Below are 113,591 nucleotides of genomic sequence, written 5' to 3' on the forward strand. Positions count from 1 at the left end.
GGATCGGCGTCGAGACGGTGCCTTCCGGATTTCCGCGCACCGAGTAGGCGGACGCGATGGTGTGGTCGCGGGCGTTCTGGTTGTAGTCCACGAAGAGTTTCTTCGGGTCGCGGTCCTTGCGCCACCATGTCGTCGTCACGTCATCCGGTGCGCGGCGCTCGACTTCCCGCGCGAACGCCAGGGCAGCACGCCGTACGTCGGAGAATCCGTACGACGGCTCGACCCGGACGTAGATGTGGATCCCGGAACCGCCGGACGTCTTCGGATACCCGACAGCGCCGAGTTCTTCCAGGACCTCGTGGGCGACGTGGGCGACCCGGCGTACCCGATCGAACGGGCAGTCCGGCATCGGGTCGAGGTCGATCCGCCATTCGTCCGGCTTCTCGGTGTCGGCGCGGCGGGAGTTCCACGGGTGGAACTCGACCGTCGACATCTGCACCGCCCACGCGACGTGGGCGATCTCGGTGACGCACAGCTCGTCGGCGGTCCGGTTGTAGCGCGGGAACTTCACCCGCACGGTCTCCATCCACGGTGGCGCCCCATGCGGCAGCCGCTTCTGGTGCACCTTCTCGCCCGCGACCCCCTCCGGGAACCGATGCATCATGCACGGTCGCTCCCGCAACGCGTTGACGATTCCATCTCCGACGGACAGGTAGTACTTGACCAAGTCCAGCTTGGTCTCCCCGCGCGCAGGAAAGTACACCCGATCCGGATTCGAGATCCGGACCGTCCGCTCGCCCACCTCCAGCTCGATCGCCGGAGACTTCGCCTTCCCCTTGGACTCGGCCATGTCGTTCAACCTAACCGCCGCGGGGGACAAACCGCACTAAGCCAGGCGGGTGAGCCAGCCTCGCGGGTCGGGAGTGCGGCCGTATTGGAGGTCCAGCAGGGCACTGCGGATGGATCGGGTGACGGGGCCGACGCCGTGGTCGACGGAGTGGTCGCCGATGGTGAGGTCGCCGTCAGGCCAGGCGACGCGGCCGATCGGGGTGATGACCGCGGCCGTCCCGGACGCGAACACCTCGGTGATCTCGCCGCTGCGGACGCCGTCCTTCCACTCGTCCGCCGAGATCCGCCGCTCCTCGACGGTGTGTCCGAGGTCCTTCGCGAGGTCGACGACCGAGGCTCGGGTGACGCCCTCGAGGATCGAGCCGGACAACTCAGGCGTCGCGATGCGGCCATCGGCGTACACGAAGAACATGTTCATGCTGCCGATCTCCTCGAGCCACTTGTGCTCGACCGCGTCGACAAAGGCGACCTGCTCGCACCCGTTGGCGACAGCCTCGGCCAGACCGGCGAGGCTGGCCGCGTAGTTCCCGCCGCACTTGGCAGCACCCGTCCCACCTGGTGTCGCGCGGATAGTTGAGGTCGTCAGCCAGATCGACACCGGCTTGGGCCCGGTGTCGAAGTACGGCCCCGCAGGAGACGCGATGACGCCGAACAGAACCTCGCGAGCCGGCCGCACGCTCAGTGCGGCCTCGGTTGCGATCATGTACGGACGCAAGTACAGACTGGTCTCGCCGTGCTCGGCCGACGGCACCCATGGCTCGTCCACTGTCACCAACGCACGCAAGGCCGCGACAAACGCGTCCTCCGGCACATGCGGCAGCGCAAGTCGCTCAGCACTCGCCGTGAACCGGGCGGCATTGCGATCAGGCCGAAACGCCCAGACAGACCCGTCCGCGTGCCGAAACGCCTTGAGGCCTTCGAAGATCTCCTGCGAGTAGTGCAGTACGGCGGCTGCCGGACTCACCCTGATCGGTGCGTACGCCGTGACCCTCGCGTCATGCCATCCACGGTCAGCCGCCCAGTCGGCCACCACCATGTGGTCCGTGAACGACTGCCCGAACGAGGGCTTGGCCAGCACCTCCGCCCGCGCCTCCGCAGTGGCCGGATCACTCCGCAACTCGACCGCGAAGTCCCACGCGTCTGTCACCGTCGTTTCAGCTGTCACTCTGCGCACGCTACCCCCGCCCCCAGCCGGACCACGACCCACTGCCCACACTCCGACCCTCCGCGTACACCTTGCGCTCCAACAGCACCTCCAGATCCCGCACGGCGGCCAGCCCGGGCGCTCGCTCCCGAGCAGCGGCCACGACTCGTCTGGCGTCGTCGTACAAGTAGTAGGTGTGCCACTCGTCCGGCAGCTCGACCAGCACCCGCAGAGCGAGCGCAACACCTGCCGCGACCTCTCCGTCAACGGCCAGACACTCCGCCAGCCACAACTCCAGCCCGGCGCGCTCACCGAGTCGATCGGCCGGACACAACTCCAGTGCGCGGGCCAGCAGCACACAACCGGCGGCGGCGTACCCCAGGCTCGCGCACACGCGCCCCTCAGCGCCGTGCACCTCGTACGCCGTCCAGTCGCCGAGCGGCCCGTCCGTGGTGCTTGCCGAGGGCAACTCGTCCGCGACCCCGATCAGCTCCTGCAGCGCCCGATGCCCCTCGTCCTGCCGACCCAGCTCCGCCAGGACCCACGCTCGGGCGGCGTGAGCCCTTACCACGCAGCCTCGCGCCGGTCTCGCGAGCGCCAGTGCTTCCTCGGCCGTCGCCAGTAGCTGCAGCAACGGTCGCCGCTCGGCCAGTCCGCTCATAGCTTCGCGAGCACGCACCGAACTCCGCACCGACGCGTCGTCCGAGCTGTCTGCGGCAGTCCGAGCCACCTGCCACCAGCGCCTGGCCGCACGCAGCTCCCCGAAGCCGGTCAACGTCATTGCCGTCAGCACGCTCAGCTCCGCTGCCTGGACAGCCGAGTCGGCCGACTCCCTCGCCTGCACAACCTGGAGATATGTCATCAGGTCGGGCAGCAAGCGAGCAGGTGGAACAGTCCGGAAGTCTCCGAGGTCAGCAGTCGCGTCGGTGCAGCCGTAGGCGGTGATAAGGCCGTGCCAAGCCGCCTCCAGCGCATCGGCCGGCTGCAACGCTTCGGGGGTGGAACGGCCCGACTGTGCCTGCTTCTGCTCGAAAGTGGTGGTCAGCTCGTCCCCGGTGCCGAGCTCGCGGTCGCAGAGGCGGGCCAGGCCGGCAGAGCCCGGGCGCTGGCCTCGCTCCACCTGCGACAGGTAGCTGTGGTCGTAGCCGACTCGCGTTGCCAGTTGCCGCAGGCTGAGGCCAACTGCCTGCCTGCTGTGCCTCAACTGCGCGCCGAACGCTGACTCAGCCACAGGATCACCCCCGTTTGCGCTTCGAACTCACGTGGTCCGTGCAGAGGACAGTACAAGCCCTCGCCGACAAACTGCCCCAGAACCCTTGGAGGCAAGGGCATGTGGTCTGTGGGCTGTTCTCACAGCCCACAGACCACACCTGTTGTGCGCAGCGCGTGCTGGGCGATTCTGCAGAGGTGAACACGATGCAGCGACAGGCTCGCCTCTTCCGGTTGGTACGCCACACCGCCGTCTCCGGCGTGCGCGGCACAGGCACCCTGGCCGAAGGCGTGGAGTGGTCCGACGGGACAGTCGCGGTGCGCTGGCGTGGTCCTGCGCCGAGCACGTCGACCTGGGACGGCGGGGTCGAGTCTCTGCTGGCTGTGCACGGCACCGGTGGCCGCACCCAGATCCACTGGCTCCCCGGTGCGCCCACCACCGTGAGCAGGACGGTCACGAAGCCACCAGTGCAACCGGCCGGCACAGTGGCCGCCGTGTGGCTACCGGCACCGGGCGCGGACGGACTGTGCTCCCGCTGCGGTCAGCTGTGGCCGTGCCTCAGCTGCGGCCCGTAGCCGGCGCCCCGGTCCGGAGCCGGTACGCGCGGTCCGGAGCTGGTGCCGTTGGCCGGAGTGGGGTGCCGTTGTCCGGAGCGGTTGAGACAGCGCGGTCAGCGCTAGCTGATCCGGTTTAGTGTGAGGGGGTTTTGGTCGGACGCGGGAGGTGGTGTCGGTGGCGGACGGTGCGGTTGTGGATCCGCTGGACGAGTTGGATGCGCAGTTGGCGCGGCTGCGCAATGTGGCCGACGAGCTGCGCGGTGCCCGTGGCCGGCCGGTGCTCGAAGGCAACCAGGTCGAGCTGATCGAGGACGGGCCGACCCTGCTGCGGGCGTACGAAGAGCTGCAGTTGGGGTCGACGCGCGAGGTCCGCGTGCTGGATCGGCCGCCGTACGTGACGCCGCCGTCGACGCAGCAGAAGCTGGAGTTGGATCGGCTCGCCGACGGGATCGAGTATCGGGCGATCTACGGGACCGAGGTGTTCGAGTCCGAGGACATCATGGGCGTCCTGCCGGAGCTGCAGGCGGCGGGAGAGGTCGGCCGGGTGCTGGCGCAGGTGCCGATGAAGATGGCGGTGGGGGATGACGACACCGCGTTGATCGGGCTGACGAAGCGGGCGCCGGCCGAGTCCAACCTGCTGATCAGATCGTCGGGATTGCTGGACGGGCTGATCGCGACCTTCGAGATGTTGTGGGCGCTGGCGATCCCGATGCCGGCGCTGCTGGCGAACGGCGAAGTGCCCGCGCTGCGGTCACCTGATCGCGACATCTTGTTGCTGCTGGCCGGTGGGGCGACCGACGACATGATCAGCCGACGCCTCAGGATCAGCCCGCGGACGACCCAGCGCCGGGTCCGCGCGCTGATGGAGTCGCTCGGCGCTCAGACCCGGTTCCAGGCGGGCGTGCAAGCTGCCCGCCGCCGCTGGATCTGACGGTGGTGTGACGGGTATCACTCCGGTGATCTGGATTGCATCGAGCAACTCAGGCGTTCTGGGTTTCATCGCGCAACTCAGCGGACTCCCCGGAAGGAACCCATGACCACCTTCGAACTGCCCGCCACGACCATCGCGCAGCCACGTCGCACCTTGAGCCGTCGGGCCAGTTTCTGGACTGCCGCCGCGGTCGCGGGCATCAGCCTGTGGACCAGCGCGGCCCCGACGACGGCGTACCCGCTCTACGCGTCGACCTGGCACCTCACTCCGACCGCGACCACCGCGATCTTCGCCGTCTACCCGGTCGTGCTGGTCGTCTTCCTGCTGCTTTTCGGCCAGCTGTCCGACTACATCGGCCGCCGCGCCACGATGCTGTACGGCGTCGGCGCCCTGTTCGCCGGCGTCCTGCTCTTCGCCATCGCGCCGTCGGTCGGTTGGGTCTACGCCGGGCGCGCGTTGATGGGAGCGGGCGTCGGCCTCGCGCTGACTCCCGCGACGGCCGCGGTGGTCGAGTTCAGTGCGCTCGGCAAGGCAGCGCGTGCCTCGTCCATCACGACCGCCTCGACCGCGGCCGGTCTCTCGCTGGCGACGATCGTCGGCGGCGGGCTGATCGAGTACGCACCGGCGCCGCTGCACCTGGACTTCTGGGTGCTGCTCGCCGTGATCGCCGTCGTCTTCGGCTTCGTCTGGCGGATGCCCCGGCACACCAAGGACGAGAGCCAGGGCCAGTGGCGGCCGCGCCCGATCACCGTGGCCAAGGGCATCCGCGTGGTGTACGTCGCGTCCGCCGTCGCAGTGACCGCGGCGTATGCGTTCGGCTCGGTCTTCCTCGCCCTCGGCGCACAGGTCGCCCGCCAGCTGATCGGGACCGAGAACATCTTCGTCATCGGCCTGATCCTCGCGATCATGTCGGCCACGATCGGCATCACCGCGATCGTCGGCCGCCGGTTCCCGGCCGGACGGCTGGTAGCGGTCGGCGCGGTCGCCACGCTGGTCGATCTCGCGCTGCTCGAGGCCTCGGCCACCGCGCACTCGCTGCCGCTGTTCATGATCACCACCGTGCTGGGCGGCATCAGCTACGGTCTGCTCTTCTCCGGCGGCCTGGGCCTGATCACCACGCACGCGCCGGCTCATCACCGCGGTGGCACCGTCGCGGCCGTGTACCTCGTGGCCTATGTCCTGCAGGGAGCGATCGCGCTGACGCTCGGCCTGGTCGCGACCGCATCCGGCCTCGGGACCGCGTTGCTGCTGGGCGTGATCGTGATCGGTAGCCTGGCGGTGCTCGTGATCGCGGCCGCGGGAGCCCTGGCGGCGAGCGGGGGCAGAGAGTTGGTGGAGGAGGCGCGATGACTACACGTACGGCGACCAGGCCGAACTGCTCGATCGCCCGCACGCTCGACCTCGTGGGCGACCGCTGGACCTTCCTGATCCTGCGCGAGGCCCACCTCGGGACCACCCGGTTCGCCGACTTGCGTGACTACCTCCACATCGCGCCGAACATCCTGACGAACCGGTTGGCCGCGATGGTCGACGCCGGTCTGCTGGAGAAGCGCGAGTACCAGGAGGAAGGCGAGCGGACGCGATTCTCGTACCATCTGACGCCGGCCGGTGTGGACCTGAAGCTCGTGCTGGCCGCCCTGCAGCAGTGGGGCGACGTGCACGCACCGCGTGCGGACGGACCGACCGTGGTCCGGCGGGACATCCGGTCCAAGGAGTTGGTCGACGTCGGTTTCGTCGGCAAGGACGGTCACGCCGTCCCCGACGAGGACGTGCTGTTCGAACCCGTCGCGGGTGGTCCGGCCGACCGCAGTGCCTGGCGCTGACAAGACAAAACGCCGGACCCATCGGGTCCGGCGTTTGTCTGTTGCACTGCTAGTTGATCGTCACCACCGTCCCGGCCCGGTTCGGGAACTCGACGAAGCCGGTCGAGCGCTGGTCAGTCGGCAGACCTGACCAGGAGGCGCTGACCTGGAAGGGCTTGAACGCAGCCGGTGCGACCGGTGGGCTGACCTGCAGAGCACGACCCGAGGACGACGTCACCACGTTGGTCTGCATCGTGTACTGCGTGGTGTCTGCGCCTGGCGGGTTGGTCAGGGTGATCGCGAGGACTCCCCACACACCCGGAGCCGGTGCCGCGATGGTTGCCGACGCCTGGTTGGAACCGTCGCCCACGAAGGACAGCAGTTGCGTCTGACCGTTGACGACCTTGTAGAGCACCAGCCAGATACTGCCCGCCGGGTCCACGGTCTTGATGTTCCACTGCACGGCCTTGGTCTGTGCGGTCACGGTCACCGGGTAGTTCGGCAGATCGGCGTCCGCAGCCCCGGCCGGTACGGCGCCCGCCACCAGGGGAGCCGAGACGACGCCGTAGGACCGGATCGGGATGCCCGCCTTGCCCGCGGTGGCCTCGAACGACGCAGTGCCGGACGCGCCTGAGCCCGAGACCTCGGTGGGTGCGAGGACAGAGGTCGGTACGACGGCAATCGGACTGCGGACCATCTTGCCGGCGCCCTGCCAGGTCAGCCACCCGCTGGTCGTCTCAGCCGACGGAGCGGTGTCCTGGGTGAGCGTCACCTTGAACGTCTTCGTCTGACCCGCTGCGGTGAAGTTGAGGATCGACGGCGTCACCACGGCCTTCATGCCCGGTACGGACACCGTCGCCCGGTACAGGCCCGGTGTCACCGCGGTCACCCGCCGAGTGATCGTCTGCGTCCCCAGCAGCTGCCCCACCGCGATCGAAGGAGCGTTGTAGTCACTCGGGTCGATCGCCGGAACCCCCGTGCCAGTGTCGACGCCGCTGCCTTCCAGATAGCCCAACCAGTCCGCGTCACCGGAGTCGTAGACCAGACCTGGGTCCAGCATCTTCGACGGCTGCACCTCGCCGGCACCCCGGTCGAACGGGTTGTTGTCGGCAGCGCCGGTAGAAGTCAGTACGTCGCCGGCCGTCGTCATCAGGGCCGACTTGACCGCCATCGGCGACCAGTCCGGGTGCTTCGCGAGGTAGAGCGCCGCCAGACCGGCCACATGCGGCGCGGCCATCGACGTACCAGAGTAGAACGCGTAGCTCTGGCCGGCGTTGGTCGGCGGTGCGACCGCGGCCAGCACGTTGACACCCGGTGCGGCCAGATCGGGCTTCAACAGATCGCCATGACTCGACGTAGACGGCCCACGCGACGAGAAGTCGGCCATCTGCGGGTAGGGCTCACTGAGTCCGCTCGTGTTGCCTGGTACGAGCTCAGCCGTCCCACCGCCCGCAGCCGCATAACCCTTCACCGTCAGAGCGGCCGGCACATTGAGGTGCACAGTCGGTACGACGTGCGAGTCGCCGAGCGCGTCCTGGTCGAACAGATTGATCAGCACCAGGCCAACACCGCCGGCCCGCTTCACCTCGGCCGACTTGTCGACCCGAGCACCCACACCGCGCTCACAGACGACGATCTTGCCCGCAGTCTTGGCCGGGTCGAGCGTTCCCGGCAGACACCCAAGCGCATCGGCGTCACTGGCACCGGACACCTTCACTGCCGGTCCATTGACGAGCGGGTGGCTGCCGGTCGGGACACCGATGCTCGTGCTGATCCCGGCGTACTTCTGTCCGTTGCCCAGCACAACAGTCCCGGCGTACGGCGCAACCGTGCTTGCGCCGACCGTGGTCACCCAGGGGGAGGTGTTGTCGAGCGTCGCGGCATCCGGTCCGGAGTTGCCGCCGGCCGCGGACACGAAGATGCCCGCCGATGCCGCGGACAGGAAGGCAAGCTGGACCGGGTCGGTGTGCGCGGACTCGAAGATCGAGCCGACCGAGTAGTTGATGACGTCGACGCCGTCCGCGACGGCCTGGTCGATCGCGGCCAGGATGTCCGACGTGAAGCCGCCGGAGTTCTGGCCGTCCTTGCCCTCCCAGAGTGCCTTGTAGACGGCGATCTTGGCCGCCGGTGCGACGCCGGAGACCGTGCCGAAGTTGACGCCGCCCACTGTGACATCGACGCTGGGGTTGCCGGCCGCAGTCGACGCGGTGTGGCTGCCATGGCCTTCGCCGTCGCGCGGGGAGACGTAGTCCGCCCGCGCCTCCGGTGGGACGAAGCTGAGCCAGCCGTCACCGAAGTACTTGGCGCTGATCAGCTTGCTGTTGCAGAGGTCCGCGGTGAACTGTTCGCCGGCCTCACAGCTGCCGGTGAACGTGTCGCCGTCCGCCTTCTGCATCACCGTCTCCGAGCCGGAGCGGTACGGCCGGTAGGGGTCCGCTGCGGTCGGGGGCTTCGTACCGAGCGCGGATCCGGCGAAGGACGCGCTCTCCGGCCAGATGCCGGTGTCGACGACGCCGACCACGACACCCTTGCCGGCTGACGCCGTACCGCCGAGGGCGTTCCAGACTCCGGTCTTGCCGGACAGCTTGAGGAAGTCGGTGGACTTGCGATCGTCCAGTGCGACCCGCAACTGGTCGGGGACGACGGACACCACGCCTGCGGTCTTGCTGAGCTCATTGACCTGCTTGGAGGTCAGCGAGGCGGTAAAGGCGTTCAGTGCGGTCGAGTAGTCGTGGCTGACGGTCGCCCCGACCTTAGCCGCGACCTGTGCGTGCTTGCCCGACAGGAAAGTGCGGTAGCGCTTGGCGTCGGTGCTGTTGACCTCGACCTTGCGACCAGCCGTGGGCTTGGTCGCCTTGAGACCGGTCACGCCACCCTGGTACGTCGCCACCGGCTTGTCGGCCAGTGTGACGACGTACCGGCCCGGTGCGAACGTCGGCAGCCCCATCGAGCCGGCCGTCGGCCCAATGGGTGGTTGTGCGGAGCCTGGTGGAGCCACCAAGGCGGTGGTGATCAGCACGGCACCGGCGAGCAGGGCGGCCCGCCGGCGCAGGTTGGGATGGTTCACGTGATGCCTCCACGGGGGACGCTGCGTCCCAGTAGTCCTGACCGTGGGCTGTAGCCCCGGCCGCCCGCCCCGAGCCCGGACGCCGAAGAGCCTGCCAATCCACCGCGCCGGCTACACCGCTTTGGCTTCAACTAGCCGCTGGCGAAAACCTGCCACTCAGCGCGCGGCGGTCACCAGCAGGTACTGCGCGGGGAGGCTGACCTCCCCGGCCGGGGTGGTCCAGTCCGTGGCGATGACCTTGAGCATGCGGGTACGGACCTCAGCCAGGCGTCCAGCCTTCTCGAGCAGTGGGAACGTGGCGACGCCCAGCGGGTGGTCCGCGATGCGGGTCTCCCAGTAGTCCTCCGGCGAAGCCGCGGTGACGGCGAGGTCCTTGGCGGTGGTCGAGACCTCGAAGCCGTACGCACCGAACAGCTCCGACAGAACCTTGGAGTCGTGCCAGTCGATCTGGCCGTCCGTGGCCTCGCTGCCGCCGGTGACTTCGCGGACCGCCGTGGCCACGATGCCGACGAGCTGGTCCATCACGCCTGGGAGCCAGCTGGTCAGGAGGATGCGGCCGGCCGGCTTCGCCACCCGGGCGAGCTCGGCGATCGCGGCGTGCGGATCGGGCGCGAAGATGACGGCGAAGTTGGACAGGATCACGTCGGCCGAGCCGTCGGCGAGCGGGATCGCCGCAGCGGTGCCGTCGACCACGGTCAGGTCGCGCGCGCCGGCTGCTTCCTGGATCACCTCGCGCAAGCGGGTGGCCGGCTCAACCGCGGTCACGCGAGCGCCGAGGCCGGCGGCGACCAGGGCGACGTTGCCGGTCCCGGCGCCGACGTCGACCACGTGCTCGCCAGGCTGGATCCGCGCCGCCGCGACCAGCTCCCGGGCCGCCGGCAGCAGGTCCGCGGCGGTCGACTCGTACGTGCCAGCACCCCAGTCGATCTGAGACATGCCGCTCACCCTAGGCGGCGACGGGTTCCGGACACCGTCGGGTTTCCGACGGGCCGAACACATTGACCCCGCAGTTATGGAGCGTCTCTACTAAATGGACCGCCCGAGGAGGTTCCATGCGTGCACGATGGCTTGCTGTTGTGGTCGGGGTTCTGCTGGCCGGCATCACGGTGCCCGCGCAGGCCGCGAACATCCTGACCAATCCCGGCTTCGAGACCGGCTCACTGAGCGGCTGGACCTGCTCCGGTGGCTCTGTCGTCACCACTCCGGTCCGCACCGGTGGCTATGCGCTGAACGGAGCCGTGACGAGCTCCGACTTCGCACAATGCAGTCAGACGGTCGCTGTGCAGCCGAGTACGTCGTACACCTTGTCGGCCTGGGTGCGTGGCTCCTACGTCTACCTGGGTGTCACCGGCGGCTCGTCGACCTGGACGCCGTCAGCTGCCGACTTCACCCAACTGAGTGTGTCCTTTACTACTGGCGCGAGTCAGACGTCAGCGCAGATCTATGTGCATGGCTGGTACGGCCAACCGGCGTACCAGGCCGATGACGTCAGCCTTGACGGCCCCGGCGGCACTCCGGGTGCTCCCAGCGTTCCTGGTACGCCGACAGTCACCAGTACGACGAACTCCGCCATCTCGTTGGGTTGGGCGGCCTCGACGGGCACCGTCACGGGCTATCGCGTGTACGAGGGTGCGAGCGTCGTACAGACCGTGAGTGGTACGACGGCGACGGTCAGCGGACTCGCTGCGTGTAGCAGTCACACCTACTCGGTCGCGGCGTACAACGCCGCCGGGGAGTCCGCCAAGTCGGCAGCCACGTCCGGTACGACGGGAGGCTGCACCAGCACGGGATTGCCGAAGCATGCGCTGATCGGCTACCTGCATGCGAGCTTCGCGAACGGATCCGGGTACGTGCGGATGGCCGACGTACCGGCGGAGTGGAACATCATCAACCTGTCCTTCGGGGAGCCGACGTCCGTGACCTCCGGCGACATCCGGTTCAACCGGTGCTCCGTCTCGGAGTGCCCGAACGTGGAGAGCGACGCGGACTTCGTCGCGGCGATCCGGGCCAAGCAGGCGGCCGGGAAGAAGGTGCTGATCTCGATCGGCGGTGCGAACGGCCAGGTGCAGCTCACCACAACGGCAGCCCGGGACGCGTTCGTCAGTTCGGTCAGCGCGATCATCGACCGGTACGGACTGGACGGGCTGGACATCGACTTCGAGGGACACTCGCTGTACCTGAACGCCGGTGACACCGACTTCCGCAATCCGACCACACCGGTCATCGTGAACCTGATCTCGGCGCTGAAGACGCTCAAGGCGAAGTACGGCGCGAAGTTCGTGCTGACGATGGCGCCGGAGACGTTCTTCGTGCAGGTCGGCTACCAGTTCTACGGCGGCGCGGGTGGTGGCGACAACCGGACCGGGTCGTACCTGCCGGTGATCCATGCGCTCCGCGACTCACTGACCGTGCTGCACGTGCAGGACTACAACTCGGGTCCGGTGATGGGCCTGGACAACCAGTACCACACCATGGGCGGCGCGGACTTCCACATCGCGATGACCGACATGGTCAAGGCCGGATTCCCGGTGGCGAACACCGGTCAGACGTTCCCCGGTCTGCGGGAGGACCAGATCGGGTTCGGGCTGCCGGCGGCGGTCAGCGCAGGGAACGGCTACACCGCCCCGGCAGCCGTTCACCAAGCGCTCGACTGCCTGGTGAAGGGCCAGAACTGCGATGGCTACAGCCTTCGTGGTGGTGCTTCGCCGGCGTTCCGCGGGCTGATGACCTGGTCGATCAACTGGGACCGCTACTACAACTGGGAGTTCCAGAACAGCCACGCGCCGTACCTCGCGGCACTGCCCTGAGGGCGGCGATCGGCGGGCGCCACAGAGCCCGCCGATCGGCCCGGTCCGCGCCCAGCCCCCGCGGACCGGGCCCAAGCCTGTGGATTACCGATCCGGTTTGTAGCTTTTCGCTGGTATGAAAGAGGCATGACAGCGTCAACGACCCGCCCGGTGATCCTCACCGTGGACGACGACCCCGGTGTTTCCCGGTCGATCGCCCGTGACCTCCGCCGCCGGTACGCCGAGGAGAACCGCATCGTCCGGGCCGAGAGCCCGGGCCAGGCGCTGGACGCCCTCAAGGAGCTCAAGCTCCGGGGTGAGCCGGTGGCCCTGCTGCTGGCCGACTATCGGATGCCCCAGATGTCCGGCATCGAGTTCCTCGAGGCCGCCATGGATCTGTTCCCGCTCGCCCGCCGCGTGCTGCTGACGGCGTACGCCGACACCGACGCGGCGATCCAGGCCATCAACGTGGTCGACCTCGACCACTACCTGCTGAAGCCGTGGAACCCGCCGGAGGAGAAGCTCTACCCGGTGGTCGACGCGATGCTCGACCTGTGGAAGGCGACCCCGGAGCCGTCCACCGACGAGACCCGGGTGATCGGTCACCGCTGGTCGGCGCCGTCGTTCGCGGCCCGCGACTTCCTCGCCCGCAACGCGGTCCCGTACCGCTGGCTCGGCGTCGACGACGAGGAGAGCAAGCGGCTGCTCGACGCGGCTGGGATCGATGGCGCCACCCTGCCGGTCGTGATCACTCCCGACGGCACGGTCATGGTCGCGCCGTCCGAGGCCGAGCTGGCCGACAAGGTCGGGTTGTCGACCTCGCCGGCGAAGGACTTCTACGACCTGGTCGTGGTCGGCGGTGGTCCGGCCGGGCTCGGCGCTGCTGTGTACGGCGCCAGCGAGGGACTGCGGACCGTCTTGGTCGAGCAGTTGGCGACTGGCGGACAGGCCGGTCAGTCCAGCCGGATCGAGAACTACTTGGGCTTCCCGGACGGCGTGTCCGGTGCCCAGCTGACCGATCGGGCCCGGCGGCAGGCGGTCCGGTTCGGGGCCGAGTTGCTGACCGCTCGGCAGGTGGTCGGGCTGGAGACCCTCGGCAACGCCCGGCGGCTGATGTTCTCGGACGGCAGCGAGATCTCGTCGCACTCGGTGATCCTGGCGACCGGGGTGTCCTACCGGACCCTCGAGGCGCCGGGCGTCGACGACCTGTGCGGCCGCGGGATCTACTACGGCTCGGCGACGACCGAGGGTCCGGCGTGCGCCGGTCAAGAGGTTTACATCATCGGCGGCGCGAACTCGGCCGGCCAGGCCGCGGTGTATTTCTCGAAACACGCCAAACGCGTGCATATGCTGGTGAGAGGACCATCGCTCACGGCGACGATGTCGTCGTACCTGATCGACCAGATCGACGACATCGACAACATCGAGGTGCACACCTGCACGCAGGTCGTTTCCTGTAAGGGCTCGGAGCACCTCGAGGTGTTGACCCTGCTGAACAGCCAGACCGGCGAGAGCCGCGAAGTGAGCACGGAGTGGATGTTCGTGTTCATCGGCGCGGCGCCCCGGACGGACTGGCTGCCGGGAGACCTGCTGCGCGACGAGCGCGGCTTCGTGCTCACCGGTCCGGACCTGCACGGCAAACCGCCGGGCTGGATCCTGGAGCGGGAGCCGTACCACCTGGAGACGAGCATGCCGGGCGTGTTCGCCGCCGGCGACGTACGAGCCGAGTCGGTGAAGCGGGTCGCCTCCGCGGTCGGCGACGGAGCGATGGCCGTAACACTGGTGCACCGATACCTGGAGATGCTCTGATGAGTGACCACACCGAAGTGCGGCGGCTGAGCCCGGACGAGTTGCGCACGCTGTTCCTCTTCGAGAGCCTGACCGACGAGCAGCTGCAATGGCTGTCCGAGACCGGGTACGTCGAGTCCGCGCACGACGGGATCGTGTTCAACGAGGGGGACGAGGCGACCTGCTGCTACGTCCTGCTGTCCGGTGAGATCCGGCTCTGCAAGCTGTCCCACGGTGAACTGGTCGAGATCAACCGGACCGGCCAGCGCGGGGTGTACGCCGGTGCCTTCAACGCCTTCTTCGGCGCCGACGACCACAAGTCCTACACGGCGACGATGCTGGTGACGCAACCGTCGGAGTTCTTCGTCATCGGTGCCAATGAGATGGCGACGATGATGAACACCTGGTTCCCGATGGCGGTGCACCTGATCGAGGGCTTCGTGATGGGCATGCGCCGGACCAACGAGACGCTGGGCGAGCGGGAGCGGTTGCTTGCCCTCGGCTCCTTGTCCGCGGGCCTGACCCATGAGCTGAACAACCCCGCCGCGGCAGCGGTCCGGGCTGCGGCGACGCTGCGGCAGCGCGTCTCCGGTATGCGGTCGAAGCTGGCGATGCTGGCCGACGGCACCCTGGACGCGACCAAGCTGCACCAGATCGTCGCGCTGCAGGACGATGCCGTCGAGCGGCTGGAGAAGACCAAGGACAAGGACATCCCGCCGATGGAGCTGTCCGACGCCGAGGACTCGTTGACCGACTGGCTGGACGACCACGACGTGCAGGCCAGCTGGGACGTCGCGCCGGTGCTCGCCGCCGCCGGTCTGGATGTGCCGTGGATGGAGAACGTGCTGACCGCGGTCGGGCCGAAGTACCTCGAAGGCGCGGTCCGCTGGTTGATGTACACGGTCGACACCGAGTCGCTGATGAACGAGATCGACGACTCCGTCACCCGGATCTCGACCCTCGTCGGCGCCGCGAAGCAGTACTCCCAGATCGACAGAGCGCCGTACCAGATCGTCGATCTGCGCGAGCTGCTGAAGTCCACACTGGTGATGATGTCCGGCAAGTTGCAGGGCTTCGACGTGGTGAAGGACTTCGATCCCGAGCTACCGCCGATCCCGGCGTACGCCGCCGAGCTCAACCAGGTGTGGACGAACATCATCGACAACGCCGTCAGCGCGATGGGCGGATCCGGCACGCTGACCATCCGCACCAAGAAGGACGGCGCGTACGCGATCGTCGAGATCGGTGACACCGGGCCCGGCATCCCGCCGGAGATCCGGCGCCGCATCTTCGAGCCGTTCTTCACCACCAAGCCTATCGGCGAAGGCACCGGTCTCGGCCTCGACATCTCCTGGCGCATCGTGGTCAAGAAGCACCACGGCGACCTTCGCGTCGAGTCCGAGCCCGGCAACACCCGCTTCAAGATCGTGCTGCCGTTGGACCCCGAGAAGGAACTGGAGTCCGACCCGGCGCTGCTGTCCTGAGTCACGTGAGCGGTGGTTGCCCGGGTGCTGAGGACGATCACGGCGAGCCCGTCAGGCGAAGAAGATCTGTGCGATGCCTGAGAGCAGGTTCAGCGCGATCATGCCGAGCGCGATCGCCGCGCCGGCGACGGCCGGCGCATGGCCGCGGTGATTGCCCCGCCGCATCGCCTGACGCCCGTAGCGGACCGCGAGAATCCCCGGCACCGAGAAGACGATCAGTGCCGGACCGGCCGCTGCGGCCGCGATCCAGACCGGAACGATCAGCTCGCTGGAGTAGCCGTACCAGGACAGCAACGCCTGACCGACCACGAACGCGACCACGAAGCTGAGCGGATAGAACGCCAACGACAGCCACGCGCACACGACAGACCCGTCGGTCTTCTTCCCCACCTGCGATTTCGGTGCTCGCACCGTGAACCGTCCGGACATCGCACACCCCCACCCTCAGCGTGCGCCCTACTAGGCGTCGCCGACGAGTGCCAATCGGCCCTCTGGCCCAGGGCGTTGGGCCTGTCAGCTCCTGGTTGTTCGAAGCATCCACGTGGTGATGATGGTGAGGGCTTCGGGGCCGACGTGCTGCGCGGTTACGTAGTCGGCGGGCGTGGAGGGCCCGGTGCCCGGGAAGAACAGGTGGTTGTCGGCTTCGAGGACTCTGATGGCTGCGTCGGGAAGGCCGTCCCGCCAGGCGGGTAGATCGTCGGCGACAGTGACCTGGTAGTCGCGGCCGCCCTGGAGGATGAGGATCGGTACGTCGACCTTCGCCGCGATGGCGACGGGGTCGTAGTCGCGGAGCTCGAGCCAGAACGAGGCCGGCATGCCGAAGGGAAGGTCCGTCGACGGTGTGTTGGGTGAGAGATCGGGGCCGTCCACCACCGCGGCCTGGCGCTTGAACTGCTCGACAACCTCAACCGGAACTGCTTCCGGGCTGGTCGTCGCGAGGTAGCTCATCACGCGTACGGCGGCGTGCTGCATGGGCTGGGTGTCCCCGGCCATGATGATCAGCCCTGCGACCGACGGCTCCTCGGCCGCGATCTTCGGCGCGACCTTGCCGCCCATGCTGTGACCGATCAGAAACACGTGATGGATGTACTCGCGCAGTTCGTGGACGGCGGCGATCGCATGCGGCACGTAGTCCGCCGTCATCTTGAAGCCGGGCTCGGTCATCAGCGCGGGCCGGGCAAAGCTGACCTTGTCGAACCGCAGGACGGTGACACCCGAGCTCGCCAGCCCCCACGCCAGATCCTTGAGCGGCTTGTTGGGGCCGCTGGTCTCGTCGCGGTCGAAGGGACCGCCGCCACTCAGCAGCACGACGCCGATTCCGTTGGGACGTTCGGGGAGCGTGACTGTCCCCGGCACCGCACGCCCGCCGGCATTCAACACTGTCTCTTGCTCGGTGAAGCGGGTGGGGTCGGCGTACGGCGGGTGGGTCCACTCGGTCATCGACATACCTTTCTCATGATTTGAGAAAGGTAGCATGACGTGAGATTGTTGCGCCATGGGTCCGTTGGAGCTGCTCGGGCATCCGGTCCGGCTGCGTGTCGTGCATGCGCTGCGGGGTGGGCGGGAGCTGACGACGCGCGAGCTCGGTGAGCGGTTCGCCGATGTCTCGAAGGCGACGTTGTACCGGCACGTCGAGCTCTTGGCCGATGGCGGGATCCTCGAGGTCGCGGAGGAGCGGCGGGTGCGCGGTGCGGTTGAGCGGCGCTTCCGGCTGCGGCAGGGGCGGGCCTCGATCAGTGCTGAGCAGTTGGAGCAGTTGACGGTTGACGATCATCGGCGGGGGTTCGCTGCCGCGATGGCTGCGCTGGTGGCCGAGTTCAACGCGTATCTCGATGACGAAGATGCCGATCCGCTCGCGGATCTCGTCGGCTATCGGCAGCACGGGGTCTGGCTGAGTCGCGACGAGTTGCTCCAGCTGATCGAGGGGATGCGTACGGCGATCCTGCCGGTGCTGGCCAACGAGGCGACGCCCGACCGGAAGCGGTATCTGCTCAGTCCGATCCTGTTCCCGGTCGAAGATCCAGAGGACAGCTGAGCTGTCACATCTCCTGGCCCGGCGACGTCAATTCGACGTACCCACGAAGGACAAGGAGAAGCTGATGCAGTCGACCGTTGCGGTTGTGCGGGTTCACACGTACGTCGTGGAGCCCAAGAATCTGGCCGAGTTCCTCACCCGCCGAACTGCCGTGATCGACCTGATCCGCGCGGCTCACCCGGGCCTCGTCGCCACCCGGCTCATCCGGCTCGAGGACGGCAGCTATACCGATCTGTGGTCCTGGGAGTCGATGCCGGCGATGGCCGCGGCGTTCCCGCTGGCTCAGAGCCCCGAGGCAGCCGCGGCCTGGTCGCTCACGTCGAACTCCTCAGCCAGCACCGGCGAGCTCATTACCGACCACTGACACCGGCGCCGGGGTCACGCGATTGGCTGGGTGGCTTCCAGGTCGGCTATGGCGGCGCGGGTTGCGGTGGTGAAGGTCCAGAAGAGGCGGCGGGTGGTGTTCTTGCGGTCTTCGCGGGTGTTGATGCGGAACATCGCGCGACGCAACGGGTTGGTGAGTTCGAGTTGGGCGCCGGCTGCGAGCAGGGTGCGGTTGGCGATGTTGGTGGGTTCGTCGCCGTTGAGGTCGCGGATCGCGGCCGCGTCGATCGCGTAGATATCCGCCGCGGTCAGCCTGGTGAGCAGGTGGGCCTTGAAGGTGGGGTTGCGGCCGCCGACGAGGACGGCTCGGGTGTCGTCGGGTAGTCCGGCGTCAGACGTCGTACAGCCGTGGAGGCCGACCGCGTTGAGTGACCCGGCGGCCAGGGCGCGGGCGACGTGGTCGTCGCAGCCGGTCGAGGTGACGTGGAGTTCGGCGTTGCCGGAGGCGCGCAGGCCCTCGAACATCCAGTAGTCGTGGAGCGGGCCGTCCGCCGGGGTCGGGGTGAGGTCGGCAGGGTGGTAGCCCGCGATCGCCAGGCAGAGTTCCGACGTACCGGATTCGATGCCGCCACCGTGGGGCGCCAGGATCACCGTGCGCTGGACGCCGACCCGCCCGGCGAGGTCGTCGTCGAACCACTCATGTCGCCGGAACCGCCGCGAGTAGTCGACCCCTTCGGTCAGCTCGGGGTCGACGTACAGCTCGGTGTTGGATGCGAAGCTCGGCACGCTCATCTCCCTCCGATCCACCCACTCTGATCCCAGCGACGCGGATGGGGTAGGCCTGGGGCGTTTCGGCGTACCTAAGGACAGGAGGTAGTGCGGATCCGGGCGAAGTGCCGACCCGCTTCACGCTCAGCCGGCGCTCTACGTAGACGACTACGTCCTGTTCCCAGGTACGGCGGTCAGCGGAGGGCGGTGCCGTGGGTGTGGGAGAGGAGGTGGAGGTCGTCGCGCGTGGGGAGGGATTCCCAGTCGCCGAAGGCGGTGACGCAGAAGGCGCCGGAGGTGGTGGCGCGGTCCAGGCGGGCTTCGGGGGAGAGGTTGTCGAGGCTCGCGGACAGGTAGCCGGACACGAAGGCGTCGCCGGCGCCGATGCTGTCGACGACGGTGACGGGGAGGGCGGGGCGGTGGATGGTGCCGTCGGACGAGTGGGCCCAGGCGCCCTTGCCGCCGGCGGTGACGATGACGTGGTCGACGGTGGTGTGGGCCAGGAGGTCGGCGACCGCGTCAGGGGCGTCGGTGAGGAGGTCGAGTTCGTCGTCGGAGGCGAAGACGGTGTGCGCGTATGGGAGGAGTTCGCGGATCGCGGTCGCTGCGTCGGAGCGGGACCAGAGGCGGGCGCGGTAGTTGACGTCGAGGGAGACCTGGACGCCTGCGACCGAAGCTGTGCGTACGGCGGCCAGCGTGGCGGCGCGCGTGGTGTCGGAGAGGGCGGGGGTGATGCCGGTGACGTGGAGCAGGCGGGGTTGGGTTGCGTCGATCGCGGCGATGGACTCGTCGGGGGTGAGTGTCGAGCCGGCCGAACCTCGGCGGTGGTAGCTGACGCGGGTGATGTCGTGCGACGGCTGGTCGAAGGCGATGAACCCGGTGAACGAGTCGTCGGAGAACCGCAGGTAGCTCGTGTCGACCCCCTCGGCACGCAGGGTCCGCTGGATCAGGTGACCGGGCTCATCGTTGCCTACAGCACCTACCCACGTGGCCTGATGCCCGAGCCGCGACAGCCCGATCGCCACGTTGGTCTCCGAGCCGGCGATCGACAGGTGAGCGTCCCCGCCGAGCCGCATCGGGCGCGCGGTCCGCACAGAAACCATCGTCTCGCCGAGCGTGAGGAGATCGGTCATCTCAGAACTCCGTGGTGACGAGGCGGCCTGCCGGCCGCCGAGATACAGGTGGGTGGAGCAGTGGGCGGTGGGTGGTGCGGGAAGTGCGTGGTGCTGGTCCGGGTGGTGCGGGCGGTGCGTGCTGGCGGTGCGGGTGGTGGGCGGTGCGGGTGGTGCGGGGTGCGGGTGGTCGGTGCGTGCTGGCGGTGCGGGGTGGGGGTTGTGGGGAACGAGGGTGGTGGGTGGTGAGTGCGGGGTGGGGGCTGTTGGTGGGTTAGAGGCCGAGGGTGGTGCGGAAGGTGGCGGCGCGGGTGGTCAGTTCGGAGAGTGATCCGCCGGTGCCGGCGTCGCCGAGGAGGGGTGAGCCTACGCCGACGGCCAGCGCTCCGGCAGCCATGTACTCAGGGGCACTTGCGGCGTCGACTCCGCCGACCGCGATGAGCGGCGCGTCGGGGAGGGGAGCGCGAAGCTCGCGGAAGTAGCCGGGGCCGTAGACCTTGGCGGGGAAGATCTTCACCGCTGTGGCGCCCAGGTCTAGGGCGGCGACGACCTCGGTGGGGGTGAGGGCGCCGCAGAGGAGGGGCAGGCCGAGTTCGACGCTGCGGTGCGCGCCGCGAGTGATGGCGGGGGTGACGACGAAGCCGGCGCGGGCTGCCGCGACGTCGTCGGCCTGCGCGGCGGTGATGACGGTGCCGGCGCCGATCAGGATGCTCGGGTCGTATTCGGCGCGCGCCTTGGCGATCGCATCCACCGCACCGGGCGTGGTCAGCGAGATTTCAAGCGCGGTGATCCCGGCGTCGATGAGGGTGCGGACACACGCCAGCGCGGTGTCGGGTCCGTCGGCGCGGATGATGGCGAGCATCTTGCGGTCGCGCAGTTCGGCAAGCAGATCCATGGCTCCAACCTATTTGATCGACACTGGCCTGGCGGACACGGTCAACCGCCAAGCCAGCTCACCGCTCGCGGGCACCACCGCGGCGTCCTCCGGTCCCGCGGCAGCCAGGTCGAACGCGCGCCCCAGCATCGGCTCCACCCCGAGACTCCGGTACGGCGTCTCGGCCGGGAAGCCGGCCTGGTTGCGCCACAACGCGGTCGACACTGGTTGCCCGGGGCAACTCAAGGTCAGCGTGAGCTCGGCACCGCGGTCGCGGACGGAGACTGACGGGCAGTCGACCAGAACGGCGCCGACGGCGGTCCCGTCGGACGGGCCGTAGACGGTCAGGTCAAGCGGTGTCGGCCACTCGGCCGTGACCCAAGGAGCCTGGTCGGGCCAAGCGGGCAAGAGCAGTGCAGCCTCGGGGTAGAGGCGGCACTCGGTCCCGGCGGGTGCTGTGATGACGGCGCCGGCAGCGCAGTCCAGCAATGCATGAGCGGCCCAGATGAAGCGATAGCCCGGCGGTGCCTGCAGGCTGTAGTCGGCGGTGACGGTGTCAGGGCCGGAGGTGAATGCCCGCGTCAAGATGGCGTCGCCATAGGTGACCGTGCCTTGCCAGGGCTGGTTCCACAGGCCGCCGTGGTCGGGGGTGCCGCGAACAGTCGGGAAGCATTCGTCGAGACCGCCGGCGTCGACGAAGGTGGCGAGACCGGCGCGAGGGCCGGAGAGCAGACCCGGACCGGACCAGAGCCATTCACGGCCGGCCAGGTGCAGTGACGTCCAGCGGCCGCCGTCGGTCGGGTCGATCGCCACCTGTCGGCCGGCGGCGGCTTGTTCGGTCACCATTCGGCGAAGGAGCCGTCTTCGTGGGTCCAGACCGGGTTGCGCCAGGCGTGCCCGGTTCTGTCGGCAGCGCGGACCGCCGTCTCGTCGATGGAGATTCCCAAGCCGGGCAAGGGATTCCACTCGGCGTGGCCGTTGACCCAGGTGAAGGGCGTCGGGTCGACCAGGTAGGACGTCAGGTCGCTCGACTCGTTGTAGTGGATGCCGCGGCTCTGTTCCTGGATCAGGAAGTTCGGCGTCGCGAACGACACCTGCAGGCTCGCGGCAAGCGAGACCGGCCCGAGCGGACAGTGCGGCGCCAGCATCGCGCCATGAGTGTCCGCCAGCACCGCGATCCGCCGGAGCTCGGAGATCCCGCCGGCATGGGACACATCGGGCTGGACGACCGCGACACCAGCGTTCAGCGGCGCGACGAACTCCGCGCGATGGTAGAGCCGCTCGCCCAGCGCGACCGGGACCGTCGACGTGCTGACGACCTCGGCCAGGTGGGTCATGTGCTCCGGCAGCACCGGCTCCTCGACGAAGAACGGCTGCAGGTCCTCGACGGCGTGCAGGATCCGGCGCGCGCCGGCGACGCCGACGCGGCCGTGCAGGTCGATCGCCACGTCGCGATGGTCGCCGATGGCCTCCCGGGCAGCCGCCAGCCGAGTCACGATGTCGTTGATCTCGGCAACGGATGGCGACGGCTGGATCCGGCCGCTGCCGTTCATCTTCACCGCGGTCATCCCGGCGGCGACCTGTTCGGCGACCGCGTCACCGATGGCGGCCGGCTCGTCGCCGCCGACCCACGCGTACACCCGGACCCGATCGCGCACCCGTCCACCGAGCAGTGCCGCGACGGGAGCGCCGTACACCTTGCCGGCGATGTCCCACAGCGCGTGGTCGAGTCCGGCGACCGCGCTGCTCAGCACGGGGCCGCCGCGGTAGAAGCCGCCCTTGGTCAGCGTCTGCCAGTGCCGCTCGATCTGCAGCGGGTCCTGGCCGATCAGGTACTCCGACAACGTGTCGATCGCGGTCCGGACGACCTCGGCCCGTCCCTCCACCACGGGTTCGCCCCAGCCGACGACGCCGTCACTCGTCTCGACGCGGCAGAACAGCCAGCGTGGCGGGACCAGGAATGTCTCGATCCGCTCGATCTTCACCGGCGCCGCCGTCCACGCGAGGACCCGCGAACCTCGGTGAGGTCCTCGGCCGCCTTCGCCAGCAGCTTCCGCATCGCTTCCTCGGCGGCGACCGGGTCGTGCGCCCGGATGGCGTCCAGCACGCGCCGGTGACTCGGCACCGGGTCGTCGGACGGCTTCACCTTGTGCACCAGGCGGTCCCGATCGGCCAGGCCGGTCTCCATGATCACTTCCATCTTGGTCAGTAGCTCGTTCCCCGTTGCCGCCAGCAATGCCCGGTGGAAGGCAAGGTCCGCGGCGACGGCGGCACGGTCGTCCGTGGCCGACTCCATCGACGCCATCGCGATGTCCAACGCCTCCAGATGCGACTCCTCGGCCCGCAGCGCGGCCAGCCGGGCCGCGGCCGGTTCGACGATCCCACGCACCTCGTGCAGTTCCTCGAGCAGTTCCGGGCGTACGTCGTCGTCGAAGTGCCAGCGGATCATGTCCGCGTCCAGCAGGTTCCAGTCCGAGCGCGGCCGGACGAACGTGCCGCGCTTCTGCCGCGCGTCGACGAGCCCCTTCGCGGTCAGTACCTTCAACGCCTCCCGGACCGCGGTCAGGCTGACGCCGAGGTCGGCCTGCAGATCGGGCACGTTGATGGTCGCGCCCTCCGGGATCTGCCCGGACAGGATGCGCTGCGCCATCACCTCGACGATCTGCCCGTGCAGTCCCCGCGTGCCGCGTTGGATCCCCGTCACACCGTTCTCCCTCATGCCGAGTCCTTCGCCGCGGACCATCCGCCGTCGACCACCAGGCTGGCCGCCGTCACGTACGACGCTTCCGCCGACAGCAGGAACGCCACCGCCTGAGCCACCTCGTCCGGCTGCCCGAGCCGCCCGATCGCCGTCGCCCGTGCACTCTGCTCCCGGCCCTCGGCGTCGACCCGATCCCACATCGCGGTCTCGATCGGACCCGGAAGCACGGTGTTCACCCGGATCGAGCCGCCGTACTCGACGGCCAGTTGGCGGCCGAGGGCGACCAGAGCGCCTTTGGTCGCCGCGTACGCCGGATGTCCGGGCAGACCGGCGAGCGCGTGCACCGACGACATCAGTACGACGGACCCCGCGCCGGCCGCCAGGTCGTCGTACAAGGCCTGGAACCCGAGGAACGCGGCGGTCAGGTTGACGTCGAGCTGCCGTTGCCAGGACTGATGCGGCAGCTCGTGGGCCGGCTTCACGTCGGCGAAGCCCGCGTTGCTGACGAGTCCGTCGATCGGGCCGAGCTCGTCGCGACCGCGTGATCGCACCTCTGCCCAGGTGTCCGGCGCCGACACATCACCCAGCACGACGATCGCCCGGCCCGGCACCTCCTTGCACGGCTGGACGTCGACCTGCACCACGGACGCGCCCTCGGCGAGACAGCGCTCTACACAGGCCGCGCCGATTCCCGACGCCGCCCCGGTCACCACGATCACCCGCCCACCCAGCCGCACCCGAGCCTCCTCCACAGCCACTCCCACCCAAGCACGCAGGGCGGCGCATTCCAACGATGAACGAGGCACCAGTTGACCGTGCGGCCGCTGTCTCGTCAAGCGATTTGTCGTAATTTACGAATTAATATTGACACCTGCGATCGTCCGCCGCAAGATCGTCGGCAACACACCACTCACTCGACTGGCACGCTGGTCGAGCAGATGTCAGGAGTTTGGGCATGACGGGTCTGGCAGCAGATCGGCGGACTTTCCTCAAGGGACTCGGACTGCTCGGGGCAGCGGCCCTGGTGCCGGGGTGCGCTACCTCGACGAAGAGTCCGGGCAGTGGCAGCGCGGCGACCGGTGAGCTCTCGCTGCAGTCGAACCTCTCCAGCGAGCAGGCCAAGGCCGCGATGGAGAAGCTCGTTGCCGCATACAACAAAACCGGCGGTTCCCAGGTCAAGCTGAACACGGTCGCGTCGGAGATCTTCCGAACTCAGCTGCCGACGTACCTGACCTCGGCCAACCCGCCGGACGTCTACACCTGGTACGCCGGCTCGGTCGCGGACTCGTACGCGAAGAAGGACCTGCTGCTCGACGTCTCGAGCGTGTGGGACAGCATGGGCAACTACCCGAAGTCGATGCAGACGCTGTCCACCAGCAGCGCCGGCCAGAAGATCTTCGTGCCGACCAGCTACTACTGGTGGGGCATGTTCTACCGGAAGTCGAACTTCGCCAAGTGGGGCGTGACGCCGCCGAAGACCTGGGCCGAGTTCCTCCAGGTCTGCAAGACGATCCAGGGCAAGGGCATCCCGCCGATCGGCATCGGTCTCGGCGACACCCCGTGGGTCGCGTCCGCGTGGTTCGACTACCTGAACATCCGGATCAACGGCGCGCCGTTCCACCGGCAACTGCTGGCCGGCGAGGGCGACTTCACCGACCCGAAGGTCAAGGCGGTCTTCACCAAGTGGCGCGAGGCGCTGCCGTACTTCGACCCGAAGGGTAAGTCGTTCCCGTTCCAGGAGGCGACGTCGGCGCTGTTGGCCGGCAAGACCGGGATGTTCCTGATCGGCACGTTCTTTGCCGACTCGGCGCCGAAGGACGCGCTGGACGACATCGACTTCTTCCAGTTCCCGATCATCGATCCCGCCGTACCGGTGGCCGAGGAGGCGCCGACGGACGGGTACTTCGCGTCGAAGAAGGCGAAGGACCCGGACGGCGTGAAGAAGTTCATGGCCTGGCTGGCGACGCCGGAGGCGCAGGAGATCTACGTGCAGAGCTCTTCTGGTACGGCGATTCCGGCGAACCCCGACGGGAAGTCGGCCGACACCCCGCTGGTGAACAAGGGCAAGGCGATGATCGAGAGCGCGGCGGAGCTGACCCAGTTCTTCAACCGCGACTCCAGCGACGCCCTGCAGCCGACCGCCGACGCCGCCCTGACCAAGTTCCTCGACAAGCCGGATCAGATCGACCAGATCCTGAAGGACTGGCAAGCAGCGGCCCAGAAGGTCTTCAAAGCGTGACATCCACAGTGACAGAGACGGCTCCCGACCGGTCCAGGCAACGGACCGGCGGGAGTGCGTCCCGCCGTACCAAGCGATCCGGACCACGGCGTCTGTCGCCGTTGATCCTGGCGTTCGTGCTGGTGCCGTTCGTCATCGAAGCGATCTGGGTGTTCTGGCCGGCGTTGCAGGGGTTCTGGTTGTCGTTGACGAGCTGGGACGGGTTGTCGGCGCCCCGGTTCGTTGGATTCGGCAACTTTGGTGACATGGTGTCGGATCCGATCTTCCGGACCGCATTGAAGAACACGGCGATCTGGCTGGTGCTCTTCGGTGGGTTGAGTGTGATCGGCGGCTTCGGGATGGCGCTGCTGTTACAGCGGGAGCGCCGCGGCGTCGGCATCTACCGGGCCGCGCTGTTCACCCCAGTCGTGTTCTCGCTGGTCGTCACCGCGCTGATCTGGCGGGTGTTCTACCAGCCGGACGGCCTGGTCGACACCGTGCTGCGGACCGTTGGCCTGGGCAACTTCATCCGGCCGTGGCTCGCCGATCCCGACACTGCGTTGTACGCCGTGATCGTGCCGGCGCTGTGGCGTCAGATCGGGTACGTGATGGTGCTGTACCTGGCCGGACTGAAGGCAGTCGACCCCGCGTTGTACGAGGCCGCGAAGGTGGACGGCGCGTCGGCGTGGCAGCGAACGAGGTTCGTCACGATCCCACAGCTCAAGGGCGTGAACTCCGTTGTGCTATCGGTGATCGTGATCGACTCCCTGCGCTCCTTCGACATCGTCTGGTCGATGACGAGGGGCGGTCCGTATCACTCGTCCGAGCTGCTGAGCACCTACATGTACTCGACCGCGTTCCAATCCACCCAGCTGGGCTACGCGTCCGCGCTGGCCGTGGTGATCTTCGTACTCGCACTGGCCGTGATCCTCGGCTACCTGATCCGCGCCTTCCGGGAGGAGACATGAACCGCCTGCGGACGTCGGGCTACCACGTCGCGATGGGGCTCGTCTCGTTCCTGTGGATCGCGCCGATCCTCTGGGTGATCGTGATCTCGTTCCGCAGCTTCGACGATGTCGCGGCGAACGGGCTGGGATCGCTCCCGCATTCGTTCACGTTCTCGACGTACAAGTCGGCGTGGGAGGACGCGGACGAGTTCCGGGCCCTGATCAACAGTCTGCTGGTGACGATTCCGGCGGTGATCCTCAGTCTGGGGCTGGCGTCGATCGCGGCGTACGGACTGGCGCGCTACAGCATCCCGTTCCGGCGGACGATCCTGTTGCTGATGTTGATGGGGAACCTGCTGCCGCCGCAGATCCTGCTGATCCCGATCTCGCGGTTCGTGGAGTTGATCGGGTACTACGACACGCTGATCGCGCTGATCGCCGTACATGTCGGGTTCGGGCTCGGGTTCTACACCTTCGTGCTGCACGGGTTCATGCGGGACCTGCCGCGGGAGATCCAGGAGGCGGCGACGATCGACGGGGCCGGACCGGGGAAGATCTACGCGAGCGTGATCCTCCCGCTGACCCGGCCCGCTCTCGCTGCCCTCGGCGCTTTGTCCTTCACGTGGATCTTCAACGATCTGCTGTGGTCGATCACGGTGATCCGCTCCGGCGAGAAGATGCCTGTCACGCCGGCGTTGCTCGGCCTCCAAGGCCTGTTCGTCTCGTCCTGGAACGTGATCGCCGCCGGCACCGTCATCGCGGCCGTCCCCACGGTCGCCGTCTTCCTCCGCTTCCAGAAACACTTCGTCGGCGGGCTGGCGATCGGGGCGGTCAAGTGAAGACCTGGGCGTTGCGCGGTGACACCACGTCGTACGTCGTCGGCGTCCCGGATCACGGCCAGTGGGCCCAGTTGGTTGCCTGGGGCCCCCACGCGGTAGCCGAAGGCCCGTCGGTAGTAGCCCCGGTCGGCACCGAGCACTTCCTGCCACGGGCCGACGTGGAGCCGCTGGAGTACGCCGTCCGCGGCGTTCGCTACGCAGCTCCCGTCGACCTGGTGGTCAGCGGCCCTGACGGCTCCGACGAGTTCCGCCCGCAGTTCGCCGGTGCCCGTGAAAGGGACGACGAGCTGCAACTGGAGTTCGTGGATGTGATCCGGCTCGTGCTGCATTACCGGATGGCCGGTGATGTGGTGGAGCGGTGGGTCGCCGTGCACAACGACGGGACCGACCAGCTCACGCTGCATCGGCATGACTCCGCCGGCTTCGTGGTGCCGACCGGGACGACGGTGAAGTACCTGTGGGGTGAATGGAACAGCGAGTTCCAGCAAGCCGAGGTGACCCTGGAGCGCGGACGATTCACGATCGGGAGTGCGCAGGGGATCACCGGGCACTCGTACTCACCGTTCCTCGCGGTCGACGGCCCGACGGCGTACGGAGTACAACTGGCGTGGTCCGGGTCATGGGAGATGAGCGCGGACGTGGACACGACCGGGCTGCTGCGGATCCAGGCTGGTCGGGTTTCGTCGAGTGTGGGGATCAGGCTGGCGCCTGGCGAGACCTGGGTGTCGCCGAAGGCGGTGGGCGCGTGTAGCGCGGAGGGGACCGATGGGCTCGCGCGCGTTTTCCACGACTACGAGCGGTCGCTGTCGCGGGGGCTCACGCCGAAGGTGCTCTACAACTCGTGGTTCGCGACCGAGTTCGACATCCGCGCCGAACATCAGCTCGAGCTGGCGCGGCGTGCCGCGAGCATCGGGGTCGAGACGTTCGTGGTGGACGACGGGTGGTTCGTCGGGCGATCGGATGACACCGGCGGGCTCGGGGACTGGGACGTCGACCCGGCCAAGTTCCCGGATGGGCTGGACACCTTCATCGGGCAACTGAAGGAGATCGGGCTCGACTTCGGGTTGTGGGTGGAGCCGGAGTCGGTGAGTCCGACGTCCGAGCTGGCCGCGAAGCACCCTGAATGGATCTTGCGCACTCCCGGCCGCGATCCCGTCCTCATCCGCAACCAGCTCCTCCTCGATCTCAGCCGTGACGACGTCGCCGACTTCATCTGGACCACGCTCGACCGGCTGCTGTCGTCGTACCGGATCTCGTACCTGAAGTGGGACGCCAACCGGCCGCGGCTCGACGCCGGCGACCAGCGGCGTGATCTCGACGGACGCGTCGTCGCGAACCTGTACGCGATCCTCGACCGGCTCCGGGCCGAGCATCCGGACGTGTACGTCGAGGGCTGCGCCGGCGGCGGCGCCCGCGTCGACCTCGGGATGGCCGCCCGGGTCGATACGCTCTGGCCGAGCGACAACACGGCCCCGCTGGATCGGCTCAGGATCCAGCAGGGGTTCCGGACCGGTTTCGCGCCCCATCTGATGAGTTCGTGGGTGACCGATGCCGTCGGCACCCATGACGGCCGCGAACGGTCCCTCGACTTCCGCTTCCACGTCGCGATGGCCGGCGTACTCGGCATCGGCGCCGACCTGTCGCGCTGGAGCGACGAGCAGCTCGCGACCGCCGCGCGGCACATCGAGCAGTACCAGGGCATCCGCGATCTGGTTGCCGATAGCAAGGTCTACGGACTGTCGGCCGGCGTCCAGTACGTCGGTACGACGCGATCCGTGGTGTTCCTGTGGGAGACGGGTGACGGCAACGTGCGCGGGACGTTGCCGACCAGGCCGCAACGCGTGCCGCTCGTCCAGCTCGATCCCGCGAAGAACTACCGGGTGGGGGACGAGGTCCACCCGGGCAGCTATCTGCTGCAGGTCGGCGTCCGCTGGGACGGCTCGACCGACTCGAACTGCCTGGTCGTCGAAGCACTCGACTGACCGCTCCGCTCAACGGCAGCAAAGGACAACAGATGAAGCGACTACTCGGCGGGGTGATCGCGGCGGTCCTGGTGACCGCTTCGCTCGCGACCGCCACCACCTCAGCCACGGCAGCCCCTGCCGCGACGCCCGTGCTCAGCCCGACGCCGTACATGGGCTGGAACACGTACTACGGTCTCGGCGGCGACTTCACCGGGGACACGATCAAGTCGGTCGCCGACTCGCTGGTGAGTCGCGGACTGGCGAAGGCCGGCTACGACATCGTCTGGCTGGACGGCGGCTGGCAGGCCGACCAGTCGCGCAGCGACGCCGGCGACCTGCAGCCCAACCCGGCCAAGTTCCCGGACGGGCTCAAGCCGGTCGTGGACTACATCCACAGCAAGGGTCTGAAGGCCGGCATCTACACCGACGCCGGTCCGTACATCCCGGGCAGGTGCGGTCTGGGCAGCGGCGGCTACTACCAGCGCGACGCCGACCAGTTCGCCGCGTGGGGCTTCGACGCGGTCAAGGTCGACTATCTGTGCGGTATCGCGGCCAACCTGGACCCGAAGACCGTGTTCACCGAGTTCGCGCACGCACTCCGCAACAACGCGAGCCACCGGCCGATGATCTTCAACCTGTGCAACCCGGTCACCTCGCCCGACTGGGGCAACTACCCGGAGTCGCAGCAGTCGATCAACTCCTGGACCTACGCGCCGGACATCGCGCAGTCGTGGCGGACCTACACCGACGTCGGCTTCCAGGGCGACATCAAGTTCAAGGACGTACTGCGGAACTACGACGCGAACGCGCGGCACCCCGAGGTGGTCAAGCCGGGTGCGTTCAGCGACCCGGACTACCTGGCGCCCGAGCTCGGGATGACCGACGAGGAGTTTCGCACCCAGTTCACGCTGTGGGCCGTCGCGGCGGCACCGCTCGTGGTCGGCAGCGACATCCGCAAGCTCAGTGCGACGACGATCGGCATGCTGACCGATCCCGACGTACTCGCGATCAACCAGGACCGGGCCGCGGTTCAGGCTGTCCGGGTCGGTGCCGCGGGGACGACGGAGACCTGGGTGAAGCGGCTCGCCGACGGCAGCCGTGCCGTCGTGCTGCTGAACCGTGGCGACAGCGCGAAGACGCTCACCACGACCGCGGCCGCGGTCGGTCTGAGCGGACCACGGTTCACTCTGAAGAACGCGTGGACCGACAAGGTGACCGAGAGCGCCGGCGTGATCAGCGCGGCGGTCCCAGCGCACGGTACGGCGCTCTTCCGGGTGCAGCCCGCGCGTGGTGTGCCGGGGATCCCGCACGTCACCGCCGGGATTCCGCAGGTGACGAAGGTCGGAACCGACGCTCAGCCTGACGGCGTCGCGCCGGTCGTCGCCGGTGGCGACGAGCTGACCGTTCAGGTTGCCGTCCGCAACGACGGACTGCTGCCGGTGCTCCAGCCGGCCGTGACGCTTGCCGGTGGCATCGGGTGGACTGTCAAGCCGTTGTCCAAGGCCCCGGATCTTCTGGCCGGTGGCAAGCAGGCGACCTTCGGGTTCACCGTGACGCTCCCGGCCGGGGCCCCGCCCGGATCCGCGAGCCTCACCGCGTCGACGTCGTACCAGGCGATCGGGTACGGCGTGCAGCGGCAGACGACCGTGTCACCGGTCGTGGTCGCCCCCGCGCCGCCGGCCGGGACCGTCCCGCTCTCGCATCACGAGTGGATCAGCGCGACCAGCGGCTGGATGTCTCCGACCGTGGACGAGAGCGTCGGCGGCGGCAACCCGATCAAGCTCGTCGGGCAGACGTACCCGACCGGCATTGGCGTCGCGTCGCCGTCGCTCATCCGCTACTACCTCGGGAAGTCGTGCTCGCGGCTGACCGGGACCGTCGGGATCGACGATGTGGTGAGCAACGTCGGGCCGGAAGGCGGGACCTCGACGTTCCAGGTCGTCGGTGACGGCAAGGTGCTGTACGACAGCGGTGTCGTCGACCGGTTCACTCCGAAGCAGGTCGATGTGGATCTGACCGGCGTACGCGTCCTCGACCTCGTCGTCGGTGACGCCGGCGACGGCGGCTACAACGACCGTGCGGACTGGGCAGCCCCGACTGCCACCTGCTGAGTGCTGAGGAGGGGCAGGCCGGCGAGCGGTCTGCCCCTCATCAGTGTTAGGTCCAGTCGATCTCGACCGACTTGAACCAGGTCCATTCGCGGTTGCGCCAGGTGGGGGACTGGTGGGACAGGCGGGTGGCGTAATCCGGCCAGTCGGTGGGGTTTGCGGACCAGGCCTTCTCGGCGGCACCGGGGAGGCGGGGGAGCAGCATGAACTCCAGGTCTTCTTGGCTGGTGATGGTTTCGCACCAGATGGCGGCTTCTACGCCGGCGATCTGGGTGTCGGAAGTGACTTCCGGGGTGACCTCGAGCGGGTCCCAGTCGATGCCGCCGCGGATCGACACCGGCCTGTAGAAGGGGAGACCGACGCGCTGTCGCAGCTCTTCCTGGGCGGGATCGGAGGACGGCTCCGCGTGCGGGCAGTCGAAGTAGAGGCGACTCGTGGGCGACATGATCAGGCGGGATCCGTGGGCGATCGCCCGCGGCACATCCTGCGCAGCTTTCTTCATGTGCTCGACCAGCACCGGCAACAGGTCCGCCGGCACCATCGAGCTGGCGTCACCGTCGAGCGACTCGAGCTGGCGCGGCTCCAGCCAGTACTGCACGACCTCGTCGGAGCTGATGGCAGCGCGGGCGATCTCCTGCCACCCCACCACCCGCTTCCCGCGCTCGCGAACGAGCGCGGCGGCCCGCTCCACGAACGCCGCGTGCGCCTCGTCCGGCATCCCCCACGCCTCGTCCCCACCGATGTGCACATACGCGCTCTGCGGGAACTGCGGGATGACCGCATCCAGCACATCCTCGACGAACGCCCAGATCTCCGGCCGCTCCGGTTCGAAGGTATTGAGCGGGATGCTGGTTCCATCGCCGAGATCGACCGACCGGAGCTCGGCCGGCGCCAGCTCGGGGTACGCGCTGAACACCGCGGTCGTGTGCCCGGGCATATCGATCTCCGGGACCACCGTCACGAACCGCTCGGCGGCGTACGCAACCAGCTCCGCCAGCTCGTCCCGCGTGTAGTAGCCGCCCGCCCGGTCGCCGACCGCGCCCTTCGCACCGACCTCGGTCAGCATCGGTCGCGACGGCACCTCGACCCGCCACCCCTGGTCGTCGGTGAGGTGAAGGTGCAGCACGTTGAGCTTGTACAGCGAGAGCATGTCGATGACCCGGCGAACCTCGTCGGGTGCGTGGAACGTGCGTACGACGTCCAGCGACAACCCGCGCCACGCAAACCGGGGGCCGTCGATGATGCGGGTGGCCGGCAGAACCGCCGTACCGTCCTGTGCGTACGCAGCGATGAGCTGCCGGAGCGTGGTCAGCCCGCGATGCACGCCCTCCGCCGTGGCACCCCAGACGCGTACGCCGTCGCCGGCGACCTCGAGCCCGTAGCGTTCGTCGGCGTTCTCGTTGCCGTCGGCCCGCAGACCAGCGACGGGCGCGACCTCCTCGAGGCCGGCCGTGTCGATCATGACTGTGATACCGGACTTGCCGGCCAGCGTGAGTCCGGCGTCGGCCCGGACGTCGTCGACGAAGCGTGCGGCCACCTCGATGAGCTCGGCCGACTCCGCGACGACGGCGACATCGTCGCGGACGACGAAGGTCCCGTCCGGAGTGGTTTCGGTCGCGGGTGCAGGGATTACGGGAAGGGTCATGAGGAGAGTTTGCGGCAGCGGAGCGCATCGGGGTACCGCCCGGCGGATTCTTTCTGACTTTGCCGACGCGCCGTTTGATAGTGACATCTCGCTCAGTGTCGGGCACTCTCATCCTGTTGAGAACTGCTTGTTTGGACAGCTGAGGAGACAATTGTGCGCAAAGTACGCCGCCCCCGCGCCCTCGCCGCCGGTCTCGCGGCCCTACTGACAGCCACCCTGGCCCCAGCGGCCGGCCTGGCCCCCGCGGTCGCCCAGGCCGCCGACCCGTCGCAGCCGGACAGTGCGGCCGCAACCACCTCGGTGCCGGTGCAGCTCGTGTCGATCACCGACTTCCACGGATACCTGCGGCCGCCGTCGCCGGCCGACGGCGGGACCATCGCCGGGCCCGACGGAACCACGCAGGTCGTCGGCGGAGCGGCGTACCTGGCGACCCATCTGAAGGACATCCGGGCCGGTCACCAGAACTCGATCTTCTTCGCGGACGGGGACAACTTCTCCGGCTGGCCGTTCGAGGTCGACGCGCACGCGGACGAGCCGACGATCGAGGTGCTGAACGCGCTCGGGGTCGAGTTCTCCAGCGTCGGCAACCACGAGCTGGACGTGTCGAAGAGCTTCCTGGTCGACCACATGACCAAGGGCAGGTGCTTCGGCACGGTCGGCGTGGACAGCTGCTTCACCGACTCGACCGGCCGCCGGTTCCACGGGGCGGACTTCGAGTTCCAGTCGGCCAACATCGTCGACGCCACGGGCCGCACGATCGTCGCGCCGTACACGATCCGCTGGGTCCGCGATCACGGTCGCGCGTACCCGATCGGCTTCATCGGGATGACTGTCCCGGACACGCCGGTCGGCTCCACGTCGTACCAGCCGGACCTGAAGGCGCTCGACCCGGTCGAGTCGGCGAACCGCGCCGCCGCCGAGCTGACCAAGCGGGGCGTGAAGGCGATCGTGCTGAACATGCACGACGGTGGCACCGACGCGTCGGCGACGTACGACAACTGCATCAACCCGAGTGGTCCCGCGATCGACCTGGCCCGCAAGGTGACGCCGCAGATCGACGCGATCGTCACCGGGCACTGGCACGCCGCGTTCAACTGCAGCATCCCGGACCCGGACGGCAACCCGCGCCCGGTGGTCGAGGCCGCCAACCACGGCCGGCTGATCAACGAGATCAACCTGCAGCTCGACGGCCGGACCGGTGAGGTACTGCGCGACCGGACCACGTCGACCAACCACGCCGTCACCCGCGACGTCACGCCGGACCCGAAGATCCAGCAGATCGTCGACTACTGGGCGGCTGCCGGCGACCGCAAGTACGCCGAGCCGGTCGCGACGATCACCGGTGATTTCACCCGGACCGCCAATGCGGTTGGTGAAAGCACGCTGGCCGACCTGGCCGCCGACGTACACCTGTGGACCGCCCGGCAGAACGGGCCTGCGGACCTCGGCCTGATCGCGGCCAAGCCCGCCGCCGGATCCACGGCACTGCGCGGCGACCTTCTGGTTGCCAACAGCAACAAGCCGGGCGACGCCGACGGACGCGTCATGCTCGGCGAGTCGTGGGACGCGTACGGCTACGGCAACCCGGTGCTGACCGTGAGCCTTACCGGCGCCCAATTGGACGCCGTTCTCGAGCAGCAGTGGCAGACGCAGACGAACGGAACGGTGAAGTTCGCACCCCTCGCCTTGTCCGGCAATGTCACCTACGCCCTCGATGCGAGCCGCCCGGTCGGCGACCGCATCGATCCCGCCGACGTGAAGATCGAAGGCACCGCACTCGACCCGGCCAAGATCTACCGCGTCGCCGCCCTCGCCTACACAGTGATCGGCGCCGACGGCTACTCGGCCTTCAAGGCCTACACCGACCCGGTCCGCAACACCACCGACCATGAGACGTTCGCGGCGTACCTGAAGGCCCACAAGACCGTGACGCCGGCACCGCTCGACCGGGTGACGCAGAAGGGCTGACCCGTCATAGTCGATGTGTGGTGCTCGCGTTCGGCGGCGATCTGGAGTTCGACCCGGCCCTGTTCGAGGTGCGGCGGGGTGGTGTTCGGGTGCCGTTGGAGCCCCAGGCGTTCGATGTGCTGGCCTATCTCGTCTCGCACCGTGATCGGGTGGTTCCCAAAGAGGAACTGATGGACGGGGTCTGGGGCGGCCGTTTCGTCAGCGAGACGGCCGTCACCAGCCGGATCAAGCAGGTCCGGCGGGCGCTCGGCGACGATGGCCACAGTCAGCGGATGATCCGGACCCAGCACGGCCGGGGCTACCGGTTCGTCGCGCCGGTCGAGGCGCGGGCGGTGCCCCGGGCCACCGAGCCGATCCGCTACACCGTCAGCGACGGGCTCCACATCGCCTACCAGGTGACCGGTGGCGGTCCGCTCGACATCGTTTTGATTTCGGGGTTCGTGTCCCACCTCGAGCTGGACTGGGGCGACCCGCGCCACGCGCACTTCCTGCATCGGCTGGGGTCGTTCGGCCGGTTGATCCGGTTCGACAAGCGCGGCACCGGGATGTCGGACCGGCCCTCCGGCCTGCCGGATGTCGAGACGCGGATGCACGACGTCCTGTCCGTGATGGATGCCGTCGGCTCTCAGCGGGCAGTGCTCGTCGGCTACTCCGAGGGTGGGCCGATGGCGATCCTGTGCGCCGCGGCCCACCCCGAACGCGTCGCCGGGCTGGTGCTGTACGGGACGTACGCCAAGCGAGTCCGGTCGGAGGACTATCCCTGTGCGCGGAGGCAGGAAGATTGGGCCGCCTACACCGAGGAGCTCGTCACCCACTGGGACTGGGAGGCGGACATGCGGATGCGCTGCCCGTCCGCGGACGAGGCGATGCAGCGCTGGTGGGGCCAGCGCATGCGGGCCTCGGCGACGCCGTCGACGATACGGGCGCTGCTGGACATGAACGCACTCGCGGACGTCCGGGACGCGCTGCCCGCTGTCCGGGTCCCGACCCTGGTCTTCCACCGGCTCGGGGACGCGCTCGTCGATCCCGACGGCGCTCGGTACCTCGCCGAGCGGATTCCCGGCGCCCGGCTGGAGTTCATCGAGGGCCAGGACCATTTCGTCGCCGGCGATCCCGATCAGCTCCTCGACGTGATCGAGCCGTTCCTGCGCGACCTGCCCGAACCCGAACCTCGCCCGTCGGCCCTCGCCGCGGTGGCTGCACCGGCCGGGCCAGGAGCCGACGAGGTCGCGGACGACCTGGTGGCGGCGGGCGGTCGCCGGTGCTCGGGCCCGGATGACCGGATCGTGGTGCTGTTCGACGGTCCGGCGACAGCGGTGCGGGCCGGACTCGCCCGGCCACACGGAACGGCCAGGCTCGGTGTGGCCATCGCGGAGGTGCCGCGAGACGAGACCGAGCTCGACGCGTACGGCGTACTGACCGCGATCGCACTCGCCGACCGGGCGGCGCCCGGAGCGTTGTGGCTGACGTCGGCGGTGCGCGACCTGCTCGCCGGCTCCGGTGTCGTGACCGAGTACGCCGGCGAGCACGTGATCGGTGGCGTCGATCCGCAGGCAGTGTTCCAGGCGCTGTGATCAGGCGGTCGCGACGTCGATCGACACCGGCACGCCGTGCGTGATCACGTCGTACACGGCCGAGCGGTTCATGGACTGCTCGACCAGGGCCTTCAGCTTCTCCGCCTCGGCATCGCCCTTGACGTGGAAGACGACCCGGATCGCTTCGTACCCGTTGCGGACATCCGGGTCGAGGCCGAGGATGCCGAGCAGGTTGATGTCGCCCTCGACCGTGGACGTGACCTCCTCGAGGTCGATCCCCCGGGCGGCGGCGATGTTCGCGAGACCACTGGTGAGGCAGGCGGCCAGTGCGTGCAGCAGGTGCTCGGCCGGTGTCGGGCCGTTGTCATTTCCGACGAGCACCGGCGGGTGGTCGGCGTCGAAGGTGAAGTCCGCCGGACGCGTGTTCTCCTGGCCCGCGCCGTAGAACGCGTTGATCGTGCCGCGGTTGTGCGTGCCGCTGATCCACCGGTTGGTGGCGCGGAACTGGAACCGGGCGATCTCGGGCTGGGCCCTGACGGCGTCGATGGTGGCGAACAGAGTCTCGGTGTCCACACCGTTGCGAGGTTGAGCTGTCGTGGTGTCGGTCATGGTCCTGTTCCTTTCACTGGGTGTTCAGGCGGCCAGGCGAGCCGTGGGGCCGGGAAATCCGGCGAGCTGCTCGGCCTCGCGCTCAAGTGCGTCGCTCAGCTGGAGCTGAAGTTCGACGAAGCGCGCCGGTGGTGGAAAGGCGGTCAGCGCACGAGTCAGGTCGAAGACCTCACGCGCCATCGCGTCCCGGCTTTCCTGGTACGACGTCATCGCGGCCTGCTCGCCGGCCGGGTCCCGGAGGCTCCGGTCGATCGCGGTGGCCAGCAGTTCCGCGTCCCGGAACGCGTCGGTGATGCCGTGACCGGTGATCGGGTCCCGGTGGTATCCGGCGTCGCCGACGAGCGCCCATCCCGGGCCATGCGCCTGGCGACGGTAGTTCGGCAGATTCGCCGTGCCGCGCAGCCGGGCGGTGATGCGGCCGGCGCGTACTCGACGGCCGAGGTCGGGTACCAGCAGTTCCAGCTGTTCGACGAAGGCGGCGGTACGCCCGGTGCCCGCGGTCCGGATCGGTTCCAGCAGCGGTGTCGGGCGGATCAGCCACACACACGCTTCGCCGTCGTTGGTCGGGAAGACACCGGCGAACGCATCCGGTGCGATGTGGAACTCATAGGTGTCCGGGCGGAGACCGATCACGTACGTGTAGAAGACCGCACACGGTGACGTGAACCGCTCGACTATTTCGGCACCGAGGTAACCGGCCATGCGTGACCCGCGGCCGTCCGCGCCGACGACCATCCGGGCAGGCAGTTCAACGTGGTCGCCCGTCGCAGTACGGCCCGCGATTCCGCTGACCCTTCCGTTGTCCGACCGCAGCACCCCGGTCGCGGTCACACCTGTCCGTAGCCGGGCGCCCGCTTCCTGCGCCGCGTCGGCGAGCAGGCCGTCGAGCACCCGGCGTCGTGGCGCGACCAGCAGGTCCACGCCGGCGCGCTGCTTGATCCGCCGTACCTTCGGCTCGCCCTCGATGTCGAACAGAACCTGCGTGATCGCCGGCGCGCCGCTGTCCAGGACGCGATCGAGCAGACCCCAGCGGGACAGTTGGACGACGCCGCCACGGATGAGTCCGTGCGTCGACAGCGTGTCGCTCGGCAGTCGCGTCTTGTCGACCATGAGGACGTCGTGGCCCATCCCCGCCAGCAACCTCGCGGTCGCCGCCCCGGCACACCGTGCCCCGACCACCACGACGTCGTACATCTCGCCCCCATCTCAGTTCCGATGGGACGACTCTGCCGCCGCTCTGCCGTCGGAAGCTTGGAGACCAGGTGGAGGATCCGATCACCACGAATCCTCCACATTCGGTTCGGCTAGCTGTTGTGCTGTCCGCTCCGGTACTGGTCGGCGAGGTTCTTGAGGTAGGCGGCGCTGGCCTTCGGGGTTCGGGTTTGGGTGTCGTAGTCGATGCGGACGATGCCGAAGCGTTTGACGTAGCCGTAGGCCCATTCGAAGTTGTCCATCAGGGACCAGGCCAGGTAGCCGCGGATGTCGGCGCCCTGGCGGATGGCTTCGGCCACGGCGGCGAGGTGGGAGGCGAAGTAGGCGGTGCGGCCGGTGTCGTCGACGAAACCGGTGGCGTCGGGCACGTCCTCGAAGGCGGAGCCGTTCTCGGTGATGACCATCGGGAGGCCCGGGTAGTCGCGGGCGATGCCGACGAGGAGGTCGGTGAAGCCTTCTGGGACGATCTCCCAGTCCATCGCCGTGCGGGGCTTGTCCAACGGGACCGTGCGGCTGATCGGCAGCCCGTCTGCGTCCACCGTGCTGCCGTCCTCGGCGTAGCCGGTGAACTTCTGGCTGAAGTAGTAGTTCACCCCGAGTACGTCGATCGGCGCCGAGATGATGTCCAGATCGCCGTCGAGAACCGGGAGTTCGACACCTTCGCGGGCCAGGTCGGCGACCACATCGGCGGGGTAGCGGCCGAAGACGAGCGGGTCGAGGTAGATCCGCCGTCCCAACCCGTCCGCACGTCGCGCCGCCTCGACATCCGGCTCAGCATCCGAAGCCGGGTACGCCGTCGCCACGTTCAGCGTGATCCCGATGTCGAGCTTCCGCGGCGACGCCTCCCGCATCCGCTCAGTCGCCAACCCGTGACCGAGCAGCAGGTGATGAACGGCTGCCAGGGCCGCCGGGTACTCGCGCCGCCCGGGCGCATGAGCGCCGTACGCGTAGCCGAGCATCGCCGAGCACCACGGCTCGTTCAGTGTGGTCCAGGTGTCGACCCGATCCTTCAGCGCGTCGAACACCATCATCGAGTAGTCCGCGAACCGGTACGCCGTGTCGCGCACCGGCCAGCCGCCTGCGTCCTCGAGCTCCTGCGGCAGATCCCAGTGGTACAGCGTCACCCACGGATCGATGCCCTGGGCAAGCAGCTCGTCGACGAGCCGGTCGTAGAACGCGATCCCGGCCGGGTTCACCGGACCCCGGCCGCGCGGCTGCACCCGCGGCCACGCCACCGAGAACCGGTAGGTGTCGAACCCGAGGTCCTTGATCAGGGCAACATCGGCGGGCATCCGGTGGTAGTGGTCGCACGCGACATCCCCGGTGTCGCCGTTGTCGATCGCGCCCGGCACCCGGCAGTAGGTGTCCCAGATCGACGGCGTCCGGCCGTCGGCGTCGATGGCGCCCTCGATCTGGTACGCCGACGTCGCGACACCCCACCGGAATCCGGCCGGCAGCCCCGCAACGAGATTGGCGTCCTCCGAAACAGACATAGTACTCATTGTCACCCTTCAGAGAGATAGGCCGGAACCCGGCCGGGCAGCCAGCAGGCGACAGACCGGCTGGGATCGTTGCGCGCCGACGGGATCCCCAGCAGCGGGATCTCCACCGAGCAACGGTCGAACGCATGCGGGCAGCGTGGGTGGAACGAACATCCGGACGGCATCCCGCGCAGGTCGGGTGGCGAACCAGGGATCCCGGCCAGCTCCTTGCGGGCACCGCGCAGGGCCGGGAAGGACTTGAGCAGCCCCTCGCTGTAAGGATGCAACGAGTCCTTGTACAGGTCCGCCGACCGCGCCTCCTCGACGATCCGGCCGCCGTACATGATCGCGATCCGGTCGGAGAACTCGACCAGCAGCGAGAGGTCGTGCGTGATGAACAGGACCGAGAACCCGAGCCGCTCGCGCAGCTCGACCAGCTGGGCCAGGATCTGCCGCTGCATGACCACGTCGAGCGCGGTGGTCGGCTCGTCCATGATGACGATCTGCGGTTCCAGGACGAGCGCCATGCCGATCATCACGCGCTGCCGCATGCCGCCGGACAGCTGATGTGGGTACGCGTCCATCCGGTCGGCGGAGATGCCGACGAGCTTGAGCATCTCCTTGGCCCGCGCGACCCGTCCCTGCGGACTCAACTGCGGCTCGTGCGCCCTGATCACGTCGAGCATCTGGGTCGACACCTTGTGCACCGGGTTCAGCGAGTTCATCGCGCCCTGGAACACGATCGACGTCTCGGCCCAGCGAAACTTCCGCAACTCCGGGTCCGTCAGCGCCATCACGTCGTACGCGTCGCCGCTCGGCGGGTGGTAGATCACCGAGCCTCCGCTGATCACGCCAGGTGGTGGCAGCAGTCGCGTCACGCCGTACGCCAGCGTCGACTTGCCGCTGCCGCTCTCGCCGGCCAGCCCGAGCACCTCGCCGCGATGCAGCGTCAGCGTGACGTCGCGGACCGCCTGCACGGCCTGATCGCCGAGGCCGTAGTCGACGTGGAAGTTCCTGATCTCCAGCACTGGCCTGGTCATGGGGCCTCCCGGCCTGGACTGAGGAGCGTAGGGAGCGTAGCGACTGAAGTGACGAGGGAAGGCCGGGAGTTCAAGCCCCATGACCCGCCGTGCCGGAGGCGCGGCAATGACACAGTCATGCCGCGTCCTCCTTCCGGCGTACGACGGGAGTCGCAGGCGCATCCTTGGACGACAGGACCGGGGTGAACCCGACCCGCATCCGGACCGAGTGACCGTCCGTGGTCTTCACCCGGGTGTGACCGCTGCTGCGCAACCGCGGGCTGACGAACTCGTCGATCCCGAAGTTGATCAGCGACAGCGCCGTACCGAGGATCGCGATCGCGAGACCGGCCGGGACGAACCACCACCAGGCACCCTGAGCCAGGGCCTGCTGGCTTTGCGCCCAGAACAGGATCGTTCCCCAGTTCCATTCGGAGATCGTCGAGATGCCGATGAAGGCCAGCGTGATCTCGGACATCACCGCGAAGATGACCGTGCCGACGAAGCCGGAGGCGATGATCGCGGTCAGGTTCGGCATGATCTCGGCGGTGATGATCCGCCAGGTGCTCTCACCGGTCGCGCGCGCGGCCTCGACGTAGTCGCGCCGTCGCAGCGACAGCGTCTGCGCCCGCAGCACGCGCGCGCCCCAGGCCCACGAGGTGAAACCGATGACCAGGGCAACCATGAGATCGCCGGCCGAAGGGATGGTCGAGGCGACGATGATGATCAGCGGCAACGCCGGGATGACCAGGAAGACGTTCGACAACGCCGACAGGCTCTCGTCCGCGGCGCCGCCGAGGAAGCCCGCGCTGACACCGATCAGGATCGACAACGCGGTCGCGACGATGCCGGCCAGCAGGCCCACGAACATGACGCCGCGGGTGCCGACCAGGACCTGGCTGAAGATGTCCTGCCCGAGGTGCGTCGTCCCGAACCAGTGCTTGCCGGACGGCGGCTGGATCAGGTCGCTGCTGCGGGCGGACGGGTCGTACGGCGCGATCCACGGGCCGATGATCGCGATCAGGCAGAAGAACGCGAGCACGATCAGGCCGGTGGCGGCCTTGGGGTTGGCGACGAAACGCAACCGGCGACGCTTCGCCGGTGCGGCGGCGACCTCGGGACCTCCCGGCGTGACGGCGGTGATGGTGGTGGCTGGCGCTGACACGGTGATCAGCCCTCCTTCCGGGTGCGCGGGTCGAGCAGCAGGTACGCGATGTCGGCCATCAGGTTGGCGACGAGCACGGACAGCGTGATCACCAGGAACACGCCCTGCATCAGCGGGTAGTCCTTCGCGCCGACGGCCTGGAACAGGTTGTAGCCGATGCCCGGGTAGGAGAAGACGATCTCCACCAGCAGCGTGCCGCCGACGATGAAGCCGAGCGACAGCGCGAAGCCGGAGACGCTCGGCAGCAGCGCGTTCCGGGCGGCGTAGCCGACCATCACCCGGCGCTCGGGCAGACCCTTGGCATGGGCAACGGTGATGTAGTCCTCGGATGCGACGGTCACCAGCATGTTCCGCATGCTGAGGATCCAGCCGCTGACCGACGAGATCAGGATCGTAACGGCCGGGAGCAGGCTGTGCTGGATCGCGCTGCCGATGAACTGGCTGTCCCAGGCCGGCACCAGGCCGGGCTCGTACCCGCCCGACGACGGGAAGAAGCTGCCGGGACCGGCCAGCAGCGTGATCGCCAGCAGGCCCAGCCAGAAGTACGGGATCGACGACAGGAAGGTTGTCGCGGGCAACAGCCCGTCCAGCCAGGAGCCGCGGCGCCAACCCGCCAGGACCCCGAGCGACGTACCGATCATGAAGCTGGCGAACGTCGTGATGCCGACCAGTGCGATCGTCCACGGCAGGCTCTGCCGAAGGATCTCCGAGACCGGGGTGGGGAAGAAGGTGAACGACAACCCGAGGTCGCCGTGGAGCACCTGGCCCCAGTAGTCGACGTACTGGCTCCAGAGCGAGGCGTTCTTGTCCAGGCCGAACAGCACGTACAGCGAGTTGATCGCCTCGGTGCTCATCTGGCCCTGGAACTTGTTGATCAACGAGGTGACCGGGTCGCCCGGGATCAGCCGCGGGATGAAGAAGTTGATGGTGAGCGCGGCCCACGCGGTGAAGAGGTAGAAGGCGATCCGTTGCAGGAGGAACCTCACTTCGCCGCCCCTTCCTCGTAGAGCCAGCACGCGGCCCAGTGACCCGGATTGGTCGGCAGGTCGAACTGCGGCGGGAGCTCGGTCGAGCACTTCGGCATCGCGTGCACGCAGCGCGGGTGGAAGCGGCAACCGGACGGCGGCGAGATCAGGCTCGGCGGCTCACCGCTGCCCTGGTCCTCCGGTGCGCGCAGATCTCCGACCCGGTCCAGACGATCGGGGTCCGGGGCGCTCTCGATCAGCAGGCGGGTGTACGGATGCGCCGGGTTCTGGGTCACGGTCTCCGAGTCGCCGCCCTCGACCAGCCGGCCGGCGTACATCACCAGCGTCTCGTCGGCGAAGTAGCGGGCCGACGCGATGTCGTGGGTGATGTAGAGGATGGCCAGGTTGAGCCGTTCCTTGAGGTCACGCAGCAGGTTCAGTACGCCGAGCCGGATCGACACGTCGAGCATCGAGACCGGCTCGTCCGCGAGCAGCGCCTCCGGGTCGGCGCCGAGGGCACGGGCGATCGAGACGCGCTGACGCTGTCCGCCGGACAGTTCGTGCGGGAACTTGTCGAGGTAGCGCTCCGGCGGGGTGAGCTGCACCTGGACCAGCAGGTCGCGCAGGTTCTCCTCGAGATCACCTGCCCGGCCGTGGATCTTCAGCGACCGGGTCAGGTGGTACCGCACGGTGTGCGTCGGGTTCAGCGAGGCGAACGGGTCCTGGAAGATCATCTGCACCCGGCGGCAGTACGCGCGGAACCTGCGGCCGCCGCGGACCGTGACGGACTCGCCGTGCAACCGGATGTCACCGGACGTCCGCCCGTACAACTGGGCCATCAGCCGGGCGACGGTCGACTTGCCCGAGCCGGACTCGCCGACCAGTGCGGTCACGCGGCCCCGGCGCAGGGTGAGCTTGATGTCGTCCACCGCGTGGACGGCCTTGCGATCGCGGCTGAGCAGGTCGCGGACTCCCCGCCGGACCGGGAAATGCTTGGTGAGGCCGTCGGCCTCGAGGACCACCTCGGTGTCGGTCACCGTCATGGATTCGGGTCTCCTGTCGTGGCACCGCGGCGCCGGGAGCGTGAACTCCCGGCGCCGCGGTCCGGCCTCACTGGCTGCCGGCGGGCTTCAGGTTCAGGACGATCTGCAGCGCGTTCTGCTGGGTCGGCTGGGCCGGCCCGTACTGGTTCTGCTCGTCCGGCCAGCCGACCCAGTTCTTGGTGCTGTAGAGGCCGCCGACGTTGGACGCCGAGGTGGGGATCATCGGCATCTGCTCGACCATGATCTTCTGCAGCGTGTTCAGCGCCGTGCTCCGGGTCGCGTCGTCGGCGGCGTTGGCGTACTCGTCCAGCGCCTTGGTCGCCTCCGGGCTGTTGAACCGGCCGTAGTTGCCGCTCACGCCGCCCTTGCCGACCGGCTTCAGGATCTTGCCGTCCATGATGTTCTGGTAGATGTCGAACGGCGTCGCGCCGCCGTTGGTCCAGTGCATCGCCGCGTCGAAGTTGCCCTCGTCGATGTTCTTGAACCACGCGTCCTGGTTGGCCTTGTCGACGGTGGCCTTGATCCCGATCGTGGACAGGTTGTCCTTGATGATCTCCAGGTCGGTGATGTAGTCGGACCAGCCGGCCGGGTCGGTCAGCGTGATCGTCACCGGCTTGCCGGTCGGGTCCTTCAGCACGTTGCCCTCGAGCTTGAAGCCGGCGTCGGTCAGGTCCTTCTTCGCGCTGTCGACGTCGACCGAGTGCGTCTTGTCCTTGTAGTCCGGCGCGATGAACGACTCACCGGCCGGGGTCGGGATGCCCGTGACGGACTCGACCTTCGGGTAGAAGTAGCCGGCCTCGCCCTGCTGGAAGATGTCGTCGCGGTTGATCACCTTGTCCATCGCCCGCCGCAGCGCCGGGTTGTCGAAGGGCTTGCGGGTGGTGTTGATCCACAGACCGTGGATGCCGAGGTTCGCCGGGAACCAGAGCTTGTGGTTCTTCGGGTCCTTGTCCTGGTAGACGGCCTTCACGTTCGGGACGAAGACGAAGCTCCACTCCGAAGCGCCGTTGGCCAGCGCGGTGGTCTGCGCGTTGTTGTCGTTGTACGACGTGTACCGCAGCTCCTTCACCTTCGGCAGGTCCTGCCAGTACGAGTCCCGGAGCGTCAGCGTGGTGGTCTGCGGGGTGAACGACTTCACCGTGTACGGACCGGTGCCGATCGGGTTCTTCAGCGTGTCCTGGGTCGGGTCCTTCAGGGTCGACCACTGGTGCTTCGGGACCACGAACACGGTCAGGATCTTGTTCTGGTTGGTGAACTGGGACCGGGTGAAGGTCAGGTCGACCTTGTTGCCGGACGCGGTGATGGTGCCGTACGGGATCGCGTCCTGGTTCAGGCCCTCGTGGTCCTTGCGGAGCTGGAACGAGTAGGCGACGTCGTCGGCCGTCATCGGCTGGCCGTCGGACCACTTCACCCCGTCGCGGATCGTGAACGACAGCTTGGTGAAGTTCGCGTCCCACTTCCACTCGGTGGCCAGCCACGGCTTGCCCGGCTCGGTCGGCTTGATGCCGTTGATCATCACCAGCGGCTCGAAGATCATCCAGCGGTAGCCCAGCGAGGCGCCCGAGGAGGAGCCCAGGAACGGGTTGTGGTTCTCGGTCTGCGGGCCGTTCGGCATGCCGACGTTCAGCACGGTGGCCGCGCTGCTCGACGTGTTGGCGGCATTGTTCCCGTCCCCGTTACTGCAGGCAGCCAGTGCGGCTGCCGCGAGCAAGCCCGTGAGGGCCAGCGCGACAGTACGTCGTGCTCGCATCGGTTCCTCCTGTGTATCTGTTGGCGGATGCTCACGCCTGAGCCGCGTGAGCAGGTGCATCGTGGCGTGAGAACGCTCTCATGGGAAGAGCGGACGCCTTAACGGATCGATCTCGAAGGGTTCTCGCCGGCGGCGGGACAGGGGCAGCTGCCCCGCCGCCGGAGCCTTCAGTGGGACCGGGATTTCGGGGCGGGTCTGGTCCTCGGAATGGCTTTCGGGGCGGTTGAGCTGCGGACGATCAGCGTCGTCGGCAGCACTTGGGGTTCGGCCGGCAGCGGCGTTCCGCCGAAGTAGCCCATCAGCATCCGGGCCGCGGCCTGACCCATCTGGCGCATCGGCTGATGCACCGTGGTCAGGGGCGGCTCGGTGTGTTCGGCGTACGGAATGTCGTCGAAGCCGACCACCGACACGTCGTTCGGCACGTTCCGCCCGGTCTCCCGGACGGCCTGGATGGCGCCGCCGGCCGACAGATCGTTGTGGGCGAAGATCGCGTCGAACTCGAGCCGCTGGTCGAGTGCGTACTGGACGCCGCGGCGTCCGCTCGCATGGGTGAAATCGCCTTCGAACACGAGTCTCGGGTCGAGCTCGAAGCCGGCCTCGGCGTAGGTGTCGCGGAAGCCGTCCAGGCGTTCGTGGGTGCAGCCGAACCGTTCGACGCCGGTGATCACCAGTGGCCGGCGGCGGCCGAGTTCGAGCAGGTGCCGGGCGGCGCACTCGCCCCCGGCCCGGTTGGTGGTGGCGACGGACGGGAACTGTGGGCGCCGGGCCCGGTCGTCGATCAGGACGACCGGAAGGCCGCGCGCGTGGAGTTGCTCGATGTAGGTGAGCGTGCCTTCCGGCTCGATCACCAGCAGGCCGTCGAACGACTGGGCCGAGACCTGCGAGGCGAACTGGTGCATCGACTCCTCACCCCGGTTGAAGGTGAACAGCAGCAGTCCGTAGCCCTCGCTCTCGACCACGTCGACGGCGCCCTGCAGCACCTCGCCCATCCAGGGCCAGGTGAGCGACGGGACCAGCATGCCGACGATCCGGGTCCGGCCGCGGGCCAGGCCGACCGCACGGGCGCTCGGTACGTAGCCGAGCTCGTCGATCACCTGACGGACCCGCTCGGCGGTGCGCAGGTCGAGCTCACCCTTGCCGTTGAGCACGCGCGACACGGTCGTCTTGCTGACACCGGCACGCGCCGCGACATCGGCGATGGTGATCGACACTGCACTGCTCCCCTCGGGCGGGTGAGGGTTCCGGTTGGGGCCGGAACCGGTTTCGGAAGCGGTTCCGTAGAGTGAAGCCGAGTGAGCAAGGCGTCGTCAATCACGGGGTGGTAACGAATCGCGGCTTAATTCATGATCTGGACGAAGGTGCCCCTTCCGGCCTGTCGGTACGACGTGATGAACTCTGGGCGAGCGGCCTGCCGGGGGCCGGACAGGCAGGGGCAGAGGGCATGGACGTTCGGCGGACCACTGTGCGCGACATGCGGCGGTCCAACCGGTCCGTGATCCTCACCGGCATCTACCGCGACGGTCCGCTCAGTCGCCAGGAGCTGAGTGTCCGGACGTCGCTGAGCGCCGCGAGCGTCAGCAACCTGGTCGGCGAACTGATCGCCGAAGGCGTGGTCGAGGAGGCCGGCTCGGTCGAGTCCGAGGGTGGCCGGCCGCGCGTCCTGCTGCGGGTGTCACCGACGTTCCGGTACGTCGTCGGCGCCGAGGTCGGCGAGACCCGGGTGCGGGTCGAACTGTTCGACCTGGCGATGACCGTGCTCGCCACCTGGGATCACCCGATCAACGAGCCGCAGCCCGCGGTGGTCGTGCGGCACGTGCTGGCCGGCCTGGCCACGGTGATCGCGTCGGCCGGCATTCGGCCGGAGTCGGTTCTCGGTCTCGGCGTGGCGGTGGCCGGCATCGTCGAAGGGGATGCCGTCGTACATGCCCAGACGCTCGGCTGGGACGCCGTACCGATCGGGAAGATGCTTGCCGAGGGCACCGATATCCCGATCCAGGTGGACAACGGTGCGAACACCCTCGGCCAGGCGGAGATGTGGTACGGCGCCGGCCGCGGCTCCACCGACGCAGTGGTCGCCCTGGTCGGATCCGGCGTCGGTGCGGCCCTGGTCACCGACGGCTCGAGCTACCGCGGGACCCGCAGCAGCGCAGGCGAGTGGGGCCACATGACGATCGCGTACGGCGGCCGTGAGTGCCGATGCGGCGCGGTCGGCTGCCTGGAGGCGTACGTCGGCGCGGAAAGCGTGCTGGATCGCTATCACCAAGCCGGCGGATCTGAGGTGTCCGCTGACGAGGAGACGGCGTTCGTGGAGTTACTCGATGCCGCGAGCAACTCGGAGCCCGCGGCAACGGTCGTGACGGACACGATCGGCTATCTCGCCGCCGGGTTCGCCAATCTGGTCAACCTGGTCAACCCCGAGCGCATCGTGCTCGGCGGCTGGGCCGGACTGCTGCTGGGCGAGCGGTATCTGCCGCAGTTGCGCGAGGAGGTCGGCAAGCACGCCCTGCGGCAGCCGTATCAGCAGGTCACGATCGTGCTGTGTGAACTGGGCCGCGACGCCGTAGCTCTCGGCGCCGCGACCCTCCCAGTGTTCCGGTTACTGCGCGATGGAGGCGTAGTGCCCCCGCGGGCTTAGACGGTCCACTTCTGGTTGGCGGCGCCGGTGCAGGTCCAGGTCTGGACCGGAGTCGCGTTGGCGGAGTTGTTGCCGGTGACATCGAGGCACTTGTTGGCCTGTGGGTTCACCAGGTCATGGCCGGCCGAGTAGGTCCATTGCTGTGCGCCGGTCCCGTTGCAGGTCCAGAGCTGGACTTTCGCGCCGTCGGCAAGGGATCCTGCGTTCACGTCGAGACACTTGCCCAGGGCACGGATCGTGCCGTCGCCGGGGCGGGTCCACTGCTGGGCGCCGGTGCCGTTGCAGTCGTAGAGCTGGACCGGCGTACCGTCCGCGGAGTTGGCGGCGGCGACGTCCAGGCACTTGCCGGCCAGGCCGGTGATCTGCGTTCCGCCGGAGCTGCTGCCGAGGCTGGAGACGCGGACGTAGTCGACCGTCATCGTCTGCGGCATCACCGTCGAGCCGTCGGGGTAGCCCGGCCAGTAGCCGCCGACCGCGACGTTCATGATCAGGAAGAATGGGTGGTCGTAGACCCACCGGTTGCCGTTCAGGTCGGCCGGCGTACGGCGCTGGTACTGGACGCCGTCGACGAACCAGGTGATCGCGTTCGGCTCCCAGTCGACCCGGTACGTGTGGAACCCATTGCGGAACGGCTGTCCGTCCGGAGAGTTGTACGCCGCGCCGATGCCGCCGGCGCCGGAGTAGCCGGGACCGTGGATCGTGCCGTGCACGGTGTTCGGCTCGCGGCCGATGTTCTCCATGATGTCGATCTCGCCGTCGTTCGGCCAGTTGCCGCCACCAAGCATCCAGAACGCGGGCCAAACCCCTTGCGTACCGGGGATCTTGATCCGGGCCTCGAATCGGCCGTAGGTCTGGGTGAACGTCTGCGCGGTGAGCAACCGGGCCGAGGTGTACTGGCAGGGGCCGTAGTGGCACTGGAAGCCACCGTTCTCCTGGCGGGCGGTGATCACCAGGTTGCCTTGGCCGTCGAGCGCGGAGTTGCGGGTGCTGTTGGTGTAGTACTCGCGCTCGTCGTTGCCCCAGCCGGAGCCGCCGATGTCGTACCGCCACTTGGCGGGATCGGGGGCCTGGCCGGCCGGGCCGTCGAAGGTGTCCTCCCAGATTGTCGCCGTCGCCGCGGCGGGTGCCTGCTGACGGGCTTGAGCGGGGGCTTGGAGGACGGTGGTGCCGACGAGTGCGGCACCGATCGCGACGAGCGCCGCGACACGGGAACGCTTCATGGATGCCTCACTTCTCACGGGGGCGTCGGGAGACAGGGCTCGGCCGCAGCTTGCTGTGAGAACGCTTTCACGTCAAGGTCGTGACTAAATAAAAGACCTGAAAAAAGTGCGGGCACGCCGTTGACAGGGCTGTGCACGGATGGTTACCTCGTGCTGACCACCTGTTGCGGCGCGGGCAGACGCCGACAACCCCTGTGATGTCCCAGAACCCTTTAGTACAAGGGAGAACCGCCCCATGCCCGCGAAACGCTTCCTGCCGGTTGCGGTCGCCGCCTTGTGCGTGGCCGCCGCCGGACTCGGTTTCGGCACCGCCCTATCCGCCCAGGCCGCCGGTGAGCAGGTCAACATCTGGCTGACCACCACGAACGACTCGGCCGGCCAGAACGTCACCCGTGGCCTGCAGCAGCAGACGCCGGTCAACTTCGGCCCGGCCGGCGGCTCGGCCAACCAGACGATCACGGTCAACGAGAACACGACGTACCAGTCCTTCGAGGGCGGCGGCGCGTCGTTCGCCGACAGTTCCGCCTGGCTGCTGAACAGCAGCAACACGATCTCCGCGGCCACCCGCGACCAGGTGATGAAGGACCTGTTCGACCCGGTCAACGGGATCGGCCTGGCCTTCATCCGCAACCCGATGGGCGCCTCCGACCTGGCCCGGTTCAACTACTCCTTCGACGACACCTGCTGCGACCTGAACGACTTCAGCATCTCCCACGACCTCGCCGACGTGGTTCCGCTGACCAAGCAGGCGCGGCAGCTCAACCCGGCGGTCAAGGTGATGGGCTCGCCGTGGAGCGCGCCGGCCTGGATGAAGGACAACAACGACTTCGTCCACCGCGGCTGGCTGAAGGCCGAGTACTACCCGATGTACGCGCAGTACTTCGTGAAGTACATCCAGCAGAACGAGGCCCAGGGCAACCACATCGACTACGTCTCGGTGCAGAACGAGCCGACCTGTTGCGGCACTGACAGCACCGGCTACGCGTCGATGAACTGGAACGGCTCCGGGCTGCTGGAGTTCACCAAGAACAACCTGATGCCCGCGCTGCACGCTGCCGGGCTGAGCACCAAGGTGCTGATCCTCGACTACAACTGGGGCAACTACAACGACCTCGGTTCGGTCCCGCTCGCCGACGCCGCGCTGCGCAACGACCCGAACTTCGGCGGCATCGCCTGGCACGGGTACGGCGGCGACGTGAACCTGCAGACCCAGATCCACAACCAGTACCCGAACGTGAACGCGTACATGACCGAGCACTCGGGCGGCACGTGGATCCCGAACCAGCAGGTCGAGGACATGAACAACCTGATCGACTACACCCGCAACTGGGACAAGTCGTGGGTGAAGTGGGGCATCGCCCTGGACGAGAACCACCTGCCGTACGTCGGTGCCGGCTGCAACGTCTGCACCGGACTGGTCACCGTGCACCGCAACGACGGCCAGCGTGGTCAGGTCACCAAGACGGTCGAGTACTACACGATGGGCCACCTGACCAAGTTCGTGAAGCCGGGTGCGCTGCGGATCGACTCGACCGCGAACGCCTCGGTGAAGAACGTGGCCTGGAAGAACCCGGACGGCTCGAAGGCGCTGATCGCGTTCAACACCACCGGCAGCTCGCAGTCGGTGCGGGTGAACTGGGGTTCGCAGTCCTTCGTCTACACGCTACCGACCAAGACGTCCGCGACCTTCACCTGGTCCGGCACGCAGGGCGGCGGCGGTGGTGGCGGCTCCCAGATCACCGGCCTGGCCGGCAAGTGCATCGATGTCGCCGGAGCCAACAGCGCCGACGGGACCGGGGTGCAGCTCTACGACTGCAACGGTACGGCGGCGCAGCAGTGGACCCGGCCGGGTGACGGCACGATCCGTGCCCTCGGCAAGTGTCTCGACGTGAACGCCGGATCGGTCGCCGACGGTGCTCGCGTGCAGCTGTACTCGTGCAACGGCAGTGCGGCGCAACAGTGGACTTATACGAGTGGGAGAGATCTGGTGAATCCGCAGGCGAACAAGTGTCTTGATGTCACCGGCAACAACTCCGCGAACGCGACCCCGTTGCAGCTCTGGACCTGCACGGGCGCCGCGAACCAGAAGTGGACCGTCTGATGCGCCGGGTGGCGGCGGTCGCCGCGGCTCTGGTGCTCGGTGCGGGACTGCTCATGACGGCTGCACCCGCGGAGGCGGCGACCGGGACGATCACGGGGTTGGCCGGGAAGTGCGCCGACGTTGCCGCGGCCAACAGTGCCGACGGGACCGCCGTACAGCTGTATGACTGCAATGGAACGGGAGCGCAGAACTGGACGCGCAGCTCGAATGGCACGCTGACGGCGCTGGGCAAGTGCCTCGATGTCAGCGCCGGCTCGGTGGCGAACGGTGCTCGCATCCAGTTGTGGACCTGCAACGGCAGCGCCGCGCAGCAGTGGACCTACACGGCCGGCCGGGATCTGGTGAACCCACAGGCGAACAAGTGTCTCGATGTCACCGGCAACAACTCCGCGAACGGTACGCCGTTGCAGCTGTGGACCTGCGCTGGTACGGCGAACCAGAAGTGGAACGTCCCGGCGGCCGATGACGGACCGCCGCCGACCGGTGGCGCGCCGATGGCGGCAGCGCCGTACCTGTACCAGGGCTGGGGCAGCCCGCCCAACCCGGCGACTGTGATGAACGCGACCGGCGTGAAGTGGTTCACGATGGCGTTCATCCTGTCCAACGGCTACTGCAACCCGATGTGGGACGGCGGCCGGCCGCTCACGGGTGGAGCCGATCAGCAAGCGCTGAACACGATCCGCGCCAATGGTGGAGACGCCGTGGTGTCGATCGGCGGCTGGTCCGGTAACAAGCTCGGTCAGAGCTGCAACAGTGCGAGTGAGCTGGCCGGCGCATACCAGAAGGTGATCAACGCGCTGTCGCTGAAGGCGATCGACATCGACATCGAGGACCAGGAGTTCGCTCAGGCGGCCGTGCGGCAGAAGGTGATCGACGCGCTGAAGATCATCGAGCAGAACAACCCCGGGATCGTCACCTACCTGACCTTCGGTACCACGACCTCCGGGCCGGACGGGAACGGCCAGGACCTGATCCAGCGCGGCGCGGCCTCCGGGCTGAACCTCGACGGCTGGGTGATCATGCCGTTCGACTTCGGCGGCGGCTCGACCAACATGGGCACGCTGACCCGGCAGGCGGCCGACGGGCTGAAGAACCAGGTCAAGGCGGCGTACGGGCTGAGCGACGACGCGGCGTACCGGAAGATCGGCATCTCGTCGATGAACGGGATCACCGATGTGGCCGGCGAGCGGGTCAACCTGTCCGACTTCGAGTCGATGCTGTCGTACGCGTCCGAGCACCACCTGGCGCGCTTCACGTTCTGGTCGGTCAACCGTGACCGCCCGTGCACCGGCGGCCCGGCGGACTCCTGCGGTGGCGTCTCCCAGCAGCCCTGGGACTACACCAAGATCATCGGCCGCTACCGCGGCTAAGCCCGATCGGCCGCCACCGCGGCCGAGCCCATCGGCCGCGACGCGCCGAGCCAGCTGAGCCGCTGACGCCGGCGGGGGCCAGGTGAGCCGCTGGCGCGGCGGAGCCAGGTGGGCCGCTGACGCGGCTGAGCCGCGGAGGGGTGGGCAGGTTCCGGCCTGCTCACCTCTCCTCTTCTCCTCCTGCCGCGACGCGAAGCGTCGCGGCAGGAGTTCTGTTTGACCCTCCGGTTACCGGAGGGTGGAAGCTTGTCGCATGACGGCAACGGTGACAGTCGGCGAGTTCTCCCGTCTCACGCATCTGAGCGTGAAGACGTTGCACCACTACCACGAGATCGGGCTGCTCGCGCCCGCATCCGTCGACCCGTCGTCCGGCTACCGCCGCTACGGCACCACTCAGGTGGAGACCGCGCTGCTGATCCGACGGCTCCGCGAACTGCGGATGCCGTTGCCCGAGGTCCGGGACCTGGTCGAGTCGACCGACGGTGTCAAGCGTGAGGAGACACTGCGGACGCATCTCGAGCGGATGGAGAAGGAGCTCGCCCACACCCGCGAGGTCGTCACATCCCTCCGTGAACTGCTGACGCCGGGGCAGCCCGTGCTGGATGTCGAATACCGGTTCATTCCGCCGTTCCGGGCGTACGGCGTCCAGGGCCGAGTGGACCGCGACGACATCGGCCCGTGGTGCGAATACGCCTTCGGCAAGCTCGACGCGGTCGCCGGTGACATCAAGGCCCGGGCGGGAGCGACGTACAGCGACGAGTTCTTCACCGAGGAGGCCGGTCAGGTCGTCGCGTTCCTGCCGGTCGCGCCGGACCAGGCGCCGGCCGACGGGGTCGAGCTCGTCGACCTGCCCGGTGGGTTCTTCGCGATCGCCGTCCACAGCGGGCCACTGACCGACTTCGACCGCAGCTACGGCGCGCTCGGCTCGCACGTCGCCGAGCATTGCGAGGTCGCGCCGGGCCCGATCCGCGAGCTGTACGTCGTCGGGCCGGGGGACGACCCCGATCCCACTACCTATCGAACCGAGATCTGCTGGCCGATCCAGCGGATCCCCGCACTGAAAGGCTGATCCATGTCCATCACCCTCGAGAACGTCGTCTTCGACTGCGCCGACGCGGGCGCCCTCGCGACCTTCTGGGCCGACGTGCTCGCCACCAAGGTCGATGCCGATAGCAACCAGTTCTTCGCCACCGTGAACAGGTCCGCCGACGGGCCGACGCTGATGTTCGTCCAGGTCCCCGAGCCGCGGACCGGCAAGAACCGCCTGCATGTGGACCTCGCCAGCGCCGACTGGTCGGCCGAACTCGACCGCCTGATCGGCCTCGGTGCCAAGCGCCTCGACGAACACGACGAGTACGGCACCCACTGGATCACCCTCGCCGACCCCGAAGGCAACGTCTTCGACCTGGCCGAGATCCGCTGACGACGTCCCCAGAATGGTCAGGGCCTGTCGTCGTGCCCGGCTCGCCGGCGAACTCCGTCTGGTGGGTCAGCCCAGGAGATGGCGGGTTGACCAAGCGGAACCCGGTGGGCCAACCCGCACGTCGGTGGGCTGACCTATCAGAGCGCTCCGGGTCGGACACCAGCGCCCGCGATCAGGACCCGCTGCAGCCGCGACCTGTGCGACATCGAGTTCACCTCGAGCGCGGGTCCGGCCTGGGGGCGGTTGATGGACCCAGGCGGCGTGCTGTCACGCCGACGTTCTTGGTACGGCACGCGAGATGTGTCTTGCGCCGGTGCGGCGGCCGGAGGAGGGTGGGCATAGACCGGCGGCGCCGGCGGGGTGCTGCCCTGAAGGTAAGGGGGTGGGTCGTGTACGCGCGTTCCACCACGATCCACGCCGCACCGGGATCGCTCGACGCCGGCATCGCGCAGGTGCGCGACGAGGTGATGCCCATGCTGCTGGAACTGGACGGCTGTATCGGCGTGTCGATGATGGCCGACCGGGAGTCGGGCCGGTGCATCACCACCAGCGCCTGGCGGTCGGCGGACGCGATGCGGGCCACCGACGAACAGCTCCGGCCGGTCCGGGACCGGCTCGCGGCGACGATCGGTGGCAGTCCGCACGTGCAGGAGTGGGAGATCGCCGTATTGCACCGCGATCACCGCTCGGCGGCCGGCGCCTGTGTCCGGGCGACCTGGGTGACCGTTGACCTCGCGAACCTCGAGCGGGCGATCGACGTCTACAAGCTGGCGTCGCTGCCGCGTCTCGAGGATCTGGCCGGCTTCTGCAGCGCGAGTCTGCTGGTCGACCGCAGCACCGGCCGGGGGGTGTCGTCGGTGACGTACGACAGCCAGGAGGCGATGGACGCGAACCGGGAGGCGGCCGCGTCGATGCGGTCGGCGACCACGAAGGACGCCGGGTCCCAGGTGCTCGACGTCGGCGAGTTCGAGCTGGTCCTCGCGCACCTCCGCGTTCCCGAGCGCACCTGATCGCGCCCACCCCGACCAGACGGCCCGGACCCAACTCCGGGCCGTTGCTCAGCCCCCGCACGCCCAGCCCCCGGGTTGCTGAGTCGCCGTCGCTCAACCACCGCCCGCTCAGCTCGCGGTTGTTGAGTTGCCGTTGCTCGGCCGCCGCTTGCTCAGCTCGCGGTTGTTGAGTTGCCGTCGCTCAGTCGGCGCTCGCTCAGCCCCCCGGTTGCTGAGTTGCCGTTGCTCCGTCCCGCTTACTCAGCCCCGCCTACTCAGTCCCCCGGTTGCTCAGTCCCCGCCTACTCAGCCCCGCTTACTCAGTCCCCGGTTGCTCAGTCCCCGCCTACTCAGTCCCCAGTTGCTCCGTCCCGCTTACTCAGTGCCCGGCTGCTCAGTCACCGGTTGCTCGGTCCGGGTTGTTGTTGCTCAGTCCATTGTGTCGAGGTGGGCTTCCAAGGCGTTCAGGCGGTTGTGCCAGAGGTCTCGGTAGGGCTCGAGCCAGGCGTCGATCTCGGCGAGCGGCGCCGGGCGGAGGCGGTACCAGCGGCGCTGGGCGTCGCGGCGGACCTCGACCAGGCCGGCGTCGCGGAGCACCTTGAGGTGCTTCGACACCGCGGGCTGACTCAGCTGGAGCTCGTCTACTAGTTCGCCGACCGGCCGCTCACCTGCGCGCAGCAGGTCCAGGATGTCCCGCCGCCGCCCCTCCGCCAGCACCTCGAACGCACTTTCCATATCAGGAATATACGCCGCCCGGCCCGTCCGCGACGGCTCAGACAGCGTGGCCGAACGTAGCCGTGAAGGCGTCACGGAAGAGGTCGGGGAGGCTGGTCTCGCCGTCCTCGGAGGCCCAGCGGAGCAAGGCGATGTGGGCGACGCCGAGGCAGGCGCTGGCGGCGGCGCGGGCCTGGAACTCCAGCGCCGCGTCGGTGGAGCCGGCGCGAATCGCGGTCACGAAGGCCTCCTGCAGCCGGTACTGGCTGTCGAGGTGGCGGGCTTGGAGGGCCGGTGTCGAGATCATCAGCCGCAGCCGGGTGAGCAGGAAGTCCCGGTCGTGGGCGATCGCCAGATCGAACGTCGCCAGCATCGTGCGCGCGATCCGGTCCGCCAGTGATCCGGTCGCGGGGAGTTCGGTGATCGTCGCCGCGGCCACCTGATCGAAGTCGTCGTACAGAACGAGGTCTTCCTTGGTGGGGAAGTTCCGGTACACGGTCATCGCGGCGACGCCGGCCGCGGCCGCCACCTCGTTGACCGTGGTGGCGTCGTACCCCTGCTCGGCGAACAGCCGGATCGCCTGCCGCTGGATCCGTTGCTTCGTCTCCGCGCGCTGGCGCTGCCTCAGGCTCACGTGGTAGATACTAACATCATGAGAGTATCTAACATGAACGACAAGGTTGCTTTGGTGACGGGCGCCTCGCGCGGGATCGGGCGGGCGATCGCGGAGCGGCTGGCCGCGGACGGGGTCGAGGTCGCGGTGCACTACAACAGCGACAAGGCCGGAGCCGACGAGACGCTCGAACGCATGGGCGGGCGTGGCTTCCTGATCGGCGCTGAGCTCGGAGTCCCGGGTGACGTGGATGATCTGGCCGGGCAGTTGTCGGAAGGACTGGCCGGTCGGCCGCTGGACATTCTGGTCAACAACGCCGCGGCGGCTCCGGCCGGCCCGATCGAGACCGACACCGTGGCGGCGTTCGATCGGCTGTTCGCGGTCAATGTGCGAGCGCCGTACTTCTTGATCCAGCGGTTGGTGCCGATGATGCGCGACGGTGGCCGGATCATCTCGCTCTCGTCGGCCGCGACCCGTTTCGCGAACCCGACCCAGACCTCGTTCGCGATGACCAAGGCCGCGCTGGAGACGATGAGCCTGACGCTCGCCCAGGAGTTGGGTCCGCGGAACATCACCGTCAACGCGGTCTCTCCGGGTGCGACCCGGACCGAGGCGAACGGCGCGTTCTTCGAGACGACAGGGCTGGCCGACTTCGTCACTCACCACACCGCGCTGGGCCGGCTCGGTCGTGGCGAGGACGTGGCCGACATCGTCGCCTTCCTCGCCTCGGAGGACGCGCGCTGGATCACCGGCCAGGTCGTGGACGCCACCGGCGGCCTGTTCCTCGGACCCCGGATCGCCTGAGCACGTGGGGTTTTCCCCCGGTCGGTACGGTGGATGGCCCGACCCGGAGACGGTGGTTGGCCTCAGTGTGCGGGTGGTGTGCGCGGGCCTAGCGTCGTCGCCATGTTCACGACGAATCAGGTGATGATGACCGCGCTGCAGGCGACACAGGAGCCGACCGGAGGAGTGGCCGGCTGGGCCATCGACCTGATGGAGCGGTTGGGGGCGCCGGGTGCCGGGCTCGCGGTCGCGCTGGAGAATCTGTTCCCGCCACTGCCCAGCGAGGTCATCCTGCCGCTGGCCGGGTTCGCGGCCAGTCGTGGTGATCTCGGACTGGTCAGCGCGATCGTCTTCACCACGCTCGGGTCGATCGTCGGCGCACTCGCCTTGTACGGCGTGGGCGCGGGGCTGGGCCGGGATCGCTCCAGGGCGATCGCCGGGAAGCTGCCGTTGGTGAAGGTGCGGGACATCGACAAGGCGGAGGACTGGTTCGACCGGCATGGGCCGAAGGCGGTGCTGATCGGCCGCCTGGTGCCGGTCGTGCGCAGCCTGATCTCGGTCCCGGCCGGTGTCGAGCGGATGCCGGTGGCGCTGTTCCTGCCGTTGACGGCGATCGGCAGCCTGGTCTGGAACTCGTTGCTGATCGTCGCCGGTTATCAACTCGGCGAGCGCTGGCACGTGGTGGAGTCCTCGGTGGGCGTCTTCCAGAAGCTCGTGATCGCTGGCGCGGTGGCCGCCGTGGTGTGGTTCGTGGCGGTGAAGATCCGGGCCAGGCGTTCGGATCCTGAGAAAGTCAAGTAGCCAGCTCGACTTTGACTACGCTCGATCCATCACTTGCCAAGCTCAGGAGATGGGTCATATGCCCTCAGTCGCTTTCGAACCGCAGGTCGTGCCGGATCCGCCGGTGTGGCCGCAGTCTGTCGTCACTGTGGTCGGCAACCCGCGGCCGGGATCGCGGACCGCGGCCGCCGCGGCGTCCGTTGCGGAGTTGCTCGCCTCCGAGCTCGGTACGCCGTACCGGATCGATGAGCTGGTCGACCTGGTGACGTTCGCGCCGGCGATCTTCCAGGGGGAGCGGGCCGCGGACGAGGAGCGGGCGGCGCTGGAGAGTGCGGTCGATCTGGTGTCGTCGGCGTCGGTGATCGTGGTCGCGACGCCTGTGTACAAGGGCAGCTACACCGGCTTGCTGAAGAGCTTCCTGGATGTCTTGCGGCCGCAGGCGCTGGCGGGCGCGGTCGTGGTGCCGGTGACGGTCTCCGCGGCGCCGAGTCACAAGCTGCTGGCGGATCAGCATCTGCGGCCGGTGCTGGCCGAGCTCGGTGCGAGTGTGCCGGTCCCCGGGGTGATCCTGGAGGAACGGGATCTCGAGGATCTGCAGGTGGTGCTGTCCGGCTGGATCCGCGACAACGCCGGCATCGTCCAAGCCACCACGATCGCCCTCCAACCAGTCGCCGAACCCACTCCGGCTCGCTGACCCCACTCCGGCTCGCTGACCCCACTCCGGCTCGCTGACCCGGGTCCGGCTCGCTGACCTCGGTCCAGCCCGGCCGCTGCCCGCACGCGCGCCCGCGCGGGGCGAACCCTCCGATTCAGTGGGCACCCACGGAGCTGGAGGGTTGCCCCCTGAAAATCTGAGGGGGCAACCCTCCGGCTCAACGGGCCGGCTTCAGTCCGTGTGGGCGGGTTGGGTGGGCGAGTGGCGGAGGGTTGTGGTGGCGGGGAGGAGAGTCGAGCCGAAGGTGAGGAGGGCCGCGGCTCCGACGATCACGCCATAGATCCACAGCGGGCCGGTGGGGATGGCGCTGGTGGAGACCTTGGCCGAGAAGGGGATGAGGCAGGCCAGGGCTACCAGGGTGCCGAGGGTGATGCCGGCCAGGGTGACCAATGTGCTCTCCGTCCACAGCATCCGGAGCACCTGCATGCGGGTGGAGCCAGTGAGGCGCTGGAGGGCGAACTCGCGGCGGCGACGCAGCGTCGAGGAGACGAGGGTGTTGACGACCGAGACGGCGGTGTACGCGATCAGCATGCCGACTAGCATGTAGTTGACCCACGCCTGTGTCTGCAGGTCTTCCGCGTTGGCGGCGACGAGAGAGTCGCGGTCGGCGACCTGGACGCCGGGATGCGCGGCGGCGAGTTTGGCAAGGGCCGGTCCGACGTCGGCACCGGGCGTGGTGCGGACCAGGAGCTGCTTGGTCAGTCCGTCCGTGGTGTGCGGGCCGAGCAGTGACGCGGGCAGGATGATGTTCTCGTAGCCGCGTTCGGCGGCGAAGGTCGCGACCACCCGCAGTGTCACCGGGGTCCCGTCGCCCAGCGTCATGCTGATCGTCGAGCCAACCCCGCGGTGGATCTTCCCGGCCACATACTCCGGCAAGGCCACGGTCGACCCGGTCAGGCCGGCCAGTGATCCACTCGTCAGCCGCACCGGCGCCGTACCGTCCGCGCCCTGTGCGTCCACGCCGAGCAACGGAGCGCCGTCCTCGTCGAAGGGCGCGTTGCGCGGCTCGTCGATGGTTCCCGTACTGCGGACGAATGCGGAGGCACTCGCCACACCCGGCACCGCCCGGACCTGGTCCGCGATCGTGGCGGACAGACCGGCATCCGAGACCAGTACGGCGTCCGCCCGCAAGTCTCGCGTGAACGCCGCGGAGGCCGCGTGCATCTGGGTCGTCTGCATGTAGAGGTTGGCGGTCGAGATGCCGACGGCAAGCATCACCGGCATCACCGCGGCCGACATCGCCACCGAGCGAGCCGTGACATTGCGGATCGCCAGACGGCCGTTGACCCGGGTCAGCGCCTGCACCGGCCAGCGCCACACCGCGAGGACCGCCTTGGTCCAGAACGGGCCGAGCACTGCGACACCGATCGCCCAGCAGAGGATCGACGGACCCGCGGTCGCGCCGGCGAGCGGACCGGTCATCACGGTCGCGGTGACGATCAGCAGCGCGAGTCCACCACCGAGGAACGCCAGGCCGAAGAGCAGGCGCACCCAGCTGAACCACTTCCGCTGCAGCGAGGCTTCCATCAGCGCCTCGACCGGCCGGATCTTCGCCGACTTGCGGGCCGCGATCAGTGCGGCGCCGATGGCCGCGAGTACGGCGGCACCCGCACCGGCCGCGAACGGGATCAGGCCTTGCGAGAACTCGACGACCGGCGACGCGACGCCATGCGAACCGAGCTGGTCGAACAGGAAGCGGCCGAGGAAGATCCCCGGCACGGCGCCCAGTGCGACCGCCGGGAGCGAGACGAGCAGTGCCTCGCCGAGGATCATCCGGCGGACCTGACCAGGCGTCGTACCGATGCCGCGGAGCAGGGCGAACTCGCGCTCGCGGTGCTGTGCGGACAAGGCCAGCGTCGACGCGACCACGAACATCATCGTCATCGCCGCGATCCCGCCGAAGGAGCCGGCGACCGAGATCAACGCGGTCCGTTGCGACTCGGCGTCCGGGTGCTCGGCCAGGCCGCGGTCGATCCCGGCGCGGACGGTGATGTTGCCGTCCAGTGCCTTGATGCGGTCCTGCACGTCGTCGATATTGGTGCCGGGGGCAACCAGTACGCCGATGTCCGCGAACCGGGCCGGGCTGCCGGCCAGGCGGGCAGCTTCCCGGTCGGCGAAGAATGCGTGCCCGGCCGGGCCGGTGGCCGAGCCGCTGACGGTGAACGTCTTCGGCTCGCCGTCGATCACAAAGGTGACCTGGCTACCGACGTTGGCGCCCGGCATGACGACCTGGCCGGAGCGCGGGGCGTGACCGGATGTCAGCTTGTACGGCGCCAGTACCGCCGACGACCAGTTGTGGCCTTCGGCAACCGCACCGCCGACTGCCGGGAAGGTGAGGTCGCCGATCGCGTCCGAAACGCCTTCCACAGAACGGATCTTGGCAACCAGATCGGCCGGTACGCCGACACGTTCGGGCAGTGGTGTCGCGTCCTCGGCACCCGGGCGGAGGTGCGACTGCTTGCCAGTGACAACAAGTGAGCTGGCGGCGAGCCGCTGAGGTTCGACGTTGGAGCGGATGCCCGTCTCCATCAGGCCGCCGCAGGCCATCACGATCCCGGTGCCGAAGACGACCGCGACGAAGGTGGCGATGAAGCCGCTCTTGCGGTGCCGCAGGGTGCGGACGGCGAGGCGCATCATCGTGTCACCGCCTGCAAGCCTCGCTGCGAACGCGCGCCGAGGTGGGTCATCCGGTCGGCGACCTGCTCGGCCGTCGGAGCGGTGAGGCTGCCGGCCAGTACGCCGTCGGCCAGGAACACGACCTGATCGGCGTACGACGCGGCGACCGGGTCGTGGGTGACCATGACGACCGTCTGGCCCTGGGTGCGGACCGGCTCGCGGAGCAGTTCGAGGACGTCGGCGGCGGTCTGGGTGTCGAGGGCGCCGGTCGGTTCGTCGGCGAAGATCACGGCCGGCCGCGCGACCAGGGCGCGGGCGATGGCGACGCGCTGCTGCTGGCCGCCGGACAGTTCGCCGGGGCGGTTCTTGCGCTTGTCGGCGAGCCCGACGCGGTCCAGAACCTCACGGACCGCGGCGCGGTTGACCCGTCGGCCGTCGAGTTCCTGCGGCAGGGTCACGTTCTGCCAGACGGTCAGCGCGGGCAGCAGGTTGAAGGACTGGAACACGAACCCGATCCGCTCGCGGCGGAGCTCGGTCAGCCTCCGCTCGCTCAGACCGGCCAGCGCCTGGCCGTCGATGAACACGCTGCCCGACGTCGGCCGGTCGAGGCCGGCGGCGCAGTGCAGGAACGTGCTCTTGCCCGACCCGGACGGACCCATCACCGCGGTGAAGGTACCGGGGGCGAAGTTGATGCTGATGCCGTTGAGGGCGGTGACGGCGTTGGCGCCGCGGCCGTAGACCCGTTGTACGTCGTGCAGGACGACCGAGTACTCGGTCCCGCCGACTGCTTCCTGCAACCGTCGCGTCTTCTTCATGCGCTTGACGCTACGGAGCGCGGACCCGCCTCCCCAGGGTGCTGGACCACCGTACGGGGTGGGTAAAACCCCACCTACGACCGGAGCAACGCGCGCAGTCCGGCCGTGTAGGAGGCGGGGGTGACGTCGCCGATCAGCAGGCGCTGCAGGACGAAGCCGGGGATCATGCCGAACATGACCTGGGCGATGTCCCGCGGGTCGGCATCGGGGTCGACCGTGCCGTCGGCCTGGGCGCGACGGGCGACCTCGAGGAAGTGGTCGCGCAGCTGGCAGTACTTGCCACGCGCGGTCTGCAGGATCGCGTCGTTGCGGAGCGCCTCGCTCCAGGCCTGGACCGCGACCCGGGTGACGTCGCCGCCAGGTGACTCGGCGACCTTGACCACGTGCGTGATCGTCGCTTCGAGGGCCGCCAGCGGGGACAGCGGCCGATCGTCGGCGAGGATCCCTTCGAACAGCTCGTCGATCGTGCTCAGCGCGTCCTCGGCGATGGCGGAGACGATCTCCTCCTTGCTCTTGAAGTAGCCGTAGACCGCGCCCGCGGACAGGCCGGACTCCCGGATCACGTCGGCCATCGTCGTCTTGTGGAAGCCCTCCTCGATCACGCAGCGGCGGGCCGCGGCGACGATCTGCGCGCGGCGGGCCAAGCGGTGTTCCTCGGTGACCTTGGGCATACCCGGAACATAAAACGAATGTCCGTTCTTGACAAGCCGCCACGGATGTTCCAGGCTCGGAACTGATAAAGAACGGTCATTCGGTTTTATAAGGAGTCTCCTCATGTCCGCTGAGGTGCACGCGGCCGAACGCCCCCGCCCGCCGCTGGTCGCAGTCATCACGCTGCTGACCGCCCTGCTCACCGTGCTGCTGATCGCCTTCGCCTGGCCGGCCGCGCGCTCCGAACCGCGGGACGTGCCGCTCGCCGTCGCGGGTCCCGGTCCGGCCGTCGCGCAGGTCAAGGCGGGACTCGATCAGGCGATGCCCGGTGGCTTCGACGTCACCGCCGTACCCGATCGGGCCGCGGCGGTGCAGCTGATCCAGGACCGGGACGCGTACGGCGCGATCGTGCTCGACTCGACGCAGCCCGAGGTGCTGACCGCGTCCGCCGGTGGTCCCGTCGTCGCGCAGTTGCTGACGCAGTTGTCGACCCGGCTCTCTCCGCAGAGCCCGGCGAAGGTCACGGATATCGTGCCGCTGCCCAAGGATGATCCGCGCGGTGCCGGTCTGGCCGCCGGCGCGCTGCCGCTGGTACTGGGTGGCATCATCGCCGCCGGGGCGCTGACGCAACTGGTGCGGTCCGGTTCGAGGCGGATGATCGGCGCCGTCGCCTTCGCGATCACGGGTGGGCTCGCGTTGGCCGCCGTACTGCAGTACTGGCTCGGTTCGTTCGAAGGCAGCTACTTGGGCAACGCGGGCGTGATCGCGATGTCGATCGCGGCGATCAGCCTGACGCTGCTCGGTCTGGAGTGGCTGCTCGGTACGGCGGGTCTCGCGCTGGGTGGCGCGGTGATGATGCTGCTGGGCAACCCGCTGTCCGGGATGACGAGTGCGCCCGAGATGCTGCCGAGCGGGTGGGGCGCGCTGGGTCAACTGCTGCCGCCGGGAGCCGCGGGTACGGCGCTTCGTTCGGTGAGCTTCTTCGACGGTGCCGGAGCCGCCCGGCCACTCGTCGTACTGGGTTGCTGGCTGGTCGCCGGCTTCGCCCTTTGTGCACTCGGAGCGATGAGATCGCAGCGCGCCGTACACCCCCGCCACGAGGCAAAACCCGTTACCGTCTGAATGTCATGACAACGCGGTGACCGGATTGTTACCTCCCGGTCACCGCGTGATCGCCTGGATGCGCGGACAACGTTGTCTGTCAAGCATTGACTTCGGCCGCTCGGGACTCCTACGGTCGCGGAAAGCCCGCTGGGTTTGGGTCGTGGTACCGGGATGACAACGATTGCCCGAAGGTGGACGTGATGACCAGGAAACGTTTCAAAGTAGCGGCCGCCGTGAGCGCGGTCCTGCTGGCGGTGTCGGCCTGCAGCCAGGGCTCGACGACCAAGCAGCCGGAGGCGGGAAGTTCGCAGAGCGCCGGCCCGGCGAACATCAAGATCGCCTACCAGCAATGGGGCCCGGGAACGGTGATGAAGACCTTCCTCACCGGGGTGAAGACCGAGTACGAGTCGGCCCACCCGGGTTCGAAGGTCGAGATCGTGCCGATCGTGGCGAGCGAGAACGACTACTACACCAAGCTGCAGTTGATGATGCGGTCGCCGAACACCGCGCCGGACATCGTCTACGAGGACACCTTCCTGATCAACTCCGACATCACCGCGGGGTACCTGAAGCCGCTGGACGACTACATCAAGGGCTGGTCGGACTGGGGTCAGTTCGAGGAGACCGCCAAGGGCGCCGCGAAGGGCCAGGACGGCAAGACGTACGGCATTCCGGACGGCACCGACACCCGGGCGCTCTGGTACAACAAGCAGATCTTCCAGAAGGCCGGCCTGCCCGCCGAGTGGGCGCCGAAGACCTGGGACGACGTCCTGAACACCGCGCGCACCATCAAGCAGAAGGTGCCCGGCGTCACCCCGCTGAACGTGTACTCCGGCAAGCCGATGGGTGAAGCCTCGGCCATGCAGGGCTTCGAGATGCTGCTCTACGGCACCAAGGACACGCTCTACAACTACGACCAGCAGAAGTGGGTCGTCGGCAGCCAGGGCTTCAAGGACGCGCTGAACTTCGTCAAGACCGTCTACACCGAGGGCATCGGCCCGTCGCCGAAGGAAGCGCTGGACCCGAACATGGGCTCCCGCGTCGGCAGCGAACTGCTGCCGGGCGGCAAGCTGGCCATCGCGCTGGACGGTTCGTGGCTCTACAACAACTGGCAGACCACCGGCCCGAAGCCGTGGCCGCAGTGGAGTGAGGTGCTCGGCCAGACCGCGATGCCGACGCAGGACGGCGGCGGCAAGGGCAAGGTCAGCCTCTCCGGCGGCTGGACCTGGGCGATCCCGGCGAAGTCGAAGTCGCCCGACGCGGCCTGGGACTTCATCAAGACCCTGCAGACGCAGCAGAACGCGGCCAAGTACGCCACCAACGGCGCGCAGATCGCGGTCCGCAAGGACGTCGCCTCCGACGCCGGCTACAAGGAGTCCTCGAAGAGCACGCAGTTCTTCACCGACCTGGTCTCGGTCACCGTGTACCGCCCGGCGCTGCCGGAGTACCCGAAGGTCTCGAACGAGATCATCACCGCGATGGAGTCGGTGATGACCGGGCAGTCCACACCGGACAAGGCGGCGAAGAACTACGACGAAGCGGTCGAAGGCATCGTCGGCAAGGACAAGACGACCACAAGTCAGTAACCCTCGTCCCACGAAGGAACTCTCCCCTGTGACGACGACAATTGCTCCAACCGCGGCGGCCCCCGCTCCTTCCGGTAAGTCCTCCGGAAAGAGCGGGAAGCCGCGGGCCGCCAAGCTGGTCCGGATGCTGCCGCTGAGCCCGGCGATCGGGCTGATGCTGGTCTTCCTGGCCGGCCCGATCCTCTACTGCGTGTACGCCGCGTTCACCAACATGGCGCTCACCGGCACCGGCGCGGCGAACGTGAAGTTCGTCGGGCTGGACAACTTCCGCAAGGCCTTCGGCAGCGGCGCGTTCACGAACTCGATCTGGCTGACGCTGGTGTTCACGCTGATCTCCGCGATCATCGGGCAGAACACCCTCGGGCTCGGCCTGTCACTGCTGATGCGCAGGTCCACCAAGGTGGTCCGCAACTTCGTCGGTACGGCGGTCATCGGCGCGTGGGTGCTGCCGGAGATCGTGGCGGCGTACCTGCTGAGCGCGTTCTTCAACGACAGGGGCACGCTGAACGTGATCCTGCACGCCGTCCATCTGCCCGGCCAGGACTGGATGTACGGGGCGCCGATCATCGCGGTGTCACTGGCCAACATCTGGCGCGGTACGGCGTTCTCGATGCTGGTGTACTCCGCGGCCCTGAGCGAAGTACCGAAGGAGATCGAGGAGTCGGCCGAGATGGACGGCGCCTCCGGTCTGCGGCGGCTGATCTTCGTCACGCTGCCGATGATCAGCCGGGCGGTCATGACCAACCTGATGCTGATCACGCTGCAGACGCTGAGCGTATTCGGCCTGATCTACGCGATGACCCGTGGCGGCCCGGGGACCAAGAGTCAGACGTTGCCGCTGTACATGTACGAGCAGGCGTTCAGCTTCTCCCAGATCGGCTACGGTACGGCGATCGCCCTGGTGATGCTGGCGATCGGCGCGGTCTTCTCGCTGATCTACCTGCGTGGACTGAACTCGGAGGCCGCATGATTGCCCGCGACCGGATCAGCAAGCTGTCCGCCAACCTGGTTCTGCTGGCGATCGGTGTGCTGTTCGTGCTGCCGCTGCTCTGGGTGTTGTTCGCGTCGATCAACCGGACCGCCGGCCTGCGGGTCGAGTTCCCGACGCATCCGACACTCGGGAACTTCAAGGCGGTGCTCAACACCGACACGACGTACCGGCCGGTGTTGAACGGCATCGTGCTGTGTGGTGGGGCCGCCCTGCTGACCATGATCTGTGCGGTGCTGGCGGCGTACCCGCTGTCGCGCTTCAAGTCGAAGTTCAACCGGCCGTTCCTGCTGACCGTGCTGTTCTGCACCGGGCTGCCGATCACCGCGGTCATGGTGCCGGTCTACGGGCTCTTTGTGCAGTTGAACCTGGTCGACACCCTCGGCGGCACGATCATGTTCATGGCGACCGCCTCGCTGCCGTTCGCGATCTGGCTGACCAAGACGTTCATGGACGGCGTACCGATCTCCCTCGAGGAAGCCGCCTGGGTCGACGGCGCCGGGAACATGCAGGCGCTCCGCCGGATCGTCCTGCCACTGATGTGGCCGGGGATCGCGGTGGTGCTGATCTTCACCTTCATCGGCATGTGGGGGAACTTCTTCGTCCCGTTCATGCTGCTGCTGTCGCCCGAACGCCTGCCGGCCTCGGTCAGCATCTTCACCTTCTTCAGCCAGTACGGCGAACCGAACTACGGCCAGCTGGCGGCGTACTCCCTGATCTACACGATGCCTGTCCTCCTCCTCTACCTCCTCCTCAGCAAGAAGCTCGGCGGCGCGTTTGCGCTGGGCGGCGCAATCAAGGGCTAGTCAATCGGGTGGTTGGCCCTTCGCGCCCGACTACGCGCGCCCTTCGTCGCGAATCCGGGCACGGCGTACAGGTCGACAGGAGGTCCTCGGCTCGCCGGCTCCCCGCCACGCTCACGCCATCCCTCGGCAGGCGCTTTCCGAGGCACACCTCCTGTCGAGCTGCACACATCGCACAGAAAACCGCCCGCCACCTCGGTCGAGGCGACGGGCTGGAAGACCAAGTTCAGCGTGGTGGGGCTAGCGTGTCCAGGCGGTCGTGGAGGGTTTGGAGGGAATCGTCTCGGATGGCGTCGGGGAGTTCATCCAGCGCTTGCCAGTACTGGACCTTGTCGGTGGCGGGCCAGTCGAGTTGGAAGCAGGCTACCCAGGCGCGGGCGGAGCGGACGAGGAGGCCGAAGGTGGCGGCCGTGTCGTTGGTCGGCTTGGCTTCGGACAGGGACTCGAGTAGGTCCTTGTGAGTTTGGGCTGCGAGGGTGGCCGGCTTGTGTTCGTTCCAGGCGTCCGCGAGCGCTGCAGTCCTGCGTTCGAGGGCGAAGGCGGCGAGTGCGCCGACCGCCGGCGGGATCAGGGTGTCCAGGTGCTCGTCGCCCGCGACCAGTTCGGACGGCGACTGTGAGCCGACGGCGGTGCCGAGGGCGAGTGCGAGTCGCACGATGAAGCCGGTCAGTGGGGCGAGGCGGGCGTGATCCATCGTGACTTCGGCCTGTTGGAGCTGAACGCGGAGTTGCTTGATGGCTCGCAGCGCCGTACGACGGTCAGCGCGGGACCGGCGAACGGGACGGCCGGCATCGTCGATCGCCTCGTTGAGCCCGTCGGCCGGGATGCCGAGCAGATCCGCCACCTCGTCGAACGAGACCTCGGCCGTCGGTGGAGGGGCCTTCCGGGTCTGACGCCCGGAGCGCTGTGGCTCCGTGTCCTGGATGCTGTCGGCGGCCAGGTCGAGGAGGTCGTCCAGCCCGCGGACGACGTCGACCAGAGCCGCGTCGGCGGTCTTCCAGCGGTATCCGGCGAGCGCGCTCGTACGGCGGAAGTCGTCCTGCACCACCTTCTGCAACGCCGGCGGCCACCCGGCGAACTCCACCACCGGCGGCTCCTCGATCGGTGCCGCAGGGGCGGATTCGGGAGTCAACGGCTTGGCACCGGCGCGCGTGCCGATGACCTCTTCGTTCTTCTTCCCCTGCCCCGGCACGATGAAGCTCACACCACAACCTTACGGGGCTACTCGGTTCGCCTCAGGTGCCAGACGGACGGGACGACGAGGGTTGCCACGGTGATGGCGACGTACAGGCCGGCGCCGTACAGCTCGACCGCGGTGATGCCGGCGGCGGCTGCGACGGCGCCGACCGACAACTGGCCGATGGGTACGGCGATGATCGAGCCGAGCATGTCGTACGACGAGACCCGGGAGAGCTTGTCGATCGGGATGTGCTGGCCGAGCGCGGTCTCCCAGCCGATGCCGAAGATCTCGTAGCTGACGCCGACCAGGAACGACATCGCCGCCACCATGACGGTGTTCGGGGACAGCGCGAGTACGACCATGATCGGTGCGCCGAGCAGGATGCCGAACATGCCGATCCGCAGCGGGTAGCGGGGTTTGACCCGGATCATCAGTACGCCGCCCACGATGAGTCCGACGCCGAAGCAGGCGCTGGCGATACCCCACCCGGTCCGGCCGAAGGTGTTGTCGGCGATCACCGGGCCGAGGGTGCGGTAACAGGCCACGAAGATCACGTTCAGCAGGCAGAAGCCCAGCACGACCGTCCAGACCCACTGCCGCGAGACGAACTCGGCCCAGCCGACCCGCAGATCGGTCAGTACCGAGCTCGCCGACCGAGCGATCCTCGGGATGGACAGGCGGGCGAGCAGGAACGCCCCGAGCAGGAAGGTGACCGCATCGACCGCCAGGCCGACGCCCGGGCCGGTGAAGCCGACGATCACGCCGGCCACCGCGCCACCGCCGATCATCGCGACCGAGCGGGCGAAACCGGACACGGCGTTCGCCTGGGGGAGCTCGGCGCGGTCCACGATCGACGGCAGGATGCCGGTCAGTGCCGGCATCACGAATGCGGCGGCGGTGCCGTTCAGCGCCTCGATCGCGGCCAGTTGCCAGATCGTCGCGTGACCGGACAGGACCAGTACGGCGGCGAGACCCTGGGTGAGTCCGCTGACCGTGTTCGCGACGACCAGGACCAGGTTGCGGGGGAGCCGGTCCGAGATCACGCCACCGGCGAGCAGGAAGACGATGTTCGGGATGCTGCGCGCGGCGAGCACGATGCCGACGGCGCCGGCCTCGTCGGACACGTCCAGGACGGCGAACACCAAGGCGATCGGCGCGATCGCCGAGCCGAGCAACGACACGAACCGGGCCGACACGAAGATCCGCACGTCCCGATGCCGCAGTACGGCGAGATCCTGCCGCCAGCTCACCCAAACCCCTCTCCCGAACCGCCGATCCTATGAGGTGCCGGGGCCGAAGTGCCTGGTGTTTTTCGCAGGGCAGAGCCCGGACTCGGAGCCGCGGTGCGGGCGTGGTGCGTCAGCCCTCGGTGCCGGGCGGTTCGGCGAGGCGGATGTTGAGTTCGACCTCCCACTTCGTCTTGCGGGGTTCTTTGCGGGGATCCGTGCGGAACAACTCGTACCGGCAGCCGAACAAGTCGCCTTCGGCGACGTCGCGACGGTCGAGCGTGAGGTCTTCTGCGCCGGCAAAGTCGAGGAGGGCACGGTTCGCGCGGAGGGAATGGTTGCGGTAGGTCAGCGTCACGTAGCGTCCCGCCGGGAGTACGTCCGGCCGCACCCGAGCATCGCCGGTCAGCGGGCCAGGGGTGGTCACGCCGACCTCCAGGTCCATCGGACCGTTCATGTCGATCACATGCAGCCGGAGGAAGAACAGTCCGTCGTCGTCAACGCCCTCCCGAACCAGCCAGTCACTGAGCTCGTCGATCAGCTCGTTCCGCACGCTCAACATGCCCCGGAACGGCGTGACCACCCGAATGCCGAGATAGTCCGCCTCCGGCCGCTCGACAACCCGAGGCGGTTCAAGCAAGTCCATGTGGGCCTCCTCAGTCTCGCTCCCCAGCATCGGGCCTGCCCCAGGGGCAGCCTCAACGTAGCCCACAGAGGGCGCGCCGTTGGCTCGTAGCAGAAAAGGAACGACGGCACCACGGCCGCCGTTGGTAGGCACATGACGAACCTGACGAGTGCGTACGAAGAGCTGGCCGATGTCTACCACGCGACCGTCGATCCCGACGGCGCCGGCCTGGACGATCCGACGTTCGACGAACTGGTGGGTGACGTGCGCGGTCAGCGGGTGGCCGCGGTCGCTTGCGGACAGGGCCGCGACGCGCGACGCCTGGCCGATCTCGGCGCCGAGGTGGTCGGCATCGATGCCTCGGAGTCGCTCCTGGCCCACGCGCGGAGGCTCGAGCAGCAGACACCGCGCGGCATCGAGTACGTCCATGGCGACGCGCAGGATCTCGGCCGGATCCCCGCCGCCTCGTTCGACGCGGTGGTGTGCCACATGGCGCTGATGGACATCCCCGACCTCGAGCCGGCGGTGCGGTCGATCGCGCGGATCATGAAGCCTGGCGGCTGGTTCGCGGCGTCGATCGTGCACCCGTGCTACAAGACGCCCGCCGCCGGTGAGCTGATCGATCACGTCGATGGCTCGACCCGGCGCGTCACCGGTCGCTACTTCGAGGAGGGTCCCTTCAACAGCGTCACGCGGTGGAAGATCCTGCCGCGCGTCGCGTACCACCGGATGCTGTCGACCTACGTCAACACCTTGGCGACGGCCGGCCTGCCCGTCGTCCGGATGATCGAGCCGGTCGGCGACCGCCCGGTCTGGCAGTCGGTCCCCGGCCTGCTCTACTTCCGGTGCCAGAGCCAGGGTGGGTGACCTGGGTCGGCTTCGGAAAGGACCTTCATTTTGTGGGGGTTGAGGGTTGATCGGTGCCGGGGGCAACTGATTCGGGTTGTCTTTCGTTGTCACGCTTGGTGACTCGCGGGGGCTGCCGGTTTGGGGTGGATTTCGCTACCTTGGGGTATTGGTCCTCGAACTGCAGGAGGCTCCGTGAAGATCAAGGACGTACTGCGCGGCAAGGGCAACCAGGTCGTCACCATCTCCCCAGAAGCCACTGTCACCGAACTGCTCGCACTGCTGGCCGAACACAACATCGGCGCGGTGGTGGTCAGCGCGGACGGGTCGTCGGTGGACGGCATCGTGTCCGAGCGCGACATCGTCCGGCTCTGGAACGGCACGCCGGAGGCCGGCGAGGTCCGGGTGAGCGCGATCATGACCGCCGAGGTCCGGACCGCCACCCCGGACGACCTGATCGACAACCTGATGCGGCTGATGACCGAGCACCGGATCCGGCACGTGCCGGTCGTGGTCGACGGCAATCTGGCCGGGTTGGTCAGCATCGGTGACGTGGTCAAGTCCCGGATCGGCGAGCTCGAGTTCGAACGCGAACAGCTCTCCAACTACATCAGCAGCTAGGCGGACGCGAAGACCAGCACGATCAGCAGCAGGAACACCAGGCCGGCTCCGAGCAGGGCTGTGCCGATCAGGCCACAGATCTGCCCGGCCTGAGCCATGCCCCGGTTGTTGTAGACGCCGGGCGTGGCGTCGATCTCCGCGACCGCCTGCGAGCCGAGCCACCAGGCGACCGGAGACACGAACAGCAGTCCGGTGCACAGCGCGATCACGCCCAGGACCAGAGCGACCGTGGCCTGGGAGTGGTCGCGCAGGACGCCGTACGCCGGTTGGTCCGGGAAGCCGGGCTGGAGCGGATAGAACGTGTGAGTCCGGTCCGTGGCATCCGTAGGCCGTCCGACGAACGACATCCTGTGCTCCTAGGGCGTGAGATCGACCAGTTCGCCGACGACGTCTGCGCCCAGCTCCGCGAGCTGGGGGCGGACGTCCTTGGCTTCCCCTACGACGACGACCAGGAGGCCGTTGGTTCCCACGTACCGGCGGTAGGCGTCGGTGGCCTCGGCGGCGGTGGTGGCGGCGATCTGGGCCAGGTAGGTGTCGGCGAAGTCGATCGGTACGCCGTTCGCGATGTTGCTGCCGACCTGCTGGGCGACCGAGTCGGCCTGCTCGTAGCGCAGCGGCGCGGTCCGGATCAGGCTGTCCTTCGCCTCCTGGACCTCCTGCTCGGTCAGCCCGTCGCGGGCCTCCCGCAGGATCCGCAGCGCGTCGCCGATGGCGGCGCCGGTCACCTCGGTGCGTACGGCGCCACCCAGGCTGAACGTGCCGCCCCGGCGGGGTGCGGCGAAGCTGGTCCGCGTGCCGTAGGTGTAGCCCTTCTCCTCGCGCAGCACGGTGTCCACCCGCGAGGTGATGGTCCCGCCGACCACGTGGTTCGCGACCGCGGCGGCACCCCAGGCCGGGTCCCGCCGGTCCGGACCGGCGCAGCCGATCAGCAGCTGGCTCTGCACCGAGCCCGGCCGGTCGACCAGGACGACGCGGTTGCCCGGGAGGTACAGCGGTTCCGGCGTCTCGAGCGCCGCACCGGCGGTCGAGGTCCAGCCGCTGAAGGCCTCGTCGATGATCCCGGCGACGTCCACCCCGGTCGCGTCGCCCGCGAACAGGATCTCCGCCCGCTCCGGGCCGATGTTGTTCCGGTAGAAGTCGGCGACCTGCACGTTCGTCAGCGGGCGGATCGTGTCCGGCGTCCCCGCGGTCGGCCGGGCCCGTCGCGTCGACGGGTCGAACAGATGGGCCGCGAACGCCTCGCGCGCCCGGTACCCCGCGTTCGCCCGCTCCTGGTTGATCTCGCCGAGGCGGATCGTCACGTGCCGGCCGACGTCGGCCTGGTTGAACGCGGGCCGGGTGATCGCCTCCGCGAGCAACTGCACGGCCGGCGCCAGATGCGACACCGGCACGGAGATCTCGACGTGCAACGCGTCCGAGCTGACGTCGACGCCGTACGCCGCTCCGTGCCGCTCCAGGGCCGCCGCGAACTCGTTGGCCGAGTGCAGCTCGGTGCCCTCGTCGAGGGTGCGGGACATGATCGTGGCGACGCCCTCGATGTCCCGCGGTTCGGCGATCAGCGGCATCGCGATCGTGACCCGGACGGTGGCGACGTACTGACCCGGGCGGTCGAAGACGTGCACCGGGGCGCCGACGCCGGTGATCGTGGTCGTCGCGGCCGGGAACTTCCACGGGCGGGGAGCGCCGACGGCCGGTGGGGTGGTCAGCACCTGGTTCATTCCTGCTCTCCCAAGGTCTCAGCAGCAGTCTCGGCAGCAGTCTCAGCAGCGGTCTCGGCAGCAGTCTCGGCCCGGCGGTAGCTCACCTGGACGCGCCCGTCGGCGCGGATCCACTGCGCCGCGGCCGCCTGCACCTGCTCGACGGTCACCGCGCGGACCTGGTCGATCCGGGTGTTGATCCGGTTCGGGTCGCCGAACAGCAGGGCGTGGTGGGAGATCTCGTCGGCGCGGCCGGCGCACGTCGCCAACTGCTCCAGCCAGTCCCGCTCGGCCTGCGCCTGCACGGTGGCCAGCTCGTCCTCGGTGACGCCGCTCTCGGCCAGCTTCTCGATCTCCTCGAGCAGCGCGTCCTCGACCTTCTGCAGATCGATACCGTCGGACGCGATCCCGGTCAGCGTGCCGAACGACACCCCGCCGATCAGCGGCAGCGCGCCGCCGGACACCGACTGCGCGATCTGCTCGTCGCGGACCAGCCGGCGATTCAGTCGGCCGCTCTGGCCGGCGGCCAGGATGTCCAGGGCGAGACCGGCCGCGTCCAGCTCCGGCGTCCCGTCCACGGGCAGCCGGAACATCATCGTGATCAGGTCGGACGGTACGTCGGACACCACGTCGTCGCGCTGTACGTCGGTCAGCGGGCCGATCGTCCCGTCCGGGGCGGCCGGCGGCTGCGGGATCGCGGGCAGGTGGCCGAAGTACCGCTTGGCGGCGTCGAACGCGTCCGCCACGCTGACGTCCCCGACGATCGTGAGTACGGCGTTGTTGGGGCCGTAGTACTTGCGGAAGAACGCGTGCACGTCCTCCACGGACGCCGCGTCGAGGTCGGCCATCGAGCCGATCGTCATGTGCGCGTACGGGTGGTCCGCGGGGAAGGCGAGCTTGACCAGCCGCTCGTACGAGTCGCCGTACGGGCGGTTGTCGTAGCTCTGCCGCTTCTCCTCCTTGACCACGTCGCGCTGGTTGTCCAGGTTCTCCTGGTTGACCGCGTCGAGCAGGTAGCCCATCCGGTCCGCCTCGAGCCAGAGCGCGAGGTCGAGGCCGCCGCTGGGCAGTGACTCGAAGTAGTTCGTGCGGTCGAAGAAGGTGCTTGCGTTCAGGCTGGCGCCGGCGTTCTCGAGCAGGCTGAAGTGCTGACCGGAGGCGACGTTGCGCGATCCCTGGAACATCAAGTGCTCGAACAGGTGCGCGAACCCGGTCAGCCCGTCCGGCTCGTGCCGCGATCCGACGTCGTACCAGAGGTTCACGGCGACGATCGGGACGGCGCGGTCGGAGCTGACGACGACCCGCAGGCCGTTGTCGAGCGTCTGCTCCGCGATGGGGTACGTCAAGGGCATGCCTGCCACCCTACGTGGTCCCGAAATTGTTCGGGTGAGATGTCGATCTCGCTGCAGGTCGCGCATCGGAGTGGTGGATGCTGGAACCGGCCATGCATCAGACATGGACAGGAGAGGTGACATCAGTGGGCAAGTACCTGGTGATGATCTACGACGACGAAGCCAAGTGGGACGCGGCCGATCCGTCGGTGATGGAGCAGAACCACAAGAACCACCAGGCCTTCGCGGACGCGAACGGCCCGGCCCTGCGCGGCGGCGGGCAGTTGGACGGGAGCACCACCGCCACGTCGATCCGGTCCGACGGCGGCGGCGGGTTCGTGATCACTGACGGGACATTCGCGGAGACCAAGGAGGTGATGGGCGGGTACTACATCATCGAGGCGGCCGACCTGGACGAGGCACTCGCGATCGCCAAGCAGGTCCCGTCACCGATGGGCGGCGTCGAGGTCCGGCCCATCATCAACGGTGGCTGACACTGTCGCCGAAGCCGTGGCGGAGGCCCACTCGACCGAGTGGGCCTTCGTCCTGGCCGCGACGGCACGGGTCGCAGCCGATCTCGACCTGGCCGAGGACTGTGTGCAGGACGCTTATGCCAAGGCGCTGGTGCACTGGCGCGAGCAGGGCGTGCCGCGGCGGCCCGGCGCGTGGTTGACGACAGTCGCCACGCGGCGGGCGCTGGAGCATCGGCGGCGGGCCGGGGTGGCGGAGCGGAAGCTGCCGTTGCTGATGCCGGATCCGGTCGACGACGAGGATCTTGCGGCCGGGGTGTTCCCGGACGACCGGCTGCGGCTGGTGTTCACCTGCTGTCACCCGGCGCTCGCGCAGGAGGCGCAGATCGCGCTGACCCTGCGGCTCGTCTGCGGGCTGTCGTCGACGGAGATCGCGAAGGCGTTCCTGGTGAAGGAAGCCACGATGCAGGCGCGCATCACCCGGGCCAAGCACAAGATCTCGCGGTCCGGGATCGCCTACCGGATCCCGCGGCTGGCGGATCTGCCGGAGCGCATCGACGCGGTGCTGGACGTCGTACACCTGGTCTACACGGCCGGACACACGGCGGCGGACGGGGACGGGCTGACCCGGCCGGAGCTGGCGTGGCGAGGGATCGAGCTGGCCCGGATGGTGCGGATGCTCTTGCCGGACAGCGGGGAGGCGGCCGGTCTGCTCGCACTGCTGTTGCTGACGCAGGCGCGGCAGGCTGCACGCGTCGACGACGCCGGTCAGTTGGTGCTGATGGAAGACCAGGACCGGACATTGTGGGACCGGGCCCAGATCGCCGAGGGGCTGACCCTGGTGCAGGAGGCGCTGGGACAGTCAGCTGGGCGGTTCGGGGTGATGGCGGCGATCGCGGCAGTGCATGCCGAGGCTGCCCGGTGGGAGGACACCGACTGGGCCGAGATCCTCGGGTTGTACGACGTACTGCTCGAGCGCTGGCCTTCTCCGGTGGTTGCGCTGAACCGAGTGGTGGCGCTCAGCTACGTGGCTGGTCCTGAGGCGGCCCTGCAGCAGTTGAGTGATGATCCTGCCTTGGCGACGTACCCGTACCTCGCGTCCACGCGCGCTGAACTGCTTCGGCGTACTGGACGAGACGCTGAGGCGAAGGCGGCGTACGAGGAGGCGCTGGCGTTCACCAGCAACGCGGTCGAGGCGGACTTCCTGGTCCGGCGGCTCACTCGAGGCGCTTGAGCACCTCGTCGTGCAGGCGGCCGTTGGTGGCGACGGCGTTCGGACCGTTCGGGCCGGGTGCCCCCTCGACGGAGGTGAACTTGCCGCCGGCCTCGTCGACGATGATCGCCAGCGCGGCCATGTCGTAGAGGTTGAGCTCGGGCTCGGCGGCGATGTCGACCGCGCCCTCGGCGACCAGCATGTAGGACCAGAAGTCGCCGTACGCGCGGGTGCGCCAGACCGAATCCATCAGGTCGGCCCACTGGTTCTTCTTGCCGATCTTCTCCCAGCCCTTGAGCGACGCGTACGACAGCGAGGCGTCCTCGATCTTGCTCACGTCGCTGACCCGGCACGGCTGCGACGAGTGCAGGGCGCGGCCGGTCCAGGCGCCGTCGCCGTACGACGCCCACCAGCGCTTGCCGAGGGCCGGGGCGGAGACCACGCCGACGACCACCTGGTCCTCGATCATCAGGCTGATCAGCGTGGCCCAGACCGGGACGCCACGGATGTAGTTCTTGGTGCCGTCGATCGGGTCGACGACCCAGCGGCGGACGCCCCAGCCGCTGGTGCCGTCCTCTTCGCCGACGAAGGCGTCCCGGGGCCGGGCCCGGGACAGCGTCTTGCGCATCACGTCCTCGACCTTCTTGTCCGATTCACTCACCGGCGTCAGGTCCGGCTTGGTGGCCACGTGCAGGTCGAGCGCCTTGTAGCGGTCCATCGTGGTCGAGTCCGCGTCATCGGCCAGGATGTGGGCGAGCCGCAGGTCATCCGTGTGCGAAGGCATGCCGGAAGGCTAACCTGAACCCCTGCTCAGCGCGCCCCGCGGCGGCAAACGTTGCGGATCGGTTGCGGCCCGGGTTGAACCGAATACGGTCGTCGAACGTGCAGTCTAGTGTCTGACCACGTCTAGGAACGCCATGGAGGCGTCAATGTTCGAGCGCTTCGGGGACCTGCCGCTGCACGTGCTCGTGATCCACCTCGCGGTGGTGGTGCTGCCGGTGGCCGCGCTCACCGCGATCGCCTTCGCGGTGCTCCCGAAGTGGCGCTGGCTGCTGCGCTGGCCGGCGCTGGCGCTCGGGCTGGGTGCGCTGGTGTGTGCCTTCGTGGCGAAGAAGAGCGGGGACGCGTTCGTGGCCGCGGTCCCGCAACTGGACAAGCTGGTCGCCCTGCACCGGTCGCGGGGGAATCTGCTGCTCTGGTTCGTCCTGGCGTTCGCCGTGCTGGTCGTCATCGCCTTCGTGGTCCTGAGCGGGCCGACCGCGCTGGCGAGCGGAAAGGGTGCGAAGGCAACCAACAGCCGCCCGCTCGAGCTGGTCGTCACCGCGGCCGTCGTGGTGGTGGGAGTCGTCGTGATCTTCCAGACCATCCGCACCGGCGACGCCGGCGCCAGAGCCGTCTGGACCGGCATCCTGCCTAAGTGACGTCCTGCTCCGGCACGGCGTCCTGGCGGGCTTCACGGCCTTCGCGGCTGGCGAGCAGGCGGCGGAAGGAGGCGACGCGCTCGGCGTCGGCGCGGCCTTCGGCAACCGCCTCGTCCAGGGCACAGTCGGGAGCGGTCTCGGTGTGGGTGCAACCGCGGGGGCAGGTCTCGGCGATCTCGGCCAGGTCGGGGAAGGCGTGGATCAGCTGGTCGGGCTGGACGTGAGCCAGGCCGAAGGTGCGGATGCCGGGGGTGTCGATGAGCCACCCGCCGTCGGGCAGGCGCAGCACCAGGGTGTTGGTCGACGTATGACGCCCTCGGCCGGTCACCACGTTGACCACGCCGATCGCGCGGTCCGCGCCGGGGATCAACCCGTTCACCAGCGTTGACTTGCCGACACCGGAGTGGCCGACGAGGACGCTCGTACGGTCGTCGAGTTGCTCGCGCAGCCCGCTGAGGTCGCCACCTTGGTACGTGGCGACGGACTCGACCCCGAGTGGGCGGTAGATCGACAGCAGCGGATCCGGGTCGGCCAGGTCGGTCTTCGTCAGGCAGAGCAGCGGCCGCATCCCCGCGTCGTACGCCGCCACCAGGAAGCGGTCGATCAGTCCGGTCCGCGGCTCCGGGTTCGCGACCGCGACGACGATGACGAGCTGATCCGCGTTCGCGACCAGCGGTCGTTCGACCGGGTCGTCGTCATCGGCCGACCGGCGCAGCAGCGTCGTCCGCGGCAGCACCTCGACGATCCGGGCCAGCGTGCCCTCGTCGCCGGTCGCGTCGCCGTCGAGCTTGACCCGGTCGCCGACGATCACACTCGTGCGGCCGAGCTGGCGCGCCTTCATCGCGGTCACCTCGTGGCCTCCGTGGGAGTCCTCGACCCAGCACGCGTAGCGCCCGCGGTCGCGGGTGAAGACGAAACCGATGGTGGCGTCGTCGTACGAGGGGCGGTCCTTGGTCCGGGGCCGGGTGCGGCGCTTCGGACGGTCGTACCGGGCCTCCTCGTCGTACCGCGACATCAGCCCGCGAGCCCCGACCAGAGCTCGGGGAACTCCGGCAGCGTCTTCGCCGTGGTCCCGATGTTCTCGATCTCCAGCCCGTCCACGAGCAGCCCGAGGACGGCGGCGGCGTGCGCCATCCGATGGTCGTTGTAAGTGCCGAAGAGCCCACCACGCAAGGGCTTCGGCCGGATCTCCAGCCCGTCGGCCGTCTGCGTCACGTCCCCGCCGAGCGCGTTGAACTCGGTCTCGAGCGCCGCCAGCCGATCCGTCTCGTGGTTGCGCAGATGCGCGATCCCCCGCAGGTACGACGGTCCGTCCGCAAAGGCGGCCACCGCGAGGAGGACCGGCGAGAGCTCGCCGACCTCACTCAGGTCGAGGTCCACACCGTGCACACGACCGGTGCCACGGACGGTCAGACCGTCGTCGGTGCGGGAGACCTCCGCGCCGAAGCGAGTGAAGATGTCGCGCAACTGATCGCCGGGCTGTGTGGTCTGCGAAGGCCAGCCGGTCATGGTGACCTCGCCGCCGGTGATCACGGCCGCGGCCAGGAACGGCGCGGCGTTGGACAGGTCCGGCTCGATCGCGGTGTCCTGCGCGCGAATGGGGCCGGGGGCAACGACCCAGCGGTTCGGCTCGCCGTCGTCGACGGACACGCCGCGTTCGCGCAGCATCGCCACCGACATGTCCAGGTGCGGCTGGGACGGCACCGGCTTCCCGTCGTGCCGGAGGTCGACGCCCTCGTCGTACCGGGCTCCGGCCAGCAGCAGCGCGGACACGAACTGGCTCGAACCGGACGCGTCCAGGGTCACCTTCCCGCCGCGGACCGAGCCCGTGCCGGAGACCGTGTACGGCATCCGGCCGGTGCCGGCGTCGTCGATCTGTACGCCGAGGGTCCGCAGGGCGCCGAGGATGACACCCATCGGGCGCTCCCGGGCGTAGGGATCGCCGTCGAACGCGACCAGACCGTCGGCCAGCGCGGCGACCGGTGGGACGAAGCGCATCACGGTGCCGGCCAGACCGCAGTCGACGTTCGCCGGGCCCTTGAGCGAGCCGGGGGTGACGGTGACCGTCGTACCGCTGTCGCTGATGCCGACGCCGAGCGAGACCAGGGCGGACCGCATTAAAGCGGTGTCGCGGGCGGCGAGCAGACCGGTCAGGTGGGACGGCCCGTCGGCGATCGCGGCCAGGATGAGTGCGCGGTTACTGATCGACTTCGATCCGGGCACCGTGATCCGGCCGGTGACCGGTCCTTCCGCCCGCGGCGCCGCCCAGCCCTGCTCCGTGCTCATCCCACTCCTTCGGCTCGTCGTTTCCGAGTCCGAGCCTAGGGCATGGGCGCTACTGAGCCTCTCAGCATCAGCCGAGGTGGAGCTCGGCCTTCTTGAGCTTCGCGGCCTGCCGGGCCTCGTGGGCCAGCTGCTTCGCCTGGCGCTTGGCCGTCTCGGCGCCGCGCCTGGTCTCGCGCTTGGCTGCCTTGGCGCTGCGCTTGGTCTCGCGTTTCGCGGCCTTGGCGCCATGCGAGGCGCGCCAGGCGACACCCGGCTTGCCCTCGGTGTCGACCGCCGCGAGCAGCAGGCCGCCGAGCAGGCTGAGGTTCTTCAGGAACTGGATCCGCTGGGTGTTCCGGACCGTCTTGTCCTTCTCCAGCCAGAACGGGTGACCCGCGATCGTGGTCGGCACCAGCGACGCCGCGAGAACACTCGCAGCCAGCCGCCGGCCCTTGCCGCTGGCCAGCGCGAGCCCACCGACCACGTGGACCGCGCCGTTCAGCCGGACGAGGTTGACCGTGGTGTCGGGGATGCGGTCGCCGACCTGCGCCGGTGCCACCCGCTTCACCAGCGGCACCAGCCGGTCGGTCACCGGTTGCGCCTTCGGCACGAGTGGCTCGGGGTTGCGAATCGAGTTCGCACCCTGAACGACGAAAATGACGGACAGCAGCGGCCTGGCCAGTGCGCGCACGACAGTCATGCCTCCTTCATACACCACGTCTTGTAAGACTTCCGGTACCCAACGCTCAACCGCCCAGGCTCAGATGGGGCAGCCGTCCGGGCCGCAGGTGGGATCGTCGGTCGCTCCGGGACCTGTGATCAGCGTGACCGGCTTGCGGTCCGCGTTCGCCCGGCGCAGCGCCTCCTGGAACACCTCGACCGGTTGGGCGCCGCTGACGCCGTACTTCTCGTCGATGACGAAGAACGGCACACCGTTCGCGCCGTACGCGAGGGCCTGTGCCTGATCCGCGGCGACCTCTTCGGTGTACGTCGTACTCGCGAGGACCTCGTGGACACGGTCGGACGGGAGGCCGGCCTCCGTCGCCAGCTCGGTCAGCGTGGCGTGGTCGCCCACGGGGAGGCCATCGGTGAAGTACGCCTTGAGGAGGCGCTCCTTGAGCCGGTCCTGAGTGTCGGCGGGCACCTGCCCGGCTTCGACGAGCTCGCGGGCCAGGTGCAGCAGGCGGTGGGCGTCGACGGTGTTGGCCGACTTCGCCTGGTCGAGGTTGTACTCGAGGCCCAGTTCGGCCGCGATCTCGGTCACGTGCGCGTTGGCCTGCAGACCCCACTCGCGGCCGCGATCGTACTTCTCACCCAGCCGGGTCGCCAGGTCCCGCGGGTCGTCGTTGGTGGACGACGGATCCAGCTGGAAGCTGTGCCAGACGATCGTCGCGGTGTCACCGCTGCCGGCCAGAGCCTCTTCGAGCCGGCGTTTCCCGATGTAGCACCACGGGCAGACAACGTCGGACCACACATCAATGCGCATAGTTGTTGCCAACTCGGGTTGTTCCAGCACTATTCCGAACCCGATCCGGTTGTGACGCGTCTGACGCTCCATGGATCACGAACTCGTACGGACCCTCTTGCAGGAGCAGCATCCGGATCTGGCCGAGCTGGAGCTGAAGGCGGTCGTGGGCGGCTGGGGCAACCAGATGTGGCGGCTCGGTGCGGACCTGGCGGTCCGGATGCCCCGGACCGCGCAGGCCCCGGAGCTGCTGCTCAAGGAGCACCGCTGGGTCCCTGACATCGCCGCCCGTGTTCCGCTGCCCATCCAGACGCCTGTCCGGCTCGGCAAACCGTCGGACCGGTTCCCGCGGACCTGGTTGGTGACCACCTGGGTAGCCGGCGAACCGGCTGACCACGCACCGATCACAGACCCTGCGGCAGCGGACGTGCTGGCCGACTTCCTGAAGGCCTTACATACCGAGGCGCCGGCCGACGCGCCGGTGAGCGACCGAAGCGGTGTGCAGGGGAGCCTGGGGTTCAGCGAGGTGCACGAGTACGTCGGCCGTGGTGAGGAGATGCGTGCGGTGTGGGCGGACGCGATCGCCGCACCGGCGTGGGACAGGCCGCCGGTCTGGCTGCACGGTGACCTGCACCCGGCGAACGTGGTCGTTGCCGACGGCACGCTTGCCGGTGTCATCGACCTCGGCGAAGTGGGCGCCGGCGATCCGGCGACCGACCTCGCGGCCGCCTGGATCCTGCTCCCGGCCGGCGCGGCCGACCGGTTCTTCGAGCGCTACCCGGCGGACGACGCCACGGTACGGCGAGCTCGCGGCTGGGCCGTGCAGCGGGCGCTGTTCCTGGTCGCGATGGGTGTGAACGGCGACAAGGGCCTGCCCGGCGGGAAGCCGCACTGGGGCCCGCTCGGGCTCGAGGCCCTCGAGCGCCTGCTGTGATCGGCGACCGGTTCGGCTGCTGACAGCGCGTCCGTCGGGCCATGTCAGCACGGCGGCTGCCCGGTGTCAGGGCGGCCCTAGATGGTGGTTTCAGTCACCAGTTCGTCACTAGCGAATCAGGAAGGTACGACAATGCCGACTTTCAACACCCCAGAGCCGATTTCCGCAGTTCTGGACATCCCCGCGGGACGCATCCAGTTCATCGCCGCCGACCGGGCCGACACCGCGGTCGAGGTCCTGCCCGCGGATCCCTCGAAGGGCCGCGACGTCACGGTGGCGGAGGAGGCCAAGGTCGCGTACGGCGATGGCGTCCTGCGGATCGAGGTCTCGGCGAAGAACCAGTACTTCGGGCCGTCCGGATCCGTCGCGGTCACAGTGCAGCTGCCGGCCGGCTCGGCGGTCGAGGTGAACGCGGCCAGTGCCGAACTGCGGGCCGTCGGACGGCTTGGCGACGTCGCCATCAAGAGCGACCACGGCTCGATCGATCTCGAAGACGTCGCGGACGCCCGCATCACCACTGCCGCCGGTGACGTCTCTGTCGGCCGCCTCAACGGGCCTGCGGAGATTCGCACCAGCAAGGGCGACATCCGGATCGCCGAGGCGGTGCGCGGCGCGCTCGCACTGCGCACCGACGCCGGCGACGTCGAGGTCGGCGTCGCTGCCGGAGTCTCGGCCACCCTGGATGCCGGCACCCTCAGCGGCCGGATCCAGAACGCGCTCAACAACACCGAAGGCGCCGCCGCCCCGCTCACCATCCACGCAACCACCAGCGTCGGCGACATCGTCGCCCGCTCGCTCTGAGAAGGAGTACTCCACGATCCACGGTGGCTGGGTCCGCGCCGTACTCGGTGCAGCTCATGCACGACTTCTGGACCACCGTCTACCAGTCAATCGACGACTGATGCGCAGCGGCGGACGACGAGGAGGGCGTAAGCGCGGGCTGCTTGCAGAACCTCCGCGAGGATCACGTGTTCGTCCGCCGCATGGGCGTACCTGACGTCACCAGGTCCGTACTGCAGGGTCGGGATGCCCGCTGCCGCGTACTGACGGAGATCGGAGCCGTACGGCGCGCCTCTGACGTCTGGAGGCGGGCTGCCGGCGTCGGTCACCGCCCGGCGGGTGTCGGCGACGAGCGGGTCGTCGTCCCGGAGCAGGCCGGACGCGAACTCGCCGCCGGGCCAGCTGACCTTCACCGGATGGTCGCGGAGCCAGTCGTCCTTCAGACAGGTCTCCGCGATCGCCGTCTCGAAGGCGGCCCGGGCGTCCGCGAGCGGTTCACCGAGGCGTACGCCGTACCTGCCCTCCGCGACCAGGTGGTCGGGTACGGTGCTCGCCCAGTCCCCGGCCGCGATCGTGCCGACGGACAGTGGGTTGGCGAGGTCGAGGTGCGCGAGGAGCGGATGCGGGTCCCGGTTGCGCGCGGCCTCGAGTTCCTGCAGCGCGGCCTGGATCACGGTGAACTTCTCGATCGCGCTCACCCCGCGGCTGCGGGTCGACCCGTGGGTTGCCAGGCCCGGTACCTCCAGCCGGAAGGTCAGCGAGCCGGCGTTGGCCGGGATCACGGATCCGGCGGTCGGCTCCGCGATCAGGCAGGCCTCGCCGCGATGACCGCGGCGCAGGGTCGCGAACGCGCCGACGCCGCCGTCCTCCTCGCCGATTACCGTGTGGACCGCCAGTGGCTTCCGCAAAGTGATGCCGGCGGCAACAACCGCCGCCGTCGCGCCGAGGATCGCCGCGACGCCGCCCTTCATGTCGCAGGTGCCGCGACCCCACATCACGCCGTCCTCGATCCGCCCGTCGAAGGCGTCGCCCGGCACCACATCCACATGTCCGTTGAGGATCAGCCCCGGCGTCCCGTCCCCGCCGAGTACGCCGACGCAGCCCCACGCCTCGCCCCGCTCGACCTCCATCCCCGGGAACTCCGGGTCAGCTCGCAGCTCGTCGAGGTCCAACCGCCAGTGGTCGACAGCGGCCCCCAGCGCACCCAGCCGCCGCGCACACCATGTCTGTACGTCGCTCTCGGCCGCGGTTCCGTCCACGCTCGGAATCCGCACCAGCTCCCGCAGCTCAGCGACGATCCGCTCGTCGTCGATCGCCGCCAGGACGGCCCGCTCCGCCTCAGTCACCATGCGCACATCATGCATCGAGCAGTTCGAGCACTCGCTGTGCGCCTTGCTGGATCAGATCCTGCGAGAACTTCGAGCGATCGTGAACGAATTCGGCGATCGTCACGTACGCCGACGCCGCGCACACCGCGACCGCCGCCCGTCCACCGGCCCGCAATGCCGCCTCCAGGAACAGTTCGTCGACCCCGGCCGGCGCACCGTCGCGTGCGGCCGACGTCGCCAAAGAGACCAGGTCGTAGGCCCGCGACCCACCGCCCGCCGCCTCGATATCGATGATCCCGGCGATCCGCCCATTGTCGACAATCAAGTTGCCGACATTGAGATCCCCGTGCACGAGATCGTCGTCGGGCAGTGCCTCGCCACGGTACGGCCGGCACAACTCGGCGTAGCGGTCGAGCAGGTCGGCGACCTCACCGCCGTACTCGTGCACCCGGCCCCACACACCGTCCCAGCCGTCGAAGACGACGCCGCTCGACCACCCCGACCAGCTCACACCGTCTTCAGGGACGAGGGCCCGCTGCAGTTCACAGATCGCGATCAGCTCCTGGGCGAGCCGGCTGTCCAGCACCGACGCGTCCCGAAGCGGCTCGCCGGTGACGAACTCCTGCAGCTGGTACGGCGAGCCCGCCGCGGTCTCGCCCACGGTCAGCCAGGCCGGTGTCGGGTAGCCGACCGTGCGCGCCCGGCGGACCAGCTCGTGCGCCCGCCGGACCCGCGGCGCCCAGCCCGGATCCGCCGTCCACTTCAGGACGGTCGCGGTTTCGCCGTCGGTGAGCTCGTACGCGCTGGACTGCAGCCCGCCGGCCAGTTGCGGCACGAGCCGATAATCGGTGCCCAGGGCAACGTTCAGCTCGGCGACAACCGACTCGGTGGTCTCCATCAAGGGGTGAGGCGGTGCAGGTCGCGGGGGAACAGCGTGACCTCGCGGACGTTCTCCACCCCGGTCAACCGGGCCACGAAGCGCTCGAGCCCGATCGCGAACCCGCCGTGCGGCGGCATCCCGTGCTTGAACGCCTGCAGGTACGAGCGGTACGCCGGCGACTCCGCCGACTCACCCTTCGCCTCCAGCGCCGCGACGTAGTCGCTGTACCGGTGCAGCCGTTGCCCGCCGGTGACCAGCTCCATCCCGCGGAACAGCAGGTCGAACGAGTTCGACCAGCGCGGGTCCGACGGCTGCGGATGCGTGTAGAACGGCCGCTTCACCATCGGATAGCCCTCGACCGCGACGAAGTCGCTGCCGTGTTCCCGCAGCGCCCACTCACCCAGGGCCCGCTCGTCGGCCGGCGCGAGGTCCGGCTCGTCCGGGTCCGCACCGGCGATCTTCAGCGCCTCGCTGAAGTGCACGATCGGTACGTCGACCGGGATCTCGGGCAACTCCGCCCCGAGCCGCTCGAGCGCCCCGCCGGCCCGCTCGCCGACCGCGGCCAGCATCCCGGCGACGGTCGACCGCAGGACGGCGAGCACGTCGCGATGGTCCTGGATGAACCCGAACTCCGCGTCCAGCGAGACGTACTCGGCCAGGTGCCGGACGGTGTCGTGCGGCTCGGCCCGGAACACCGGCCCGACCTCGAAGACCCGCTCGAACACCCCGACCATCGTCTGCTTGTAGAACTGCGGCGACTGCGCCAGGTACGCCGGGCCACCGAAGTAGTCCAGCGCGAACACGTTGGCTCCGGACTCCGTCGCCGTACCGACGATCTTCGGCGTCTGGATCTCGGTGAAGCCCTGCCCGTCCAGAGCCGAACGGAACCCGTGCAGGGCCGCCGCGGCGATCTCCCATCCGGCCCGCACGACCGGGTGCCGCAAGGCGACCGGCGCGTTGTCCAGTACGACGGGCAGCCCGGCGCCCACCGTGGGTCGCCAGAGCTCGATCGGCGGCGTCGCGGCCGGCTCGGTGAGCGGCTCGATCACCGGGTCGACGATCTCCGCGCCACCCGGCGCCTGTGGGTTGGCGGCGACCGTGCCGGTCACCTGGACCACGGTCTCCTCACCGAGTTCGTCCAGCTGTGCTTGGGTTTCCGGCGCCTTCACGACGATCTGGCTCAGACCGGATCGGTCGCGCAGGATCAGGAAACTGACGGCGGCGAGCCGTCGTCTTCGGTGGACCCAGCCGGCCACCGTGACGGTCTGGCCTACTGCTGAGGGGATCTCATGGCTGAGAATGCGCATCGCTGTTTTCACCTCCAGGTCGTTTCTCGTACCCCGGAGGTGTGGGCGAAGGGGATCTCGCGGTGCCACCACACCTTCACCGGATCGGGACGACCCGGCCTCTTGCCTTGCAGTCGCTCGGGAGTGTCTTCGCCACCGCTCCACGTATCGCCTTCACAGCTACCGGCGACTCTCTCGAACGTGGCGTACGGCGCTACTCGGTTCCGTCAGCGCGAACACCACCAGCGTAGCGACCCAGGTCACCGACCACCAAGTGGGTTACCGTCGCGACGATGACGGCGGGATCTGCACGGTGTCGGTGTCCTCGCGGCCGCCGACCCGGGCGTGCACGGTGAGCAGGTTGTTCGTGCCGGTGCCCGGCAACCACGCGGTCCACTCGGAGTTGAACGGCTTGCGGTAGTTGTCCGTCCAGCAGGTGGCGCGGTGGATGTCGCTCGATCGCGAGCAGGTCCAGCCCGACTCCTGGGAGTTCAGGAACGCCAGGTTGCGGCCCCACGAGATGTCCAGCGTCACCCGCTGGTTGCCGACTCCGTTGACCTTCAGGAACCGGTTGTAGACGAACGGGTTCGGGTCGGTCTGCGGCGTCGGTGTCACGATCTGCAGCAGCGACTCGTCCGCCTGGATCCCCGGCAGCACCTCGGAGTCGGTGTCGCTCACCAGCCCCGCCGTCGCGGCCACGGTGAACGTCCGCGCCGCCGCGGACCCGTCCTCGGGTACGTCGAAGTCCGCCGGAAGCGGAGCCGGTCGCGACGGGGTGAGCGCCGTACACGTCTTGGTGGTGGCCGAGCACTTCCAGCCGGCCGGGTTCGCGGCGATCGGCCACTCCAGCGACGAGCCGTAGCTGATCTTCAGCGTCACACTGCTCCGGTCTGTGCCGGGGGCAACGGTCAGGATCCGGTGGTGGACGTCGGGGTCGGCCTTGCCGTCGAGGATCTTCAGCAGGTTCTCGTCGGTCCGCGGGGGAGCGGGAGCCTGCAGCGTCGCCGAGTCGTCGTCGTAGAACCGGCCGGTCTTGGCCGAGACGGTGAAGGTGCGATCGGCTGCCGATCCTCCGGCCGGGGCGGTGAACGTCACCGGCATCGCCGCCGGAGTGGCACGGTTGAGCGCCGTACAGGTGGCGGCCGCCTTGTTGCAGGTCCAGCCGGCCGGGTTGCCGGCCAGCGGCCAGTCCAGGGCGGCGCCGCGCTTGAGGCCGATCGTCACCGGGTCGGTGTTGTTCGCCAGGGCTTTGATCGTGATGACGAACCGCACCCCGGCCTGGGCGGCCTGCGTGCCGCCGGCTCGGTCAGCCGGGCCGCCGCCTCCGCTCGGCATGCTGATCGTCAGCAGACCCTCGTCCAGGATCGGTGTCGTCGGCAACGGTGGGGTCGGACTCGTCGTCGTCGCGGTCGGGGACGTCGGTCCGGGGGGCGGCGTCGTCGCCGGCTGGGTCGGCTGGGTCGTCGGCGCGGTGGTGGGCGCCGTGGTCGGTGCGGTCGTCGGCTGCGTCGACGTCGGCTTGACCGTCGGTGGCTTGACCGGCGGCACGGTCGGCGGATTCCCCGGCGGCTGGGTCGGTTGCTGTGCCGGCGGCTTGCTGATCGCGGCCGGTGGAGTGTCGTTGCCGGTCAGCGCCATCGCCGCGAGTACGGCGGCAACCGCGACGACCACGACCGCTCCGGCGCTGACCGCCGTACGGGTGCTGTTCTCCGTGGCCTTCTTCCAGCCGGTGACGACGAAGCCGACCAGGCCGACCTTCGCGCCGGAAGCGGCGGCCAGGTAGCCGAGACCCGCGGTGCCCAGCAGGGCCGGGGCGAGCAGCGCGGGCAGTGCGCTGTTGACCTCGACCAGTTCGAGGTAGACCGCGGTGCACTTCGCGCAGTCGTCCAGGTGCTCGCGGACGTTGCGGTTCTCCCGCTTGGTCAGGCCGCCCCGGACATAGGCGCCGAGTCGCTCGGTCGTCCAGCGGCAGCGATCTCCGGCGACGTCGGCCAGGTGCTGCTGCAGGTAGGCCTGCCGCAGACCCTCGCGAGCGCGGTAGGCGAGCGCGGACACGCCGTTCGCGGTCAGGCCGAGCAGGGGAGCGATCGCGGCCGGCTTCTCGCCCTCGACCTCGGTGTGCCAGAGGACGGCCTGCCACCGCTCGGGCAGGCTCGCGAAGGCCTTGGCCGCCGCGCCGCTCTCGAACCCGGTCACGGTCGGGTCGTCGAAGGTCTCCGGCTCCCGCTCGTACGCCGCGATGTCGTCGGTGGCCGTCACCTTCCGGCCGGACCGGATCCGGTCGACCTGCACCCGCCGTACCGTCGTCAGCAGGTACGCGCGGAAGGAGATGTCCGGGCCGCCACCGGAGCGCAGCGCGTCCAGCACCTTGGCGAACGCGTCACTGGCCAGGTCGTCGGCGTCGTTGGCCGGGACCAGCTGGCGCGCCATCCGCTCGGCCGCGTGGTGGTGGCGGCCGAAGAGCTCGCCGTACGCCTCGAGATCGCCGTTGCGGACGCGCGCGATCAATTCGGCGTCGCTCGGTCCTTCCGGCGTCTCCATCCAGCTCCCCGTGGGTGTGTCACGACTGTCCGTACGGCGATGTAACGGTCCGTCACATCGTTGCCGGGAACAAGGTTCCCACGTGGGACGGATCCGTGCACGTTTCCTGACGCGGAATCGTGCACCTTTCCTGACGAGAGCACCAGCCCGGAAGTTACGCGAAAAAACTTCTGCGAATCCGCGTCATGAACTCCGCCGCCGCCTGTCTCACCTCCGAACGACGCTTCCGGCCGCCCGGTCGGGAGACTGACGGGATTTTTGAGGAGGGCCATGTCGCTGTTCGCGGACATCCGCAAGCGGTTCGACCTGCGCCCGCACAAGTCCCTGAACCTGGCGGGGTCGCCCGCCCGGAACCGGCCGGAGGCGTCGTCCTCAGAGCAACCGTGGGGTTGGAGGGAGCCGCACGGCACAGCTGGTACCGATCACAGTGCCTATCTCGCGATTGCCGAGGCGCTGCGTGACGGTGCCGACGTCGTGCCTGCATCGGATGAGGTCGGCCGCCGGTTGGCGGCCGACGGAGTCTCGCTGGTGGAGGCACTCGATGGGCTGAGTGCGTTGTACCGCGCGATCGCCGGGGGCGAGCCGGCTTTCGATGCGGTACGCGCACTCAGTTCCAGCTGGGCCGAGGCCTCGCTCGTCTATCTGCACTCGCTGTCCTGCGAGGACCCGCTGACCGGGCTGTCCAGCCTGGCGCACCTGCGGTCCCGGCTCGGCGAGCTCTATCGAGAGGCGGAACTCCGTGGCACTTCCGTATCGCAATCCCACGCACTGGTGGTTGTCGAGCCGCTCAATCCCCCGGGGACGTCGCCGTTCGATCGCGAGCTCCGGCTGGTCGACGTGGCGGAGTGCCTGCGGATCGTCTTCTGCGGCGGTGACGTACTGGGCCGCGTCGGCTCACACCGCGCGGCGGCGCTCGTCGGCCGCGAGCCGAACCTGCCGGAGCAGGTCGCGACGGCTCGAGCCCTGATCACCCAGTGGCGGCTGGACACCGACGTACCCCAGCTCGCCCGGGTCTGGATCGAAGGACTGCCGAACACCGACGCCATGGCGGGGAGGGTTCTCGACGAACTCGCCAGACCTTAGGACCTGCGTCCGGACGCCAACAGGGGGGTGCCCGGACGCAAAGGCCGGCGACGGATCGCCCGACACGGGGTGGGCGATCCGTCGCCGCTTGTCCGTGGCCGTGTCTAGGCTGGTGCCATGTGCGGTCGATACGCCTCCAGCCGGGACCCGTCCGATCTTGTCGTGGAGTTCGAGATCGAGGCGGGCAACGTCCGCGAGGCCGTGCAGGAGTTGCCGGACAACTACAACGTGGCGCCGACCGATCAGGTGATCGCGGTGGTCGAGCGGAAGAACCGTGAGGTCCCCGACGACACGATCCGCAAGCTGACGACGGTCAAGTGGGGGCTGGTCCCGTCGTGGGCGAAGGACACCTCGATCGGGAACCGGCTGATCAACGCGCGGATGGAGACGGTCGCCGAGAAGCCGGCCTTCAAGAAGGCGTTCGCCACCCGGCGCTGCATCCTGCCGGCGGACGGCTACTACGAGTGGTACACGGCTGAGGAGAAGGTGAACGGCAAGCCCGTCAAGCAGCCGTACTTCATCCACCCGGCCGACGGAGGCGTGCTGGCGATGGCCGGGCTGTACGAGATCTGGCGGGACAAGTCGGTCGAGGACCCGGACAAGGACGAGGCCTGGCTGTGGACCTGCACGGTCCTCACCACCACGGCCACCGACGACCTCGGCCGCATCCACGACCGGATGCCGCTGCTGGTCGAGCGGGAGCGGTACGACGCGTGGCTCGACCCACTGTCGTCGGATCCGGACGATCTGCTCGAGCTGTTGGTGCCCGCCGCGCCCGGCCGGCTGGAGGCGTACGCCGTCTCGAGGGCGGTCAGCTCGGTGAAGAACAACGGACCCCATCTGCTCGACCCGCTGCCGCCCGACGGCGTGGATCCGATCGACAAGCCGGCCGCGCCGGAGGAGACCACCCTCTTCTGACGTTTCGTGCCCACTCATTCCTAGCTCGGATGACAGGATGGGCCGGGTGACCGACGAACGGATTGTGCGGACGCCGCACGGGGACGCCCGGATCGTGGCGCATCGCGCCCGGCGGCCGGTGGCGACGCTGGCCCTCGGTCATGGTGCCGGGGCCGGGATCGAGTCCGGTGACCTGGCCTCGCTGGCCGCCCGGCTGCCGAAGCAGGACATCAACGTGTTCCTGATCGAGCAGCCCTGGCGCCGGGCCGGGAAGAAGCTCGCGCCGGCGCCGAAGGTCCTCGACGAGGCCTGGATCGCGATCATCGGCCAGCTCCGGGTGCGCACCCCGCTGGTGATCGGTGGCCGCAGCGCGGGGGCCCGGGTGGCCTGCCGGACCGCGAGCGGCCTGGGGGCGTCCGGCGTACTCGCGCTGTCGTTTCCGCTGCACGCACCGGGGAAGCCGGAGAAGTCGCGTGTCGACGAGTTGCAGGCGGCCGGGCTGCCGACGCTGGTCGTGCAGGGGGAGCGGGATCCGTTCGGGACGCCCGAGGAATTTCCCCCGCTGACCGAGATGGCCGTCGTACCGGATGCCGATCACGCCTTCAAGGTGCCGAAGCGGGCGGAGCTGGATCAGCAGGAGGCGTACGACCTGCTGGTCGAAGCCGTGTTCGAATGGGTGAGCCGGGAAGTGTCCGGATAGTGGTCAGGCTCTGACCGCCCCCGCAGGCGGGAATGGCCCTGCGATCAGGCGTGTTGTGACGAACATGATGGCGACGAGAGAGGCTCCGACGAGGACACCCGGGAAGACCCCGGTATTCTCGATCACGATGCCGACTCCCACCACGACCGAGACACCCGAGCAGCGGACAGCGCGCTTCGAGCGCGAGGCGCTGCCTTTCCTGGACCAGATGTACGCCGCGGCGATGCGGATGACCCGTAATCCGTCGGACGCCGAAGACCTGGTGCAGGACACTTTCGCGAAGGCGTACAGCTCGTTCCATCAGTTCACGCCGGGCACCAACCTGAAGGCGTGGCTGTACCGGATCCTGACGAACACGTTCATCAACGGATACCGGAAGCGGCAGCGTCAGCCGACGCAGTCGCCGACCGAGGAGATCGAGGACTGGCAGCTCACCGCCGCCGAGTCGCACACTCCCGGCGGCCTGAAGTCGGCCGAGGCGGTCGCCCTCGAGCACCTGCCCGACTCCGACGTCAAGGAAGCCCTGCAGACCATCCCGGAGGACTTCCGGCTGGCCGTGTACCTGGCCGACGTCGAGGGCTTTGCCTACAAGGAGATCGCCGACATCATGGGTACGCCGGTCGGCACCGTGATGTCCCGGCTGCACCGTGGCCGGCGCCAGCTGCGTGAGCTGCTGGGGGACTACGCCCGGGATCGCGGCCTGATCCCGACGTCGGACTCCGACGAGAGCGCCGACGCTACGACGCCGGCCGCGAGCACTGACGCGAGCGCGGAGAAGGAGGAGTCGTGAGTTGCGGCGAGCACCACGACGTCGACTGCAGTGAGATCCTGCAGCGGGTCTACGTCTTCATCGACAACGAACTCGAGGACGCCAGCACCGACGAGATCCGGCAGCACCTCGAAGAGTGCGCCCCCTGCCTGGACGAATACGACCTGGAACGCTGCGTCAAGAAACTGGTCCACCGCTCCTGCGGCTCCGACCACGCCCCCGACGCCCTCCGCCAGAAAATCCTCCTCCGCCTGACCCAAATCCAGGTAGAAACCACCATCACCACCACGGACTGACGTTTCCACCTGTCATCTGACCTGGGAGTCGTCGAAACTGTACGTGTAGTGATCACCGCGCCGAACGAGTTCCAGCAATTCCCTGGCGGCGGCCTCGAAATGCGGCGAGATGTTGTGCAGGACGGCGATCGCGGCCTCGAGGAACTGAATGGCCGCGGGGAAATCGCCGGCCGCGGCGCTGAACTTGCCGTGCTCGAGGATGAAGCAGCCTTCGCGCAGCCGGTTGCCGAGCGGACGGATCAGGCTGATGCCTTCCTCGATGCGCTGGTGGGCTTTCTCGTATTCGCCCCAGCTCGCGAACACGGCGGCGAGACACTGCAGTCCTTGTGACTGCAGATCGTTGTTCTTGGCTCGTCTTCCGATCTCGATGCTCTGCAACAGCGGTTCGACGGCGTCGTCGAGGCGACCGACGAGCAAGTGCGAGAAGCCGGTGTTGAGGTACCTCTTCCCGAGTGAGCGGGCGTCGCCGACGATCGCTGCCAGCACGATGCCACGCTCGAACGCCTCGTCGGCGAGGGCGAAGTCCCCGTTGCGGTCGTAGAGCCCGCCGAGCGCAATGTAGGACACCCCTTCGATGGTCTTGTCCCCGTGCTGCTGGCTGAGCCGGAGCGCTTCGATCCCGAGCTCGAGTGCCTCGGGCACCCGGTTGAGTCGTCCGAGCACGTGGGTGGCCGACGTACAGCATCGGGCCTGACCAAGGCGGTCCGGCAGCGCGCGAAACATCTCGAGGGCTGTCAGCAGGTGTGCCGCGGCGGCGTCGAGACTCCCGTTCTCCACCTCCGGGATGGCGCGGTCGTGCTCCAGCCAGGCGGCCATCAAGCGCAGATCGAGCTTCTCCGCCAGCTCGACCGAGCCGACGCTCAGCTCTCGCATCTCCACCCATCGAGAGCGGGACTCGTGGTAGCCGAACAAAGCCAGCGCGAGCTCCGGGAGCAAAGCCGATCCGGCCAGCGACGAACCGGCTGCCTGGTCACGGCGATCGATCAGGTTGCGTTGCTCGGAGTCGAGCCAGCGGAGCATCGACTCCGCGTCCGCCGCCATCGGAGGTGGCGTGAAGGGGACGGTGGCGAGGGCGATTCGCGGGCTGGTCGCATGGGTCCTGGCCTGGCAGGCCCAGGCGATGCTGGTGTAGAAGCGGAGGATGCGTTCGAGGCCGGCGTCGCGTTCTGGCGGCGTGAGGGCTTGGTCGGCGAGCTCGCGGGCGTAGGCGCGGATGAGGTCGTGGAAGCGGTAGCGCTCGGGCGCGACGGACTCGAGCAGGTTGAGGTCGACGAGGCGTTCGAGGATGGCATCGGCGCGGCGGACGGGGACGTCGAGCAGGTGGGCCGCGACGATCGTGAGCAGGTCTGCTCCGTCGGGGATGCTGAGCAGTGCCAGCGCCCGCGCGGCTTCGCGGTCGAGGTCGCGATCGCTGGACTCCAGGAAGCGCACGGAACTGGCAATGCTCGCGCGGACGCCGGTCTCGTCGGAGCCGAGGCTGTCGAGCCGGTGTTCCTCGTCGCGGAGGAGATCGACCAGGTGCTGGATCGGCCAGGCCGGGCGGGCGGCGAGCCGGCCGCCGATCAGCCGCACGGCCAGTGGCAGGCGACCGGTGAACGAGGCAAGCATCTCCGCCGCGTCCGGCTCGGCAGCGACGCGGGACTGGCCGATGACTCCGCTGAGGAGCTCGATGGACTCCGATTCCGACAACGCGTCGAGCCGGATCTGGCGTGCACCAGGCAGCGCCGCAAGCGAACCGCGGCTGGTGATGATCGCAGCCGACCCCGGGCTGCCGGGGAGCAGTGGCGTCACCTGCCGCCCGTCGGCGGCATTGTCGAGCAGCATCAGCATCCGGCGCCCGGCGAGCTGCGATCGCAGCAGAGCAGCCGCTTCCTCGACGGCGTCCGGGATCAGCTGGGCGTCCAGACCGAGTGAACGAAGCAACTGGCGCAGGGCGTCGGCGGCGCTCATCGGCTGACCCGGACCGTAGCCGCGCAGGTTGAGATAGAGATGGCCGTCGGGGTAACTGTCGGCCAGTCTGTGCGCGGCCTGAACCGCCAATGCCGTCTTGCCGATACCGCCCATCCCGGTGACCGTGACCAGACCGACGGCGTCGCCGCGCAGGCCGGCGGGAGCTCGCAGGACCGACAGAATTGCCTCGACCTGGGCAGCGCGGCCGGTGAAGTCCGGCACCGCCGGCGGTAGTTGCCACGGCACCGGTAACGCGTCGCTCGCCACCGGGATCTCCGCTTCCGGTGCGGGACTGCGAGGTTCGTGGCTCTTGCCGCGGGCAACGGCCAGGAACTGTTCGGCCTCGTCCGCGTCGAGTCCGAGGGCTGCGGTCAGTGACCGGATGGTGTCCATCCGGGGTCGGCTGCGGGTGCCGCGTTCGAGCACGCTGATGGCCTGCTCGCTCAGGCCGGCCTTTTCGGCCAGGGCCGCTTGGGTGAGCCCGGCCCTCGCCCGGAACCCGCGCAGGAGTTCGCCCAGGCTCACAGTGGACAGCCCACCCACCTCCCTCACTCGTTGGTCGCCACTCCGCTACGTACAGTGCCAGGACATCCGGCCCCAACTCTAGGAGCATCCGCCGACTGTCCGCCGAAGTTATCCACACCGTCACCTGGACCGGTTCAGGACCCGGGACCTGAACCGTTCCCGCGGCGGTATGCGAAGGCTCAGTCAGCGGATCGGCCGCAATGCCCAACACTCGTTTGAAACTAGCATTCAGTGTGCGTGCGGGGACTCTCCGAATACAGAACCTCTGAGAAAGGTGGTCCGGTGTAAACCTGTGACCAAATTGCAAGGACCCCGGATTTCTCCGGGGTCCTCGCTTTGCGTAGCCGCCCGATGTCAGGCGTTGGGGCGCTTACCGTGGTTCGCGCCCTTCTTCTTGCGTGCGCGGCGCTTGCGGCCGGTCTTGCCCATTTCTAAGCCTCCTTGAAACAACTGCAAAGAGTCACAGTCTCTCATACCATGGCGGGCTCTTCCTCCCGTGCGGCGGGTCACGGGTCTGGCTTACAGTGTTTCGGCGCGGCCACAATGAGAAAAATACTGATCAGTCAGCGATGTGCTGTCTGCCCCCCTACGCCCCGGTCCCCCCTCGGGACGTAAGACTGCAACCGCTGGACGGAGGTGCGACATGTTCGCCGACGGCTGGGACTGGTAGTCCGATGGAGTCCGTCCGGGTAGCGTTGCGCGCGTGAACCGGCGGGTGCTGCTTCGGCTCGTGGTGGTCGTCGCGACTGCCACGGCTGCGGTCATTCTCGGAATCGCCGCAGCGCACGCGACGTTTGACGCGCCCACCGTCTGCCTCGGACTGTTGATGCTGGCCGGAACAGTGCTCCGGCCCAGAGTGGGACAGATCTATCGGACCTCGCTCGACTATGTGGTTGTCATCGCGCTCTACCTGTTGTCCGGAGTGGCGTCGGCAATCCTGGTCGGCGCGGTCGGTGCCCTGTCCCAGGACCGGCGCCACCCGCTGGTCAAGAAGGTGTTCAACGGCGCACAGTCGGTGATCTGTGCGGCGGCCGGCGGCTTGGTCTTCCACTTCGCCGGAGGTCCGACGGGTGTCGCCGTACTGCGCAACCCGTGGGACGCGATCTGGACCACCACCGCGGCCAATCTGGCCTGGCTGATCATCAACGCGTTGCTGCTGTGCGTGGTGCTGTCGCTCGAACCGGGTGATCCGACCCCGCTCGCTTTCCTGCGGAAGGTCGCGTTGCCGACGTTGCCGTCCCTGCTCGGCTACGGCCTGCTCGGCCTGCTGCTCGCGGTCGCCTGGCTGTCCGGTCTGAGTTTTCTCTCGATCGTGCTCATCTTCGTGCCGCTGTACGTCAGCCGTTGGGCGCTCACGCAGTACGAGGCCGAGCGACGGGCACAGGCTGCGACCATGCGGGCCTTCATCCAGGTGATCGAGACCAAGGACCTCTACACCCGGGGACATTCCGAACGGGTCAGCGAGGGCGTGGGCATGCTCGGCCGCCAGTTGGGGCTGGCCGACGACCGGCAGACGGCCCTCGAGCATGCAGGCCTCCTGCACGACGTCGGCAAGGTCGGTGTGCCGACCAGCATCATCCAGAAGTCCGGCCGGCTGGACGATTCGGAGATGGACGCGATCAGGCTGCACCCGGCCCGCGGGGTCGAGCTGATCGGCAACATCCCGTTCCTCGAAGAGGTCAAGTCCGCCGTGCTGCACCATCACGAGAAGTACGACGGCTCCGGCTACCCCGCCGGGCTCAGTGGTGAGAACATTCCGTACTTCGCCCGGATCATCGGCATCGTGGATGCCTTCGACTCCCTGACGTCGACGCGTTCCTATCGTCCGGCGCGGGGCGTCGAGGAGACGCTTGCCATCCTCGTCCAGGATCGGTTCAGCCACTTCGATCCCCGCTTGGTGGACGCGTTCGTCGAAGTGATCCGGAAGGACGGCTGGACGACGGCGGCCGACCAGCCGGCGCCGGACGGCACGGTCCTGGCCACGATCGATCACGACGACCTCAGCCTCGGTAGTGGTGGCGGAGCGAGCGGCAGTGCGGCAGGGCCGGACTGATGGCCGCCGGGTTCACCGAAGGGCAGGAGCTGCGCCGGATGGGCAGCGGCGTGGTCATCGTGGCGGCCGGTGCGATCCTGGCCGTCATAGCGATCGTCGTGACCGCTCGCTACGGCGTCACGGAATGGGCTTACGCGCTGACCTTCGGTGCCCTGATAGCGATCGGCGAGATGGTGCAGTTCCGCGTCGATCGCATCCGCAACCGGGCTCCGATCGCCACCAGCGCGGCGCTCGGGTACGCGATGTTGCGCGGGCCGTCGCTCGGGCTGCCGCCGGACGTCGCCCAGGTCGTGGCGGTCACCGCTATCGCGACGGCCGCCGGGATCCTGCCGCGGGCGATCGCCGGCCTGCGGTCGGATGTCGTCGTCTCGTGCCGCCGTGGGATCTCCGTCGCCTGCGCCGCCGCGGTCTTCGCCGCCCTGACGCCTACGGATCTCATCTGGACGGGTCACTGGTCGGACGCGATCTGGATCGGCGGAGCGATGCTGGCCGCGGTCCTGAGCGCCGGCATCAGCGATGCGGTGATCGGTGCCGGACAAGCGACCGAGCGCTACAACCGGCCCTTTCCCGCGGCCTTGCGGGACGAGCTCACAGTGATGACCAGGATCGGCATGGCCATGGGCATCACGGCGATCCTGCTCGCCACCGGCACGTCGCTGATCGGCCTGTGGGCGCCGCCGGTGGTGATCGTGCCGTTGCTGCTGACGCAGTTCGCGTTCCGGCGGTTTGCTTCGGCGCAGCGGACTTATCGGACCACGGTGCGATCGATGGCTCGGAGCACGGAGATCGCCGGGTTCAGCAGTCCGGGGCAGAACGCGCGGACGGCCCAGCTGGCGGTGGCTCTGGGCAACGATCTGGGGCTGACTCTGGCGCGGATGGAGGCGTTGGAGTATGCGGCGTTGCTGTCGGGGGTGGGGCAGTTGGCGTTGGCGGATCCCAGTCCTGGTGGGGCTTCGTTGTTGCGGACCCGGGAGGAGCGGCAGCGGGCGGCGGCGATCGGAGCTGCGGTGATCGAGCGGTCGGGGGCGCTGGATCATGTGGCGGAGATCGTGCGGCACTCCAACGATCCGTACCGGCACGGGCGGGCGAACAACTCCGACATCCCGGTCGAGAGCGGGATCGTGAACGTCGCCCTGGCCTACGAACAGCTGGTGGGGGAGGGGGCCGGACAGTCGCCGGACAAGGCGATGGAGTCGATCGGCCTGGGAATCGGTGCGGAGTACGACCCGGTCGTGGTCGAGTCACTCCGGCGCGTGATCGGCCGCGGCTTCCGCTTCTGAGGACAGGCGCAGCAGCGCCGGAGTGCCGGCGCAGGGTTCCAACTCGTCCCACACTGGCGCGGTCTCGGCCGGGACCCGGCCCGATCCGCCCATCCCGGCGTACAGGAGCAATCCGGCCCCGGCCGCGATCAGTACGTCGCCTGGGCTGACCGCCTGACCGAGTCCCGGGAGAGCCACTGGTACGACGTCTCCCAGCCAAGGCAACCGGGTTGCGGCGTCGGACAGCTCATGTCGCGGATCGCCCAGGACAGCATCGCCCACGCCCGCGCGGGACAGGGCGGCGAGCGATACCGGCATGGCGCCGTTCAGAGCCACTATCAAGGCGTTGGAGAAGAACCCCAGCGCCAGCAGGCCGACGCCGGGGTGGCGGAGGTTCAGCCGCAGGAAGACCGCGATGCAGACCGCGGACCCGATCAGTCCGACCGGGTACGCCGTACCTCCGAAGAGCGAGCCGAGGAGTTGGCCGATGGCGGCCGCGGCCAGCCAGTGCACGCCGGTCAGGGAGTTGGCGGCCAGTCGCCCGAACCGTCCACCGGTGGCGAGTGCCGCGGCGGCGGCGAGCACCATGACGAGGAGGACCAGCAACACCCTGGCGATTCTGCCGGGCCGGCGGCCCGAATCCGGGCAAGCTGACCCCGCAGCGTGTCGACATGGCGGCAAAAAGTGACGGCGGCACTTCACCAGAAGGGCCGCCGTCACTCATGACTACGACTTGGCTGTCGCCGCGCCGCCCTCGTCGAGGATCTCCGGCAGGTCCTGCACTCCCGGGTCGCCCTTGTCCGCGACGTAGTCCGTGTGGTGCGTGCTGTCGACGCCGTCCGGCAGCTTGAGCGCCCGGAACACCACCGTCAGAACGATCACCACGATCAGGTTGAGCACGAAGGCCGTCAGCGCGATGTAGGCCTGCGTGTGGGTGAACGGGATGTTCGTCACCGAGCCGCCGAAGTGCTTCTTCGTCGCCGGGTTGACCACGTTGTAGGCCTCGAGCGTCCCGAACACCATCGCGACCGCCCAGCCGGCCAGCAGCGCCCAGCGGTGGAACCACCGGGTGTACAGGCCGACCACGATGGCCGGGAAGGTCTGCAGGATCCAGATCCCGCCCAGCAACTGCAGGTTCAGCGCGATCGTCTTGTCCATCCCGAGCACGAACACCAGCGCGCCCACCTTCACCAGCAGCGACGCGAGCTTGGAGACCTTGGCCTCCTGGGCCGGCGTCGCGGATGGCTTGATGAAGTCGCGGTAGATGTTGCGGGTGAACAGGTTCGCCGCCGCGATCGACATGATCGCCGCCGGCACCAGCGCGCCCACCGCGATCGCCGCGAACGCGATCCCGGCGAACCAGGACGGGAACTCCTGGTCGAACAGCCGCGGGATCGCCAGCTGCGGGTTCGTCAGCCCGTCCAGGCCCTTCACGTTCACGTTCGCCTTGATCGCCATAAAGCCGAGCAACGCGAGCAGGCCGAGCAGCAACGAGTACGCCGGCAGGATCGCCGCGTTCCGCCGGACGATGTTGCGGTTCTTCGTGGACAGCACCGCGGTCACCGAGTGCGGGTACATGAACAGCGCCATCGCCGAACCCAGCGCCAGCGTCCAGTACGCCGAGAAGCCCGCCGGGCCGGGAATGAAGGCGCCGACCGGCTTACCGGTGGCCGGGTTGGTTGTGGTCAGTTTCTTCTCCGCGGCGCCGAAGATCGCGTCCCACCCGCCGAGCACGTGCGGCAGGTAGAAGATCGCCACCGCGATCACCAGGTAGATCAGGCCGTCCTTGACGAACGCGATCATCGCCGGCGCCCGCAGGCCGGAGGAGTAGGTGTACGCCGCCAGCACTGCGAACGCGATCAGCAACGGCACGTCCTTGGCCAGCGTGTTGTTGCCGCCGAGCCCCATCGTCTCGAACACGGCCTGCATACCGACCAACTGGAGGGCGATGTAGGGCATGGTGGCGAGGATCCCGGTGACCGCCACCGCCAGTGACAGCGCCTTGCTGCCGTACCGGCCGCCGACGAAGTCCGCCGGGGTCACGTAGCCGTTGCGGTGGGACACCGACCACAGCCGGGACATGAAGATGAAGATGATCGGGTAGACCACGATCGTGTACGGCACCGCGAAGAACCCGGTGATCGCACCGGTCGCGAACATCGCGGCCGGTACGGCGATGAACGTGTACGCCGTGTAGAGGTCGCCACCGAGCAGGAACCAGGTGATGAAGGTCCCGAACCCGCGACCGCCCAGACCCCACTCGTCCAGGTTGTCGAGCCGTCCCTCGCTGCGCCAGCGCGCAGCCATGAAGCCCATCACGGTGACGGCGCCGAAGATCACCACGACGATGATCAGCTGCACCCAGTCGACACTCGTGTTCACTGGTCCGCCTCCTTCGCCGTGGCCGGACGCTCAGGGTCACCAAGCCCCTGAGCGGCCCGCCGCTTGCGCTCCTCGGTGCTCACCAGGCGGTAGCAGATGCTCACCAGGATCGCGGACAGGAAGACCCAGAGAAGCTGGTACCAGTAGAAGAACGGGAAGCCCCACAGCCTGGGCCTGTCCTTGGCGTAGGTCGACACCAGAAGCGGTACGACGATCGCGATCGCCAGCAGAACGCCGGAGATCCAGTACGCGGGCTTGACCGCGGACAATCGGGACACTGCAAACCTCCTCGGGACACACAGCAGGCGCAACGGAGCACGCTACCGTTCGTCCGCATGACCGACTAGATCTTCAGGGTGGTTCATGGATAACGAACGCGCATGGTTCGTCCGGCGGGTCGTGCTGTCCGTGTTGTTCCTGGTGGTCGTTGCCGTGCCGCTGTATCCGGAGCTGTTCGGGCTGGACGAAGTCACGCCGTTCGCCCAGGTCGTCGCCTTCCGGCCGCAGGGACTTGCCGTGGCGCTGGTGCTGGCCCTGGTGATGCTCGTACGGCGGGGCTGGCGCCTCGCGGCAGCCCTCGTCGCCGTACTGGCCCTGACCGGAGCAGCGTTGACCGCGCCGCGACGGTTCTCGGACGCACGACCCGCACCGGCCGGGTCCCGGGTGCTGACGATCATGGTGGCCAACGTGCTCGGCGGCGCGGCGGACGCGGGTGCCGTGGCCGAGGTCATCCGGGAGCGGAAGCCCGATCTGGTTTCGTTGCCCGAGGCACAGGTCGACGTCCGTGAGGAGATCCGCGCGCAGCTGCAAGACCTGCAGTACAAGGGATATACGACGCAGCCGAGCAAGGCGGTGGAGAGTGCGACGAGTGTGCTGGTCTCGCCGTCGCTCGGTGCGGTGGCCTTCCGGGCCGAGCCGGGGACGGCCTTCGGCCACATCATCGTGACCGGCGGCGATCTCGGGGAGATCCGGCTGATCGCCTACCACGGGTTCCCGCCGCTGCCGGACGCGGTGACGACCTGGAAGCAGGACCTCCAGGTGGTCCGGCGCTGGTGCTCGGAGGATCCGCCGACGATCGTGGCCGGCGACTTCAACGCGACGCTCGATCACGCGGAGTTCCGGCACGCGCTGGGCGGCAACTGCCGGAGTGTGGCGCCGGCGGTGGGCGGTGGGCTGGTGGGGACCTGGCCGGCGGATCAACCGGCCGTCGTGCGGACCCAGATCGACCACGTGGTGGTGACCCGGCAGTTCCAGCCCGGGCGGTTCACGACATACCCGATCCCGGGCACCGATCACCGTGCGGTCGTCGCGACCGTCGCCGTACCTATGACTGCGGGTTAGTCGCGGGACGGTAGATGTAGGGCTGCGACGCCTGGACCGATTCGGTCAGCATCAGGAGCAGGTCGGCGCGGGCCTCGATCGGCCGGCCGAAGAGCTCGTCGTCGCCCGGGATCGGGAAGCCCTTCACGCCGATCGCGAGCTGGCTCAGCAGCACGTGCAGCACGCCGCGGGCGTTGAACACGGACGGTGTCGGCCACTCCGGCAGGGTCTCGTGCATCAACGGCTGCTGCGCCGCGGTCGCCGCGATCGGCTTCAGCCAGCGCTCGAGCTCGTCGCTGGACAGCATGTTCCGGTGCAGGATCGTCATCACCGCGTGCGCCACGCGGTCGTGCTCCTCGTGCACCCAGCGGTACTGCGTGTCCTTGACGATCCGGTCCGCGAGTACGTCGAGCAGAGCGCGGAGGACCCCGGCATCGCAGTGCCGGGAGCGGGCCAGCGCACCGATCGCATCGGCGCCGTGGGCAACGGCGTGCGCCCAGCCGCAGTCCGGCACGAACCCGCGCAGGTCGCGCTCCCGCAGCAGCCAGGTAGCCAGCCGGTCGCCCCACCGCATCACCACCTCGTCGTGCACCAGGAACTCGGCGTTGTCGCGGTGGATCACCTCCGCGAGCGTCAGCGCGGTGAACGAGCGGCGGAACACCGTGTCCGTGCCGTCCTCACCCAGCCCGTAGTTCAGGCCGGCGCACAGACCGTCCCCGAACCCTGGCAGGAGATCGTCGTACACCCCGCGCTCCAGCCAGGTCGCGAGCGTCGGGTAGGCCAGCGCGTCGCGGACCTGCGGGTTGGTGCTGGCGAGGCCGCGGACGAGCTCCTCGGTGAGGTCGGTCAGCGCACGGTCGCCCGGTACCGCGTAGTCCGCGGCCATCACGTCCTGCCAGTACGTCGACTCCACCCGAGCATCCTTTCATCCGGCCCTGATCAATCAACACCTACATACACCTACTTGTCGAGCGGACCACCGCAGGTACTGGTATAAGCCATCGGTAGCATCGAACCGTGCCGTCTCTGACCGACGTGGCCCGTAACCACACGACCCTCGACCAGGCCGACCTGGATCGCCTGCAGCTGCTCGTCTCCGACTGGCAGATGCTGGCCGACCTGTCGTTCGCCGACCTGGTGCTCTGGCTGCCCGACACCGAGGGGCTCGGCTTCTGGGCCGGGGCGCAGATGCGGCCCACCACCGGGCCGACGGCGTACCTGGACGACATCGTCGGCAGCTTCATCCCCCGCGGCCGCCGGCACCTGCTCGACCAGGCGTACGACGGCGGCCGGATCTGTCGCGAGGGCGACCCGGAGTGGCGCGACGACGTCCCCGTCCGCGTCGAGACGATCCCGGTACGCCGCGGCACGCGCGTGATCGCGGTGATCGCGCGCAACACCAACCTGCTCGGCGTCCGGACGCCGTCGCGGCTGGAGATCGCCTACCTGCAGAGCGCGACCGACCTGGCCCGGATGATCACCGACGGCATCTTCCCGTACGGCGGGGAGCGGCTGCTGTCCACCACCCCACGCGTGGGTGACGGGTGCATCCGCGTCGATCGGCACGGGATGGTGACGTTCGCCAGCCCGAACGCGTTGTCGGCGTACCGGCGGATGGGACTCGTCACCGACCTGGTGGGGAGCCGGCTGAAGGACGTCACCGGTGAGCTGCTGCACAGCGGGCACAAGGTGGACGATGTGCTGGCCTCGGTGCTGACCGGGCGGGCGGCCAAGGAGATCGAGATCGAGAACGCCGACGCCACGCTGTTCCTGCGCGCGATCCCGCTGCGCGCGGACGGGCAGCACGTGGGGGCGCTGATCCTGCTCCGGGACGTGACGGAGCTGCGGAGCCGGGAGCGGGAACTGGTCACCAAGGAGGCGACCATCCGGGAGATTCATCATCGCGTCAAGAACAACTTGCAGACCGTCGCCGCGTTACTCCGGATGCAGGGACGGCGGATCACCGTGCCGGAAGGCCAGGCCGCGTTGGCCGAGGCGGTCCGGCGGGTCGGGTCGATCGCGATCGTCCACGAGACGCTGTCGGAGTCCTTCGACGAGCATGTGGACTTCGACGACGTCGCGGACCGGATCGCGCTGATGGTGGCCGATGTGTCGACCGTCAACACCTCCGTCGAGACCAAGCGGAGTGGGAGCTTCGGGGTACTGGACTCCGAGATCGCGACCCCGTTGGCGATGGTGCTCACGGAGCTCATGCAGAACTCGGTGGAACATGCGTTCGGTACGCGCGAGGGCGGTGAAGCGAGCGGCACGATCGAGCTCGCCGCGGATCGCTCGGTCGGCCGGCTACACGTCACCGTGGTGGACGACGGCCAGGGCCTGCCGGCGAACTTCGATTCGGAGCTGTCCGGGAACCTCGGCCTGTCCATCGTCCGTACGCTCGTCATCGGCGAGCTGGACGGCACCCTGCAGTTCGGGCCCCGCCATGACGGCGAAGCCGGCACCCAGGTCACCCTGGACCTGCCGGTCAAGGAGTAGCCGGAAAGCGAAAGGCCCCGCGGGCTGATCCGCGGGGCCTCGGAGAATGTGGTCAGGCGGTGCGGATGCGGGCGCGAGCGTTGCGGCGCTTGAGGGCGCGGCGCTCGTCCTCGCTCAGGCCACCCCAGACACCGTGGTCCTGGCCGGCTTCCAGCGCCCAGGCGAGGCACTGCTCACGCACGTCGCAGCGACGGCACACCTGCTTGGCCTCCTCGATCTGCATGATCGCGGGCCCGGTGTTGCCGATGGGGAAGAACAGTTCCGGGTCCTCGTCGAGGCATACGGCCCGGTGGCGCCAATCCATGGCGGATCCCATCTCTCTCAGTAGTTGTCGTAGCCTGTCGGGTAGGTCTGTGCCCGATCAGCGGTGCTGTACTCGTGATTCGTCTCGCACGGGGGGTTCGTGCGCGAAGCGTGTTGTGAACGTTTTCACGAACGAGACCATGTTCCCAATCTCAGCTGGGTGAAACAAGGGTTCTGGAGTTGTCGATCAGATCACAACACTTCCTTAACACTACGAACCGGCGCACAGCGGTTCTCCCCATCCGAATAGCGGACAGAGGGCTCCGGCTGCGATCACCCGTTCACTGCAGGTAACCGTTCCAACCACCTTTTGGTTACGCACAACCTCGAATCCCTTGTGGGGCCTGGGTTCCGCGACCGGTCGGGCTCGCGGAAAGAGCAGGTGGTCGTCCCTTGCGCCCGAAGTGCATCCCGGCAGGGGGCACTAAGCTGGCGAAGTGCCGACCGACTCCCCAGCTGCCGCCGTACCGAGACCGCTCAAAGTAGCCGCGGCCGTGGTCGCTGCGGAAGGGCTTGTGCTCATCGTTTTGGGAATTGCCGAAGCATTTACCCTCGATCGATCCCGTTTGGTGCTCGGTCTGACCACCGCCGCGTTCTTCGTCGCGTACGGCGCCGGCCTCGGACTCGTCGCCCGTGGGCTGTCCCGGGCCTCGACCTGGAGCCGGGGTCCGACCGTGTTCGCCCAGCTGATCCAGCTCCTGGTCGCCTACAGCTTCTGGGGCGGGGCCACCAAGGCCGTCTCGATCGCGCTCGCGGTCGCGTCCGTCGGCGTCCTGATCTGCATCTTCCAGAAGGTCTCCACCGAGGCCCTGGCCGACAACCCGACCAAGGACCACCCGGTCCTCTAGGCGCCTACTCCTTCAGGAGCCCGGTGCGCAGCTCGGTCAGCGTGCGGGCCAGCAGCCGGGAGACGTGCATCTGCGAGATCCCGATCTCCTCGGCGATCTGGGACTGCGTCATGCCGCGGAAGAAGCGCAGCGTCAGGATCCGCTTCTCCCGGGTGTCCAGCTGGGCCAGCAGCGGCTTCAGGGACTCCCGGTACTCCACGCTCTCCAACGCCTCGTCCTCGCCGCCGAGTCCGTCCAGGACCGTGGTCGCGTCGGCCTCGTTCTGATCCGGGGCGTCCAGGGACAACGTGTTGTAGGCGTTGGCGGACTCGAGTCCCTCGATCACCAGATCCGGTGAGAGGCCCAGGCGGTCGGACAGCTCGGCCACCGTCGGCGCCCGGCCGAGCTCCTGGGTCAGCTCGGCCGTCGCCGCGGTCAGCGACAACCGCAGCTCCTGCAGCCGCCGCGGCACCCGGATCGCCCAGCCCTTGTCCCGGAAGTACCGCTTGATCTCACCCAGGATCGTCGGCGTCGCGTACGTCGAGAACTCGACGCCACGGTCGGAGTCGAAGCGATCGATCGCTTTGATCAGACCGATGGTGGCCACCTGGACGAGGTCGTCGTACGGCTCGCCGCGGTTGCGGAAGCGGCGCGCCAGGTGCTCGACCAGCGGCATGTGCAGCGCCACGAGGCCGTCCCGGGCCGCCGTGTGCCGCGGATCGCCCGCGCCGGTGGCAGCCATCACCGAGAACAGTGCGGCCGTCCGGGTACGCAGATCTGGGGTTTCCTGGGGCTCGCCCAGGGTTCGGTCGTCGGTCACGCCTTCTCCGTGGCGGTGGCGGTTGCCGTCACGGTGATGGTGAGCCGGCCCTCGATGGTTTCGGCGACCGCCGACTCGACCAGCGCGGTCAGCACGGTCCAGCCGAACGAGCTGGTGTCCGGCCGCCAGCCGTTCGGTACGACGGCGCTCGTGCGCACGGTCAGCTGCGGCGGCTCGATCTCGAACACGCACTCCAGCACGCCGTCCGAGGCCTGCGGCAGCAGCAGCGCGCAGGCCTCGTCGACGGCGATCCGCAGGTCGTCGATCGCGTCCAGGGTGAAGTCGTTGCGAGCAGCCAGGTTCCCGACCACCGACCGCGGTACGGCGATGTAGGCGCTGTCCGCCGGGATGCTCAGGCGGACCTCGGCGGAACGTCCGGTGCTGCTCACACTGCCTCCCTCGAGTCGGTCGGCCGATCGGCCGACCCGCCGTACATCTTCCACTCTTCCCCGCTTCGATGCACGGTGAACGGTACTCAGGGGTGTTCGTGCTCTGAGCGCAACCTGGTGAGGAACGTCTTGGTGCGGGCGTGCTGCGGATTTCCGATAACGTCCTTCGGCGGACCGGACTCGACCACGACGCCGCCGTCCATGAACACGACGGTGTCGGCGACCTCGCGGGCGAACGACATCTCGTGTGTGACGACGATCATGGTCATGCCGTCGAGGGCGAGCTCCCGCATCACCGCGAGCACGTCGCCGACCAGTTCCGGGTCGAGCGCCGAGGTCGGCTCGTCGAACAGCATCAGCTTCGGCTGCATCGCGAGCGCACGGGCGATCGCGACCCGCTGTTGCTGGCCGCCGGACAGCTGCGCCGGGTAGGCGTTGCAGCGATCCGCGAGCCCGACCCGGTCGAGCAGCTTCATCGCCCGTTCCCGGGCGCTCTTCTTCGACTCGCCCCGGACCTGGGTCGGCGCCTCGATGATGTTCTGCAGCGCGGTCTTGTGCGGGAACAGGTTGAACCGCTGGAAGACCATCCCGATCTCGCGCCGCTGGGCCGCGATCTGCTTGTTCTTCAGGCGATACAGCCGCCCGCCGCGGTCGGCGTACCCCATCAGGTCGCCGTCCACCCAGATCCGGCCGCCGTCGATCGTCTCGAGCTGGTTGATGCAGCGCAGGAACGTCGTCTTGCCCGATCCCGACGGGCCGAGCAGGCAGACCACCTGACCGCGATCGACGTCGAGGTCGATGCCCTTCAGCACCTCGACGTGGTGGAAGGACTTGGTCACGTTCACCGCGTGCACGAGCGGCTGGGTCAGGGACTCGACCGGCTCAGCGGCCGCTGCGGCGGTCATCACACACCTCCCGCGCCGGCCGGGCGAGTGGCCCGCGGCGCCTTGTTCCCGAAGCCCCGGCCGAAGTGCCGCTCGAGGAAGTACTGCCCGACCATCAGCACACTCGTCGCGGCCAGGTAGTAGAGCGTCGCCGCGACCGCGATCGGGAACGTCTTGTAGTACGTGCTCCCGATCGACTGCAGCTGGTAGAACAACTCGCCGAGGACCGGAACCGCCAGCAACAGCGAGGTGTCCTTCAGCATCGCGATCGTCTCGTTCCCGGTCGGCGGCACGATCACCCGCATCGCCTGGGGGAGCACGACGCGTCGCATCACCTTGCCGCTGCCCATCCCGAGCGCCTCGGCCGCCTCGGCCTGGCCCTTGTCGACGCTGAGGATGCCGGCCCGGGCGATCTCGGCCATGTACGCCGCCTCCGACAGCCCGAGCCCGATCACACCGGCGACCAGACCGGTGAAGATCTCGTTCGCGTCCAGGGTGTAGAACCGCCAGTCGCCGGACAGTCCCAGCCACTCGATGATCTTCCAGTCGAAGGGCACCCCGAAGGAGACACCCTGCTGGAACAGGATGCCCAGCGTGCCCATCGTGAACAGCAGGATGTAGCGCGGGATGCTCCGGAAGAACCAGGTGAACACCCAAGCCACGCCGGCCAGGATCGGGTTGTCGGACAGCCGCATCACGGCCAGGATGACGCCGCCGATCACGCCGACGATCATCGACAGCACCGTGACCAGCAGGGTGCCCTTGATGAAGCCGTTGATCACCGGCTGCTGGCTCATCGCCTGGAAGACGAAGCTCCAGTCGAACGCCTTGTTGGTCACCAGCAGGTGCACCAGCATCGCGAACAGGACGGCGATGACCGCGATCGCGACCCAGCGGCCGGGATGCCGGACCGGTACGGCGTCGATCCGGCCCGGCCGGTCGGCATCCGACGCGGCCGGGCGGGCTTCGGTGTCAGTTGTCATGCTCAGCTCACGGGTTCACGGCGAAGTCGGTGATCGCACCCGAGTCGTTGTTCCACTTGGCCAGCGCGGACTTGTACGAGCCATCGGCGTTCATCGCCTTCAGCGCCTCGACCATCGCCTGCGCGAACGCGGTCTGCGCCTTCGGGACCACGTAGCCGTACGGCGCGGCGTCGTAGATCTCGCCGAGCTTCTCGAGCTGACCGTTGGTCTGGCTGATCGCGTACAGCACGACGGGGGAGTCGGCGAGCATCGCGTCGGCCTTGCCGCCGACCAGGTCCGCGGTCGCCTGGTCCTGCTTCTCCCGGACGACGAGCTTGATCTCCGGCTTGCCGGCGGCCTTGCACTTGGCCTGCCGCTTCGGGATGTCGTCCTCGAGTTGCGTCGTACCCTTCTGCACCGCGACGGTCTTGCCGCACGCGTCGTCGGGGTTGACGCCCTTCGGGTTGCCCTTCGCGGTGGCCCACAGCGTGCCGGCGTTGAAGTAGCTGACCATGTTGACCTGCTGCTTGCGCTTGTCGTTGATCGTGAACGACGAGACGCCGACGTCGTACTTGCCGCCCTGGACACCGGTGATGATGGTGTCGAACCCGGCCGGCTGCCAGTCGACCGTGACACCGAACTTCTGCGCCACCGCGTTGAACAGGTCCACGTCCATGCCGACGACGGTCTTGCCGCCCTGGAGGAACTCGTTCGGCGGGTAGCTGGCGTCGACGCCGACGACGATCTTGCCGGCACTCTTGATCTTCGGCGGCAGGGACCCGCTCAGGTCCGGGCCGCCACTGGAGGGCGCACTCGACGGGGCGCTGGTCGGCGCACTGGTCGAACCGCCTTCGAGCGAGTTCGAACCGCAGCCGGCCGCGGCCAGAACCAGGACGCCGGACAACACGAGCGTCCTCCGCAGGACAGACATCTAGCCCTCCAAACCTGGGCACCGGCAGGCCCGGCGCCATGTGTCCGCATCTTGACACAGCCGCAGGCGTGGGACGCACGGACCAACCCGGAATGGAGACCGATTCGTAGTCGTCGCGTGCGGCCCGTCGATCACCCGGGCACGCAGCGTGACGACGTACGGCGTCTCAGCTCGGCTCGACGTGGGTCGGGTCCAGCACCCGGCGGAGGAACGTGCGGGTGCGCTCCTCCCGCGGATTGCCGATCACGTCGGCGGGCGAGCCCTGCTCGACGATCACGCCGCCGTCCATGAAGACGACCCGATCGGCGGCCTCGCGGGCGAACGCCATCTCGTGGGTGACGACGAGCATGGTCATCCCGTCGAGGGCCAGTTTGCGCATCACGGTCAGCACGTCGCCGACGAGTTCCGGGTCGAGGGCCGAGGTCGGCTCGTCGAACAGCATCAGCGCCGGGTCCATCGACAGCGCACGGGCGATCGCGACCCGTTGCTGCTGGCCGCCGGACAGTTGGTCCGGATACGCCTGCACCTTCTCGGTCAGGCCGACCCGTTCCAGGTTGGCCCGGGCGATCCGGTCCGCGTCGGCCTGGCTGCGCTTCAGCACAGTCCGCTGGGCGACCGTGCAGTTGCCCAGCACGGACAGATGCGGGAACAGGTTGAACTGCTGGAACACCATCCCGATCTGCTGCCGGGCCGCGTCCAGGTGACAGTCCGGGTCGGTGATGTCCTCACCGCGGACGATCACCTCCCCTTGCTGCGGCTGCTCGAGCAGGTTCACGCAACGCAGCAGCGTCGACTTGCCCGAACCGGACGGCCCGATCACGCAGACCACCTCGCCCTGCTCGACGGTGAAGTCGATCCCACGCAGGACGTGGTTGCTGCCGAAGGACTTGTGCAGGTTCCTGATCTCGACCAGTGCCATCAGCGTGTCCTCGCCGTCCGCGCCTCGAGCCGGCGGACCAGGAGGCCCAGCGGCAGGGTGATCACCAGGTAGCAGAAGCCGGCGGTGACGATCGGGGTCAGGTTGGAGTAGGTGTTCGCCAGGTCCCGGCCGAATCCGGTCAGCTCGTACCCGTCGGCGGCGACGCCGATCATGAACACCAGCGAGGAGTCCTTCACCAGCAGGATCAGGTCGTTGGTCAACGGAGGCAGCACGATCCGGAACGCCTGTGGCAGCACGATCTTGCGGGTCGCCAGCCCGGCCGGCATGCCGAGCGACCGGGCCGCTTCGACCTGGCCCCTCGGGACGGCCTGGATACCGGCCCGGATCACCTCGGCCATGTACGCCGAGGCGACGATGCCGAGCGCCAGCCAGACCACGCCGTACGGGTCCCAGGGGATCGTCATGCCCTCGAACGCCAGCGGCAGCAGGCTGAACGCGATGAACACCACGATCGCCGGCAGACCCCGGAAGAACTCGATGTAGGCGGTGGCGATCCACCGGTACGGACCGACCTGGCTGAGCCTCATCAGCGCCAGCACGGTGCCGCCGACGAGGCCGATCACGAACGCGCCCGCGGTGTACTCCAGGGTCTTGACCAGGGCGGTGAGCAGGCCGTCCTCGAACGCCGACTTGATGAACTCCGGCTTGAAGAAGACGCTGCCGATCTGGGCCCAGTCGGCGCTGAACGCGGCGACCAGGACCAGGGCAACGAGGATCGCGTACTGGATCCAGCGGGAGCGCTGAGCCCGCCGCCGCGGGCTCAGTCCCTTCCGCTCAACGGTTTCGATGGTGGTGGTCACTTCGCCGGCTCAACCCCGAACCACTTCTTGTAGATCTCGTTGTACTTGCCGTCCGACTTCGCGGCGGTCAGCAGGCCGTTGAACTTCTCCACCAGCTTCGGTCCGCTGCCGTCCTTGAGGGCGGCGAAGCCGTACTGCTCACCGGTGTTGAACTCGGCCACCACGGCCATGTCCGAGTTGTCCTTGACGAAGTCGTAGAGCACGCCGTTGTCGTTGATCGCGGCGTCGACCCGGCCGGACTTGACGTTGTTCTCCTGCAGGGCCAGGTCGTTGAACGGGATCACCGTGTAGCCGTTCGCCGGCGCGTTCTCGTCGGCGTACTTCTTGCCGGTGGTGTCGGCCTGGGCACCGACCTTCTTGCCGCGCAGGTCGGCCAGGGTCTTGATGCCGGAGTCCTTCTTCGCCATCAGCACCTGGGTGGCGTCCATGTACGGCGAGGTGATGCTGATCGCGGCCTGCCGTTCGGGCGTGATCGTCATCGCGCCCATGCCCATGTCGCACTTCTTCGCCTTGAACGCGGCGCCGGACGTCACCTGCGCCCACTCGATGTTGACCACGTCCTGCTCGACGCCGAGGTCCTTGGCGACCAGGTCGAGCAGGTCCACGTCGAAGCCGACGACCTTGGTGCCGTCCTTGTACTGGAACGGCTTGTACGGCAGGTGGGTGCAGACGGTCAGCTTGCCGGACTTCACCAGGGTGATACCGGCCGCGGCGGCCTTGTCGCCGGACCCTCCGCCGGCCTTGTCGGAACTGCCGCACGCGGTGAGCGCGAGTGCGAGGGCGGCAACCGTGGCGGTGGTCATCGACAGGCGGCGCCCGCGCAGGGTGGAGACGATGTTCATCGCGAATTCTCCTCGACATGGTTGGGGGGAATCCGAATCCTGACACAACAGAGAGTCCGCGGTCGGCCACGGACCGGGAGCGAGACGGGATCGTCACCCGGTGTGGGACCCCTCACAGCAGACCAGTTACCCCTGTGGTTTACTCGTACGCACGGGCGATCCCCTGCTGTCGAACACTTCCTCCCAAGTTTTCCGAAAGGGCTCTGATGGTCGCCCAGCCATTTTCACCTGAGGTTTCCGACCCGTTCGCGGGTGACGCCGTCTTCGAGCTGCACCGCGGCGGGAAGATCGAGGTGACGTCCTCGGTC

The 113,591-nt window shown here is 68.5% G+C and carries 107 protein-coding genes (2 of these 107 cut by a window edge); 47 read left to right on the forward strand and 60 right to left on the reverse strand.

The window, feature by feature from the left end; genetic code table 11:
• The 3 genes in view from ligD to OG876_RS23185 are tightly spaced (at most 36 nt apart) and all read right to left on the reverse strand, a layout consistent with a single transcriptional unit that may run on beyond the window.
• Positions 1 to 790, reverse strand: partial view of a non-homologous end-joining DNA ligase gene (gene ligD / locus OG876_RS23175; RefSeq protein WP_328518704.1) — the 5' portion only. Its footprint begins 188 nt before the window's first position; only the first 790 of its 978 coding nucleotides appear in the window; its start codon is at positions 788 to 790; its stop codon lies off the left edge, out of view.
• A 36-nt stretch (positions 791 to 826) separates the two neighbouring features.
• Positions 827 to 1,963: a branched-chain amino acid aminotransferase gene (locus OG876_RS23180; protein WP_442914018.1), complete on the reverse strand. Its 1,137-nt coding sequence runs from the start codon at positions 1,961 to 1,963 to the stop codon at positions 827 to 829.
• A 1-nt stretch (position 1,964) separates the two neighbouring features.
• On the reverse strand, positions 1,965 to 3,164 hold the full coding sequence (locus tag OG876_RS23185; RefSeq protein WP_328518706.1) for a helix-turn-helix domain-containing protein: 1,200 nt from the start codon (positions 3,162 to 3,164) through the stop codon (positions 1,965 to 1,967).
• 185 nt (positions 3,165 to 3,349) lie between these two features.
• Between OG876_RS23185 and OG876_RS23190 the strand changes: the two genes are divergently transcribed.
• From OG876_RS23190 to OG876_RS23205, 4 genes are all read left to right on the forward strand, one after another.
• A complete protein-coding gene (locus OG876_RS23190; protein WP_328518707.1) occupies positions 3,350 to 3,718 on the forward strand; it encodes a hypothetical protein in 369 nt (122 codons plus the stop codon).
• A 157-nt stretch (positions 3,719 to 3,875) separates the two neighbouring features.
• Positions 3,876 to 4,631: a helix-turn-helix transcriptional regulator gene (locus tag OG876_RS23195; protein WP_328518708.1), complete on the forward strand. Its 756-nt coding sequence runs from the start codon at positions 3,876 to 3,878 to the stop codon at positions 4,629 to 4,631.
• Positions 4,632 to 4,733: 102 nt separating this feature from the next.
• Positions 4,734 to 5,981 carry an MFS transporter gene (locus OG876_RS23200; protein ID WP_328518709.1) on the forward strand — a complete coding sequence of 416 codons (1,248 nt, stop codon included), beginning with the start codon at positions 4,734 to 4,736 and terminating at the stop codon, positions 5,979 to 5,981.
• Complete coding sequence (locus OG876_RS23205) at positions 5,978 to 6,454, forward strand: winged helix-turn-helix transcriptional regulator (protein ID WP_328518710.1); 477 nt, start codon at positions 5,978 to 5,980, stop codon at positions 6,452 to 6,454. The genes OG876_RS23200 and OG876_RS23205 overlap by 4 nt, the downstream gene beginning before the upstream one ends.
• 49 nt (positions 6,455 to 6,503) lie before the next feature.
• Here OG876_RS23205 and OG876_RS23210 read toward each other — a convergent pair whose 3' ends face one another.
• Both OG876_RS23210 and OG876_RS23215 read right to left on the reverse strand, forming a co-directional pair.
• Complete coding sequence (locus tag OG876_RS23210) at positions 6,504 to 9,500, reverse strand: S8 family peptidase (RefSeq protein ID WP_328518711.1); 2,997 nt, start codon at positions 9,498 to 9,500, stop codon at positions 6,504 to 6,506.
• A gap of 156 nt (positions 9,501 to 9,656) precedes the next feature.
• Positions 9,657 to 10,436, reverse strand: coding sequence for a class I SAM-dependent methyltransferase (locus tag OG876_RS23215; protein WP_328518712.1), 780 nt, complete (start codon positions 10,434 to 10,436; stop codon positions 9,657 to 9,659).
• Positions 10,437 to 10,552: 116 nt separating this feature from the next.
• Here OG876_RS23215 and OG876_RS23220 point away from each other — a divergent pair, with 116 nt between their 5' ends.
• The 3 genes from OG876_RS23220 (at position 10,553) to OG876_RS23230 (ending at position 15,558) form a co-directional block, all read left to right on the forward strand.
• Positions 10,553 to 12,307 (forward strand): chitinase, encoded by a 1,755-nt coding sequence (locus tag OG876_RS23220; protein WP_328518713.1) that lies wholly within the window; start codon positions 10,553 to 10,555, stop codon positions 12,305 to 12,307.
• 126 nt (positions 12,308 to 12,433) lie between these two features.
• Positions 12,434 to 14,095 carry an FAD-dependent oxidoreductase gene (locus tag OG876_RS23225; protein ID WP_328518714.1) on the forward strand — a complete coding sequence of 554 codons (1,662 nt, stop codon included), beginning with the start codon at positions 12,434 to 12,436 and terminating at the stop codon, positions 14,093 to 14,095.
• Complete coding sequence (locus tag OG876_RS23230) at positions 14,095 to 15,558, forward strand: ATP-binding protein (protein WP_328518715.1); 1,464 nt, start codon at positions 14,095 to 14,097, stop codon at positions 15,556 to 15,558. The genes OG876_RS23225 and OG876_RS23230 overlap by 1 nt, the downstream gene beginning before the upstream one ends.
• 51 nt (positions 15,559 to 15,609) lie before the next feature.
• Here OG876_RS23230 and OG876_RS23235 read toward each other — a convergent pair whose 3' ends face one another.
• The gene (locus tag OG876_RS23235) at positions 15,610 to 15,987 is read right to left on the reverse strand and encodes a hypothetical protein (protein ID WP_328518716.1); all 378 of its coding nucleotides are present in this window, start codon (positions 15,985 to 15,987) and stop codon (positions 15,610 to 15,612) included.
• An 84-nt stretch (positions 15,988 to 16,071) separates the two neighbouring features.
• Entirely contained in the window at positions 16,072 to 16,998 is a 927-nt protein-coding gene (locus OG876_RS23240; RefSeq protein WP_328518717.1) for an alpha/beta hydrolase family protein, read from the reverse strand.
• A 55-nt stretch (positions 16,999 to 17,053) separates the two neighbouring features.
• Here OG876_RS23240 and OG876_RS23245 point away from each other — a divergent pair, with 55 nt between their 5' ends.
• Positions 17,054 to 17,593 carry a helix-turn-helix domain-containing protein gene (locus OG876_RS23245; protein ID WP_328518718.1) on the forward strand — a complete coding sequence of 180 codons (540 nt, stop codon included), beginning with the start codon at positions 17,054 to 17,056 and terminating at the stop codon, positions 17,591 to 17,593.
• A 64-nt stretch (positions 17,594 to 17,657) separates the two neighbouring features.
• The gene (locus tag OG876_RS23250) at positions 17,658 to 17,957 is read left to right on the forward strand and encodes a hypothetical protein (protein ID WP_328518719.1); all 300 of its coding nucleotides are present in this window, start codon (positions 17,658 to 17,660) and stop codon (positions 17,955 to 17,957) included.
• A 14-nt stretch (positions 17,958 to 17,971) separates the two neighbouring features.
• Here OG876_RS23250 and OG876_RS23255 read toward each other — a convergent pair whose 3' ends face one another.
• The 7 genes from OG876_RS23255 to OG876_RS23285 all read right to left on the reverse strand — a co-directional run bounded on the left by OG876_RS23255 (position 17,972) and on the right by OG876_RS23285 (position 24,124).
• Positions 17,972 to 18,703, reverse strand: coding sequence for a poly-gamma-glutamate hydrolase family protein (locus tag OG876_RS23255; RefSeq protein WP_328518720.1), 732 nt, complete (start codon positions 18,701 to 18,703; stop codon positions 17,972 to 17,974).
• A gap of 176 nt (positions 18,704 to 18,879) precedes the next feature.
• Positions 18,880 to 19,818, reverse strand: coding sequence for a sugar kinase (locus tag OG876_RS23260; protein ID WP_328518721.1), 939 nt, complete (start codon positions 19,816 to 19,818; stop codon positions 18,880 to 18,882).
• A gap of 253 nt (positions 19,819 to 20,071) precedes the next feature.
• Entirely contained in the window at positions 20,072 to 20,692 is a 621-nt protein-coding gene (locus tag OG876_RS23265) for a bifunctional 4-hydroxy-2-oxoglutarate aldolase/2-dehydro-3-deoxy-phosphogluconate aldolase (RefSeq protein WP_328518722.1), read from the reverse strand.
• A 9-nt stretch (positions 20,693 to 20,701) separates the two neighbouring features.
• Complete coding sequence (locus tag OG876_RS23270) at positions 20,702 to 21,517, reverse strand: hypothetical protein (protein ID WP_328518723.1); 816 nt, start codon at positions 21,515 to 21,517, stop codon at positions 20,702 to 20,704.
• Positions 21,511 to 22,656, reverse strand: coding sequence for a galactonate dehydratase (gene dgoD, locus OG876_RS23275; RefSeq protein ID WP_328518724.1), 1,146 nt, complete (start codon positions 22,654 to 22,656; stop codon positions 21,511 to 21,513). The genes OG876_RS23270 and dgoD overlap by 7 nt, the downstream gene beginning before the upstream one ends.
• Positions 22,653 to 23,390, reverse strand: coding sequence for a FadR/GntR family transcriptional regulator (locus OG876_RS23280; protein ID WP_328518725.1), 738 nt, complete (start codon positions 23,388 to 23,390; stop codon positions 22,653 to 22,655). Before OG876_RS23280 ends, dgoD begins: the two co-directional genes overlap by 4 nt.
• Complete coding sequence (locus tag OG876_RS23285) at positions 23,387 to 24,124, reverse strand: SDR family NAD(P)-dependent oxidoreductase (RefSeq protein WP_328518726.1); 738 nt, start codon at positions 24,122 to 24,124, stop codon at positions 23,387 to 23,389. Before OG876_RS23285 ends, OG876_RS23280 begins: the two co-directional genes overlap by 4 nt.
• A gap of 203 nt (positions 24,125 to 24,327) precedes the next feature.
• Here OG876_RS23285 and OG876_RS23290 point away from each other — a divergent pair, with 203 nt between their 5' ends.
• From OG876_RS23290 to OG876_RS23310, 5 genes are read left to right on the forward strand one after another with little or no spacing between them, the layout of a single operon-like run.
• Positions 24,328 to 25,611, forward strand: a complete 1,284-nt coding sequence (locus tag OG876_RS23290) for an ABC transporter substrate-binding protein (RefSeq protein ID WP_328518727.1) — start codon at positions 24,328 to 24,330, stop codon at positions 25,609 to 25,611.
• Positions 25,608 to 26,558: a carbohydrate ABC transporter permease gene (locus OG876_RS23295; RefSeq protein ID WP_328518728.1), complete on the forward strand. Its 951-nt coding sequence runs from the start codon at positions 25,608 to 25,610 to the stop codon at positions 26,556 to 26,558. Before OG876_RS23290 ends, OG876_RS23295 begins: the two co-directional genes overlap by 4 nt.
• Positions 26,555 to 27,376 carry a carbohydrate ABC transporter permease gene (locus OG876_RS23300; RefSeq protein ID WP_328518729.1) on the forward strand — a complete coding sequence of 274 codons (822 nt, stop codon included), beginning with the start codon at positions 26,555 to 26,557 and terminating at the stop codon, positions 27,374 to 27,376. The genes OG876_RS23295 and OG876_RS23300 overlap by 4 nt, the downstream gene beginning before the upstream one ends.
• Complete coding sequence (locus tag OG876_RS23305; protein ID WP_328518730.1) at positions 27,373 to 29,358, forward strand: alpha-galactosidase; 1,986 nt, start codon at positions 27,373 to 27,375, stop codon at positions 29,356 to 29,358. The genes OG876_RS23300 and OG876_RS23305 overlap by 4 nt, the downstream gene beginning before the upstream one ends.
• A gap of 32 nt (positions 29,359 to 29,390) precedes the next feature.
• Positions 29,391 to 31,451 carry an NPCBM/NEW2 domain-containing protein gene (locus OG876_RS23310; RefSeq protein WP_328518731.1) on the forward strand — a complete coding sequence of 687 codons (2,061 nt, stop codon included), beginning with the start codon at positions 29,391 to 29,393 and terminating at the stop codon, positions 31,449 to 31,451.
• A gap of 46 nt (positions 31,452 to 31,497) precedes the next feature.
• On the opposite strand, the gene OG876_RS23315 is transcribed toward OG876_RS23310, so the two are convergent.
• On the reverse strand, positions 31,498 to 33,093 hold the full coding sequence (locus tag OG876_RS23315; protein ID WP_328518732.1) for a beta-N-acetylhexosaminidase: 1,596 nt from the start codon (positions 33,091 to 33,093) through the stop codon (positions 31,498 to 31,500).
• 153 nt (positions 33,094 to 33,246) lie between these two features.
• Here OG876_RS23315 and OG876_RS23320 point away from each other — a divergent pair, with 153 nt between their 5' ends.
• The gene (locus tag OG876_RS23320; RefSeq protein WP_328518733.1) at positions 33,247 to 35,061 is read left to right on the forward strand and encodes a bifunctional metallophosphatase/5'-nucleotidase; all 1,815 of its coding nucleotides are present in this window, start codon (positions 33,247 to 33,249) and stop codon (positions 35,059 to 35,061) included.
• 17 nt (positions 35,062 to 35,078) lie between these two features.
• Positions 35,079 to 36,635 (forward strand): alpha/beta fold hydrolase, encoded by a 1,557-nt coding sequence (locus tag OG876_RS23325; RefSeq protein WP_328518734.1) that lies wholly within the window; start codon positions 35,079 to 35,081, stop codon positions 36,633 to 36,635.
• On the opposite strand, the gene OG876_RS23330 is transcribed toward OG876_RS23325, so the two are convergent.
• The 9 genes from OG876_RS23330 to OG876_RS23370 form a co-directional block, all read right to left on the reverse strand.
• Entirely contained in the window at positions 36,636 to 37,205 is a 570-nt protein-coding gene (locus tag OG876_RS23330; RefSeq protein WP_328518735.1) for an OsmC family protein, read from the reverse strand.
• Between the two features lie 24 nt (positions 37,206 to 37,229).
• Positions 37,230 to 38,399, reverse strand: a complete 1,170-nt coding sequence (locus OG876_RS23335; protein ID WP_328518736.1) for an NAD(P)/FAD-dependent oxidoreductase — start codon at positions 38,397 to 38,399, stop codon at positions 37,230 to 37,232.
• 110 nt (positions 38,400 to 38,509) lie between these two features.
• Positions 38,510 to 39,910 (reverse strand): GH1 family beta-glucosidase, encoded by a 1,401-nt coding sequence (locus OG876_RS23340; protein WP_328518737.1) that lies wholly within the window; start codon positions 39,908 to 39,910, stop codon positions 38,510 to 38,512.
• Between the two features lie 11 nt (positions 39,911 to 39,921).
• The gene (locus OG876_RS23345; RefSeq protein ID WP_328518738.1) at positions 39,922 to 40,938 is read right to left on the reverse strand and encodes an ABC transporter ATP-binding protein; all 1,017 of its coding nucleotides are present in this window, start codon (positions 40,936 to 40,938) and stop codon (positions 39,922 to 39,924) included.
• A gap of 115 nt (positions 40,939 to 41,053) precedes the next feature.
• On the reverse strand, positions 41,054 to 42,082 hold the full coding sequence (locus tag OG876_RS23350) for an ABC transporter permease (protein ID WP_328518739.1): 1,029 nt from the start codon (positions 42,080 to 42,082) through the stop codon (positions 41,054 to 41,056).
• 5 nt (positions 42,083 to 42,087) lie between these two features.
• A complete protein-coding gene (locus OG876_RS23355; RefSeq protein ID WP_328518740.1) occupies positions 42,088 to 43,068 on the reverse strand; it encodes an ABC transporter permease in 981 nt (326 codons plus the stop codon).
• Entirely contained in the window at positions 43,065 to 44,090 is a 1,026-nt protein-coding gene (locus OG876_RS23360; protein ID WP_328518741.1) for an ABC transporter ATP-binding protein, read from the reverse strand. The genes OG876_RS23355 and OG876_RS23360 overlap by 4 nt, the downstream gene beginning before the upstream one ends.
• 67 nt (positions 44,091 to 44,157) lie before the next feature.
• Positions 44,158 to 45,840: an ABC transporter substrate-binding protein gene (locus tag OG876_RS23365; protein WP_328518742.1), complete on the reverse strand. Its 1,683-nt coding sequence runs from the start codon at positions 45,838 to 45,840 to the stop codon at positions 44,158 to 44,160.
• Between the two features lie 167 nt (positions 45,841 to 46,007).
• Entirely contained in the window at positions 46,008 to 47,051 is a 1,044-nt protein-coding gene (locus OG876_RS23370; protein WP_328518743.1) for a LacI family DNA-binding transcriptional regulator, read from the reverse strand.
• A gap of 230 nt (positions 47,052 to 47,281) precedes the next feature.
• On the opposite strand from OG876_RS23370, the gene OG876_RS23375 reads away from it, so the two are divergent.
• Positions 47,282 to 48,475 carry an ROK family transcriptional regulator gene (locus tag OG876_RS23375; protein WP_328518744.1) on the forward strand — a complete coding sequence of 398 codons (1,194 nt, stop codon included), beginning with the start codon at positions 47,282 to 47,284 and terminating at the stop codon, positions 48,473 to 48,475.
• Here OG876_RS23375 and OG876_RS23380 read toward each other — a convergent pair.
• The gene (locus OG876_RS23380; protein WP_328518745.1) at positions 48,472 to 49,695 is read right to left on the reverse strand and encodes a ricin-type beta-trefoil lectin domain protein; all 1,224 of its coding nucleotides are present in this window, start codon (positions 49,693 to 49,695) and stop codon (positions 48,472 to 48,474) included. The two genes, OG876_RS23375 and OG876_RS23380, sit on opposite strands and share 4 nt — an antisense overlap.
• A 235-nt stretch (positions 49,696 to 49,930) precedes the next feature.
• Between OG876_RS23380 and OG876_RS23385 the strand changes: the two genes are divergently transcribed.
• The 5 genes from OG876_RS23385 to OG876_RS23405 all read left to right on the forward strand — a co-directional run bounded on the left by OG876_RS23385 (position 49,931) and on the right by OG876_RS23405 (position 55,599).
• Positions 49,931 to 51,796, forward strand: a complete 1,866-nt coding sequence (locus tag OG876_RS23385) for a lectin (RefSeq protein WP_328518746.1) — start codon at positions 49,931 to 49,933, stop codon at positions 51,794 to 51,796.
• Positions 51,796 to 53,166, forward strand: coding sequence for a ricin-type beta-trefoil lectin domain protein (locus OG876_RS23390; protein ID WP_328518747.1), 1,371 nt, complete (start codon positions 51,796 to 51,798; stop codon positions 53,164 to 53,166). Before OG876_RS23385 ends, OG876_RS23390 begins: the two co-directional genes overlap by 1 nt.
• Positions 53,167 to 53,419: 253 nt before the next feature.
• Positions 53,420 to 54,235 (forward strand): MerR family transcriptional regulator, encoded by an 816-nt coding sequence (locus OG876_RS23395; RefSeq protein WP_328518748.1) that lies wholly within the window; start codon positions 53,420 to 53,422, stop codon positions 54,233 to 54,235.
• Between the two features lie 3 nt (positions 54,236 to 54,238).
• Positions 54,239 to 54,589, forward strand: a complete 351-nt coding sequence (locus OG876_RS23400; RefSeq protein WP_328518749.1) for a VOC family protein — start codon at positions 54,239 to 54,241, stop codon at positions 54,587 to 54,589.
• Between the two features lie 389 nt (positions 54,590 to 54,978).
• Positions 54,979 to 55,599, forward strand: a complete 621-nt coding sequence (locus OG876_RS23405) for an antibiotic biosynthesis monooxygenase (RefSeq protein WP_328518750.1) — start codon at positions 54,979 to 54,981, stop codon at positions 55,597 to 55,599.
• Between the two features lie 408 nt (positions 55,600 to 56,007).
• On the opposite strand, the gene OG876_RS23410 is transcribed toward OG876_RS23405, so the two are convergent.
• Together OG876_RS23410 and OG876_RS23415 are read right to left on the reverse strand one after the other, a co-directional pair.
• Positions 56,008 to 56,313, reverse strand: a complete 306-nt coding sequence (locus tag OG876_RS23410) for an ArsR/SmtB family transcription factor (RefSeq protein WP_328518751.1) — start codon at positions 56,311 to 56,313, stop codon at positions 56,008 to 56,010.
• Between the two features lie 37 nt (positions 56,314 to 56,350).
• Complete coding sequence (locus OG876_RS23415; protein ID WP_328518752.1) at positions 56,351 to 56,926, reverse strand: TetR/AcrR family transcriptional regulator; 576 nt, start codon at positions 56,924 to 56,926, stop codon at positions 56,351 to 56,353.
• A 33-nt stretch (positions 56,927 to 56,959) separates the two neighbouring features.
• On the opposite strand from OG876_RS23415, the gene OG876_RS23420 reads away from it, so the two are divergent.
• The 3 genes from OG876_RS23420 to OG876_RS23430 all read left to right on the forward strand — a co-directional run bounded on the left by OG876_RS23420 (position 56,960) and on the right by OG876_RS23430 (position 59,162).
• Positions 56,960 to 57,709, forward strand: a complete 750-nt coding sequence (locus OG876_RS23420) for an SDR family oxidoreductase (protein WP_328518753.1) — start codon at positions 56,960 to 56,962, stop codon at positions 57,707 to 57,709.
• A 102-nt stretch (positions 57,710 to 57,811) separates the two neighbouring features.
• Entirely contained in the window at positions 57,812 to 58,489 is a 678-nt protein-coding gene (locus tag OG876_RS23425) for a DedA family protein (RefSeq protein WP_328518754.1), read from the forward strand.
• Between the two features lie 58 nt (positions 58,490 to 58,547).
• The gene (locus OG876_RS23430; protein ID WP_328518755.1) at positions 58,548 to 59,162 is read left to right on the forward strand and encodes an NADPH-dependent FMN reductase; all 615 of its coding nucleotides are present in this window, start codon (positions 58,548 to 58,550) and stop codon (positions 59,160 to 59,162) included.
• A 192-nt stretch (positions 59,163 to 59,354) separates the two neighbouring features.
• Here OG876_RS23430 and OG876_RS23435 read toward each other — a convergent pair whose 3' ends face one another.
• The 3 genes from OG876_RS23435 to OG876_RS23445 all read right to left on the reverse strand — a co-directional run bounded on the left by OG876_RS23435 (position 59,355) and on the right by OG876_RS23445 (position 63,285).
• On the reverse strand, positions 59,355 to 61,820 hold the full coding sequence (locus OG876_RS23435; RefSeq protein ID WP_328518756.1) for an FtsX-like permease family protein: 2,466 nt from the start codon (positions 61,818 to 61,820) through the stop codon (positions 59,355 to 59,357).
• A complete protein-coding gene (locus OG876_RS23440) occupies positions 61,817 to 62,614 on the reverse strand; it encodes an ABC transporter ATP-binding protein (protein ID WP_328518757.1) in 798 nt (265 codons plus the stop codon). Before OG876_RS23440 ends, OG876_RS23435 begins: the two co-directional genes overlap by 4 nt.
• A 74-nt stretch (positions 62,615 to 62,688) precedes the next feature.
• Positions 62,689 to 63,285, reverse strand: coding sequence for a TetR/AcrR family transcriptional regulator (locus OG876_RS23445; RefSeq protein ID WP_328518758.1), 597 nt, complete (start codon positions 63,283 to 63,285; stop codon positions 62,689 to 62,691).
• Between the two features lie 103 nt (positions 63,286 to 63,388).
• Here OG876_RS23445 and OG876_RS23450 point away from each other — a divergent pair, with 103 nt between their 5' ends.
• From OG876_RS23450 to OG876_RS23465, 4 genes are all read left to right on the forward strand, one after another.
• Positions 63,389 to 64,387 carry a hypothetical protein gene (locus OG876_RS23450; protein WP_328518759.1) on the forward strand — a complete coding sequence of 333 codons (999 nt, stop codon included), beginning with the start codon at positions 63,389 to 63,391 and terminating at the stop codon, positions 64,385 to 64,387.
• A gap of 182 nt (positions 64,388 to 64,569) precedes the next feature.
• Positions 64,570 to 65,955: an extracellular solute-binding protein gene (locus tag OG876_RS23455; protein WP_328518760.1), complete on the forward strand. Its 1,386-nt coding sequence runs from the start codon at positions 64,570 to 64,572 to the stop codon at positions 65,953 to 65,955.
• A 28-nt stretch (positions 65,956 to 65,983) separates the two neighbouring features.
• The gene (locus tag OG876_RS23460) at positions 65,984 to 66,925 is read left to right on the forward strand and encodes a carbohydrate ABC transporter permease (protein WP_328518761.1); all 942 of its coding nucleotides are present in this window, start codon (positions 65,984 to 65,986) and stop codon (positions 66,923 to 66,925) included.
• A complete protein-coding gene (locus OG876_RS23465; RefSeq protein WP_328518762.1) occupies positions 66,922 to 67,749 on the forward strand; it encodes a carbohydrate ABC transporter permease in 828 nt (275 codons plus the stop codon). The genes OG876_RS23460 and OG876_RS23465 overlap by 4 nt, the downstream gene beginning before the upstream one ends.
• A 223-nt stretch (positions 67,750 to 67,972) precedes the next feature.
• Here the strand turns inward: OG876_RS23465 and OG876_RS23470 are convergent, their stop codons facing one another.
• The 3 genes from OG876_RS23470 to OG876_RS23480 all read right to left on the reverse strand — a co-directional run bounded on the left by OG876_RS23470 (position 67,973) and on the right by OG876_RS23480 (position 70,798).
• Positions 67,973 to 68,950: a hypothetical protein gene (locus OG876_RS23470; protein WP_328518763.1), complete on the reverse strand. Its 978-nt coding sequence runs from the start codon at positions 68,948 to 68,950 to the stop codon at positions 67,973 to 67,975.
• Positions 68,951 to 68,967: 17 nt separating this feature from the next.
• Positions 68,968 to 70,176: an MFS transporter gene (locus OG876_RS23475; protein ID WP_328518764.1), complete on the reverse strand. Its 1,209-nt coding sequence runs from the start codon at positions 70,174 to 70,176 to the stop codon at positions 68,968 to 68,970.
• A gap of 109 nt (positions 70,177 to 70,285) precedes the next feature.
• Positions 70,286 to 70,798, reverse strand: coding sequence for a GyrI-like domain-containing protein (locus tag OG876_RS23480; RefSeq protein WP_328518765.1), 513 nt, complete (start codon positions 70,796 to 70,798; stop codon positions 70,286 to 70,288).
• Between the two features lie 132 nt (positions 70,799 to 70,930).
• On the opposite strand from OG876_RS23480, the gene OG876_RS23485 reads away from it, so the two are divergent.
• Both OG876_RS23485 and OG876_RS23490 read left to right on the forward strand, forming a co-directional pair.
• Positions 70,931 to 71,644 (forward strand): class I SAM-dependent methyltransferase, encoded by a 714-nt coding sequence (locus OG876_RS23485; RefSeq protein ID WP_328518766.1) that lies wholly within the window; start codon positions 70,931 to 70,933, stop codon positions 71,642 to 71,644.
• A 174-nt stretch (positions 71,645 to 71,818) separates the two neighbouring features.
• The gene (locus OG876_RS23490) at positions 71,819 to 72,244 is read left to right on the forward strand and encodes a CBS domain-containing protein (RefSeq protein ID WP_328518767.1); all 426 of its coding nucleotides are present in this window, start codon (positions 71,819 to 71,821) and stop codon (positions 72,242 to 72,244) included.
• On the opposite strand, the gene OG876_RS23495 is transcribed toward OG876_RS23490, so the two are convergent.
• Genes OG876_RS23495 through OG876_RS23505 form a run of 3 tightly spaced genes read right to left on the reverse strand, consistent with a single transcriptional unit; the run spans position 72,241 to position 75,293 of the window.
• Positions 72,241 to 72,591, reverse strand: a complete 351-nt coding sequence (locus OG876_RS23495) for a DUF4190 domain-containing protein (RefSeq protein ID WP_328518768.1) — start codon at positions 72,589 to 72,591, stop codon at positions 72,241 to 72,243. The two genes, OG876_RS23490 and OG876_RS23495, sit on opposite strands and share 4 nt — an antisense overlap.
• A 9-nt stretch (positions 72,592 to 72,600) precedes the next feature.
• Positions 72,601 to 73,962 carry a M16 family metallopeptidase gene (locus tag OG876_RS23500; RefSeq protein WP_328518769.1) on the reverse strand — a complete coding sequence of 454 codons (1,362 nt, stop codon included), beginning with the start codon at positions 73,960 to 73,962 and terminating at the stop codon, positions 72,601 to 72,603.
• Positions 73,959 to 75,293, reverse strand: coding sequence for a M16 family metallopeptidase (locus OG876_RS23505; protein WP_328518770.1), 1,335 nt, complete (start codon positions 75,291 to 75,293; stop codon positions 73,959 to 73,961). Before OG876_RS23505 ends, OG876_RS23500 begins: the two co-directional genes overlap by 4 nt.
• A 116-nt stretch (positions 75,294 to 75,409) precedes the next feature.
• Between OG876_RS23505 and OG876_RS23510 the strand changes: the two genes are divergently transcribed.
• Both OG876_RS23510 and OG876_RS23515 read left to right on the forward strand, forming a co-directional pair.
• Positions 75,410 to 75,766: a YciI family protein gene (locus OG876_RS23510; RefSeq protein ID WP_328518771.1), complete on the forward strand. Its 357-nt coding sequence runs from the start codon at positions 75,410 to 75,412 to the stop codon at positions 75,764 to 75,766.
• The gene (locus OG876_RS23515; protein ID WP_328518772.1) at positions 75,759 to 76,976 is read left to right on the forward strand and encodes an RNA polymerase sigma factor; all 1,218 of its coding nucleotides are present in this window, start codon (positions 75,759 to 75,761) and stop codon (positions 76,974 to 76,976) included. Before OG876_RS23510 ends, OG876_RS23515 begins: the two co-directional genes overlap by 8 nt.
• Here the strand turns inward: OG876_RS23515 and hisN are convergent.
• A complete protein-coding gene (hisN, locus tag OG876_RS23520; protein WP_328518773.1) occupies positions 76,960 to 77,739 on the reverse strand; it encodes a histidinol-phosphatase in 780 nt (259 codons plus the stop codon). The two genes, OG876_RS23515 and hisN, sit on opposite strands and share 17 nt — an antisense overlap.
• A 145-nt stretch (positions 77,740 to 77,884) precedes the next feature.
• Here hisN and OG876_RS23525 point away from each other — a divergent pair, with 145 nt between their 5' ends.
• Positions 77,885 to 78,376 carry a DUF2231 domain-containing protein gene (locus tag OG876_RS23525; protein WP_328518774.1) on the forward strand — a complete coding sequence of 164 codons (492 nt, stop codon included), beginning with the start codon at positions 77,885 to 77,887 and terminating at the stop codon, positions 78,374 to 78,376.
• On the opposite strand, the gene rsgA is transcribed toward OG876_RS23525, so the two are convergent.
• The 4 genes from rsgA to OG876_RS23545 form a co-directional block, all read right to left on the reverse strand.
• Positions 78,369 to 79,391, reverse strand: coding sequence for a ribosome small subunit-dependent GTPase A (gene rsgA / locus OG876_RS23530; protein WP_328518775.1), 1,023 nt, complete (start codon positions 79,389 to 79,391; stop codon positions 78,369 to 78,371). The two genes, OG876_RS23525 and rsgA, sit on opposite strands and share 8 nt — an antisense overlap.
• Positions 79,391 to 80,662, reverse strand: a complete 1,272-nt coding sequence (gene aroA, locus OG876_RS23535; RefSeq protein ID WP_328518776.1) for a 3-phosphoshikimate 1-carboxyvinyltransferase — start codon at positions 80,660 to 80,662, stop codon at positions 79,391 to 79,393. The genes rsgA and aroA overlap by 1 nt, the downstream gene beginning before the upstream one ends.
• 67 nt (positions 80,663 to 80,729) lie before the next feature.
• Positions 80,730 to 81,341, reverse strand: a complete 612-nt coding sequence (locus tag OG876_RS23540) for a DoxX family protein (RefSeq protein WP_328518777.1) — start codon at positions 81,339 to 81,341, stop codon at positions 80,730 to 80,732.
• Between the two features lie 60 nt (positions 81,342 to 81,401).
• Entirely contained in the window at positions 81,402 to 82,127 is a 726-nt protein-coding gene (locus tag OG876_RS23545) for a DsbA family oxidoreductase (protein ID WP_328518778.1), read from the reverse strand.
• 70 nt (positions 82,128 to 82,197) lie between these two features.
• Here OG876_RS23545 and OG876_RS23550 point away from each other — a divergent pair, with 70 nt between their 5' ends.
• Entirely contained in the window at positions 82,198 to 83,040 is an 843-nt protein-coding gene (locus OG876_RS23550) for an aminoglycoside phosphotransferase family protein (protein WP_328518779.1), read from the forward strand.
• Between the two features lie 132 nt (positions 83,041 to 83,172).
• A complete protein-coding gene (locus tag OG876_RS23555; protein WP_328518780.1) occupies positions 83,173 to 83,841 on the forward strand; it encodes a DUF4097 family beta strand repeat-containing protein in 669 nt (222 codons plus the stop codon).
• An 86-nt stretch (positions 83,842 to 83,927) separates the two neighbouring features.
• Here the strand turns inward: OG876_RS23555 and OG876_RS23560 are convergent, their stop codons facing one another.
• From OG876_RS23560 to OG876_RS23575, 4 genes are all read right to left on the reverse strand, one after another.
• Positions 83,928 to 85,169 (reverse strand): M20/M25/M40 family metallo-hydrolase, encoded by a 1,242-nt coding sequence (locus OG876_RS23560; protein ID WP_328518781.1) that lies wholly within the window; start codon positions 85,167 to 85,169, stop codon positions 83,928 to 83,930.
• Between the two features lie 7 nt (positions 85,170 to 85,176).
• Positions 85,177 to 86,046, reverse strand: coding sequence for a phosphotransferase family protein (locus tag OG876_RS23565; RefSeq protein WP_328518782.1), 870 nt, complete (start codon positions 86,044 to 86,046; stop codon positions 85,177 to 85,179).
• Positions 86,046 to 87,335: an aspartate--tRNA(Asn) ligase gene (gene aspS / locus OG876_RS23570; RefSeq protein ID WP_328518783.1), complete on the reverse strand. Its 1,290-nt coding sequence runs from the start codon at positions 87,333 to 87,335 to the stop codon at positions 86,046 to 86,048. Before aspS ends, OG876_RS23565 begins: the two co-directional genes overlap by 1 nt.
• 258 nt (positions 87,336 to 87,593) lie before the next feature.
• Positions 87,594 to 89,855, reverse strand: a complete 2,262-nt coding sequence (locus OG876_RS23575) for a sigma-70 family RNA polymerase sigma factor (protein WP_328518784.1) — start codon at positions 89,853 to 89,855, stop codon at positions 87,594 to 87,596.
• A 270-nt stretch (positions 89,856 to 90,125) separates the two neighbouring features.
• On the opposite strand from OG876_RS23575, the gene OG876_RS23580 reads away from it, so the two are divergent.
• The 5 genes from OG876_RS23580 to rsrA all read left to right on the forward strand — a co-directional run bounded on the left by OG876_RS23580 (position 90,126) and on the right by rsrA (position 93,600).
• Positions 90,126 to 90,938: a hypothetical protein gene (locus tag OG876_RS23580; protein ID WP_328518785.1), complete on the forward strand. Its 813-nt coding sequence runs from the start codon at positions 90,126 to 90,128 to the stop codon at positions 90,936 to 90,938.
• A gap of 117 nt (positions 90,939 to 91,055) precedes the next feature.
• The gene (locus OG876_RS23585) at positions 91,056 to 91,856 is read left to right on the forward strand and encodes an SOS response-associated peptidase (RefSeq protein WP_328518786.1); all 801 of its coding nucleotides are present in this window, start codon (positions 91,056 to 91,058) and stop codon (positions 91,854 to 91,856) included.
• A gap of 37 nt (positions 91,857 to 91,893) precedes the next feature.
• On the forward strand, positions 91,894 to 92,535 hold the full coding sequence (locus tag OG876_RS23590; protein WP_328518787.1) for an alpha/beta hydrolase family protein: 642 nt from the start codon (positions 91,894 to 91,896) through the stop codon (positions 92,533 to 92,535).
• Positions 92,536 to 92,662: 127 nt separating this feature from the next.
• Complete coding sequence (locus tag OG876_RS23595) at positions 92,663 to 93,325, forward strand: sigma-70 family RNA polymerase sigma factor (protein WP_328518788.1); 663 nt, start codon at positions 92,663 to 92,665, stop codon at positions 93,323 to 93,325.
• Positions 93,322 to 93,600, forward strand: coding sequence for a mycothiol system anti-sigma-R factor (rsrA, locus tag OG876_RS23600; protein ID WP_328518789.1), 279 nt, complete (start codon positions 93,322 to 93,324; stop codon positions 93,598 to 93,600). The genes OG876_RS23595 and rsrA overlap by 4 nt, the downstream gene beginning before the upstream one ends.
• A 12-nt stretch (positions 93,601 to 93,612) precedes the next feature.
• Here the strand turns inward: rsrA and OG876_RS23605 are convergent, their stop codons facing one another.
• Both OG876_RS23605 and OG876_RS44085 read right to left on the reverse strand, forming a co-directional pair.
• Positions 93,613 to 96,093 (reverse strand): ATP-binding protein, encoded by a 2,481-nt coding sequence (locus OG876_RS23605; protein ID WP_328518790.1) that lies wholly within the window; start codon positions 96,091 to 96,093, stop codon positions 93,613 to 93,615.
• Positions 96,094 to 96,429: 336 nt separating this feature from the next.
• Complete coding sequence (locus OG876_RS44085) at positions 96,430 to 96,504, reverse strand: 50S ribosomal protein bL37 (protein ID WP_369759046.1); 75 nt, start codon at positions 96,502 to 96,504, stop codon at positions 96,430 to 96,432.
• A gap of 274 nt (positions 96,505 to 96,778) precedes the next feature.
• Here OG876_RS44085 and OG876_RS23610 point away from each other — a divergent pair, with 274 nt between their 5' ends.
• Entirely contained in the window at positions 96,779 to 98,128 is a 1,350-nt protein-coding gene (locus OG876_RS23610) for an HD-GYP domain-containing protein (RefSeq protein WP_328518791.1), read from the forward strand.
• On the forward strand, positions 98,128 to 99,408 hold the full coding sequence (locus OG876_RS23615; protein ID WP_328518792.1) for an HD-GYP domain-containing protein: 1,281 nt from the start codon (positions 98,128 to 98,130) through the stop codon (positions 99,406 to 99,408). The genes OG876_RS23610 and OG876_RS23615 overlap by 1 nt, the downstream gene beginning before the upstream one ends.
• Here the strand turns inward: OG876_RS23615 and OG876_RS23620 are convergent.
• From OG876_RS23620 to OG876_RS23630, 3 genes are all read right to left on the reverse strand, one after another.
• On the reverse strand, positions 99,370 to 99,996 hold the full coding sequence (locus OG876_RS23620) for a DUF5317 domain-containing protein (RefSeq protein ID WP_328518793.1): 627 nt from the start codon (positions 99,994 to 99,996) through the stop codon (positions 99,370 to 99,372). The two genes, OG876_RS23615 and OG876_RS23620, sit on opposite strands and share 39 nt — an antisense overlap.
• A 117-nt stretch (positions 99,997 to 100,113) precedes the next feature.
• Entirely contained in the window at positions 100,114 to 101,769 is a 1,656-nt protein-coding gene (gene mctP, locus OG876_RS23625; protein WP_442914019.1) for a monocarboxylate uptake permease MctP, read from the reverse strand.
• Positions 101,766 to 102,047, reverse strand: coding sequence for a DUF3311 domain-containing protein (locus tag OG876_RS23630; protein WP_328518794.1), 282 nt, complete (start codon positions 102,045 to 102,047; stop codon positions 101,766 to 101,768). Before OG876_RS23630 ends, mctP begins: the two co-directional genes overlap by 4 nt.
• A gap of 85 nt (positions 102,048 to 102,132) precedes the next feature.
• On the opposite strand from OG876_RS23630, the gene OG876_RS23635 reads away from it, so the two are divergent.
• Positions 102,133 to 103,110, forward strand: a complete 978-nt coding sequence (locus OG876_RS23635; protein WP_328518795.1) for an endonuclease/exonuclease/phosphatase family protein — start codon at positions 102,133 to 102,135, stop codon at positions 103,108 to 103,110.
• Here the strand turns inward: OG876_RS23635 and OG876_RS23640 are convergent.
• Positions 103,094 to 104,002 (reverse strand): DUF2785 domain-containing protein, encoded by a 909-nt coding sequence (locus OG876_RS23640; RefSeq protein WP_328518796.1) that lies wholly within the window; start codon positions 104,000 to 104,002, stop codon positions 103,094 to 103,096. The two genes, OG876_RS23635 and OG876_RS23640, sit on opposite strands and share 17 nt — an antisense overlap.
• A gap of 104 nt (positions 104,003 to 104,106) precedes the next feature.
• Here OG876_RS23640 and OG876_RS23645 point away from each other — a divergent pair, with 104 nt between their 5' ends.
• Positions 104,107 to 105,585, forward strand: coding sequence for a sensor histidine kinase (locus OG876_RS23645; protein WP_328518797.1), 1,479 nt, complete (start codon positions 104,107 to 104,109; stop codon positions 105,583 to 105,585).
• Between the two features lie 52 nt (positions 105,586 to 105,637).
• Here OG876_RS23645 and OG876_RS23650 read toward each other — a convergent pair whose 3' ends face one another.
• Positions 105,638 to 105,889, reverse strand: coding sequence for a WhiB family transcriptional regulator (locus OG876_RS23650; protein WP_012922773.1), 252 nt, complete (start codon positions 105,887 to 105,889; stop codon positions 105,638 to 105,640).
• A gap of 568 nt (positions 105,890 to 106,457) precedes the next feature.
• On the opposite strand from OG876_RS23650, the gene OG876_RS23655 reads away from it, so the two are divergent.
• Positions 106,458 to 106,736: a hypothetical protein gene (locus OG876_RS23655; protein ID WP_328518798.1), complete on the forward strand. Its 279-nt coding sequence runs from the start codon at positions 106,458 to 106,460 to the stop codon at positions 106,734 to 106,736.
• Positions 106,737 to 106,740: 4 nt separating this feature from the next.
• On the opposite strand, the gene OG876_RS23660 is transcribed toward OG876_RS23655, so the two are convergent.
• The 8 genes from OG876_RS23660 to OG876_RS23695 all read right to left on the reverse strand — a co-directional run bounded on the left by OG876_RS23660 (position 106,741) and on the right by OG876_RS23695 (position 113,283).
• Positions 106,741 to 107,535, reverse strand: coding sequence for an RNA polymerase sigma factor SigF (locus tag OG876_RS23660; protein ID WP_328518799.1), 795 nt, complete (start codon positions 107,533 to 107,535; stop codon positions 106,741 to 106,743).
• Positions 107,532 to 107,924 carry an ATP-binding protein gene (locus OG876_RS23665; RefSeq protein ID WP_328518800.1) on the reverse strand — a complete coding sequence of 131 codons (393 nt, stop codon included), beginning with the start codon at positions 107,922 to 107,924 and terminating at the stop codon, positions 107,532 to 107,534. Before OG876_RS23665 ends, OG876_RS23660 begins: the two co-directional genes overlap by 4 nt.
• Before the next feature lie 86 nt (positions 107,925 to 108,010).
• On the reverse strand, positions 108,011 to 108,829 hold the full coding sequence (locus tag OG876_RS23670) for an amino acid ABC transporter ATP-binding protein (RefSeq protein ID WP_328518801.1): 819 nt from the start codon (positions 108,827 to 108,829) through the stop codon (positions 108,011 to 108,013).
• On the reverse strand, positions 108,829 to 109,791 hold the full coding sequence (locus OG876_RS23675; protein WP_328518802.1) for an amino acid ABC transporter permease: 963 nt from the start codon (positions 109,789 to 109,791) through the stop codon (positions 108,829 to 108,831). The genes OG876_RS23670 and OG876_RS23675 overlap by 1 nt, the downstream gene beginning before the upstream one ends.
• Positions 109,792 to 109,798: 7 nt before the next feature.
• Positions 109,799 to 110,701 (reverse strand): ABC transporter substrate-binding protein, encoded by a 903-nt coding sequence (locus OG876_RS23680; RefSeq protein ID WP_328518803.1) that lies wholly within the window; start codon positions 110,699 to 110,701, stop codon positions 109,799 to 109,801.
• Between the two features lie 166 nt (positions 110,702 to 110,867).
• Positions 110,868 to 111,620 (reverse strand): amino acid ABC transporter ATP-binding protein, encoded by a 753-nt coding sequence (locus OG876_RS23685; RefSeq protein WP_328518804.1) that lies wholly within the window; start codon positions 111,618 to 111,620, stop codon positions 110,868 to 110,870.
• Complete coding sequence (locus tag OG876_RS23690) at positions 111,620 to 112,441, reverse strand: amino acid ABC transporter permease (RefSeq protein WP_328518805.1); 822 nt, start codon at positions 112,439 to 112,441, stop codon at positions 111,620 to 111,622. Before OG876_RS23690 ends, OG876_RS23685 begins: the two co-directional genes overlap by 1 nt.
• Positions 112,438 to 113,283: an ABC transporter substrate-binding protein gene (locus OG876_RS23695; RefSeq protein WP_328518806.1), complete on the reverse strand. Its 846-nt coding sequence runs from the start codon at positions 113,281 to 113,283 to the stop codon at positions 112,438 to 112,440. The genes OG876_RS23690 and OG876_RS23695 overlap by 4 nt, the downstream gene beginning before the upstream one ends.
• 206 nt (positions 113,284 to 113,489) lie before the next feature.
• Between OG876_RS23695 and OG876_RS23700 the strand changes: the two genes are divergently transcribed.
• Positions 113,490 to 113,591: the beginning of an NAD(P)-dependent malic enzyme gene (locus tag OG876_RS23700; RefSeq protein ID WP_328518807.1), read on the forward strand. The gene runs 1,095 nt beyond the window's last position; the window shows 102 of its 1,197 coding nt (coding positions 1–102); it begins with the start codon at positions 113,490 to 113,492; its stop codon lies beyond the right edge, outside the window.

The sequence above is a fragment of the Kribbella sp. NBC_00359 genome (assembly GCF_036097425.1).
Lineage (GTDB): Bacteria > Actinomycetota > Actinomycetes > Propionibacteriales > Kribbellaceae > Kribbella.

Excerpts from the sequence above, each read along its gene's own strand:
- OG876_RS23695 (WP_328518806.1), bottom strand. The coding sequence starts at position 113,283 with ATGAACATCGTCTCCACCCTGCGCGGGCGCCGCCTGTCGATGACCACC.
- OG876_RS23425 (WP_328518754.1), top strand. The coding sequence starts at position 57,812 with ATGTTCACGACGAATCAGGTGATGATGACCGCGCTGCAGGCGACACAG.
- OG876_RS23440 (WP_328518757.1), bottom strand. The coding sequence starts at position 62,614 with ATGAAGAAGACGCGACGGTTGCAGGAAGCAGTCGGCGGGACCGAGTAC.
- OG876_RS23340 (WP_328518737.1), bottom strand. The coding sequence starts at position 39,910 with ATGTCTGTTTCGGAGGACGCCAATCTCGTTGCGGGGCTGCCGGCCGGA.
- OG876_RS23410 (WP_328518751.1), bottom strand. The coding sequence starts at position 56,313 with ATGGAAAGTGCGTTCGAGGTGCTGGCGGAGGGGCGGCGGCGGGACATC.
- OG876_RS23215 (WP_328518712.1), bottom strand. The coding sequence starts at position 10,436 with ATGTCTCAGATCGACTGGGGTGCTGGCACGTACGAGTCGACCGCCGCG.
- OG876_RS23260 (WP_328518721.1), bottom strand. The coding sequence starts at position 19,818 with ATGACCGATCTCCTCACGCTCGGCGAGACGATGGTTTCTGTGCGGACC.
- OG876_RS23250 (WP_328518719.1), top strand. The coding sequence starts at position 17,658 with ATGCAGTCGACCGTTGCGGTTGTGCGGGTTCACACGTACGTCGTGGAG.
- OG876_RS23395 (WP_328518748.1), top strand. The coding sequence starts at position 53,420 with ATGACGGCAACGGTGACAGTCGGCGAGTTCTCCCGTCTCACGCATCTG.
- OG876_RS23680 (WP_328518803.1), bottom strand. The coding sequence starts at position 110,701 with ATGTCTGTCCTGCGGAGGACGCTCGTGTTGTCCGGCGTCCTGGTTCTG.
- OG876_RS23580 (WP_328518785.1), top strand. The coding sequence starts at position 90,126 with ATGTCGCTGTTCGCGGACATCCGCAAGCGGTTCGACCTGCGCCCGCAC.
- OG876_RS23550 (WP_328518779.1), top strand. The coding sequence starts at position 82,198 with ATGGATCACGAACTCGTACGGACCCTCTTGCAGGAGCAGCATCCGGAT.
- OG876_RS23205 (WP_328518710.1), top strand. The coding sequence starts at position 5,978 with ATGACTACACGTACGGCGACCAGGCCGAACTGCTCGATCGCCCGCACG.
- OG876_RS23230 (WP_328518715.1), top strand. The coding sequence starts at position 14,095 with ATGAGTGACCACACCGAAGTGCGGCGGCTGAGCCCGGACGAGTTGCGC.
- OG876_RS23555 (WP_328518780.1), top strand. The coding sequence starts at position 83,173 with ATGCCGACTTTCAACACCCCAGAGCCGATTTCCGCAGTTCTGGACATC.
- OG876_RS23560 (WP_328518781.1), bottom strand. The coding sequence starts at position 85,169 with ATGGTGACTGAGGCGGAGCGGGCCGTCCTGGCGGCGATCGACGACGAG.
- OG876_RS23545 (WP_328518778.1), bottom strand. The coding sequence starts at position 82,127 with ATGCGCATTGATGTGTGGTCCGACGTTGTCTGCCCGTGGTGCTACATC.
- OG876_RS23455 (WP_328518760.1), top strand. The coding sequence starts at position 64,570 with ATGACCAGGAAACGTTTCAAAGTAGCGGCCGCCGTGAGCGCGGTCCTG.
- OG876_RS23300 (WP_328518729.1), top strand. The coding sequence starts at position 26,555 with ATGAACCGCCTGCGGACGTCGGGCTACCACGTCGCGATGGGGCTCGTC.
- OG876_RS23390 (WP_328518747.1), top strand. The coding sequence starts at position 51,796 with ATGCGCCGGGTGGCGGCGGTCGCCGCGGCTCTGGTGCTCGGTGCGGGA.
- OG876_RS23335 (WP_328518736.1), bottom strand. The coding sequence starts at position 38,399 with ATGTACGACGTCGTGGTGGTCGGGGCACGGTGTGCCGGGGCGGCGACC.
- OG876_RS23685 (WP_328518804.1), bottom strand. The coding sequence starts at position 111,620 with ATGGCACTGGTCGAGATCAGGAACCTGCACAAGTCCTTCGGCAGCAAC.
- hisN (WP_328518773.1), bottom strand. The coding sequence starts at position 77,739 with ATGCCTTCGCACACGGATGACCTGCGGCTCGCCCACATCCTGGCCGAT.
- OG876_RS23575 (WP_328518784.1), bottom strand. The coding sequence starts at position 89,855 with ATGGAGACGCCGGAAGGACCGAGCGACGCCGAATTGATCGCGCGCGTC.
- rsgA (WP_328518775.1), bottom strand. The coding sequence starts at position 79,391 with ATGTCGCGGTACGACGAGGAGGCCCGGTACGACCGTCCGAAGCGCCGC.
- OG876_RS23500 (WP_328518769.1), bottom strand. The coding sequence starts at position 73,962 with ATGAACCAGGTGCTGACCACCCCACCGGCCGTCGGCGCTCCCCGCCCG.
- OG876_RS23360 (WP_328518741.1), bottom strand. The coding sequence starts at position 44,090 with ATGACGGTGACCGACACCGAGGTGGTCCTCGAGGCCGACGGCCTCACC.
- OG876_RS23635 (WP_328518795.1), top strand. The coding sequence starts at position 102,133 with ATGGATAACGAACGCGCATGGTTCGTCCGGCGGGTCGTGCTGTCCGTG.
- OG876_RS23565 (WP_328518782.1), bottom strand. The coding sequence starts at position 86,046 with ATGGAGACCACCGAGTCGGTTGTCGCCGAGCTGAACGTTGCCCTGGGC.
- OG876_RS23595 (WP_328518788.1), top strand. The coding sequence starts at position 92,663 with ATGCCGACTCCCACCACGACCGAGACACCCGAGCAGCGGACAGCGCGC.
- OG876_RS23385 (WP_328518746.1), top strand. The coding sequence starts at position 49,931 with ATGCCCGCGAAACGCTTCCTGCCGGTTGCGGTCGCCGCCTTGTGCGTG.
- OG876_RS23420 (WP_328518753.1), top strand. The coding sequence starts at position 56,960 with ATGAACGACAAGGTTGCTTTGGTGACGGGCGCCTCGCGCGGGATCGGG.
- OG876_RS23590 (WP_328518787.1), top strand. The coding sequence starts at position 91,894 with ATGGGCCGGGTGACCGACGAACGGATTGTGCGGACGCCGCACGGGGAC.
- OG876_RS23435 (WP_328518756.1), bottom strand. The coding sequence starts at position 61,820 with ATGATGCGCCTCGCCGTCCGCACCCTGCGGCACCGCAAGAGCGGCTTC.
- OG876_RS23480 (WP_328518765.1), bottom strand. The coding sequence starts at position 70,798 with ATGGACTTGCTTGAACCGCCTCGGGTTGTCGAGCGGCCGGAGGCGGAC.
- OG876_RS23485 (WP_328518766.1), top strand. The coding sequence starts at position 70,931 with ATGACGAACCTGACGAGTGCGTACGAAGAGCTGGCCGATGTCTACCAC.
- aroA (WP_328518776.1), bottom strand. The coding sequence starts at position 80,662 with ATGAGCACGGAGCAGGGCTGGGCGGCGCCGCGGGCGGAAGGACCGGTC.
- OG876_RS23240 (WP_328518717.1), bottom strand. The coding sequence starts at position 16,998 with ATGACCGAGTGGACCCACCCGCCGTACGCCGACCCCACCCGCTTCACC.
- OG876_RS23495 (WP_328518768.1), bottom strand. The coding sequence starts at position 72,591 with ATGTCGTTCGTCGGACGGCCTACGGATGCCACGGACCGGACTCACACG.
- OG876_RS23345 (WP_328518738.1), bottom strand. The coding sequence starts at position 40,938 with ATGACCAGGCCAGTGCTGGAGATCAGGAACTTCCACGTCGACTACGGC.
- OG876_RS23270 (WP_328518723.1), bottom strand. The coding sequence starts at position 21,517 with ATGGTGACCGAACAAGCCGCCGCCGGCCGACAGGTGGCGATCGACCCG.
- OG876_RS23310 (WP_328518731.1), top strand. The coding sequence starts at position 29,391 with ATGAAGCGACTACTCGGCGGGGTGATCGCGGCGGTCCTGGTGACCGCT.
- OG876_RS23190 (WP_328518707.1), top strand. The coding sequence starts at position 3,350 with ATGCAGCGACAGGCTCGCCTCTTCCGGTTGGTACGCCACACCGCCGTC.
- OG876_RS23615 (WP_328518792.1), top strand. The coding sequence starts at position 98,128 with ATGGCCGCCGGGTTCACCGAAGGGCAGGAGCTGCGCCGGATGGGCAGC.
- OG876_RS23280 (WP_328518725.1), bottom strand. The coding sequence starts at position 23,390 with ATGAGGGAGAACGGTGTGACGGGGATCCAACGCGGCACGCGGGGACTG.
- OG876_RS23220 (WP_328518713.1), top strand. The coding sequence starts at position 10,553 with ATGCGTGCACGATGGCTTGCTGTTGTGGTCGGGGTTCTGCTGGCCGGC.
- OG876_RS23445 (WP_328518758.1), bottom strand. The coding sequence starts at position 63,285 with ATGCCCAAGGTCACCGAGGAACACCGCTTGGCCCGCCGCGCGCAGATC.
- OG876_RS23235 (WP_328518716.1), bottom strand. The coding sequence starts at position 15,987 with ATGTCCGGACGGTTCACGGTGCGAGCACCGAAATCGCAGGTGGGGAAG.
- OG876_RS23505 (WP_328518770.1), bottom strand. The coding sequence starts at position 75,293 with ATGCCCTTGACGTACCCCATCGCGGAGCAGACGCTCGACAACGGCCTG.
- OG876_RS23430 (WP_328518755.1), top strand. The coding sequence starts at position 58,548 with ATGCCCTCAGTCGCTTTCGAACCGCAGGTCGTGCCGGATCCGCCGGTG.
- OG876_RS23315 (WP_328518732.1), bottom strand. The coding sequence starts at position 33,093 with ATGACCCTTCCCGTAATCCCTGCACCCGCGACCGAAACCACTCCGGAC.
- OG876_RS23375 (WP_328518744.1), top strand. The coding sequence starts at position 47,282 with ATGGACGTTCGGCGGACCACTGTGCGCGACATGCGGCGGTCCAACCGG.
- OG876_RS23245 (WP_328518718.1), top strand. The coding sequence starts at position 17,054 with ATGGGTCCGTTGGAGCTGCTCGGGCATCCGGTCCGGCTGCGTGTCGTG.
- OG876_RS23225 (WP_328518714.1), top strand. The coding sequence starts at position 12,434 with ATGACAGCGTCAACGACCCGCCCGGTGATCCTCACCGTGGACGACGAC.
- OG876_RS23330 (WP_328518735.1), bottom strand. The coding sequence starts at position 37,205 with ATGACCGACACCACGACAGCTCAACCTCGCAACGGTGTGGACACCGAG.
- OG876_RS23675 (WP_328518802.1), bottom strand. The coding sequence starts at position 109,791 with ATGACAACTGACACCGAAGCCCGCCCGGCCGCGTCGGATGCCGACCGG.
- OG876_RS23400 (WP_328518749.1), top strand. The coding sequence starts at position 54,239 with ATGTCCATCACCCTCGAGAACGTCGTCTTCGACTGCGCCGACGCGGGC.
- OG876_RS23650 (WP_012922773.1), bottom strand. The coding sequence starts at position 105,889 with ATGGATTGGCGCCACCGGGCCGTATGCCTCGACGAGGACCCGGAACTG.
- OG876_RS23525 (WP_328518774.1), top strand. The coding sequence starts at position 77,885 with ATGTTCGAGCGCTTCGGGGACCTGCCGCTGCACGTGCTCGTGATCCAC.
- aspS (WP_328518783.1), bottom strand. The coding sequence starts at position 87,335 with ATGCGCATTCTCAGCCATGAGATCCCCTCAGCAGTAGGCCAGACCGTC.
- OG876_RS23585 (WP_328518786.1), top strand. The coding sequence starts at position 91,056 with ATGTGCGGTCGATACGCCTCCAGCCGGGACCCGTCCGATCTTGTCGTG.
- OG876_RS23200 (WP_328518709.1), top strand. The coding sequence starts at position 4,734 with ATGACCACCTTCGAACTGCCCGCCACGACCATCGCGCAGCCACGTCGC.
- OG876_RS23380 (WP_328518745.1), bottom strand. The coding sequence starts at position 49,695 with ATGAAGCGTTCCCGTGTCGCGGCGCTCGTCGCGATCGGTGCCGCACTC.
- OG876_RS23465 (WP_328518762.1), top strand. The coding sequence starts at position 66,922 with ATGATTGCCCGCGACCGGATCAGCAAGCTGTCCGCCAACCTGGTTCTG.
- OG876_RS23365 (WP_328518742.1), bottom strand. The coding sequence starts at position 45,840 with ATGCGAGCACGACGTACTGTCGCGCTGGCCCTCACGGGCTTGCTCGCG.
- OG876_RS23265 (WP_328518722.1), bottom strand. The coding sequence starts at position 20,692 with ATGGATCTGCTTGCCGAACTGCGCGACCGCAAGATGCTCGCCATCATC.
- OG876_RS23290 (WP_328518727.1), top strand. The coding sequence starts at position 24,328 with ATGACGGGTCTGGCAGCAGATCGGCGGACTTTCCTCAAGGGACTCGGA.
- OG876_RS23540 (WP_328518777.1), bottom strand. The coding sequence starts at position 81,341 with ATGACTGTCGTGCGCGCACTGGCCAGGCCGCTGCTGTCCGTCATTTTC.
- OG876_RS23670 (WP_328518801.1), bottom strand. The coding sequence starts at position 108,829 with ATGACCGCCGCAGCGGCCGCTGAGCCGGTCGAGTCCCTGACCCAGCCG.
- OG876_RS23450 (WP_328518759.1), top strand. The coding sequence starts at position 63,389 with ATGTCCGCTGAGGTGCACGCGGCCGAACGCCCCCGCCCGCCGCTGGTC.